Source organism: Pseudomonas gorinensis, assembly GCF_042015035.1.
Taxonomy (GTDB): domain Bacteria; phylum Pseudomonadota; class Gammaproteobacteria; order Pseudomonadales; family Pseudomonadaceae; genus Aquipseudomonas; species Aquipseudomonas gorinensis.
On sequence record NZ_CP167125.1, the window covers coordinates 2971339 to 3085875 of the forward strand.

The 114537-nt window shown below is 62.8% G+C and carries 100 protein-coding genes and 1 pseudogene (2 of these 101 cut by a window edge); 69 read left to right on the top strand and 32 right to left on the bottom strand.

Going from position 1 to position 114537, the window contains the following annotated elements; translation table 11 throughout:
* On the top strand, positions 1-1355 hold the 3' portion of the coding sequence (locus AB7933_RS13655) for a sigma-54 interaction domain-containing protein (RefSeq protein WP_024074778.1). Its footprint begins 619 nt before the window's first position; 1355 of the gene's 1974 nt are visible here — the last part of the coding sequence; its start codon lies beyond the left edge, outside the window; its stop codon occupies positions 1353-1355.
* A gap of 222 nt (positions 1356-1577) precedes the next feature.
* Here the strand turns inward: AB7933_RS13655 and AB7933_RS13660 are convergent, their stop codons facing one another.
* Positions 1578-2621, bottom strand: a complete 1044-nt coding sequence (locus tag AB7933_RS13660) for a LacI family DNA-binding transcriptional regulator (RefSeq protein ID WP_024074779.1) — start codon at positions 2619-2621, stop codon at positions 1578-1580.
* A 162-nt stretch (positions 2622-2783) separates the two neighbouring features.
* Between AB7933_RS13660 and AB7933_RS13665 the strand changes: the two genes are divergently transcribed.
* From AB7933_RS13665 to AB7933_RS13685, 5 genes are read left to right on the top strand one after another with little or no spacing between them, the layout of a single operon-like run.
* Positions 2784-3878, top strand: a complete 1095-nt coding sequence (locus AB7933_RS13665) for a fatty acid desaturase family protein (protein WP_024074780.1) — start codon at positions 2784-2786, stop codon at positions 3876-3878.
* A gap of 27 nt (positions 3879-3905) precedes the next feature.
* Complete coding sequence (locus tag AB7933_RS13670) at positions 3906-4226, top strand: MocE family 2Fe-2S type ferredoxin (RefSeq protein WP_024074781.1); 321 nt, start codon at positions 3906-3908, stop codon at positions 4224-4226.
* A 2-nt stretch (positions 4227-4228) separates the two neighbouring features.
* On the top strand, positions 4229-5428 hold the full coding sequence (locus tag AB7933_RS13675) for an NAD(P)/FAD-dependent oxidoreductase (RefSeq protein WP_041160902.1): 1200 nt from the start codon (positions 4229-4231) through the stop codon (positions 5426-5428).
* A gap of 1 nt (position 5429) precedes the next feature.
* Positions 5430-6248: a sugar phosphate isomerase/epimerase family protein gene (locus AB7933_RS13680; protein WP_024074783.1), complete on the top strand. Its 819-nt coding sequence runs from the start codon at positions 5430-5432 to the stop codon at positions 6246-6248.
* 50 nt (positions 6249-6298) lie between these two features.
* Complete coding sequence (locus AB7933_RS13685; RefSeq protein ID WP_024074784.1) at positions 6299-7261, top strand: Dyp-type peroxidase; 963 nt, start codon at positions 6299-6301, stop codon at positions 7259-7261.
* On the opposite strand, the gene AB7933_RS13690 is transcribed toward AB7933_RS13685, so the two are convergent.
* Both AB7933_RS13690 and AB7933_RS13695 read right to left on the bottom strand, forming a co-directional pair.
* Positions 7256-9238, bottom strand: a complete 1983-nt coding sequence (locus tag AB7933_RS13690) for a hypothetical protein (RefSeq protein WP_024074785.1) — start codon at positions 9236-9238, stop codon at positions 7256-7258. The genes AB7933_RS13685 and AB7933_RS13690 overlap by 6 nt on opposite strands.
* Before the next feature lie 60 nt (positions 9239-9298).
* A complete protein-coding gene (locus tag AB7933_RS13695; protein WP_024074786.1) occupies positions 9299-10171 on the bottom strand; it encodes an undecaprenyl-diphosphate phosphatase in 873 nt (290 codons plus the stop codon).
* A 179-nt stretch (positions 10172-10350) separates the two neighbouring features.
* Between AB7933_RS13695 and AB7933_RS13700 the strand changes: the two genes are divergently transcribed.
* Entirely contained in the window at positions 10351-10857 is a 507-nt protein-coding gene (locus tag AB7933_RS13700; protein ID WP_041161159.1) for a GNAT family N-acetyltransferase, read from the top strand.
* Between the two features lie 80 nt (positions 10858-10937).
* A complete protein-coding gene (locus AB7933_RS13705; protein WP_024074787.1) occupies positions 10938-11204 on the top strand; it encodes a hypothetical protein in 267 nt (88 codons plus the stop codon).
* Here the strand turns inward: AB7933_RS13705 and AB7933_RS13710 are convergent.
* On the bottom strand, positions 11201-12142 hold the full coding sequence (locus AB7933_RS13710) for a GlxA family transcriptional regulator (RefSeq protein ID WP_024074788.1): 942 nt from the start codon (positions 12140-12142) through the stop codon (positions 11201-11203). The two genes, AB7933_RS13705 and AB7933_RS13710, sit on opposite strands and share 4 nt — an antisense overlap.
* Before the next feature lie 172 nt (positions 12143-12314).
* Here AB7933_RS13710 and AB7933_RS13715 point away from each other — a divergent pair, with 172 nt between their 5' ends.
* From AB7933_RS13715 to AB7933_RS13725, 3 genes are all read left to right on the top strand, one after another.
* Complete coding sequence (locus AB7933_RS13715) at positions 12315-12944, top strand: TetR/AcrR family transcriptional regulator (RefSeq protein WP_024074789.1); 630 nt, start codon at positions 12315-12317, stop codon at positions 12942-12944.
* Entirely contained in the window at positions 12941-13618 is a 678-nt protein-coding gene (locus AB7933_RS13720) for a type 1 glutamine amidotransferase domain-containing protein (protein ID WP_024074790.1), read from the top strand. The genes AB7933_RS13715 and AB7933_RS13720 overlap by 4 nt, the downstream gene beginning before the upstream one ends.
* Positions 13619-13697: 79 nt before the next feature.
* Positions 13698-14822 carry an alkene reductase gene (locus tag AB7933_RS13725; RefSeq protein ID WP_024074791.1) on the top strand — a complete coding sequence of 375 codons (1125 nt, stop codon included), beginning with the start codon at positions 13698-13700 and terminating at the stop codon, positions 14820-14822.
* A 962-nt stretch (positions 14823-15784) separates the two neighbouring features.
* Here AB7933_RS13725 and AB7933_RS13730 read toward each other — a convergent pair.
* Positions 15785-16783 carry an NAD(P)H-quinone oxidoreductase gene (locus AB7933_RS13730; RefSeq protein ID WP_024074792.1) on the bottom strand — a complete coding sequence of 333 codons (999 nt, stop codon included), beginning with the start codon at positions 16781-16783 and terminating at the stop codon, positions 15785-15787.
* On the bottom strand, positions 16780-18012 hold the full coding sequence (locus tag AB7933_RS13735) for a YbfB/YjiJ family MFS transporter (RefSeq protein ID WP_024074793.1): 1233 nt from the start codon (positions 18010-18012) through the stop codon (positions 16780-16782). The genes AB7933_RS13730 and AB7933_RS13735 overlap by 4 nt, the downstream gene beginning before the upstream one ends.
* Positions 18013-18123: 111 nt before the next feature.
* Between AB7933_RS13735 and AB7933_RS13740 the strand changes: the two genes are divergently transcribed.
* Positions 18124-18999, top strand: coding sequence for a LysR family transcriptional regulator (locus tag AB7933_RS13740; RefSeq protein ID WP_024074794.1), 876 nt, complete (start codon positions 18124-18126; stop codon positions 18997-18999).
* 81 nt (positions 19000-19080) lie between these two features.
* Positions 19081-19467 carry a DoxX family protein gene (locus tag AB7933_RS13745; RefSeq protein WP_024074795.1) on the top strand — a complete coding sequence of 129 codons (387 nt, stop codon included), beginning with the start codon at positions 19081-19083 and terminating at the stop codon, positions 19465-19467.
* Positions 19468-19612: 145 nt separating this feature from the next.
* On the opposite strand, the gene AB7933_RS13750 is transcribed toward AB7933_RS13745, so the two are convergent.
* From AB7933_RS13750 to AB7933_RS13760, 3 genes are all read right to left on the bottom strand, one after another.
* On the bottom strand, positions 19613-20431 hold the full coding sequence (locus tag AB7933_RS13750; protein WP_024074796.1) for an alpha/beta fold hydrolase: 819 nt from the start codon (positions 20429-20431) through the stop codon (positions 19613-19615).
* A gap of 89 nt (positions 20432-20520) precedes the next feature.
* Positions 20521-21912 carry an alginate export family protein gene (locus AB7933_RS13755; RefSeq protein WP_024074797.1) on the bottom strand — a complete coding sequence of 464 codons (1392 nt, stop codon included), beginning with the start codon at positions 21910-21912 and terminating at the stop codon, positions 20521-20523.
* Positions 21909-22805, bottom strand: a complete 897-nt coding sequence (locus AB7933_RS13760) for a VOC family protein (protein WP_041160903.1) — start codon at positions 22803-22805, stop codon at positions 21909-21911. Before AB7933_RS13760 ends, AB7933_RS13755 begins: the two co-directional genes overlap by 4 nt.
* Before the next feature lie 147 nt (positions 22806-22952).
* Here AB7933_RS13760 and AB7933_RS13765 point away from each other — a divergent pair, with 147 nt between their 5' ends.
* Both AB7933_RS13765 and AB7933_RS13770 read left to right on the top strand, forming a co-directional pair.
* Positions 22953-24020, top strand: coding sequence for an NAD(P)-dependent alcohol dehydrogenase (locus AB7933_RS13765; protein ID WP_024074799.1), 1068 nt, complete (start codon positions 22953-22955; stop codon positions 24018-24020).
* 858 nt (positions 24021-24878) lie between these two features.
* Positions 24879-26003 carry an IS481 family transposase gene (locus tag AB7933_RS13770; RefSeq protein ID WP_024073683.1) on the top strand — a complete coding sequence of 375 codons (1125 nt, stop codon included), beginning with the start codon at positions 24879-24881 and terminating at the stop codon, positions 26001-26003.
* A gap of 355 nt (positions 26004-26358) precedes the next feature.
* Here the strand turns inward: AB7933_RS13770 and AB7933_RS13775 are convergent, their stop codons facing one another.
* Entirely contained in the window at positions 26359-26667 is a 309-nt protein-coding gene (locus tag AB7933_RS13775; RefSeq protein WP_024074800.1) for a hypothetical protein, read from the bottom strand.
* A gap of 217 nt (positions 26668-26884) precedes the next feature.
* On the opposite strand from AB7933_RS13775, the gene AB7933_RS13780 reads away from it, so the two are divergent.
* The 4 genes and pseudogenes from AB7933_RS13780 (at position 26885) to AB7933_RS13795 (ending at position 31260) form a co-directional block, all read left to right on the top strand.
* Positions 26885-27529: a secretin and TonB N-terminal domain-containing protein gene (locus tag AB7933_RS13780; protein ID WP_041161160.1), complete on the top strand. Its 645-nt coding sequence runs from the start codon at positions 26885-26887 to the stop codon at positions 27527-27529.
* Positions 27526-28071 (top strand): RNA polymerase sigma factor, encoded by a 546-nt coding sequence (locus AB7933_RS13785; protein ID WP_024074802.1) that lies wholly within the window; start codon positions 27526-27528, stop codon positions 28069-28071. The genes AB7933_RS13780 and AB7933_RS13785 overlap by 4 nt, the downstream gene beginning before the upstream one ends.
* Positions 28072-28108: 37 nt before the next feature.
* Complete coding sequence (locus AB7933_RS13790; RefSeq protein WP_024074803.1) at positions 28109-29035, top strand: FecR family protein; 927 nt, start codon at positions 28109-28111, stop codon at positions 29033-29035.
* 979 nt (positions 29036-30014) lie between these two features.
* A pseudogene (locus AB7933_RS13795) lies at positions 30015-31260 on the top strand (IS256 family transposase).
* A gap of 146 nt (positions 31261-31406) precedes the next feature.
* Here AB7933_RS13795 and AB7933_RS13800 read toward each other — a convergent pair.
* Both AB7933_RS13800 and gspH read right to left on the bottom strand, forming a co-directional pair.
* Positions 31407-32009 (bottom strand): type II secretion system protein GspJ, encoded by a 603-nt coding sequence (locus AB7933_RS13800; RefSeq protein WP_024074805.1) that lies wholly within the window; start codon positions 32007-32009, stop codon positions 31407-31409.
* Positions 32006-32458 carry a type II secretion system minor pseudopilin GspH gene (gspH, locus tag AB7933_RS13805; protein ID WP_024074806.1) on the bottom strand — a complete coding sequence of 151 codons (453 nt, stop codon included), beginning with the start codon at positions 32456-32458 and terminating at the stop codon, positions 32006-32008. The genes AB7933_RS13800 and gspH overlap by 4 nt, the downstream gene beginning before the upstream one ends.
* A 93-nt stretch (positions 32459-32551) precedes the next feature.
* Here gspH and AB7933_RS13810 point away from each other — a divergent pair, with 93 nt between their 5' ends.
* Complete coding sequence (locus AB7933_RS13810) at positions 32552-32983, top strand: type II secretion system protein N (RefSeq protein WP_024074807.1); 432 nt, start codon at positions 32552-32554, stop codon at positions 32981-32983.
* Here the strand turns inward: AB7933_RS13810 and gspI are convergent.
* Entirely contained in the window at positions 32970-33356 is a 387-nt protein-coding gene (gene gspI, locus AB7933_RS13815) for a type II secretion system minor pseudopilin GspI (protein WP_024074808.1), read from the bottom strand. The genes AB7933_RS13810 and gspI overlap by 14 nt on opposite strands.
* Positions 33357-33504: 148 nt before the next feature.
* On the opposite strand from gspI, the gene gspG reads away from it, so the two are divergent.
* The 20 genes from gspG (at position 33505) to AB7933_RS13915 (ending at position 68767) form a co-directional block, all read left to right on the top strand.
* A complete protein-coding gene (gene gspG / locus AB7933_RS13820; protein WP_024074809.1) occupies positions 33505-33954 on the top strand; it encodes a type II secretion system major pseudopilin GspG in 450 nt (149 codons plus the stop codon).
* 8 nt (positions 33955-33962) lie between these two features.
* Positions 33963-34841, top strand: coding sequence for a type II secretion system minor pseudopilin GspK (gene gspK, locus AB7933_RS13825; protein WP_024074810.1), 879 nt, complete (start codon positions 33963-33965; stop codon positions 34839-34841).
* Complete coding sequence (gspL, locus tag AB7933_RS13830; protein WP_024074811.1) at positions 34838-35908, top strand: type II secretion system protein GspL; 1071 nt, start codon at positions 34838-34840, stop codon at positions 35906-35908. Before gspK ends, gspL begins: the two co-directional genes overlap by 4 nt.
* Positions 35901-36413 carry a type II secretion system protein GspM gene (gene gspM, locus AB7933_RS13835; RefSeq protein WP_024074812.1) on the top strand — a complete coding sequence of 171 codons (513 nt, stop codon included), beginning with the start codon at positions 35901-35903 and terminating at the stop codon, positions 36411-36413. The genes gspL and gspM overlap by 8 nt, the downstream gene beginning before the upstream one ends.
* Positions 36410-38755: a type II secretion system secretin GspD gene (gene gspD, locus AB7933_RS13840; RefSeq protein ID WP_024074813.1), complete on the top strand. Its 2346-nt coding sequence runs from the start codon at positions 36410-36412 to the stop codon at positions 38753-38755. The genes gspM and gspD overlap by 4 nt, the downstream gene beginning before the upstream one ends.
* An 852-nt stretch (positions 38756-39607) precedes the next feature.
* A complete protein-coding gene (gspE, locus tag AB7933_RS13845) occupies positions 39608-41026 on the top strand; it encodes a type II secretion system ATPase GspE (RefSeq protein WP_024074814.1) in 1419 nt (472 codons plus the stop codon).
* Positions 41026-42237, top strand: a complete 1212-nt coding sequence (gene gspF, locus AB7933_RS13850) for a type II secretion system inner membrane protein GspF (RefSeq protein WP_024074815.1) — start codon at positions 41026-41028, stop codon at positions 42235-42237. The genes gspE and gspF overlap by 1 nt, the downstream gene beginning before the upstream one ends.
* Positions 42238-42648: 411 nt before the next feature.
* On the top strand, positions 42649-43851 hold the full coding sequence (locus AB7933_RS13855) for a substrate-binding domain-containing protein (protein WP_024074816.1): 1203 nt from the start codon (positions 42649-42651) through the stop codon (positions 43849-43851).
* A 325-nt stretch (positions 43852-44176) separates the two neighbouring features.
* Complete coding sequence (locus AB7933_RS13860) at positions 44177-56224, top strand: filamentous haemagglutinin family protein (RefSeq protein ID WP_024074817.1); 12048 nt, start codon at positions 44177-44179, stop codon at positions 56222-56224.
* A gap of 411 nt (positions 56225-56635) precedes the next feature.
* Positions 56636-58011 (top strand): IS3 family transposase gene (locus tag AB7933_RS13865; RefSeq protein WP_404940672.1). Its coding sequence is split into 2 segments (ribosomal slippage): positions 56636-57127 and positions 57130-58011, totalling 1374 coding nucleotides; the frame shifts between segments, so codons are not numbered across the junction.
* Positions 58012-58712: 701 nt separating this feature from the next.
* On the top strand, positions 58713-59306 hold the full coding sequence (locus tag AB7933_RS13870; RefSeq protein WP_041160904.1) for a transposase: 594 nt from the start codon (positions 58713-58715) through the stop codon (positions 59304-59306).
* Positions 59307-59365: 59 nt separating this feature from the next.
* Positions 59366-60952, top strand: coding sequence for a ShlB/FhaC/HecB family hemolysin secretion/activation protein (locus AB7933_RS13875; RefSeq protein WP_024074820.1), 1587 nt, complete (start codon positions 59366-59368; stop codon positions 60950-60952).
* 24 nt (positions 60953-60976) lie between these two features.
* Positions 60977-62776 (top strand): DUF2341 domain-containing protein, encoded by a 1800-nt coding sequence (locus tag AB7933_RS13880; RefSeq protein WP_024074821.1) that lies wholly within the window; start codon positions 60977-60979, stop codon positions 62774-62776.
* Between the two features lie 11 nt (positions 62777-62787).
* Complete coding sequence (locus AB7933_RS13885) at positions 62788-63213, top strand: ExbD/TolR family protein (RefSeq protein WP_010211136.1); 426 nt, start codon at positions 62788-62790, stop codon at positions 63211-63213.
* A gap of 3 nt (positions 63214-63216) precedes the next feature.
* On the top strand, positions 63217-63921 hold the full coding sequence (locus AB7933_RS13890) for an energy transducer TonB family protein (protein WP_024074822.1): 705 nt from the start codon (positions 63217-63219) through the stop codon (positions 63919-63921).
* 43 nt (positions 63922-63964) lie between these two features.
* Positions 63965-65665, top strand: a complete 1701-nt coding sequence (locus AB7933_RS13895; protein ID WP_024074823.1) for a putative porin — start codon at positions 63965-63967, stop codon at positions 65663-65665.
* Positions 65666-65682: 17 nt separating this feature from the next.
* Positions 65683-66309, top strand: coding sequence for a hypothetical protein (locus AB7933_RS13900; RefSeq protein WP_024074824.1), 627 nt, complete (start codon positions 65683-65685; stop codon positions 66307-66309).
* Positions 66310-66329: 20 nt separating this feature from the next.
* Entirely contained in the window at positions 66330-66800 is a 471-nt protein-coding gene (locus AB7933_RS13905; protein WP_024074825.1) for a YbjN domain-containing protein, read from the top strand.
* On the top strand, positions 66797-67738 hold the full coding sequence (locus tag AB7933_RS13910) for a peptidylprolyl isomerase (protein WP_024074826.1): 942 nt from the start codon (positions 66797-66799) through the stop codon (positions 67736-67738). Before AB7933_RS13905 ends, AB7933_RS13910 begins: the two co-directional genes overlap by 4 nt.
* Positions 67739-67789: 51 nt before the next feature.
* Positions 67790-68767, top strand: coding sequence for a LysR family transcriptional regulator (locus AB7933_RS13915; RefSeq protein ID WP_024074827.1), 978 nt, complete (start codon positions 67790-67792; stop codon positions 68765-68767).
* Here AB7933_RS13915 and AB7933_RS13920 read toward each other — a convergent pair.
* The gene (locus AB7933_RS13920) at positions 68764-69630 is read right to left on the bottom strand and encodes a LysR family transcriptional regulator (RefSeq protein WP_024074828.1); all 867 of its coding nucleotides are present in this window, start codon (positions 69628-69630) and stop codon (positions 68764-68766) included. The genes AB7933_RS13915 and AB7933_RS13920 overlap by 4 nt on opposite strands.
* Positions 69631-69723: 93 nt before the next feature.
* Here AB7933_RS13920 and AB7933_RS13925 point away from each other — a divergent pair, with 93 nt between their 5' ends.
* Genes AB7933_RS13925 through AB7933_RS13940 form a run of 4 tightly spaced genes read left to right on the top strand, consistent with a single transcriptional unit; the run spans position 69724 to position 72421 of the window.
* The gene (locus AB7933_RS13925) at positions 69724-70287 is read left to right on the top strand and encodes a DUF4865 family protein (protein WP_024074829.1); all 564 of its coding nucleotides are present in this window, start codon (positions 69724-69726) and stop codon (positions 70285-70287) included.
* Between the two features lie 47 nt (positions 70288-70334).
* Complete coding sequence (locus AB7933_RS13930) at positions 70335-70925, top strand: histidine phosphatase family protein (protein WP_024074830.1); 591 nt, start codon at positions 70335-70337, stop codon at positions 70923-70925.
* Between the two features lie 9 nt (positions 70926-70934).
* Positions 70935-71690, top strand: a complete 756-nt coding sequence (gene cobF, locus AB7933_RS13935) for a precorrin-6A synthase (deacetylating) (protein ID WP_024074831.1) — start codon at positions 70935-70937, stop codon at positions 71688-71690.
* An 11-nt stretch (positions 71691-71701) separates the two neighbouring features.
* Positions 71702-72421 (top strand): alpha/beta hydrolase, encoded by a 720-nt coding sequence (locus tag AB7933_RS13940; protein ID WP_024074832.1) that lies wholly within the window; start codon positions 71702-71704, stop codon positions 72419-72421.
* 258 nt (positions 72422-72679) lie between these two features.
* Here the strand turns inward: AB7933_RS13940 and AB7933_RS13945 are convergent, their stop codons facing one another.
* Positions 72680-73234, bottom strand: coding sequence for a hypothetical protein (locus AB7933_RS13945; RefSeq protein WP_024074833.1), 555 nt, complete (start codon positions 73232-73234; stop codon positions 72680-72682).
* 75 nt (positions 73235-73309) lie between these two features.
* On the bottom strand, positions 73310-75118 hold the full coding sequence (locus tag AB7933_RS13950; protein WP_024074834.1) for a monovalent cation:proton antiporter-2 (CPA2) family protein: 1809 nt from the start codon (positions 75116-75118) through the stop codon (positions 73310-73312).
* A gap of 460 nt (positions 75119-75578) precedes the next feature.
* On the opposite strand from AB7933_RS13950, the gene AB7933_RS13955 reads away from it, so the two are divergent.
* Both AB7933_RS13955 and AB7933_RS13960 read left to right on the top strand, forming a co-directional pair.
* Complete coding sequence (locus tag AB7933_RS13955) at positions 75579-77132, top strand: DUF726 domain-containing protein (RefSeq protein WP_041160905.1); 1554 nt, start codon at positions 75579-75581, stop codon at positions 77130-77132.
* A 41-nt stretch (positions 77133-77173) separates the two neighbouring features.
* Positions 77174-78493: an Nramp family divalent metal transporter gene (locus tag AB7933_RS13960; RefSeq protein ID WP_024074836.1), complete on the top strand. Its 1320-nt coding sequence runs from the start codon at positions 77174-77176 to the stop codon at positions 78491-78493.
* A gap of 23 nt (positions 78494-78516) precedes the next feature.
* Here AB7933_RS13960 and AB7933_RS13965 read toward each other — a convergent pair whose 3' ends face one another.
* Positions 78517-79467 carry a LysR family transcriptional regulator gene (locus AB7933_RS13965; protein WP_024074837.1) on the bottom strand — a complete coding sequence of 317 codons (951 nt, stop codon included), beginning with the start codon at positions 79465-79467 and terminating at the stop codon, positions 78517-78519.
* 122 nt (positions 79468-79589) lie between these two features.
* On the opposite strand from AB7933_RS13965, the gene AB7933_RS13970 reads away from it, so the two are divergent.
* From AB7933_RS13970 to AB7933_RS13980, 3 genes are all read left to right on the top strand, one after another.
* A complete protein-coding gene (locus AB7933_RS13970) occupies positions 79590-80078 on the top strand; it encodes a DMT family transporter (RefSeq protein WP_024074838.1) in 489 nt (162 codons plus the stop codon).
* A 4-nt stretch (positions 80079-80082) separates the two neighbouring features.
* The gene (locus AB7933_RS13975; protein ID WP_024074839.1) at positions 80083-80535 is read left to right on the top strand and encodes a DMT family transporter; all 453 of its coding nucleotides are present in this window, start codon (positions 80083-80085) and stop codon (positions 80533-80535) included.
* Positions 80536-80623: 88 nt separating this feature from the next.
* A complete protein-coding gene (locus AB7933_RS13980; protein WP_081329179.1) occupies positions 80624-80794 on the top strand; it encodes a metallothionein in 171 nt (56 codons plus the stop codon).
* Between the two features lie 61 nt (positions 80795-80855).
* Here the strand turns inward: AB7933_RS13980 and AB7933_RS13985 are convergent, their stop codons facing one another.
* Entirely contained in the window at positions 80856-81128 is a 273-nt protein-coding gene (locus tag AB7933_RS13985; protein WP_024074840.1) for a hypothetical protein, read from the bottom strand.
* Positions 81129-81144: 16 nt separating this feature from the next.
* A complete protein-coding gene (locus AB7933_RS13990) occupies positions 81145-81387 on the bottom strand; it encodes a DUF6555 family protein (RefSeq protein ID WP_024074841.1) in 243 nt (80 codons plus the stop codon).
* A gap of 116 nt (positions 81388-81503) precedes the next feature.
* Between AB7933_RS13990 and AB7933_RS13995 the strand changes: the two genes are divergently transcribed.
* From AB7933_RS13995 to AB7933_RS14005, 3 genes are all read left to right on the top strand, one after another.
* Complete coding sequence (locus AB7933_RS13995) at positions 81504-82268, top strand: AraC family transcriptional regulator (protein ID WP_024074842.1); 765 nt, start codon at positions 81504-81506, stop codon at positions 82266-82268.
* An 89-nt stretch (positions 82269-82357) separates the two neighbouring features.
* The gene (locus AB7933_RS14000; RefSeq protein WP_024074843.1) at positions 82358-82531 is read left to right on the top strand and encodes a DUF1427 family protein; all 174 of its coding nucleotides are present in this window, start codon (positions 82358-82360) and stop codon (positions 82529-82531) included.
* Positions 82532-82561: 30 nt separating this feature from the next.
* Positions 82562-83521, top strand: a complete 960-nt coding sequence (locus AB7933_RS14005) for a quinone oxidoreductase family protein (RefSeq protein ID WP_024074844.1) — start codon at positions 82562-82564, stop codon at positions 83519-83521.
* 176 nt (positions 83522-83697) lie between these two features.
* Here the strand turns inward: AB7933_RS14005 and AB7933_RS14010 are convergent, their stop codons facing one another.
* From AB7933_RS14010 to AB7933_RS14020, 3 genes are all read right to left on the bottom strand, one after another.
* Positions 83698-84726: a purine-nucleoside phosphorylase gene (locus AB7933_RS14010; RefSeq protein ID WP_024074845.1), complete on the bottom strand. Its 1029-nt coding sequence runs from the start codon at positions 84724-84726 to the stop codon at positions 83698-83700.
* Positions 84727-84740: 14 nt separating this feature from the next.
* Positions 84741-85688, bottom strand: a complete 948-nt coding sequence (locus AB7933_RS14015) for a nucleoside-specific channel-forming protein Tsx (protein WP_024074846.1) — start codon at positions 85686-85688, stop codon at positions 84741-84743.
* 155 nt (positions 85689-85843) lie between these two features.
* The gene (locus AB7933_RS14020; protein WP_024074847.1) at positions 85844-86782 is read right to left on the bottom strand and encodes an AraC family transcriptional regulator; all 939 of its coding nucleotides are present in this window, start codon (positions 86780-86782) and stop codon (positions 85844-85846) included.
* Positions 86783-86992: 210 nt separating this feature from the next.
* Between AB7933_RS14020 and AB7933_RS14025 the strand changes: the two genes are divergently transcribed.
* Together AB7933_RS14025 and AB7933_RS14030 are read left to right on the top strand one after the other, a co-directional pair.
* Positions 86993-88318: an ABC transporter substrate-binding protein gene (locus AB7933_RS14025; protein ID WP_024074848.1), complete on the top strand. Its 1326-nt coding sequence runs from the start codon at positions 86993-86995 to the stop codon at positions 88316-88318.
* A gap of 17 nt (positions 88319-88335) precedes the next feature.
* Positions 88336-89109, top strand: coding sequence for an L-iditol 2-dehydrogenase (locus AB7933_RS14030; RefSeq protein ID WP_024074849.1), 774 nt, complete (start codon positions 88336-88338; stop codon positions 89107-89109).
* Between the two features lie 94 nt (positions 89110-89203).
* Here the strand turns inward: AB7933_RS14030 and AB7933_RS14035 are convergent, their stop codons facing one another.
* Complete coding sequence (locus tag AB7933_RS14035; RefSeq protein ID WP_024074850.1) at positions 89204-89896, bottom strand: NUDIX hydrolase; 693 nt, start codon at positions 89894-89896, stop codon at positions 89204-89206.
* Positions 89897-90042: 146 nt separating this feature from the next.
* Between AB7933_RS14035 and AB7933_RS14040 the strand changes: the two genes are divergently transcribed.
* The 5 genes from AB7933_RS14040 (at position 90043) to AB7933_RS14060 (ending at position 93632) form a co-directional block, all read left to right on the top strand.
* Positions 90043-90690: a nicotinamidase gene (locus AB7933_RS14040; protein WP_024074851.1), complete on the top strand. Its 648-nt coding sequence runs from the start codon at positions 90043-90045 to the stop codon at positions 90688-90690.
* A gap of 11 nt (positions 90691-90701) precedes the next feature.
* Positions 90702-91919 (top strand): nicotinate phosphoribosyltransferase, encoded by a 1218-nt coding sequence (pncB, locus tag AB7933_RS14045; protein ID WP_024074852.1) that lies wholly within the window; start codon positions 90702-90704, stop codon positions 91917-91919.
* Position 91920: 1 nt separating this feature from the next.
* Entirely contained in the window at positions 91921-92730 is an 810-nt protein-coding gene (gene nadE, locus AB7933_RS14050) for an ammonia-dependent NAD(+) synthetase (protein ID WP_024074853.1), read from the top strand.
* A gap of 219 nt (positions 92731-92949) precedes the next feature.
* On the top strand, positions 92950-93156 hold the full coding sequence (locus AB7933_RS14055) for a hypothetical protein (protein ID WP_024074854.1): 207 nt from the start codon (positions 92950-92952) through the stop codon (positions 93154-93156).
* Positions 93153-93632 carry a hypothetical protein gene (locus AB7933_RS14060; protein ID WP_024074855.1) on the top strand — a complete coding sequence of 160 codons (480 nt, stop codon included), beginning with the start codon at positions 93153-93155 and terminating at the stop codon, positions 93630-93632. The genes AB7933_RS14055 and AB7933_RS14060 overlap by 4 nt, the downstream gene beginning before the upstream one ends.
* Before the next feature lie 45 nt (positions 93633-93677).
* On the opposite strand, the gene AB7933_RS14065 is transcribed toward AB7933_RS14060, so the two are convergent.
* The 7 genes from AB7933_RS14065 to AB7933_RS14095 are packed head-to-tail and all read right to left on the bottom strand — an operon-like array spanning position 93678 to position 100117.
* Positions 93678-94709, bottom strand: a complete 1032-nt coding sequence (locus AB7933_RS14065) for an ABC transporter substrate-binding protein (RefSeq protein ID WP_024074856.1) — start codon at positions 94707-94709, stop codon at positions 93678-93680.
* Between the two features lie 14 nt (positions 94710-94723).
* Complete coding sequence (locus AB7933_RS14070) at positions 94724-95821, bottom strand: NAD(P)/FAD-dependent oxidoreductase (protein ID WP_024074857.1); 1098 nt, start codon at positions 95819-95821, stop codon at positions 94724-94726.
* Positions 95818-97161: an NAD(P)/FAD-dependent oxidoreductase gene (locus AB7933_RS14075; protein ID WP_024074858.1), complete on the bottom strand. Its 1344-nt coding sequence runs from the start codon at positions 97159-97161 to the stop codon at positions 95818-95820. The genes AB7933_RS14070 and AB7933_RS14075 overlap by 4 nt, the downstream gene beginning before the upstream one ends.
* Complete coding sequence (locus tag AB7933_RS14080; RefSeq protein WP_024074859.1) at positions 97158-97448, bottom strand: (2Fe-2S)-binding protein; 291 nt, start codon at positions 97446-97448, stop codon at positions 97158-97160. The genes AB7933_RS14075 and AB7933_RS14080 overlap by 4 nt, the downstream gene beginning before the upstream one ends.
* Positions 97448-98242, bottom strand: coding sequence for an ABC transporter permease (locus tag AB7933_RS14085; RefSeq protein WP_024074860.1), 795 nt, complete (start codon positions 98240-98242; stop codon positions 97448-97450). The genes AB7933_RS14080 and AB7933_RS14085 overlap by 1 nt, the downstream gene beginning before the upstream one ends.
* Positions 98243-98246: 4 nt before the next feature.
* Positions 98247-99092 (bottom strand): ABC transporter permease, encoded by an 846-nt coding sequence (locus AB7933_RS14090; RefSeq protein ID WP_024074861.1) that lies wholly within the window; start codon positions 99090-99092, stop codon positions 98247-98249.
* Entirely contained in the window at positions 99089-100117 is a 1029-nt protein-coding gene (locus AB7933_RS14095; RefSeq protein ID WP_024074862.1) for an ABC transporter ATP-binding protein, read from the bottom strand. Before AB7933_RS14095 ends, AB7933_RS14090 begins: the two co-directional genes overlap by 4 nt.
* Before the next feature lie 246 nt (positions 100118-100363).
* On the opposite strand from AB7933_RS14095, the gene AB7933_RS14100 reads away from it, so the two are divergent.
* Positions 100364-101194 (top strand): IclR family transcriptional regulator, encoded by an 831-nt coding sequence (locus AB7933_RS14100; protein ID WP_024074863.1) that lies wholly within the window; start codon positions 100364-100366, stop codon positions 101192-101194.
* Positions 101195-101460: 266 nt separating this feature from the next.
* Here AB7933_RS14100 and AB7933_RS14105 read toward each other — a convergent pair whose 3' ends face one another.
* Positions 101461-102126, bottom strand: coding sequence for a response regulator (locus AB7933_RS14105; protein ID WP_024074864.1), 666 nt, complete (start codon positions 102124-102126; stop codon positions 101461-101463).
* Positions 102101-105484 carry an ATP-binding protein gene (locus AB7933_RS14110; protein ID WP_024074865.1) on the bottom strand — a complete coding sequence of 1128 codons (3384 nt, stop codon included), beginning with the start codon at positions 105482-105484 and terminating at the stop codon, positions 102101-102103. The genes AB7933_RS14105 and AB7933_RS14110 overlap by 26 nt, the downstream gene beginning before the upstream one ends.
* Positions 105485-105796: 312 nt before the next feature.
* On the opposite strand from AB7933_RS14110, the gene urtA reads away from it, so the two are divergent.
* The 9 genes from urtA to AB7933_RS14155 form a co-directional block, all read left to right on the top strand.
* A complete protein-coding gene (urtA, locus tag AB7933_RS14115; protein WP_024074866.1) occupies positions 105797-107005 on the top strand; it encodes an urea ABC transporter substrate-binding protein in 1209 nt (402 codons plus the stop codon).
* Between the two features lie 186 nt (positions 107006-107191).
* Positions 107192-108109 carry an urea ABC transporter permease subunit UrtB gene (gene urtB, locus AB7933_RS14120; protein ID WP_024074867.1) on the top strand — a complete coding sequence of 306 codons (918 nt, stop codon included), beginning with the start codon at positions 107192-107194 and terminating at the stop codon, positions 108107-108109.
* Positions 108110-108119: 10 nt separating this feature from the next.
* A complete protein-coding gene (gene urtC / locus AB7933_RS14125) occupies positions 108120-109280 on the top strand; it encodes an urea ABC transporter permease subunit UrtC (RefSeq protein ID WP_024074868.1) in 1161 nt (386 codons plus the stop codon).
* On the top strand, positions 109277-110035 hold the full coding sequence (urtD, locus tag AB7933_RS14130) for an urea ABC transporter ATP-binding protein UrtD (protein ID WP_024074869.1): 759 nt from the start codon (positions 109277-109279) through the stop codon (positions 110033-110035). The genes urtC and urtD overlap by 4 nt, the downstream gene beginning before the upstream one ends.
* Before the next feature lie 10 nt (positions 110036-110045).
* Positions 110046-110735, top strand: a complete 690-nt coding sequence (urtE, locus tag AB7933_RS14135; protein WP_024074870.1) for an urea ABC transporter ATP-binding subunit UrtE — start codon at positions 110046-110048, stop codon at positions 110733-110735.
* A 108-nt stretch (positions 110736-110843) separates the two neighbouring features.
* Positions 110844-111434 (top strand): antibiotic biosynthesis monooxygenase, encoded by a 591-nt coding sequence (locus tag AB7933_RS14140; protein WP_024074871.1) that lies wholly within the window; start codon positions 110844-110846, stop codon positions 111432-111434.
* Positions 111431-113269, top strand: coding sequence for an amidohydrolase (locus tag AB7933_RS14145; RefSeq protein ID WP_024074872.1), 1839 nt, complete (start codon positions 111431-111433; stop codon positions 113267-113269). Before AB7933_RS14140 ends, AB7933_RS14145 begins: the two co-directional genes overlap by 4 nt.
* A 36-nt stretch (positions 113270-113305) precedes the next feature.
* Positions 113306-113923, top strand: coding sequence for an isochorismate family cysteine hydrolase YcaC (gene ycaC, locus AB7933_RS14150; protein WP_024074873.1), 618 nt, complete (start codon positions 113306-113308; stop codon positions 113921-113923).
* A 179-nt stretch (positions 113924-114102) separates the two neighbouring features.
* Positions 114103-114537, top strand: partial view of a LysR family transcriptional regulator gene (locus AB7933_RS14155; RefSeq protein WP_024074874.1) — the 5' portion only. Its footprint extends 447 nt past the window's final position; 435 of the gene's 882 nt are visible here — the first part of the coding sequence; it begins with the start codon at positions 114103-114105; its stop codon lies beyond the right edge, outside the window.

Here is a 114537-nt window from a genome sequence, read left to right on the forward strand (position 1 = left end):
CCGCCGAAGCGGTCTCTCGCCAGATGGCCCTGCAAGCGCTGTTGGAAGAGCAGCAAACCGTGCTCGAAGTCCTCAACGAGGGCCTGGTGGTGCTCGATGAGCGTGGCTGCATCAAGGCGCTCAACCGTTATGCCCGGCAACTGTTCGGGGTGGGGCTGGAACTGATCGGCAGCCCGTTCCAGCGCCTGGGCCGCAGTGAGTTGAGTGACGCCATTCTTCTACGCGGCGGTGAGCCGGTGCGTGACCTCGATTGCACCTTCCACCTGCGCGACCGCAGCCAGCTCGCCTGCCTGGTCTCGGTGTGCCCGCTGGAGCAGGGCGGGGTGATCGTGTCACTGCGCGAGAACCGCCGCATCCGCGAAATCACCCGGCGCATCATCAGCACCCAGGCCCGCTATACCTTCGACACCATCCAGGGCACGTCGCGGGCGATCCAGGACGCGCTGCATCTGGGGCGTATCGCCAGTCGCAGTGAATCCACCACCCTGATCCTCGGCGAAAGCGGCACCGGCAAGGAACTGTTCGCCCAGGCCATCCACAACGCCAGCGACCGCGCCAACGGCCCGTTCGTGGCGGTCAACTGCGGCGCGATCCCACGCGATCTGGTGCAGAGCGAGCTGTTCGGGCATGTCGAAGGCGCATTCACCGGCTCGGCCCGTGGCGGGTCGGCGGGCAAGTTTGAACTGGCGGATGGCGGTACGATCTTTCTGGATGAGATTGGCGATATGTCCTTCGACGCTCAGGTCAGCCTGCTGCGAGTGTTGCAGGAAGGCGAGATCACCCGCGTCGGCGCGAAAAACTCACGGCAGGTGGACGTGCGCATCATCGCCGCGACCCACCGCAACCTTAGCCAGGCGGTGGCCGAAGGCGCGTTCCGTGAAGACCTCTACTACCGCCTCAACGTACTGAACCTGACCGTACCGCCGTTGCGCATGCGCCGTGAAGACATCCCGTTGCTGGCGCGGCACTTCCTTACACGCTGTGCTCGTTCGCTGCGTAAAGCGGTGCAGGGCTTTGCCCCGGATGCGCTGGAATTGCTCTCGGCCTACGCCTGGCCGGGCAATGTGCGCGAGCTGGAAAACAGCATCGAGCGCGCCACCAACCTGGCGACAGGCGAGTTGATCCAGGCGGCCGATCTGCCTCTGGAAACCAGACCGCGCGCCACGCTGCGCCACCACGAACCTCAGCCCGCCCAGGACCTGAGCAGCCACGAAATGCACGCCATCGTCGCCGCACTCAAAAGCACCGGCGGCAACATCCGCCTGGCCGCCCGGCAACTGAACGTATCGCGGGGTGGGTTGTACAACAAGATGAGTCGATTCGGGCTGAATGCCGGCGATTTTCGCGGCGCGTAAATTCAAAATGTGGGAGGGGCAAGCCCTAATGCCGTTCAGTTAAGGCTTTTTTGTAGGAGCGAGCTTGCTCGCGAAAAACGTCAACGATAACGCGTGTTTCCTGAATCAACGCGGCGCCTGTGAGTTTTTCGCGAGCAAGCTCGCTCCTACAGAAGGCGATGTACGCTTAACTGAACGGCATTAGGGCTTGCCCCTCCCACATTTGATCCCCCTGTCTCAGGCTCACATGTTCTCCGACGTCACAATCTGCGGCGCGATATGCACCCGATGCCGCACCGGATCAAACCCCTCGGCACTCTGCAATTCCACCAGCAACTGCACCAGCGCGTTCGCCGTCTGCCTGGGCTGTGAATCCATTACCACATCGATCAACCCCTGGCTCAGTGCCTGGCGTGACAGCGCCGTGGACTCCTGCAAGATGCAGCACAACGCCGGGCGCTTGGGCAGCTGCGCCAGGGCGCTGATGATGCCGTCGCCGCCGCCGCCGACCACACACAGGCCGCGCAGGTCGCTGTGGCGGGTGAGCAGGTCGAGGGTGGCTTCTTCGGTGATGTCGCAGTTGTCCAGGTTGATCAGCGGCTCCAGCGGTTTGAGCCCAGGTGCGTGTTCGGCCAGGTAGCTGTGCAGGCCTTCGACCCGTGCCTGGTGACCGAGGAAGCGATGGCCGCCGAGCAGGATCCCCACGCTGCCTTTGCGTGCGCCACAGGTGCGGGCGAGCAGCCAGCCCATGGTGCGGCCGACCACGTGGTTGTCCTGGCCCACGTAGGGTTCAAGGGCTTGCTCGTGAATATCCGAGAGCAGGGCCACCACCGGCACGCCGGCCGCGCGGATCTGCGCCAGGCAGGCGTTGATCAGCGGGTGGGCGAAGCTGACCACGGCGAGGGCGTCGCACTGCACGGCCAGTTGTTCGATCTGTGCGACGATGGCGCTGGGTGTGCGGTCGTTGATGTAGTCGAACTGGCAGGTGAGGTTGGTGGTGGCGTGTTGTTGCGCCGCCTCGCTGATCGACTGCGCCAGGTGGGCATAGAACGCTTGGGCGGTGCCCAGCAGCAGAATGCCGAAGCGATAGGTCGGCCGGCGTTCGCGGATGCGTTGGCCGATCAGCCGCGCAGCAAAATAGCCCACGGCTTCGGCGGCCTGGAACACCTGCTCGGCCGTCTGCGGATTGACTGGCGCGCGCGCATTCAGCACGCGGTCGACAGTGGCCACACTCAGGCCCGCATGGGCGGCGACGGTGGCGATGGTTGGGCGCTTATTGTTGTTCATGACAGCCCTCTTGAGCGTCTTGATAGAAAACTATCAAGCCCCGCTGGGCCTGGATGATAGCTTGATAGGGAATGGATTCAAGGCCTTGAGGGTGATTTAGCCGCACTCTATCGTTGGTTTCGCAAAGCACCTGAAACCTCTCGCTTGCGGAGAACAATAACAATGCCTGAACACACCGCTCATCACGCTCGGCGCGACTACAGCCTCACCGGTCCCGAAGCCGCCCGCGCGGCGGAAAAAGGCCTGGTCTCGGCCAGTTGGTACCAATCGCCGATTTCCCGTAAACGCATGAAAGAACTGATGCAACGCCGCGACGCCCCGGCCTTGCTCGATACCGCTATTTGGGTGACCGCGCTGTTCGCCACCGGCTTCGGCGGCTACTGGTTCTGGGGCACGTGGGCCTGCGTGCCGTTCTTCCTCGCCTATGGCGTGCTGTACGGCACCGCGTCCAACCCGCGCTGGCACGAAACCGGCCATGGCACCGCATTCAAGACCCGCTGGATGAACGACGTGCTGTACCAGGTCGCGAGCTTCATGTGCATCTTCGAGCCCCACGTGTGGCGCTGGAGCCATGCCCGGCACCACACCGACACGATCGTCGTCGGCCGCGACCCGGAGATCGTCGAGCCACGCCCGCCGAGCCTGCCGATGATGGTGCTCAGCCTGTTCAACCTGCCCCTGGCCTGGAAGACCTTCAGCGGTGTGGCGCGCCATGCGATCGGCCGGATGAGTGCCCAGGAGCAGGACTTTATCCCGGAGTCCGAGTGGCCCAAGGTGTTCCGCGCCGCGCGTATCTGGGTCGGCATTTATGCGCTGGTCATCGGCACTGCGTTGTACCTGCACAGTTGGCTGCCGCTGATGCTGGTGGGCCTGCCGAGCCTCTACGGTGCCTGGCTCGGTTACGTGTTCGGCCTCAGCCAGCATGTGGGCCTGGCCGAAGACGTGCTCGACCACCGCAGCAACTGCCGCACGATCTACATGAACCGCGTGCTGCGTTTTATCTACATGAACATGAACTACCACCTTGAGCACCACATGTACCCGATGGTGCCGTACCACGCATTGGCGCAATTGCACGAAGAGATCCGCAACGACTGCCCGCCGCCGTACGCCAACCTGTTCGAGGCGTACAAGGAAATCATCCCGACGATCTGGAAACAGCGCAGCGATTCGACTTACTTCGTCCAACGTCCCATCGGCCCCAGTGCTGAACCGGCCGCCAGGGCCCCGATGCATGCAGAAGCCACTGCCGGCTGACACCCTCCAATAACAAGAGAAAACGCCATGAACGATCAATGGATCGACGTCTGCGCCGTGGGCGAAATAGACGCAGAAGACGTGTTGCGCTTCGATCACGGGCCGCACACCTATGCGGTGTTCCGTTCGGCGGACAATGAGTTTTTCGCCACCGCCGGCCTGTGCACCCACGAGAAAATCCACCTCGCCGACGGCCTGGTGATGGACCATGTGGTCGAATGCCCCAAGCACAACGGGCGCTTCGATTACCGCTCCGGCAAGGCCTTGGGCGCGCCGGTGTGCGTCAACCTCAAGACCTACCCGGTGCGGGTCGAAGCGGGGCGGGTTTTGCTCGCCGTCACGGCCTGATGATGACCGCCGCCCTGATCATCGTCGGCGCCGGCCATGCCGGTGGCCGTGCGGCATTGACCCTGCGTGAAGAAGGCTACAGCGGGCGCCTGATCCTGATCGGCGACGAGCCGCACGTGCCCTACGAGCGGCCGCCCCTGTCCAAAGGGCTGTTGCAGGGCAGCGTGGACCTGGCCGGATGCAGCCTGTGCGACAGCGCGCGGCTGGCCGAGTTGGGCATCGAACATATCGCCGGTAACCCGGTCCGCCAATTGGACCCGCCGCAACACCGCCTGCAACTCGCCGACGGCCAGTGGCTGTCCTACGCCGGCCTGTTGCTGGCCACCGGGGGCAGGGCGCGGCGTTTGCCCCAGGAACAGGCCAACGTGCTGTACCTGCGCACCCACGATGAAGCGCTGGCGCTGAAATCCGCGTTGCGCCCCGGAGCGCGGCTGGTGATTGTCGGCGGCGGGTTTATCGGCCTGGAAGTGGCGGCGACGGCGCGCGGCCTGGGTTGCGAGGTGACGGTGCTCGAAGCCGGGCCACGCTTGGCGGGCAGGGTGCTGGCGCCGGTCATCTCCGAGGCGCTGCTGAAGCTGCATCGCCAACACGGCGTCGACGTGCGCCTGAATGTGGCGCTGGAGTCGATCCATGCAGAGGCGGTGCAACTGGTGGATGGGCAATGGCTGCCCTGTGACCTGGTGGTGGTCGGCATCGGCATGCAACCGAATATCGAGCTGGCCGTGGCGGCGGGGCTGGAGGTGGGGCAGGGCATTCGCGTTGACACGCACCTGCGCACCGGTGTGCCGGACATCTACGCGGCAGGGGACGTTTGCGAGTTTCGCCTCGGCGGCGAGTACCAACGCCAGGAAACCTGGCGCAACGCCGAGGCGCAAGGGCGGCATGCCGCGCTCAACATGCTGGGGCGCGACGAGCCGTTCGAAGCGCTCCCCGGTTTCTGGTCCGACCAGTACGACTGGGGGTTGCAGACCGTGGGCGTGATCACGCCGCTGACCGTCAGCCGTGTATTGCCGGACGCGGGGCTGCTGCTGTTCTACCTCGACGCCGACCATCGCCTGCAAGGCGCCTGCGGCTGGGGCCCCGGCAATAGCGTGGCCAAGGATGTCAAGCTGTGCGAACGGCTGATCAGCGCGCGCATCGCCCTGAACCCTGCCAGCCTGGCCGACCCCCACGTGTCCCTCAAACACCTGCTGCGAGGCTGATATGCGCCAATTCCTGGTATTCCAATCCTTGTGGGCGATGCACACCGAGCCCGGCCCTCTGGAGGCCCAACTCGACCGTATCAAAGCCGCCGGTTTCGACGGCATTACCGATCACTATTGGCAAGCCGCCGATGTGGCGCGACTGCACGCCGCCGCCATGGCGCGGGGCCTGCAGATCGAAGGCCAGTTGTTCCCGCAAAGCGTCGACGACCTGGCGACCGCGCTGGATGTGATCAGCCGCCACGGCTGCCACCACCTCACCCTGCAAGCCGATGTGCGCCCACGTACCCAAACCGAGGCCGCGCGTTTGATCGAAGGCTGGCAACGCCTGGCCGAGCAGGTGGACTTTCCGGTGCTGTTGGAAACCCACCGCTATCGCCTCACCAACGACCTGCTGTTCACCCTCGACCTGCTGACGCAGATGCCCGACCTGAAACTGCTCGCTGACTTGTCCCACTACGTGGTCGGGCGCGAATTGCCCGAGCCCGGCGCCGTTGAAGACGATGAACAGATCCGCACGATCCTGCAGCACAGCTGGGGCTTTCATGGGCGTGTGGCCAGCAGTGAACAGGTGCAAGTCTCCCTGGCGTTTCCCCAGCACCAAGCCTGGGTGCAACGCTTTACCGAGTGGTGGCGCTACGGGATCGAAGACTGGCTGGCCCGCCCCGAAACCCCGCAAAGCCTGTCCTTCACCTGCGAACTGGGCCCGCCGCCCTATGCCATCACCGGCGCCGATGGGCGTGAAATCAGTGATCGCTGGGCCGAGGCGTTGAAGCTCAAGGCATTGATTCGCGACGTGTGGCAGGAGTGTCGGAAATGATCTGCTAATCTGCGCGGGTTCACTCTCGCCCTTTAGCCTGGACTTCCACTATGTCGACTTCGTCTGTTCAGCCGCCTCTTGAACCGCAGTCCGTCTGCCACCCCATCACCAGCAGCGCGATTTTCATGGTTGCCACCGTCGCGCCTGGCACTGAAGACAGCGTGCGCGCCTGGTGCGCGGACATCGCCGGGCTGGTGCGCTCGGTGGGTAAACGCGTGCCGGCGGGCAACCTCACGTGCGTCTGTGGCTTCGGCTCGCAGGCTTGGGACCGGCTGTTCGGCGCGCCACGCCCGGCCTCGCTGCATCCATTTCGCGAGTTCGGGGTGCCAGGGCGCATGGCAGTGTCGACGCCCGGCGACATCCTGCTGCATATCCGCGCCGAACAGATGGACCTGTGCTTTGAACTCGCCACCCAACTGATGGCGGCCCTCGGTGACAGCGTCAAGGTCGTGGATGAAGTCCAGGGTTTCCGCTACTTCGACATGCGCAGCATCATCGGCTTTGTCGACGGCACCGAGAACCCGGTGGGGCGCAAGGCCGTGGGCTTCACCATCGTCGGCGACGAAGACCCCGAATTCGAAGGCGGCAGCTACGTGCTGGTGCAGAAATACCTGCACAACATGACCGCCTGGAACGGCCTGACCGTGGAAGCCCAGGAAAAGGTGATCGGGCGCACCAAGTTGTCGGATATCGAGTTGGACGATGCGGCCAAGCCGAGCAATTCCCACAGCGCGCTGACCGTCATCACCGACGAGAACGGCGAAGAAGTGAAAATCCTGCGCGACAACATGCCCTTCGGCCGTCCGGGCGCCGGGGAGTTCGGCACCTACTTCATCGGCTACGCACGCTCGCCGCAGCCACTGGAGCAGATGCTGGAAAACATGTTCGTCGGCCGCCCGGCGGGCAACTACGACCGCTTGCTCGACTTCAGCACGGCGGTCACCGGCGGCTTGTTTTTCGTGCCGTCGGCCGATCTGCTCGACGAACTGGCGGAGCGCAGCCCCGGCCTATAGGACCACCTCGAAATACCGATAGCTGATGGCCTCGAGCGGTTGGGCTATGTGTTGGCGGTTGGATTCCTGCACGGTGAGCCCGGCTTTTATGTAGGCCAGTTGCGGTGGGGCTGACAGGTAGTCGGCAAGGTTGGCTTCAGCGCCCGGGAGGTCCGTGTAGAGATGAATCTGCTCTTCGGCGATCACGCCCTCGACGGTTTCGGTGATGTTTTGCCGGATAACGCCGCTCAGGAAGGTCGACAGAATCAACGTGTCGACAATCGGTATGCCGTCATAGGGAATCCCACAGTGGGCCGGTCCGTTCAACAGCACCACGGGTTGGATCGAGAGCTTGTCAGGCAGCGGGAAATTGGCTTTCAGACACTGCTTTCTAAAGGACTTTTCATGTTGTCGGATACCCTCGATTTTGCGTGCCAGTTGCGCGCAAGCGTCGATGACCTTGTCTCGATGCTTGAAGGTGCTCAGCGTATCGGCGGGCTGCAGGAAGCATTTTACTTCGCCGACCACCAGCGTACTGCCGATCAGCATCAGCAGGTCGATGTCCTCATACGGGGGGGTAGCGGCCTTCGGTAAGTTGAATGTGAAGGCATGCGGCATGATTCGAATGTGTTTTTTCAGGCGCGAGTCCTGGGCATAGCGTTCCAGGACCTGACGCGCATGGGTTTCGAACGAGTTGCCGCGCGCCGCCAGGTCGGCGCCCATCTGTCGCAACCAGATATTCACGTTGCGTTGGGTGGTGCCCCACAGCAGCGGCGTGAATAACACCAGCAGTTTATCGTCGTTGTAGGGGATTAACGGTTGCGTCCACAACTCGTTCTTACCGGTATCCGATTTGTCGGTGTGATCGAAGGTCAGGAAATCAATCAGTGCCCGGCTACGTGCCAGGTCCACTCCCAGGGATTCGGATACCGCGTTGAGCAACGCGGTTCTATCGACCATCGGTGCAGCCACATGCACCAGCAACGAGTCGCCCAACGGTGTTTCAGGTGGCGCCTTGGGGGTATCCAGCAGGCATCTTGCCAGGCTGCACAGGACGGCCCAGCACCTGACCACGTCATGGAGGGTTGCCCCGTCCAATTTGGGCGCCTGGAAGGCGGAATATCCGTTGTAGTACGGTTCCAGGGCTTCATGGATGATCAGGTAGGTGGCCAGGGCTGAGCGCTGGACCTCTGCGTCATCGGCGAGGTGGTAGTGAGTGACGCCCTCACGGTGGGTGATCGCACAGACAGGTCGCACAATCCCCAGTTCGGTGTGGGAATTTTGCGTGTAGTGCCTGCTGAAGTGCATGATCCGCGCGGTTGTCTTCGAATGAACGAGAATATTGCGCCGAAATTGACTGATGACCTTCCAGGCGGCGAAGTGCTGATTGCCTGGCGTGAGCAAGATCCTGGCACCGTGCTCGAATCTGTAGTCGTTCCACAGGCAGTCCTCCCAGTGCTCTTCAAGCACACCGTAAAAGGCACCCAGTTGATAGTCGTGGGCGACACGCTTGAGGTCGAAATGCGTGGTGCTGATATCCGGTTCTGATGCATCGCCTTTTTCCGCCAGCACCATCTGGATGGGCATTTGCAGCCCGTCGATATCGGCCTGGGCAACCTCATCGATCGAGTGCTCTGTACCCTGGTTGTCGGAAAACTTGGGCACCAGTTGCTGGCGCGTGATCTCGGCCGGATCGAGGTCACCGATGTTTTCGCGAATCTCCTTCGCGGCCTGCTCATACATCATGGCGTTCAGGTTGGCATGGGTGATGAACGCCAACAGTTTGTTCTTCTTGGGGATCTGCCGGTCAGCGGCAAAACTCAGCTGTTTGCGCAATTCACCAAACGCGCGGTAAAACCACAGGCCGGCTTGATGCAGGCTCTTGTCCTGTGCGTCAGCGGCGTCGGGATCCAGCGCTGCGTTCCACCGGTCAGGGTTGAAGCTGTGTTGGTTGGGACGTGAAATTTTCTGGTGTTGTACGCGTTTCAAGAAAGACATGTTCAGCGACCACTCCGTTGCGATCACTGAACTCTACCAGACGAATAGCTGCGCCTCGGGTCAGCTCAGCAAGCCGGTACTGACCGCCACAATCAGGAACACCCCGAGCAGCGCGCGGTAGATCACAAAGGGCCAGGTGGAGAAGCGCTCCAGGAACTTCATCAGGCCCCAGATCGCAAAGAACGCCGACACGCTGGCCACCACCAGCCCAAACAGCAAATGCGGCCAGGCGTGGGCGGGCATGTCGGCGTGCAGCAGCACCCACAGCTCCTTCAGGCCGGCGAGGGCGATGGCCGGCAGGCCCAGCAGGAAGGAAAAGCGCGCGGCTTCTTCGCGTTTGAAGTTGAGGAACAGGGCCGCGGTGAGGGTCGAGCCGGAACGCGATACGCCTGGAATCAACGCGCCGATCTGGGCGACACCGACGATCAACGCATCCCGCAGGCGCATCTGGCTGACGTCCCGTGTATGCCGGGCACGCAGCTCGGCCGCCGCCAGCAACACCGCCATCACCACGCAGGAAATGCCGATCACCATCAGCCCGCGCAACGGCGAGTTGCAGGCATTCAAGGTCGAGGACAGCGCCAGGCCGGCAATGCCGATGGGGATCGTCGCCAGCACAATCGCCACAGCCAGCTTGAACCAGCGGTCGTTGTAGTCACCCCGGCGTACCGCGCCGATGCTGCCGGTGGTCACTTGGTGCACATCGCGCCAGAAGTAACTGACCACCGCAGCCAGCGCCGCCAACTGCATCGCCGCCGAAAACGCCGAGCCCGGGTCTTGCCAGCCGAGCAGGGCGGGTATCACGCGCATGTGGGCGGTGGACGACACCGGTAACAACTCGGTAATGCCCTGGATCACGCCCAGGATAAAGATTTGCAGGTAATCCAGAGAGGCGAAGCCCACATCCAGGCCGGCGGAACAGACGTTGGTCAAAATAGGTGTCCTTGAGAATAACGGGCGAGTCGGCGAAGTTTATTCCAAATGTTTCAAGAATTCGGCCAATGCAATCGCTATTTGCAATCGGTTCAGCAAGTAGAAAGGTGGAGACCGCTATTGGACTGGGGCGGGGTTTTGTGAACAATGGCGCCCTGTTTTTTTTCACCGAGAGCCCCATGCCTGAAACCACCGTTGAGTTGATCCAGACCGGCCCCGAAGCATCCGAGTTGATCCGCAATCTTTACCAGTACTACGCCTACGAGTCGTCGGACTGGGAGCAGGAAGATGTCGAGGCGGACGGTCGTTTCTACATCCATGACGAACACCTGAACCGCTATTGGCAAGACCCGCAATGGAGCGCCAACCTGTTGCTGGTCGACGGTTATATCGCCGGCTTCCTGCTGATTGAGGGCAGCGAAGTGCCGGGCATCCATGCCTTGGAACTGGCCGACCTGTTTATCCTCAAGCGCTATCGTCGCAAGGGCATCGGCAGCGCGATCGCCACCCAGGTGCTGTGCAGCGGCGAGGCCGATTGGCTGGTGCGTTTCTATGACCAGGATGAAGTGTCCCAGGCGTTCTGGCGTACGGTGCTGGATAACCTGCCACGCCCGGTGCAGGCCATCGAGCTGGACGATGACCCGCAGTTGACCAGTTACCTGATTACCCGGGCGGCGTTGCATTGAACACAATGTTGAACTTAAACGCGGCGGCCTGTTCCTAATCTCGCTGGCCGTTCTGGCCCTTAATTTCACAAGGATGCGAAATGCACACAGTGTCTTTTTCCAAATACCTCGTTGGCGCTGCGCTGCTGCTGACTTTGGGCGGTTGCGTAACCATGTCGGGTGACTACGATGTCACGGCCGTCGACGCCTCGGGCGCTCCGATCAACATGGTGATCACCAGCCACGGCAGCGGTATCTATTCCTCGCGCAATATGTTCTGCCAGAACTTCCCGAAAGCCACGGTGACCATCCGTGACCTCAAAACCGGGGAAGAACTCAAGAGCGAAAGCCCTTACCACTGCCGCTAGGCACGCGTATTGAACAGCGCCTGTTGCATCGCCTGGGGCGGTTGCCCGAAAGCACGTAGAAACGCCTGGCGCATGCGCTCGCGATCACCGAAGCCGGTTTCGCGCGCCACCACTTCCACGGGGTGACGGCTGGTTTCCATCATCGCCCGCGCGGCTTCCACGCGCAGGGCTTCGATGGCTTTGGCCGGCGTCTGCCCGGTTTCTTCGCGAAATACCCGGCTGAACTGGCGCGGGCTCAGACGGGCGACGTCGGCCAAGGCGTCCACGGACAGATCGTGGGTGAGGTTCTCACGCGCGTAGGCCAGGGCCAGTTGCACGCGGTCGGACTTGGGGTCCAGTTCCAGCAAGGCGGACAACTGCGATTGTTCACTGCCGCGACGCTGGGCAATCACCAGCTTGCGCGCGATGCGCCGGGCGAGGTCGCTGCCCAGGTCGTTTTCCACCATCGCCAACGCCAGGTCGACCCCGGCGCTCATGCCGGCACCGGTCCAGATCTGGCCGTCGACGATGAACAGCTTGTCGTCTTCCAACTGGATAGCCGGGTAGCGCTTGCGAAAAGCCGGCGCATGAATCCAGTGCGTGGTGGCGCGCTTGCCTTCCAGCAACCCAGCCTCGGCCAACACGAAAATGCCCGTGCACAGCGAGGCAATCCGCCGCGATTGCAGCGACGCAGCCTTGACCAGCGCCAGCAGGTTCGCTTCCGGCAGGCGAAATTCCAGGTAACCGCTGACGATCAGGGTGTCATAGCCTTCGGGCCGAATCGGCGTGGTATTGACCGAGAACCCCTGGGACGTCATCACCGCGCCGCCGCTTTCCGACACCAGGTGAAACTCATAGGCCGGCTCACCACGCAGCAGGTTCGCGCACTCGAACACCGAGCCCAGGCTGAGGCTCAAGGATTGGAAGTTCGGGTAAACCATCAGCGCAACGCTGTGCATCGCATGTCTCCTGGGGCGTGGGAGAAGGGATTGTCGGTGGCTGCCGGGAAAACGGCAACCGCCTTTGCAGCGTGTCCGGAATCCTTGCGGATATGACATTGTGAGCCTAAGGCTCGGCTCCTAACATTCACTCCACGCACTAGACGACTGGTCTAATCGGGCGGAGTGAAGCATGAACAGCGAAACCAAAAGTGCACGGCAGACCATTCTGGAGACGGCGCAATCGATTGTGGGCCGCAAAGGGTTTTCCGCCGTGGGGTTGAACGAAATACTGCAAGCCGCCGATGTGCCCAAAGGTTCGTTTTATCACTACTTCGATTCCAAGGATGCATTTGGTGTCGTCTTGCTTGACACCTACTTTGATCACTACGTGCAGGGAATGGCGCAACTCTTCGCCCAGCCGGGGTTATCCCAGCAGGCCAAGTTGATGCGCTATTGGCAAGCCTGGATCGACAACCAGACCGGCTGCACCGATGCAGGCAAATGCCTTGCCGTCAAACTCGGTGCGGAGGTGTCAGACCTTTCAGAGCCCATGCGATTGGCGCTGCATCGTGGCACCTCGCGCACTATCCAAATGCTCGCCGAGGCCATGCAGCGCGGCGTTGAAGACGGCTCCCTGGTGCTTGAACACAGCCCAAGGGACCTCGCCCATCAGCTGTATGCGTTATGGCTGGGCACCAGCGTCATGAACAAGATCACCCGTACGTCTGCGCCTTTTGATCAGGCGCTGTGGCTGACCCGACAGATGTTGGGTTGCCCTGAACACACTGACATTCACATCGATCGAGGCACTGGAACATGAAAGTATTAATGGTACTGACCTCTCACGACCAACTGGGCGACACCGGCCGCAAGACCGGCTTCTGGCTCGAAGAATTTGCCGCGCCGTACTACGCGTTCAAGGACGCCGGGGTCGAGGTGGTCCTGGCATCCCCGGCCGGCGGCCAGCCGCCCCTGGACCCGGTCAGTGACGCACCCGATGCACAAACCGAACAAACCCGCCGCTTTGCCGCCGACCCTGCTGCGCAGCAGGCCCTGGCCAACACGGTCAAATTGGACACGGTCAACGCTGACGACTTCGACACCGTGTTCTACCCAGGTGGCCACGGCCCGCTGTGGGACCTGGCGGAGTCGCCGGTTTCCATTGCCCTGATCGAGTCCTTCGAGCGGGCCGGCAAACCTATCGGCTTTGTCTGCCACGCGCCGGGCGCCTTGCGTCACGTCAAGGCGGTCAATGGCGAGCCGCTGGTCAAGGGCCGTCGCGTCACCGGCTTCTCCAATTCGGAAGAGCAGGCGGTGGGCTTGACCGATGTGGTGCCGTTCCTGATTGAAGATGATTTCAAGGCCCTGGGCGGCAAGTATGAAAAGGGCGCGGATTGGCAGTCCTTTGTCCTCGAAGATGGTTTGCTGGTCACCGGGCAGAACCCTGCCAGCTCCAGCGATGTGGCCAAGGCCCTGCTGAAACTCACCGCTTAAACCCCTGACACGCTGGATGGCTTGGCGACTCCCTGGAGTCGCCAATGCCTTCGCTTGTCCTCAATTTGGAAGTTCTCGAATGACCCACTCTGTTTTAAGTACCCCGATTTCACTGGGGCATCACACCCTGAACAACCGTGTGGTGCTGCCGCCCCTGACACGCCAGCGCAGCGCGCAACCCGGCGATATCGCCACCGACCTGATGGCCGAGTATTACCGCCAGCGCGCGACGGCCGGCTTTATGGTCAGCGAAGGCACGCAGATTGAACCGCGTGGCCAGGGGTACGCCTGGACGCCGGGTATCTACACCCCCGCGCAGATTGACGGCTGGCGCAAAGTCACCGACGCCGTGCACGCCGAGGGCGGGGTCATCTTCGCCCAGTTGTGGCACGTGGGCCGCGTGTCCCATAACGCCTTGCAGCCCGACGGCGCCGCACCGGTTGCGCCGTCCGCACTGGCAGCCGAGCAAGCCAAAGCCTTTATCGCAACCGGGCCGGGTGTGGGCGAGCTGATGCAACCGCCGGTGCCCCGTGCGTTGACCACCCAAGAGGTCAAGGCACTGGTCCAGCACTACGCCCAGGCGGCACGCAATGCACTGGACGCAGGGTTTGACGGGGTCGAGATTCATTCGGCCAACGGCTACCTAGTCAACCAGTTCATCTCGGCCCACGCCAACCAGCGTGACGACGAATACGGCGGCTCACTGGATAATCGCCTGCGCTTTTTGCGTGAGATCGTCGAGGCGATGTGCAAGGTGGTGGGGCCGGAACGGTTGGGCGTGCGTTTTTCGCCGCTGTTCAGCGGTACCGATGAGGACCGTGTGTATATCGGCCTGGTGGAAGAAGACCCCCATCACACCTACATCGAAGCGATCAAGGTGCTGCAAGCCTCGGGCATCGCCTATGTCTCCATCGCCGAAGCCGACTGGGACAACGCCCCCGTGTTGCCCGACACCTTCCGTGAAGCCGTGCGCAGCACCTTCAGCGGCCGCATTATCTATGCCGGTCGTTACACGGCTGAACGCGGCGCGAAACTGGTGGAAGCCGGGCTGGCGGATTTGATTGCCTTCGGACGGCCGTTCATTGCCAACCCGGATCTGCCGCAGCGGCTATTCAACGGCTGGCCGTTGAATCCACTGCGAGAAGAGGGGATGTATGGTGGGGGGGAGGTGGGTTACATCGACTACCCCGTCTATTCCGAATAGTCACGCAATCAATGTGGGAGGGGGCTTGTTTCCGTGGCGGCCTTCGGGCCGACCATGTGGTTGGATTTGACCGAGTACATATCCGTTGCTGCGGTAACGGCTGCTTAGGGTTCCGCTCTTACAGCGGGTCACTTTTGGAAAAGAGCCCCAAAAGTAACCAAAAGGGCTCTTGCCCCACCACTCGGCACCTCGCTTAGGCTCGGTGTGCCCGAACGCAGGCTTGAATCCGTGGGCCGCCGTCATGGGCCATCCCTGGCCCAGGACGGCTAACCCGGCGTCCTGCCGGGTTACCCACGGATTCAAGCCTGCGTTCGGCCAGCGTGGTTAACGGGGCGCATGAGATCAAGATCAAAAGCCAGAGCCAGAGCCAGAGCCAGATCAAAAGATTGCTGACTTCGTCAGCGTTTAAGGAAATAGAAGCCACACCGCGTACGCTTCAATGATCAGGTCGGCTTTAAGGCCGCCTCGCTTTTGTTTTTGATCTGGGATCGCCCCGTCAAACACGCTGGCCGAACGCAGGCTTTGGAGCGTGGGTAACCCGGCAGGACGCCGGGTTAGCCGTCCTGGGCCAGGGATGGCCCATGACGGCGGCCCACGCTCCAAAGCCTGCGTTCGGGCACACCGAGCCTAGGCGAGGTGCCGAGTGTTGGGGCGAAGCGTTTTTGGTTACTTTTGGCGCTCTTCCAAAAGTGACCCGCTGTAAGAGCGGAACCCTAAGCAGCCGTTACCGCAGCAACGGATATGTACTCGCTAAAACTCCAAAAAAGCGGTCGGCCCAGAGGCCGCCACGGAACCAAGCTCCCTCACCCCCAAGAGATTTTTCAGCCTGAAAGTTGTGCAGACACCCATGCTCGGATAGCGGTATGACAGTCACAGCATCATTGACTGACCTACTGCAATCGGGGGCAAGCCCCCTCCCACATTTAATAGGTGTTGCCCGCCTAATAGGTGTTGCCTGCCGGTTACTCCACCCGCAACACAATCTTGCCGATATGATCCCCACCTTCCATCCGTGCATGGGCCTGGGCAGCGTCGGTGTATTCGTACACCTTGTCGATGATCGGCAGGCACCGCCCGGCCTCCAGCACCGGCCACACATATTCGCGCAGTTGCTGGGCGATCGCGGCTTTCTCATCCTTGGTGCGCGCGCGCAACAGCGAGCCGGTGATCACCGCGCGTTTGCCGAGGATGCTCAGCAGGTCGACATCATTGGCCTTGGCGCCGCCGAGGAAGCCCAGCATCACCAGGTGACCGTCCATGGCCAGGGCCTTGAGATTGTTGTTGAGGTACGAGCCGCCCATGATGTCGAGGATCACATCCACGCCCTGGCCGTCGGTCTGTTGCGCGATGACCTCGGCAAAATCCTGCTCGCGATAATGGATCGGCTCGCCGCCAAGCTGGGCAATGGCCGCGCATTTGTCGGCGCTGCCGGCGGTGGCGAAGGCCTGGATACCGAACTCGCGGCAGAGCATCAAGGCGGTGGTGCCGATGCCGCTGGTGCCGCCGTGGATCAACACGCGCTGGCCGGTGTGCGCGCCGCCAAGGCCGAACAGGTTGGCCCACACGGTGAAGAAGGTTTCCGGTATGGCAGCGGCTTGAATCCAGTCCATGCCGGCGGGGATCGGCAGCGCCTGGCTGGCGGGCACCGTGCAGAACTGCGCATAGCCGCCGCCGTTGGTCAGGGCGCAGACCTTATCGCCCAGGGCGTATTCGGTCACGCCGTCGCCCAGCGCGGCGACTTCCCCAGCCACTTCCAGGCCAGGCAGCGGGTTCATGCCGGGTTTCATCGGGTACTTGCCGGCGCGTTGCAGGGCGTCGGGGCGGTTGACCCCGGCCGCATGCACGCGAATCAGGATCTCGCCGGGGCCCGCCACCGGTACATCTGCGCGGCGCGGCTGCAGCACCTCGGGGCCACCGGGGGTGGTGATTTCGATCAGGGTCATTTCTTTCGGGAGCGTCATTTCAGATTACCTGCAGCGATGAGCGTATGGGGTGGGACCGCGGCGGACGGTCGGCGGTTCAGCAGGCGCATGCCCAGTTCGAGTGCCAGGGCAACCACTATCGCCCCGGCGGCGATCATGAACAACCACCCATGCTGGCCACCGCTGAAGTTGAACAGGGCGGAATAGGCAAACCCCGAGAGCGCCTGGAAAGTGGCAAAGGAGACCGTGGCACGGCTCCACGCGACCTGCTGCTGATGATGGTTGGGGATCAGTTCATGCACCCGTGCCAGCGCCAACGGCACAATGCCCGGCGGGAAAGAACCGAGGAGCACCGCGAGTACCGCCAGGGCCGTCAACGAGCCGGCAAACGGCAACGACCCGACCGCTATCGCCTGCACCACCAGCACCACGCGAATGCTCAAGCGCGCACCCAGTTTGTCTGCCAGGAACCCGTAAGTGACCGGCCCCACAATCGAACCCAGGCCGTACATCACCCAGATCATCGCGCCGATATGCGCCCCGGCCCCCAGGCCACGGGCCACGTAATCCACCAGGAACACCATCGCCGGTACCAGCCCTGCGGCCATAAAGGCGTACTGGGCGAACAGCAAGTACACCCCGGATGGCGTCGCGACGGCCGGGCCGGAGGGCCGCGCATCTTCATGCAGCGTGCCCGAAGGCCAGGCGAACCAGCTGGCGGCGGTCAGCACCACGGCCAACAGGCCCAGGCCGAACCAGGTCTGCTGCAAGCCCAGGCTCAGCAGCGGGGGGACTATCGTGCCGGAGCCGGCGATGCCCAGGCCAATGCCGAGGAAGATCGCCCCACTGGCCAGGCCCCGACGTGCGGCCGGTACATGGGGCAACACGGTCGCGGCCACCAGCACCATGATCGCGCCACCGGCAATCCCCGACAGCAGGCGCCAGGCGAAGAACCACACTACCGACAGCGGGAAGCCACAGGCAAAGAACGCGAGGGTCACCGCCAGCATCATGAGGCGCAGCGCGGTCCTGTTCGAGGTGCGCTGGGCGATAGGCCGGCCGATCAGCGCGCCGATCAGGTAACCCACCAGGTTGGCGGCGCCGAGGTACACCACATCATTAGCGCTGAACCAGTGGGCCTGGATCAGCGATGGAATCAACGGCGTGTAGGCGAAGCGCGCCAGGCCGATGCTGACCAGGCTGGCACACAGGCCGGCGAAAATCGGCAGCCACAAGGCCGTGCGAGAGGGGGGATGAGTGTCGGGCATGACGGTGGTCCTGGGTATTTTCTCTGGCGCCCAGCATATCCAGGTTTTTCGATGCAATAATGCAGCGATTACACGTCATAGTGATGCAGATATGCAGCACAAGGGGGCAGCATGAATTGGGATGACGCACGGGTGTTCCTGGCGGTGTGCCGCGAGTCGACATTACGCGGTGCCGCGCGGGTGCTTGGGGTCGACCAGGCCACGGTCGGGCGGCGGGTCAACGCCCTGGAAAAGGCCTTGGGCGCGACGTTGTTCCTGCGCACCTCCGAGGGCTATGCATTGACCGCCGTTGGCGAGGCCGCCTTGCTCTCGGTGGAAAAAATGGAACGCTCGGCCCTGGATCTCCAGCGCCAGATCCAAGGCCTGGACGACCGCCTGACCGGCACGGTGCGGGTCAGCAGCACCGACTCCCTGGCCATCGACTTCCTGATCCCGGCGATCGCCCGGCTGCACCATCAACACCCCGACGTGCGTGTGCAACTGGACGCTTCCACCCAGTTCCTCAGCCTGGCCAAGCGTGAAACCGACATTGCTGTGCGCAACATCCGCCCGGACAGCCCCGACCTGATCGCCCGGCGTATCGCGCGTTGGCCGGTGGGCCTGTTCGCCTCACAGGCGTATGTCGACCGCCACGGTGTGCCGGAGCCGGGCAGTCTGTTCGAAGGCCATGACCTGGTGGTCTACCAGCCGTACCTGCAAACCCAGAAGGACATGAGCCTGGTGTCCGAACCCTTGGGCCGTGGGCGCATTGTGGCCGCGTTGAGTTCCAGCCTGCTGGTACGCCGCTCGATTGCCGCCGGCATCGGTATCGGTGAAATCCCGGTGCCGACCGGCCAGATGGACGGCCTGGTGCGTGTGTGGCCGGAGCGTACGCGGCCCTTGCCGTATGACGTGTGGCTGGTGACCCATGCCGACTTGCGCCACACCGCGCGGGTACGGGCGGTGATCGACGAGATCGTCGCCGGGTTTTCCGGCACCGGGGAGTAAGGTCAGCACACGGTTGCAAGCGTGCGTAGCGCTCTGCGGACACAATCGACGTCGATAACGTGTCAACCCACCGGAGCGCATATGAACGAATCAAGACACCAGGACATCGGGCTGTTATTTCTGCGGGTCAGCGGGGCGCTGTTCCTGCTGTGGGTGCATGGCCTGCCCAAATTGCTCAACTACAGCGAGCAGTTGAAGCTGATCGAAGACCCGTTTCATCTCGGCGCCCATGTCACCCTGCTGCTGGCGATATTCGCCGAAGTGCTGTGCCCGCTGCTGATCATCGCCGGGGTGCTGGTGCGCCTGGCGTGCCTGCCGATCCTGGCGGTGCTGTTGATTGCGATGGTGGTGGTGCATCCGGAGTGGACGCTGCTGGAAGGGCAATTCGGCTGGCTGCTGTTGATCATTTTCACCAGCATCCTGATTGCCGGGCCAGGTCGCCTGGCGCTGGAAAAAAAGGCCGGTTAAACCCTGCCCTTGTAGGAGCGAGCTTGCTCGCGAAGAACCCAAGAGCGACGCGTTAAATCTGATTGACTGCGTCATCGTTGACGATCTTCGCGAGCAAGCTTGCTCCTACAGGGCACTAGCGTTCCGGCCAAAGGAGCGGGGTGTTTCAGCGATTGAGGAACGCCAGCAGGTCCTCGTTCAAGGCTTGGGTGTGGGTCACGGCAAACCCGTGCGGCGCATCCTTGTACACCTTCAACTTGGCACCCTTGATCATCTCGGCCGCCACCTTGCCGGTGGTCTCGAACGGCACGATCTGGTCGCCGTCACCGTGGATCACCAGGGTCGGCACGTCGATCTTGGCCATGTCCGGGCGGAAGTCGGTCTCGGAGAATGCACTGACGCAATCCACGGTCGACTTGAGGGACGCCAGCATGGCGATCTGCAGGGTCTGGGCCAGCGTACCTTCGGAAACGGTCTGGCCCTTGTTGATGCCGAAGAACGGCGTGTTGAAGTCCGCGATGAACTGCGCACGGTCTTTGAGCAACCCGGCCTTGATACCGTCGAACACTTCGCTCGGCACGCCTTGTGGGTAATCCGCCTGCTGGCCGAAGATCGGCGTCACGGCGCCCAACAGCACCAGGCCGGCCACCCGTGCACTGCCGTGGCGGGCGATGTAGCGGGCCACGTCACCGCCGCCCATGGAGAAGCCCACCAGGGTCACGTCCTTGAGGTCCAGGTGTTCGATCAACTGCGCGATGTCGTCAGCGAAGGTGTTGTAGTCGTTACCGGTCCACGGCTGGTCAGAGCGCCCGAAGCCACGGCGGTCAAATGCGATAGTGCGAAAACCACGGCTGCTCAGGTATTCCATCTGGTATTCCCACATGTCGGCATCCAGCGGCCAGCCGTGGCTGAACAGCACCGGTTTACCGCTGCCCCAGTCCTTGAAATAGATCTGGGTACCGTCTTTGGCTACGAATGTGCTCATGGAAAAACTCCTTGGTTGAGGGACTGGACATCAGCCTCACTATTGCCCGAAACCGGGCCAGGGGCTTGTACGGGTGTGCTTGCCTGGGGTCACCAACTGAACTTGAGCTCGACCCCCAGGTAATTGCTGTCATCGCCGCCGGCGTCGCGCAACGTGCGGCCGACCGCGTAATGCACCGCTTCAACCGCACCGGTGAGGTTCGGCGTAAACACGTAGTCGGTGCGCAATTGACCGTAGGCACCCGTCCAGCGTCCACCCTGGCCTGCGGTGCCGGCGACCGGCAGGTTCGGTTGCGTGTACACCGCATCGCTGGTGGTCTGGCGCCACAGCAGGCCGACGGCGGTCTGCACGCTGAGCTTGTCGATGGGCTTGACGGTGATCGACGGTTTGACGTGAATCAGGTTGCTGTAGCCCGTATAGCCGGCCAGGGAAAAATAGTAGCCGTTGGGGAACAGCGGGTTGAACGTGCCGACTGTACCGTCACCGGTCTTACGGTCGCCCGAGGCGATGTCCAGTTGCAGGCCGATGCGCGGTTTCCACGTCACGCTGTCGAAGGTGTATCCCGTGCGGCTGCCGCCGGCCCAGGCGCGAATATCCTTGTTGCCCACCGAGCCGCTTTGCAGCATGGCTTCAATGTCCCAGTCGAACCCCTGGGCCGTGCCGCCCAGGCGTGCATCCAGCAGGTGGCGGGTTTCATCGCCGTCCGCATCCAGATAGTGCGCAGCGCTGCGCTCGTACACGCCGTAGTAGGCCGATAGCTCATTCTTGCCGCCCACCAGCCGCTCGACCCGCAGCATGTGGAAGCGCGCGTCACTGTTGGATATGTCGTCGAAGTGCCGCTCGTCCTGATACTGCACTGGCTGGCTGGCAATCCCGATAAAGCGCCAGTTGGACGTTTCCCAATCGGCCCACAATGCATCGAAGGATTGCCGCACGTTCGGGCCGTCCCGCGATGAGATGAAACGCTGCAAGTCGAAGGCAAAGTCCTGGCGCCCGACACGCGCCTTGAGCGTGCCGCTGCTGAAGGCGTTGACGTATTCGGCAAAGGCCAGGCGCAAATCGACGCGGTTCTGGTCGGCGCCGCCGACCGTGGTCTTGTCGTAGGCGCGTGCATCTTCCAGTTGGGTGAAGAGCCGCCAGTTTTCGTTCAAGTGCAGGTCGGCGTGCACCTGGAAGCGCTGGATCAGGTAGCTGTCACGCTTGACGCCCTTCACCCCAAAACCATTGGCATCGTTCATCTCGAAGCGCTCGCGCAACGTCGCCCCCAATGACAAATAGGTGAACGGGTTGGCGCTGGACAGCGGGATGTACTTCAAGCTGTCCAGCGGTTGGGTGCGCAGCGCCGGGTCTTGGAGCACCGACCAGTCTTCCTGCCAGCGGTTGGTCTTGATGGCCGGTCGTGTCGGTTGATCGTCGGCGTGGGCGCTGCCGATCAGCAGCGGCCACAGCACGGCCAGGCCCCAGCCTGTGCGGCCAATCATTTTGCAGCGAGGAGCTGGTGAATTTCCGCGACGTAGCCGCCGGGGAATTCAACCACGGCGCTGCGGCGGCCCTTGCTGTCAAAGGCCGGCACCAGGACCTTGGCGCCGGAACCGGTGGCCTTGCCCAGGGTAGCCGTCAGGTCAGGCACTTGATAACCGGTGGTCTCATGGCCGAAGGGGTAGGGCAGTTGGCCGTTGGTGACCAGCACCGCCATGCGTCCGAACGGTGACTCGATATCGACGCGGCGGTACGTGCCAGTGGCCTGGCCCACATCGGCGCCGGGCGCATGCTTGTCATCGGCCAGCACCTTGCCGTGGGAGAAGCCCAGGAACGATTTGATAAAGGCATCGGCGCGCTCGGTGGACAGGTACACGCGGTTTTCCGGCACGGTCTGGAACGCCGCGTAGGCCGGGGTCTTGGTGTGCCAGTAGAGCTGCATGTTCACGCCACCCGGCCATTGCACCACGGCGTCACGCCCGATCGGGTCCGGGAAGTCGCTGACGATAACGGCAGCGCCGTTTTCCCGCGCGGCTTTGAGTGCAACGTCCATGTCCTTGACCAGGTAGCCGTTGCGTTCCTGGCCAAAAGGGTGCGGGATAGGCGTGGTGAAACCGAACAGCGACACCGTGCCCGCCGGCGTCTGCAGCAGTTGCGAGGTGGTACTGCTCGGCACCGGCAGCACGTTCACCACTACCTGGGGCGTGCTTTTGCCGCCGAAGGTGGCGAGGAAACTCTGGGTGAAACGGTCCACATCCGCCGGGGCCACATAGACGTGGCTGGTGTCGTATTGTGGCGCCACGGCCACGCTCGGGGTTGCCGCGAAGGCATTGCCCATCATTGCGCCCGCCAGCAGCGTCAATGCCAAAGATACCTTGATTGCTTTGCTACGCATGCCCATTCTCCAGCACTTCTACGCGATTGAAAGCCGTGAGGTTAGGCGCAGGGACGCGATGGAAATTGTACAGACGTGCTCGGTTGAACGGTTCAGCGTCTATGCTGGTCCACTGACCTCTACCGTCAGATCACACAGGTGAACGAAATGGCCAAGACATACAGTTACGCCGCCCAGAACGCCAAGGATGCCCTCAAGCCCTTTACTTTCGAGCGCCGCGCGCCGGGGGCGGATGACGTACAGATCGACATTCTCTACTGCGGCGTGTGCCACTCCGACCTGCACACCGTGCGCAACGAGTGGAACAACACCCTTTACCCTTCGGTGCCCGGCCATGAAATCGTCGGCCGCGTGACGGCGGTGGGTGGCAATGTGAGCAAGTTCAAGGTCGGCGACCTCGCCGGTGTCGGCTGCATGGTCGACAGCTGCCAGCACTGCGCCTCTTGCGCCGAGGGCGAGGAGCAATATTGCGAGAACGGTTTTACCGGCACCTACAACGGCCCGGTGTTTGGCGGGGAGAACACCTTCGGGGGCTACTCGGACAATATCGTGGTCAAGGAGAAGTTCGTGCTGCGTATCTCCCACGATGACACTAATCTGGCGGCCGTGGCGCCGCTGCTGTGCGCCGGCATCACCACCTATTCGCCGCTGCATCACTGGAAGGTCGGTCCCGGCAAGAAAGTCGGCGTGGTCGGCCTCGGGGGCCTGGGGCATATGGCGGTGAAGATTGCCCACGCCATGGGCGCCCATGTCACCTTGTTCACCACCTCGCCGAACAAGCGCGAAGACGGCCTGCGCCTCGGTGCCGATCAGGTGGTGGTGTCGAAGAACCCGGACGAAATGGCCAAGGTCGCCAACAGCCTGGACTTCATCCTCAACACCGTCGCCGCGCCGCACAACCTCGACGCCTTCCTCAACCTGCTCAAGCGCGACGGCACCATGACCCTGGTCGGCGCCCCCGACAGCCCGCACCCGTCGCCTACGGTGTTCAACCTGATCTTCAAGCGCCGCAGCCTGGCCGGTTCGTTGATCGGCGGCATCCAGGAAACCCAGGACATGCTGGATTTCTGCGCCAGGCACGGGATTGTCTCGGACATCGAAATGATCGATATCCAGGGCATCAACGAGGCGTATGAGCGCATGCTCAAGGGCGATGTGAAGTATCGGTTCGTGATCGATATGGACAGCTTGAAAAAGGAAAGCCACGCGGCCTGAAACCCCGATCTCCAAACCACTGTAGAGCCTTTGTGGGAGGGGGCTTGCCCCCGATGAGCATGGGTATCTACACAATTTCCAGTGGTCTGTGGCGAGGGAGCTTGGTCCCGTGGCGGCCTTCGGGCCGACCGCTTTTTGGGGGTTGGGTGAGTACATATCCGTTGCTGCGGTAACGGCTGCCTATGGTTCCGCTCTTACAGCGGGTCACTTTACAGAAGAGCGCCAAAAGTAACCAAAAACGCTTCGCCCCAACACTCGGCACCTCGCCTAGGCTCGGTGTGCCCGAACGCAGGCTTTGGAGCGTGGGCCGCCGTCATGGGCCATCCCTGGCCCAGGACGGCTAACCCGGCGTCCTGCCGGGTTACCCACGCTCCAAAGCCTGCGTTCGGCCAGCGTGTTTGACGGGGCGATCCCAGATCAAAAACAAAAGCGAGGCGGCCTTAAAGCCGACCTGATCATTGAAGCGTACGCGGTGTGGCTTCTATTTCCTTAAACGCTGACGAAGTCAGCAATCTTTTGATCTGCTCTGGCTCTGGCTCTGGCTCTGGCTCTGGCTCTGGCTTTTGATCTTGATCTCAGGCGCCCCGTTAACCACGCTGGCCGAACGCAGGCTTGAATCCGTGGGTAACCCGGCAGGACGCCGGGTTAGCCGTCCTGGGCCAGGGATGGCCCATGACGGCGGCCCACGGATTCAAGCCTGCGTTCGGGCATACCGAGCCTAAGCGAGGTGCCGAGTGGTGGGGCAAGAGCCTTTTGGTTACTTTTGGGCTCTTTCTGTATGGACCGGACACATGGTTGACGGGTGTGCGGGGACATGGTGGACACTTTTCGGCGAGCCAATTTCGCCGGAAAGCCATCATGCCCTGGGACACGAGAGATGCCATGAGCCTGAAAGAAGAGTTTGTTGCCTTAGCAGGGCAACCCGGCAGCAACAAACGAGAACTATGCCGACGGTTCGGTATCAGTCCGCAGACGGCTTACAAGTGGCTTAACCGCTACGCGACGCTCGGCCATTCAGGGCTGCAAGATAAATCCCGAAAACCGGCTACCAGCCCCAAGCTGACCACGCCGGCCCTGGAAGCGCAGGTCATAGCGCTCAGACAAGACCATCCAGCATGGGGTGGGCGCACGATCAGCAGCCTCTTGAAAAAGCAGATTGCTCCCAGCACCGTTACCAATGTCCTGCACCGGCACGGGCTGATTCAGCCGACTACGAAGGAGCAAGAGGCAAAGCTGAGGTTTGAACACGAGGCGCCCAACAATCTTTGGCAGATGGATTTCAAAGGGCATTTCCCGACGCAAGAAGGCAGATGCCATCCCCTGACTTTACTGGACGACCATTCACGTTTCAGTTTGGCTATTCAAGCTTGTGATAACGAGCGTGGAGCCACGGTGAAAGAAAGGTTGACCGAGGTATTCCAGCGCTTCGGATTACCGGCTCGCATCAACGTTGATAACGGACCGCCTTGGGGCTCTCCACGTAACCCTGGTGAAATCACAGAGCTGAGTATCTGGTTGATTCGTCTGGGTATTCGGATCAGTTTCAGCCGCCCTTACCACCCACAAACCAATGGAAAGATTGAGCGTTTCCATCGCTCACTCAAGGCCGAAGTACTTGAAGGGCGTCAGTTTTCCACGCTCAAGGAAGCTCAAGCAGCATTTGATCGGTGGCGTGATGTTTATAACCTGCAACGGCCCCATCAGGCGCTGGACTACAAGGTGCCTATGGACCGGTATAGAGCCAGCCCATGGGCTTATCCGCAACAGTTACCAACCTTTGAGTACGGACCGGACGACGTATTAGCCAAGGCTTATCACAGCCGTTTTCGTTTTCAGAAACGCTACTTCAGCATCGCCAAAGGTTTGGCTGGGCATCACATCGCAATACGGCCCAACACTGAAGGTGATGGACTGTTTGACGTGTTTTTCTGCCATCACTTCCTACGAACGATCGACGTGAGCAAACCTGACTATGGTCCATAATGTGTCAACCATGTCCCCGCACATGTGTCCACCATGTGTCCGGTCCATACAGGCTCTTTCCAAAAGTGACCCGCCGTAAGGGCGGAACCCTAAGTGGCCGTTACCGCAGCAACGGATATGTACTCGCTAAAACTCCAAAAAAGCGGTCGGCCCGAAGGCCGCCACGGGACCAAGCTCCCTCGCCACAGACCGCTGAAAAAAGTTGTGTAGATACTTATGCCCCGATGAGGGCGTGTCAGTCACTTATTTGTTAACTGACCCACCACCATCGGGGGCAAGTCGAATCGTCGCACCCACCAGCATCGGCCAGCGATGAAAAATCTATTGAATGCTTGATGGATTGTGCCCAGAGCCCTCAAGGCCGCTGCGGTTTCACCGAGGTCCCGAAGGTATTGCCCATGCGCACACTGGTCGCCGCAGGGGTAGACAGCCCCACCTGGTTCGGTGGCCGCTTCTGTACCGGGATATTCTGCGCTTCGCGATTTTTTTGTGCGGCCTTGGCCGCGTTCGGTGCATTCCCCATCTGCTGGCCAAGGCAGCCGTAGTTGGGCGCCTTATATCCATCCACCGTGACTTCCGTGCAGCCATTGGCCGCGGTTTCAGCGTGGGCGAGGGGCATTGCGATACACAGCAACAGGCTGGCGAGGGTTGGAAACAGCTTCATCGGAGCCTCCTGATGGGCCCGAGAGAATGGGCCGGCATGGCGTGAAAGTGTAGTGCAGCGGGCCTCTCGTCACCGTGATGTTTTTTTTGCTATCACCGTAACATCAGGTTCATAAACTGGCCTCAGGATGACGGTTTTCAAGGACACGTCGGCCGTGCAGCGATGCAACGCGGGGGGTGAACAGGGGACTTGGCGGCGCGCCGTATGCGCCCTGGTCTTGCTGTTGCTGCTGACGGGCACGCCGCCCGCCAAGGCAGAGCCCCCGTTGTTGAGCCTGGACCTGCCGGCACAAGACCTGGAACACGCACTGCAAGCGTACAGCCGTGCCACCGGCATGGCGGTGCTGGTCGACCGCGAACTGACGCTGGGCCGGCGCTCCATCAGTGTGCGCGGGCGCTTCACGGCACAGGAGGCTCTGGCGATGTTGCTGACAGGGAGTGGCCTGATGGCACGTTATGCACGCAGCGATGCGTTTACCCTGCAACTGCCCGAGGTCAGCCAGCCGCCTGCAACCCGTGGTACGGCGGCACGCAATGCCGCGCGCATCAACAACAGCTACGCCACGGCCTTGCAGCAGGCCATCGAGACCAGCCTGTGCCGCTCGCCGCTGACCCGGCCCGGCAGTTTTCGGGCACTGGTGCAGGTGTGGGTCAACCCGCAAGGGCTGATCGAACACAGTCGGTTGGTCAGTTCCACCGGCGATGAACAACGCGATGAAGCACTGGTACGCAGCCTGGCAACCGCGCGGGTCGAACGCCCGGCACCGAGTTCCCTGCGCCAACCGGTGACTTTACTTTTGATGCCTGACACAACAGGAACGCGCATGGAATGCACAGCAGCAAACGGAGCCTGGGGCGGATGAAAAATACCGGGCAGAGCACAATGGTCAGCTTGTTCCTGGCGTCCTACGAGGACTTCAAGGTGCGGTTGCGCAAGCGCCTGGGCTCGGAGGACCTGGCCAACGACGTGCTGCACGAAACCTACCTGCGGGTCGACCGCATGGACATGCCGCCAAACCTTCAGCAGCCCAATGCCTACCTGTACCGCATGGCCTTGAACATCGCCGCCGACCGCCGCCAGGCCGACGCGCGCCTGCTGACCGGCAGCGAGGTGGAAGAGCTGCTGCAAAGCGCCGACGAAGTCCTGGACCCGTCGCGGGTGGTGGGTGGCCAGAAAGAAATCCAATCGCTGGTCAAGGCCCTCTACGAACTGCCGGCACGCCGGCGCAAGATCCTCATCGCCGCGCGTCTGGAAGAGGCGCCGCACCTGGAAATCTCCCAGCGTTTCGGCATTTCCACACGCATGGTCGAGAAAGAAATCAAGGCTGCCCTGGGCTACTGTGCCCAGCGCCTGGAAAGAAAAGTGATTCAGCGGTTCGGTCCCGGGGCCGGGAAACCGTCTTAGTAGTGAGTCCCTGATAAATCCGTGAGTATTTGCGCGCTTGAATATTTTTAGCTTCTCCACCGCCCGGGAAACACCCGCCAGCCCACTGCACGACGAAGCCCGCGACTGGCTGGTCCTGTTGACCTCGGGCCGCGCTACCGTGGCCGATGCCAAGGCCCTGAAAGCGTGGTGCGCCCAAAGCCCGGAACATGCCCAGGCGTTCGAACAGGCCAAGACGCTGTGGCAGCGTTTGGGCGCAGCGGCCGAACAGGCCGAGCGCCCGCGTCATTTTGGCCGGCGTGCCTTCCTCGGCGGCGCGATTGCAGCGTCGGCGGCGGTGGTGATGGTCAACGTCGGTGTGCCGGGCGGGTTTGCCGGGTTGACCGCCGACTACCGAACCGAGGTCGGCGAACAGCGCCAGGTGTTATTGAGCGAGGGTGTGAGCCTGGAGCTCAATACACAGACGCGCATCAGCCGGGTGGGGCAGGGGATCGAACTGCTCGAAGGCGAAGTCGAAGTCCTCGCCGACGTGGCACAGCCGCTCAAGGTCCAGGCGGGCCAGGGCTGGCTGAGCGCGGCCCAGGCGCGGTTCAACGTGCGGCATACCGATCGCAACGTCTGCGTGACCTGTATCGAGGGGTGGCTGTCGGTGGACGTCGCCGGGCGTAATGTACGCCTGGAGAGTGGCCGGCAACTGACCTACGGCGCGGCGGGCATGGGTGAAGTGACGAGCGTCGATGCCCACGCGGTAGTGGCCTGGCGTGAGCAGGTGCTGGTGTTCAACAACGCAACGTTGGCGACGGTGGTGGATGAGATCAACCGATATCGACCGGGGATGTTGGTGTTGCTGAACAAGGAACTGGGCAAGCGGCGAGTGCAGGCGCGGTTCAGCTTGCAGCAGTTGGCGGGGGTGGCGCTGTTGATTCGGGATGCTTATGGGGCCAGGTGTACGGAGTTGCCTGGGGGGGTGGTGTTGTTGAGTTAGTGTGGGTCTGTGTACATATCCATTTCTGCGGTAACGGCCACTGGCGGTTCCGCCCTTACGGCGGGTCACTTTTGGAAAGAGCCCCAAAAGTAACCAAAAGGTCTGTGCCCCACCACTCGGCACCTCGCCTAGGCTCGGTGTGCCCGAACGAAGGCTTTGGAGCGTGGGCCGCCGTCATGGGCCATCCCTGGCCCAGGACGGCTAACCCGGCGTCCTGCCGGGTTACCCACGCTCCAAAGCCTGCGTTCGGCCAGCGTGGTTTAACGGGGCGCCGAAGATCAAAAGCCAAAGCGCGGCGGCCTTCGAGCCGACCGGTGTTGTAGCTGGTGTACTCGGTAAAAAATGTGGGAGGGGGCTTGCCCCCGATGAGGGCGTGTCAGTCACTTATTTGTTGACTGACCCGGCGCCATCGGGCAAGCCCCCTCCCACATTTGGATCTCCACAGGTGAGATATCTCCACAGGTCAGGTAGACCTCATCCTGCTCTGGCTCTGGCTCTGGCTCTGGCTGGCTCTGGCTCTGGCTCTGGCTCTGGCTCTGGCTCTGGCTCTGGCTCTGGCTCTGGCTCTGGCTCTGGCTCTGGCTCTGGCTCTGGCTCTGGCTCTGGCTCTGGCTCTGGCTCTGGCTCTGGCTCTGGCTCTGGCTTTTGATCTTGATCTTAGGCGCCCCGTTAAACCACGCTGGCCGAACGCAGGCTTGAATCCGTGGGTAACCCGGCAGGACGCCGGGTTAGCCGTCCTGGGCCAGGGATGGCCCATGACGGCGGCCCACGGATTCAAGCCTTCGTTCGGCACACCGAGCCTAGGCGAGGTGCCGAGTGGTGGGGCAAGAGCCCTTTGGTTACTTTGGGGCTCTTTTCCAAAGTGACCCGCCGTAAGGGCGGAACCGCCAGCCGCCGTTACCGCAGAAACGGATATGTACACGGACCACGGGGTGTCAGAAATTTTGTGTTCGGCATAACATGAGTAAGAGGTGCATGTATGCCAACCAAAAAGAAACCCGCGTTGCGAGAGCTGCCGAAAATCCCGAAAGAGCTGCTCGAGCAATTCACCGATGGACCGATGACCGCTGAAGCTATCGAGGACGCGTCTGCGGCGTTCAAGAAGGCTTTGATCGAGCGAGCGCTGAGTGCAGAGCTAGGTCACCACTTGGGCTATCCGCCGGGCGCGCAGCGCCCAGAGGATGAAACCAACCAGCGCAATGGCAAAAGCGGCAAGACGGTTCTAACCGGCGACGGTCCGCTCCGACTGGATATTCCCCGCGACCGGGACGGCAGTTTTTCGCCCATTTTGATCCCCAAGCACGAACGCCGCTACACCGGTTCGACGACAAGATCATCGCCATGTATGCCCGTGGAATGACGGTCAGAGAGATCCGAGCGTTTCTTTCCGAGCAGTACGGTACTGACGTTTCTCCCGACTTCATCAGCTCTGTAACCGACGAGGTCATGGCAGAGATCGGTGCATGGCAACAGCGGCCTTTGGAGCCGATGTATCCGGTTATTTTCTTCGATGCTCTACGGGTCAAAATTCGCGAAGAGGGCTGGTTCGCAACAAGGCGATTTACTTGGCCCTGGCGTTTTGCCTGACGGAACACGCGATATTCTCGGCATCTGGATAGAAAATACCGAGGGCGCCAAGTTCTGGATGAAAGTTTTCAACGACCTCAAGACACGCGGCGTCGAAGACGTGTTGATTGCTGTGACCGATGGACTGAAAGGCATGCCAGAGGCTCTCAACGCCGTATTTCCAGACACGACACTGCAAACATGCATTGTTCATCTGATCCGCAACAGTCTTGATTACGTGGCCTGGACAAGCGTCGCGAACTGGCCAAGGCGCTCAAACCGATCTATCAGGCGGTGACCGCCGAAGCAGCCGAGCAGGCGCTGGATGCGTTTGAAAGCGGGCCATGGGGCAAGCAGTATCCGACGGTAGTGGCTGCCTGGCGCCGCGCTTGGGATCGTGTGATCCCATTTTTCGTGTTCCGCCGGCGATTCGAAAAGTGATCTACACGACCAACGCCATTGAGAGCATCAACGCTCAGTTGCGCAAGATCATCAAGACCCGAGGTCACTTCCCGACCGACGATGCGGCGACAAAACTGATCTGGCTTGGACTGCGCAATATCACCGCAAACTGGGGCTCCGCGGCCCATGACTGGAAAAGTGCGATGAATCAATTTGCGATTCTGTACGGAGATCGATTTATCAGGCCAACCTGGTAAAGCATGGCCTGCCTGACGGCAGGCCGTTACCGGCCCGCACACAAAATATCTGACAGTCCCCGGACCACCCGCCATTACCGCAGCAACGGATATGCCCCCGACCCCCGACCCCCAATACACCAGCGACCATGAGCAACGGATATACCCTACCAAACCAACCCCAACACCTGCCGATACCGCTCCACCCCCTGCGCCGTCTGCCGCACCAGACTCACCTCCAACCCCAACGGATCCTCCCGCCGATTCCCACTCAACTGCCGCCACCCCTTATCCGCCTCCCACACCCGCACCTGCAGATCACTGACCCCCGTCAACACCACCACCCCATCCTTCGCCGCCGGCAACGGAAAGCGATCCCGCGCCGGCGCGACCGCGCGGTACAGGTTGTCGCCCTTGAGCCACCAACGCACCCGCTGCAACCCATCCCCCGCGACCGGCGCACTGCGGATCACATCCAACCGAAACCCCTTGCTGTCGGAACTGCGCACCGTCACCGCCGCCAACCCGTCCGATGGGGCCGCGCGGTCTTTCGGCGGGTTCAGTTCCACACTGGCGCGCAGGCTGACGTCGCGCTGCAACTGGTTCAACGCCCGCAACACCGCCTCGGTCTGTTCCGTGCTCGCCTGCAAGTGCTGATCGGCCCGGTTAACGCTGTCGAGCCCCCGCCAGGCAATCAGGCTGACCAGCGCCATGAGCATGATCGCCACCATCACCTCGATCAGCGTAAAACCCTTCTGCGATGGGTTCATGGCTGGCTCACCACGCGCATCAAGCCCGCAGCATCGCGTTGCAGGCTGAGACGGTGTTGCCCGTCAGACAGCACCACACGCACGGGCGGGTTGATCCATTCGGCGTTGAGCACCAGGGTTTGCCGCGGCTCGATGTTGATTTGCATCGGGGTGCTCTCCCACAGGCGCGGGCGCAGTTGGGCGTCGCCCTGGAAGGCTTCCACGCCCAGGCCGTCCTCGCTGGGGCGGTTGAAGCGAAAGCCCTTGGCGTCGGCGCGCCAGGTGATCGGGCGGCCGTCGGCGCGGGCTTCGGCCTGGGCCACTTGCAGCAGTTGGCTCAGGCGTTCGGCGTCTTTGCGCAGCAGCTGCAGTGGGTCGGGCTTGATGGTCAGGCTGATGGCGGCGCTGGCGATGCCGATGATCACCAGCACCACCATCAGTTCGATCAGGGTAAAGCCATGCTGTTTCATGGTGGCGTACCTGGAAAGCTGGCGAGGTTGTGAAATAAAAACGTGCGAATTGGCCTGTAGGCTGGTGCCATGGACAAACAGGAGGTCCTTCCCATGGCATTTGCCCTTCGTTTTTCACCGGCCCATGGCGTACAGGCCCTGGGCGTGCTGGCGGCGTTGGCCGGCGTTGCGGTATGGACGCCGCTGCTGCTCACCTCTGCCGAATCCCATACGCCCCAGGTTGCGCCCCAGGCGCTGGCGACGCGCAGTGATAACCCCGCGCTGCAATGGTTCTCCACGGTGCCGGCGGCGGTGCAGGTCAAGGTTTCGGGGGTGCTGGCCGGGGCACGTGGTGCGGTGGCGATCCTCAGCCTCAACGAGGGCCCGCCGCGCAGCTTTTTACTCGGCGAGCACCTCAGCCCCGGCGTGCGCTTGACGGCCATCGCGGGTGACAGCGTCGAGATCGAGCGCGCGGGCGAGAAGGTGCGCGTGCCCCTCGACACATTGCCGCAGGCGCCGGCCTTGCCACGGTTCACTCGGCCTTGACCTGCGGCCTGGCCAGCGAGGTTTCCAGGCGGGCCAGGGGTGGTGCGTCGCGGCTGGCGTCCAGCACTTGCACATTGACCTGCAACAGCCGGTTATCGGGGCCGATGCTGATGGTTTGTTCGCAGCGCAGTTTCAAGCGCCCCTGATCACACGTGAACGTCCTCTTGCCGGGGCTCGCACGCCCCTCCAGGCGCAATTCCGCCAGACGACTGTGTGCCGCCAGCAACGCCATGGACTTGTCGCGCAGCAGGCCGTTGCTCTGGGTCATCAGCCCGGCCACGCGCACGGCGGCGGCCATGGCCACGGCGATGATCGCCAGCGCCACCAGCACTTCTATCAAGGTAAAACCTTGCGCGTTGCGACGGCCGTACATGGCGCTCTCAAAGCCGGGAAACAGGCCCGCAGACTAGCGCCGCGAGTTGACCGATTGGCGACCGAAGCTCCCGAGGATTTTCAATACGACTGACATGTGTTCTTGCAACACTGCGCCACGAAACGCACTCAAGCCAAGGAATGTCGAGATGGATATCGCGCGCCTAACATCCCCCACGCCAGGCCCTCGCGGGCAACGTGGCTTTACCCTGATCGAGATCATGGTGGTGGTGGTCATCCTCGGGATCCTCGCGGCCATGGTGGTACCCAAGGTGCTCGACCGCCCGGACCAGGCGCGGGCTACCGCCGCGAAACAGGACATCGCCGGGTTGATGCAGGCGCTGAAACTCTATCGCCTCGACCACGGCACTTACCCCACTATGAACCAGGGTCTCAAGGTGCTGGTGGAACGCCCGGCCGATGCGAAGAACAGCAACTGGCGCGCCTATCTCGACCGCCTGCCCAACGACCCGTGGGGCCACCCTTATCACTACCTCAACCCGGGCGCCAACGGTGAGGTCGATGTGTTCTCCCTGGGCGCCGACGGCCAACCGGATGGCGAAGGCGTCAATGCCGATATCGGCTCCTGGCAGTTGTAAGGCGCGCCATGAAACGGTATTCGTCCGCAGCGGCGAAGCAGCGCGGCATGGCGATTATCAGCGCCTTGCTGATCGCCGCGGTGGTGGCGGTGATCGCCGGCGGCATGCTCACGCGCCAGACCGTCTTTACCCGCAGCCTGGAAGCCGAACAGTTGCGTGTGCAGGGCCAATGGCTGTTGCAGGGTGGCCTGGAACGCAGCCGTCAGCTGCTCTGGGCGGCGCGCCAGAAGGACGTGCTGACGCGCCTTGACCAGCCCTGGGTGCGCATCCAGGCCGGCGTGTTCGAGGGGCGGATCGACGATGAACAGGGCAAGTTCAACCTGCGCAACCTGGTTAACCGCGAACAGCTCGACGCCGAGCAATTGCACAACTTCGAGCGCCTGTGCCGCACCCTTGGCGTGGACCCGGCCGTCAGCCGCCGCATCAGCCAACGGGTGATCGCTTCCTACGCACAAAAGGGGTTGCCCGCCAAATACCCGATGCTGCGCAGCCTCGACGACCTGAGTGGCCTCGAAGGCCTGACCCCCGAGGTGTTGCAGCGCTTGCAGGCCTACATCAGCGTGCTGCCTGGCAATACCTGGGTCAACGGCAACACCGCCAGCGCCGAAGTGCTCAGCGCGGTGGTGCCGCAGCTCAGCCTGTCCCAGGCCCATGGGCTGGTGGCCGAGCGCGACAATGGCCATTGGTTTATCAACCGTGGGGATTTCGTCAACCGTCTGCACTTGCCCCAGGTGGCGGTGGATTCGGTGCAAGTGGGCATTACCAGCGAGTGGTTTCGCCTGCAGGGCCAGGCGCGGCGCGAGCGCCGTCGAGTGACGATCGACGCGTTGTTGCATCGCCCCGAAGACCGTGAACCCAAGGTGATCTGGTCGCGGGTGGGCGTATGAAACGCTTGCGCATTGGCTTGCCGCCGCTGGACCAGGTCAGCGCTGAAAGCCGGGTGAAATTTGCCTGGCTAGACCGCGGTGTGGTGGTGTCCGAAGGGCATGAAAGCCTGACGCAATTGGGCAAGAGCCGGCAGGCCGTGGACTGTTTTCTGCACCCGCGTGACAGCCTGCTCACCAGCCTTGAGCTGCCGCCATTACCCGCTGCAAAAACCCATGCGGCGGTGGCCTGTGCGGCGCAGGCGTTGATCCTCGGCGCGTTGGACCAGATGCACGTGGCCCACGGCCCGCGCGACAGCCAGGGGCGCGTCCAGGTGGGCTGGGTGCCCAAGGCCGGCCTGGAACAGTTGGCCCAGATACTGGCGCAGGTCCAGCTCAAGCTGCGTGGCCTGTACCCGGCGCCCTATGCCTTGCCGGTAGGCGCTGCGGCGTTGGACGACGGGTATCTGTTGACCCGCGATAGCCTGCAACAAGGGACGGTTCATCCATTGGGATTGCAGGCGCTCGATCTGCCGCTGGTGGACGCCACCCAACGCTGGACTGGCGCGCTGCCCGGTTGGGGCCTGCACGGCCACCTCAATCAAACGGCCAGCGGTGGTTGGGGCAGGGCGCTGGCCTGTGTCGCCCTGGCCACCGTCATCTGGACCCTCGGCCTGAACCTCTACGCGGCGCGCCAAGTGGACGAAGGCCAACGGCTCAAGGCCTTGATGAGCCAACAGGTACGCCAGGCATTCCCCGAATTGCCGGTGGTGCTCAACCCCTTGCAGCAGGCCCGCCAACAGCTGGCCGCGCGGCAAACCGGCGCGGCGGCCGACCCCGGCCAGCGCTTTACCAGCCTGTTGCAGATCGGCGGCAGCAACTTGCCGTTCATGGTGGGCAGCGTCGACAGCCTGGTTTTCGAACAAGGGCGCTTGCACCTTGGGTTGCTGGCCGACACTCACAGCCCGACGCTGCCAGGCGAGGCGCAGGCCGCGTTGGCCCAGGCCGGTTTTACCGCGACCCGCGATGACCACGGCTGGACCCTTGGCCTGGCGCAACCGGCAGAGCAAGCGGGAGCCAGCGATGAATAAGTGGCGCCGTCTGCGTAGCCAGGCCCAGGGCTTCTGGCGCGGCCTGGCCCTGCGTGAACAACGCCTGCTCAGCGGCGCCAGCCTGGTCCTGGCGGGCATGCTGACCTGGCTGGTGCTGGTGCAGCCTGCGTTGAAGAAGATCGACTACTGGCAGGCCGAAACCCCGAAATTGCGCGCCCAAGCCGCCGCCTTGCAGGTGCTGTTACAGGGCGTCACGGCGCCTCGGCACGCCGACGAAAGCGCACTGCGCCAGGCCCTGGACAGCGCCGGCCTGCAAGGCCGCTATCAGTTGCAGGCCCTGGAAACCGGTGGCTGGCGCCTGACATTCGACAACGCCCCGGCCGATGCCGTGGTGGACTGGTTGCTGGGCAACCCCCGTGCATTTTCCCTGGAGGTGTCCGAGGCGCGCTTGCAGCGTAGCGCGGACGCCGTCGACAACTCGGCCGGCACTGTGTCCGGGACCGTTCGCATGGATCAGGCGCTTGGCGCTAAGGAAGCTTCATGAAGTGGTCAGTCCCCAACCCCGCGCCTTTTCGAAAGGTCGCGCCGCTGCTGTTACTGGCCTTGAGCGCGTGCAGCCATAACCCGCCGCCCGACACGCCGTTGCTGGTGGACAGCGAGCTTGGCCAGCCCTTGGCCGACACCCGGCGCAGCGGCGAAACCATGCTCGATCGCCAGCGCGAACCGGCGCCCACGCCGCGCGTCCAGCACCCGCTGACCAACAGTGCCCGTGCTCATGCCCCGAGCACCGTCAAGGCGCGCAACCCGCTGGGCGATCAGCCGGTGCAACTGAATTTCGTCGACGCCGATATCCAGGCCGTGGTGCGTGCGCTGTCCCGTGCCACCGGTCAGCAATTCCTGGTCGACCCACGGGTTAAAGGCAACCTGACCCTGGTCAGCGAAGGCCAGGTGCCGGCGCATCAAGCCTATGACATGCTGTTGGCGGCGTTGCGCATGCAGGGGTTCAGCGTGGTCGACGTCGGCGGTGTGGCCCAGGTGGTGCCCGAGGCCGATGCCAAGTTGCTCGGCGGGCCGATCTACAGCGCCGGCAGCAGCGGCATGCAGACGCGGACCTTTCGCCTGCAATATGAAAACGCGGTGAACCTGATTCCAGTGCTGCGCCCCATCGTGTCGCCGAACAACCCGATCAACGCCTACCCCGGCAACAACAGCATCGTCATCACCGACTACGCGGAAAACCTCGCGCGGGTGGCGCAGATCATCGACGGCATCGATACCCCCGGCGCCATCGACACCGACGTGGTGAAGGTGCAGAACGGCATTGCCGTGGACATCGCCACCATGGTCAGCGAACTGCTGGATACCCAGGGCGCCGACCAGACCCAGAAGATCAACGTGGTCGGCGACCCACGCTCCAACTCGATCATCATTCGCGCCGGCAGCCCCGAGCGCACCGAGCTGGCGCGCAACCTGATCTACAAGCTCGACAACGCCCAGAGCAACCCGAGCAATATGCACGTGGTGTACCTGCGCAACGCCCAGGCGGGCAAGCTGGCGCAGTCGCTGCGCGGCTTGCTCACCGGCGAGAGCGAGTCGGGTGTCAGCGAGGAAGCGCGGGGCAAGCTCAGCGCCATGGGTGGCACTGGCCAGACGACCCAGGGCAACACCACCACGCAGAACAGCAGCGGTACGCCCACCGGCAGCGGCGTACCGTCCGCGTATGGCCAGACCGGCACCACCGGCACCAGCGCCAACGGCAGCACCGCCAGCGATCAGAACACCGCGTTCAGCGCCGGCGGCGCGACCATCCAGGCTGATGCCACCACCAACACGTTGCTGATCTCCGCGCCCGACCCGCTGTACCGCAACCTGCGCGAAGTGATCGACATGCTCGACCAGCGCCGCGCCCAGGTGGTGATCGAAAGCCTGATCGTCGAAGTCGGCGAAGACGACGCCAGTGAATTTGGCGTGCAATGGCAGGCTGGCAACCTGGCGGGCAAGGGCGGCTTCGGCGGCGTCAACCTGGGCGGCAGCGGGGTCAATGGCACGCCCACCAGCAAGACCAGCATCGACGTATTGCCCAAGGGCCTGAATATCGGTCTGGTCAATGGCACCGTGGACATCCCCGGCATTGGCAAGGTGCTCGACCTCAAGGTGCTGGCCCGTGCGTTGAAGAGCAAGGGCGGTACCAATGTGCTGTCGACGCCGAACCTGCTGACCCTGGACAACGAAGCCGCGAGCATTTTTGTCGGGCAGACCATTCCGTTCGTCACCGGCAGTTATGTGACGGGCGGCGGTGGCACCAGCAATAACCCGTTCCAGACCGTGCAGCGTGAAGAAGTGGGGCTCAAGCTGAATGTGCGCCCGCAGATCTCCGAGGGCGGCACGGTGAAGCTGGATATTTACCAGGAGGTCAGCAGCGTGGATTCCCGGGCTTCGGTGGCGGCGGGCACGGTGACCAACAAGCGCGCGATCGATACCAGCATCTTGCTGGACGACGGGCAGATCATGGTGCTTGGCGGGTTGTTGCAGGATGGCTATAGCCAGAGCAATGACGCGGTGCCTTGGCTCTCGGATATTCCGGGGTTGGGGGCGTTGTTTCGCAATGAAAAGCGCAGTGTGAGCAAGACCAATTTGATGGTGTTTTTGCGGCCTTACATTATTCGTGACGGTGGGGCGGGGCGCAGTATTACGTTGAATCGGTATGAGTTTATGCGCCGGGCGCAGGGTGGGTTGCAGCCGGAGCGTAGTTGGGCGATGCCGGATGTGCAGGCGCCGCAGTTGCCTTCGGTGGAGAAGGCGATTCCTGGGGCGCAGCAACAGCAGCAGGGGCCGCGGGCGGTGATTCGGGCGGTGCCGGTTTCTGGTTCTGGGGGGAGGCCGTGAGTGTTTTGATGGTGTACATATCCATTGCTGCGGTAACGGCCACCTATGGTTCCGCTCTTACAGCGGGTCACTTTTGGAAGGACCCAAAAGTAACCAAAAGGTCCTCGCCCCACCACTCGGCACCTCGCCTAGGCTCGGTGTGCCCGAACGAAGGCTTTGGAGCGTGGGCCGCCGTCATGGGCCATCCCTGGCCCAGGACGGCTAACCCGGCGTCCTGCCGGGTTACCCGCGCTCCAAAGCCTGCGTTCGGCCAGCGTGGTTTAACGGGGCGCCGAAGATCAAAAGCCAAAGCGCGGCGGCCTTCGAGCCGACCGGTGTTGTGGCTGGTGTACTCGGTTAAGTGTGGGAGGGGCTTGCCCCCGATGAGGGAGTGTCAGTCACTTATTTGTTAACTGACCCACCGCCATCGGGGCAAGCCCCTCCCACATTTGGATCTCCATAGGTCAGAGATCTCCATAGGTCAGGTCGACCTCGTTCCGCTTTTGCTCTGCTTTTGCTCTGTTTTTGATCTTGATCTTAGGCGCCCCGTAAAACCACGCTGGCCGAACGCAGGTTTGAATCCGTGGGTAACCCGGCAGGACGCCGGGTTAGCCGTCCTGGGCCAGGGATGGCCCATGACGGCGGCCCACGGATTCAAGCCTGCGTTCGGGCACACCGAGCCTAAGCGAGGTGCCGAGTGGTGGGGCAAGAGCCCTTTTGGTTACTTTTGGGGCTCTTTTCCAAAAGTGACCCGCTGTAAGAGCGGAACGCCAGTAGCCGTTACCGCAGCAATGGATATGTACACCCCCCCGCCAGCCACCGTTCCCGCAGCAACGGATATGCCCACGCCCACCCCCAAAAAGGGCCCACCCCATGAGCCTTCTGCCCTACGCCTGGGCCAAATCCCAACGCATCCTCCTGCGCCCCAGCGAGCAGGGCATGCTGCTGACCGTCTGCCCCTCAACCCCCGGCTGGTCCATCAGCGAAGTCCATCGCCAGTTCGGCCAGGCCCGCCTCGAGCAAGTGCGCGATGACGAACTCGACGGCCTGCTCGCCAGCGCCTATGCCGATACAGGCAGCGCCGCCGCTGTGGTCGGCGCTGCCGAAAACGAAGTCGACCTCGACCGCCTGATGCAGGACATGCCCGAGATCACCGACCTGCTCGATACCCAGGACGGTGCGCCGGTGATCCGCATGATCAACGCCTTGCTGACCCAGGCCGCGCGGGACGAGGCCAGTGATATTCATATCGAGCCGTATGAAACCCATTCCGTGGTGCGCTACCGCGTCGACGGCACCCTGCGTGACGTGGTGTCGCCGCGCAAGGCGTTGCATGGCGCGCTGGTGTCGCGCATCAAGATCATGGCGCAGCTCGACATCGCCGAAAAACGCTTGCCCCAGGACGGCCGTATTGCCCTGCGCGTGGCCGGGCGGCCGATTGATATTCGTGTGTCGACCGTGCCCACCGGGCATGGCGAACGCGTTGTGATGCGCTTGCTGGACAAGCAGGCCGGGCGTCTGCAATTGGAGACCCTGGGCATGGAGCCGCAGTTGCTCGCGCGCCTCGACACCTTGATTCGCCAGCCCCATGGCATCGTGCTGGTCACCGGGCCCACCGGCAGCGGCAAGACCACCAGCCTGTACGCGGCCCTGGCGCGGCTGGATGCGAGCACCAGCAATATCCTCACCGTCGAAGACCCGGTGGAGTACGACCTGCCGGGTATCAGCCAGATCCAGGTCAACGCCAAGATCGACATGACCTTCGGCCTCGCGCTGCGGGCGATCCTGCGCCAGGACCCGGACATCATCATGATCGGCGAAATCCGCGACCTGGAGACCGCCCAAATCGCCGTGCAGGCCTCGCTCACCGGCCACCTGGTGCTCGCCACCTTGCACACCAACGACGCGGTGTCGGCGGTCAACCGCCTGATCGACATGGGCGTCGAACCGTTTTTGCTGGCCTCGTCACTGCTGGGCGTATTGGCCCAGCGCCTGGTGCGGCGCCTGTGCCCGCATTGCAAGCAGGAAGACCCCGCCGCGCCTGGCACCTGGCGCCCGGTGGGCTGCGCGCAGTGCAACCAGATCGGCTACAGCGGGCGTACCGGCATTCATGAGTTGTTTTGCGTCGACGACGATATCCGCAGCCTGATCCACCAAGGCGCCGGCGAGCAGGATTTGCGCGTGGCCGCACGCCGTGCGGGGATGTTCAGCATGCGTGAAGACGGCGAGCGCTGGGTGCGCAGCGGCGCCACCGCGCCCGAAGAAATCCTGCGCGTGACACGGGACGCCTGATGAATCGCTATCGCTATGAAGCCGCCGATGCCAGCGGCAAAGTCGAGGCCGGGCACCTGGAGGCCGACAGCCAGAGCGGCGCGTTTGCCGTGCTGCGCAGCCGTGGCCTGACCGCGCTGCGGGTGCAGGTCGAAGGCAGTCAGCAAAGCGCTGCCGGCAGCAGCCTGTTCAGCGCCAAGCTGTCGGACAACGACCTGGCCTGGGCCACGCGGCAACTGGCGAGCCTGCTCGGCGCCAGCCTGCCGTTGGAGGCGGCGCTGAGCGCCACGGTGGAGCAGGCCGAGAAAAAGCACATTGCCCAGACCCTGGCCGCTGTGCGTGCCGATGTGCGCGGCGGCATGCGGTTGGCGGATGCCTTGGCGGCACGGCCACGAGACTTCCCGTCGATCTACCGCGCACTGATCGCGGCGGGGGAGGAGTCCGGTGACCTGGCCCAGGTGATGGAACGCCTGGCGGACTACATCGAAGAGCGCAACAACCTGCGCGGCAAGATCCTCACTGCGTTCATCTACCCCGGTGTGGTGGGGCTGGTGTCGATCGGCATCGTGATTTTCCTGCTCAGCTACGTGGTGCCGCAGGTGGTCAGCGCGTTTTCCCAGGCGCGCCAGGACCTGCCGGGGCTGACCCTGGCGATGCTCAACGCCAGCGACTTTATCCGCGCCTGGGGCTGGCTGTGTTTCGGCGGCATCGTCGGCAGCTTCTGGGGTTGGCGCCTGTACCTGCGCGACCCGGTGGCGCGGTTGAACTGGCACAGCCGGGTGCTGCGCCTGCCGCTGATCGGGCGTTTTGTGCTGGGCCTGAACACCGCGCGGTTTGCCTCGACCCTGGCGATCCTCGGCGGTGCCGGCGTGCCGTTGCTGCGTGCGTTGGAAGCGGCGCGGCAAACCCTGTCCAACGAGCGCCTCAGCCAGTGCGTCAACGATGCCACGGCCAAGGTGCGCGAAGGCGTCAACCTGGCCCCTGCACTGGCGGTGGAAAAAGTCTTCCCGCCGGTGCTGATCCACCTGATCGCCAGCGGCGAAAAAACCGGCTCGCTGCCGCCGATGCTCGAACGCGCCGCGCAGACCCTGTCGCGGGACATCGAACGGCGTGCCATGGGCATGACCGCGTTGCTGGAGCCGTTGATGATCGTAGTAATGGGCGCGGTGGTGCTGGTGATCGTGATGGCGGTGCTGTTGCCGATCATCGAGATCAACCAACTGGTGACCTGACTCCACGCGGTCAAAAATGTGGGAGGGGGCTTGCCCCCGATTGCGGTGTGTCAGCAACAACTGAGGTGACTGACCCACCGCTATCGCCGGCCCTCAACCTCGGGTTCCTCATTCCGTCACATCCACTCCCCTCGCCACAGCCCGCGCCGTCTTGACGAAACCCGCGCTGAAACCCCGCTGTCACCTACCGCCAAACCGCTCAAAAGCATGACCAAAACACCCGAGAATCTTTTTAAAAATCAAGCCCTTCCTCCCGAGGTTTTTTCGTTTTGCTGTCATCGGAAGCTGCCAAATTCCTAACCCATGGCCTCACCCCTCGCCACCCCCGACACACGGCTTGGGACCGAAGCCATGGCGTCATGCAAGAGCCATCTACCCCAAACGTACAAACACGATGAAAGGAGATTCTTCATGTTTAAGCGCAACGTTCTCGCGGTATCCATGACCCTCGCTGCACTGTGCTCGGCACAGGCTGCAATGGCTGACATCAACGGCGGTGGTGCGACCCTGCCACAGAAGCTGTACCAGACCTCCGGTGTGCTGACTGCCGGTTTCGCCCCTTACATTGGTGTGGGCAGCGGGAATGGCAAGGCAGCCTTCTTGACCAACGATTACACCAAGTTCGTGGCTGGCGTGAGCAACAAGAACGTGCACTGGGCCGGTAGCGATTCGAAGCTGACTGCGACTGAACTGTCGACCTACGCCACCAACAAACAACCTACCTGGGGCAAATTGATCCAGGTGCCTTCGGTGGCTACTTCGGTTGCCATTCCTTTCCGCAAGAGCGGTGCCAACGCGGTTGACCTGAGCGTTTCAGAGCTGTGTGGTGTGTTCTCCGGCCGTATCACTGACTGGAGCGGGATTTCGGGCGCTGGCCGTACTGGCCCGATCACGGTTGTCTATCGCAGCGAGAGCAGCGGTACCACCGAGCTGTTCACGCGTTTCCTTAACGCCAAGTGCACTGAGACCGGCACTTTCAACATCACCACCACCTTCGGCACCAGCTACACCGGTGGCCTGCCTGCCGGCGCTGTTGCCGCCACTGGCAGCCAGGGCGTGATGGATGCCGTGAACGATACTTCTGTCGCTGAAGGCCGCATCACCTACATGAGCCCTGACTTCGCTGCGTCTACGCTGGCCGGTCTGGACGACGCCACCAAGGTTGCCCGTGTTGGTAAAAACACGGCTAAGGGCATCAAAGGCGTATCGCCAGCTCCGAGCAATGTTTCCGACGCCATTGCTCAGGTTCTGCCACCTAACGACCCGAGCGCTCCGCTCGATGTCACCAACCCGGACAACTGGGTTCCAGTGTTCGGTAAAACAGGCGTGGCCGGTGTCCAGCCGTACCCGGATTCGGGCTACCCAATCCTCGGCTTCACCAACCTGATCTTCAGCCAGTGCTACGCCGACGCTACCCAGACCAGCCAAGTGCGTGCCTTCTTCACCAAGCACTTTGGCGACACCAACAACAACGACGACGCCATCACGGCCAACCGTTTCGTACCGCTGCCAGATAACTGGAAAACCGCCATCACCGATAACTTCGTGACGGCAAGCAGCGCGTTGAGCATCGGCAAAACCAACGTTTGCAACGGCATCGGTCGTCCGCTGTAACCCAAGCTTTCACCGACCCGCAACACCTGATCAGCAACGGCCTGTGCCGTTGCTGATTTTTTGCATTGCGATTTCCTCTGTAGGAGCGAGCTTGCTCGCGAAGGTCGTCAACGATGACGCGGGCTTGTTGAATGCCTGCGGCGTCCTCACGTTTTTCGCGAGCAAGCTCGCTCCTACAGAAACTGTGCGTCGTCCTTATCGGGCCGTTACCAGTCCTTTATGAACTTTGCATGACAGAAGTTCAGTCGCGCCCCCCGCCAACCGCCTAACCCTCATACACAAGCCTGTCTTGCCCCTGGGCGCCAATAAAGAAGGAAGATTCCCGATGGTCCGCTGCAAATCGCCGGTTAACCTGAAAGCCCAAGAGACGGTCCTGCGGCTCAAGCCCTTGGCCCACGCCATTGCCTTGTTGATGGTGGCAGGCAATGCCCAGGCGGCCACGGCGTTCAGTTCCGGTTGGTTTGCCGACAAAGGCGCGTCCCAGGCCGCGACGGCGGCGCGGATCAGTGCCGGGCAGGTGCCGGGGGTTCCAACGCTGAACCAGCAAGCGCGGGTCAACCAGCAGATGGCGCGCTCGATCAGCAACTTGAATACCAGTGTCGCGGCGATTGCAGCGCAGCAGGCGGCGCAAGCGGCAGGGCGCCAGGCGGCGTTTGGCCAGGTGTCGACGATTCCCGATGGCCTGGGCAAGGGCGGCCTGCAAGTTGACAACAGCCTGACCCAGGGCTGGACCAACGCCAAGGGCCCGACCCAGAGCCAATCCGGCGGCAAAACCACGGTGAGCATCGAACAGACGGCTGACAAGGCGATCCTCAATTGGGAGACCTTCAACGTCGGGCGCAACACCACCGTGGATTTCCAACAGCAGGCCAGTTGGGCCGTACTCAACCGCGTCAACGATCCCGACGCGCGACCCAGCGAGATCCAGGGCCAGATCAATGGCGCCGGCACGGTGATGATCGTGAACCGCAACGGTGTGGTCTTCAATGGTACCAGCCAGGTCAACGTGCGCAATCTCGTGGCCGCCGCTGCGACCATCACTGATGAGCAGTTCACCCAGCGCGGTATTTACGTGGATGGCACCGGCACCCAGCCGACCTTCACCGACGCAGCGGGCAAGGTCCAGGTACAGCGCGGTGCGCTGATCCAGACCCACACCCCGTCCACCTCGACGGATGCGGGCGGCTATGCCTTGCTGCTCGGTTCGGAAGTGGACAACGCCGGTACGATCAACACCGCAAAGGGCCAGACCACCCTGGCGGCCGGCGACAGCTTCTATATCCGTAAAGGCGTCGGCACCGCAGGCAACGACCGCTCCACCACGCGCGGCAATGAAGTGGCGACCAGCCTCAAGGCCGGCAGCAACGCCGGCAAGGTCAGCAACAACGGCCTGATCATGGCCTCCACTGGTGACATCACCCTGACCGGGCACCAGGTGCAGCAAAACGGCGTGGCCCTGGCCAGCACCTCGGTGGACACCCGTGGCACGATTCACCTGCTCAATTCCGCCACCGACACCACCGGCAGTGTGACCCTGGGCGAGGGCAGCACCACCGCGATCCTGTTGGACAGCAGTGGCAGCACTGCGCTGAACAGCCAGCAAAGCAATGGCCTGACCAAGCTCGACGGCACCCCCGCCAACCTGATCACCGGTCTGTTCAACAACCTCAGCGCCGTGGCCGATCGCACCGACCAATCGCGTATCGAGATCGTCAGCGGCGGCACCGTGGACTTCCAGAAAGGCTCGATCACCCTGGCCACCGGTGGCCAGGTCGCGGTCAGCGCGACCGGGCGCAGCCTGGTGCGCGATGGGGCGATGATCGACGTGTCCGGCGCGGTGGGCGTCAAGGTGTCGATGGAAGCCAACAACATCAAGATCAACGTGCAGGGCAACGAGCAGCGCGATGCGCCGGTCAACCGTGACAGCGGGCAGTTGATCAACAACGATGTGTGGGTCGACCTGCGCGAGCTGGTGTTTGTGCCCGCCGGCACCAACGGCTATGCGACGGATCGCTGGTACACCGCCGGCGGCTTGCTGGAAGTCGGCGGCTACCTCGGCACCCAGGGCCACTCGGTGGGTGAGTGGATGGCCCAGGGCGGTACCGTGACCTTTACCGGCAAGGACGTGGTGACCCAAAAGGGCGCGCAGATCAACCTGTCGGGTGGCACCGTGGATGTGCAGGCCGGTTATATCCAACAGACCTGGCTCAAGGGCCCCGATGGGCGCTTGTATGAAGTGTCCAGGGCGCCGGGCGACATTCTCTATTCCGGTTTCTACAAGGGGTTTGAAGACACCAGTAAACGCTGGGGCCAGACCGAGTATTACTACAACCCCATGATCGCCAAGCAACGCCGTTACGAGTCGGGTTACACCGTGGGCCGCGATGCCGGCAAGCTGGTGGTCGGAACCACCAGCGCGGTGCTGGAAGGGCAACTGATCAGTGACGTCTTCCAGGGCGATCGCCAGACCCAGGCGCCAAACCTCAACCTCGACGGTTACCAGCAGTCACAGAAGGCCATGGCCCAGCGCGCGCAGTTGATCATTGGCGGGTACACACCGGTCTATAACAAGACCACCGGCACCCTGCGCTATGCCCTGAACGGCACTGCCGCCGAAGTGCTGATTGACAGCAACACCCAAAAGATCGCCGAGGGCCTGGACCTCAGCACCGCACTGCCGGCGGATCGCCAAGGCAAGCTGGTGCTCGACAGCGATCAGCTCAATGGCTACTCACTGAGCGCGATCAAAGTCGGTGCCACGCAGCAGATCACCGTCAACGGTGCGCTCACGGTGGCGGATGGCGGCGATATCACCTTGTTCGGGCCAGGGGTCAACCTCAACGCCAACCTCACGGCCCATGGTGGCAGCATCAATGCCGGTAACATTCTCAGCCAGGTCGACCCGCTTAAAGCCGGGGCTGTGGGTGACACGATCCTGGCGGGGGGCGGTATTGTCGACGTCGCCGGCGGGGTCAGGCTGGACACCACCGGGCGCTGGAACAACCTGCTGCTGGACCCAGCCAATACCGCCGGTGTGGCCTATGTGAACGGCGGCAAGGTGTCGCTGCGTAGCACCGCGAATGTCAACCTGGCGACGGGCAGTGTGGTGGACGTGGCTTCCGGTGGCACGCTGGGTGTGAATGGCACCCTCACTGGCGGCAAGGGCGGTGACGTGACCCTGGCGGCCCTTGGCACTTTGGCGCTGGACGGCGAGATTCGTGGCTATGGCGTCAGCGGCGGCGGCACCCTGGCGTTGCAGGCGCGCCAGGTGCAGATAGGCGACAGCGCCACGGCGCCGGCCGCCGACACCTTGCAACTGGCCGGCGACTTCTTCAATAAGGGCTTCTCGGCCTATGACATTACCGGCAATGAAGGGCTGCTGGTCACCGATGGCACCCAGGTGGATGTCACTACGCCGGTCTACCGTTTGGGCGAACAGACATCCGGCGTTTCGAGCGGCAGCGACCCGGCCGCTGCCCTTGAGCGCTGGACGCCAGCGTTGTACCAGGAAAACCCGACCCAAGGCGTATTGAACCAGCGCCTGGGTGCCAGCTTGAGCTTGACCGCGGGTCATCAGGACTCCACTGCGGCCGACCTGGCCACCACGACCCTGACCGTAGGCCAAGGCGCGGTGATCAATGTCGACCCCGGCCAGGGCATCAACCTGCGCAGCGTCGGCCAGCTGACGATGAACGGTACTCTCAATGCCTGGGGCGGGAGCGTCAGCCTCGGCGGCCTGACGGTGGGCAGCTCCGAAGCGACGAATGCCGTTGGCCATGGCCGCTCGATTTGGGTGGGCGAGAACGCGCTGATCGACGTGGCGTCGCGGGCGGTTACGGCGGTGAACAACCGTGGGGGGGTCTACGGTCAGGTGCGCAGTGGCGGCAAGATCAGCATCGGCGGCGATATCGACCTGGCGACCGGCATTGCCAAGGCCAGCGACCTGTTTGTGGTGGTGCGCAAGGGCGCGCGCCTGGATGCTTCGGGTGCCCAGGCGGCGCTGGACATTCCAGGCCAGGGCCGGGTGTTGGTCGCGAGCAAGGGCGGCAGCATCAGCTTGGCCTCCAACAATGGCCTGTACCTGGACGGCAGCGTTGTCGCCCGGGCCGGTGGTGCGGGGGCGGCGGGCGGTAGTTTGTCGCTGGCGCTGGAAAGCCCGTATTACGCCAAGAGTACGGTCACCGACAGGGTGCTCAATGTGCGCGAGCTGGTGATCAGTCAAGTCCATCAAGACAGCCTCTTACCGGGTACCGCCGATGCCGCGGCTGCGAGCCTGGAATACGGTCATGGCCGCCTTGGGGTGGATCAGGTCAGCGCTGGTGGTTTTGACAACCTGGCTTTGCTCAGCAACGGCCTGTTGAGTTTTGACGGCGACGTGGCGTTGAACATGGGCCAGAGCCTGCGCCTGTACAGCGGCGCCATGGGCCTGACTGAAAACGCTGCCGCTAATGCCCGTATCAACCTGTCGGCGCCTTACCTGTTGTTGGCGGGCATCCTTGCGCCGCTGGATCCCACAAAGGACCAATACCTGCATCCGGTGTTGACCTCAGGCATGTCGCGACGCGCCAGTCAGGCGGTATTCAACGCCGGTGGCAACCTGATCGATGTGCGCGGCAATGTGCTGATGGGCAACAAGAGTGATCTGACGCTGGCCGATGGCAGCCTGGTGACTGTCGACCGTCGCGGTTTCGACGATGTACAACTGACGAGCCAGGGCGACCTGCGCTTCTTGGCCGGTGCCGATGCAAACGTGATTGCCCAGGGCATCAGCACACAACTGATGACCCGGGGGGACATGACCCTGAGTGCCGCACAGCTGTACCCCGCGACCGAAGTCGGGGCGCGGGTGATCGCCGGTTACCTGGACGGTCTCAGCAACAATGGCACCGGCTTCAACTACGACCCGACGCGTACCTTGACCATTGCACGCACCGGTGACAGCCAGAGCGCCACGCCGTATTCGGCGTTCGGTCGCCTGCAATTGGGCGGCCCTACCATCAAGCAGGGCGGGGTGATACGCGCGCCCCTGGGGCTGATCGAAATTGGCAGCCTGGGCTCCAGTCGTGTCGAATTGCTGCCCGGCAGCCTTACCTCGGTGAGTGGCAAGGGGTTGGTGCTGCCCTATGGCGGCACGGTGGATGGGCAGGTTTATAAGTACAACGGCAAGACGGTGACGTTCATCGGCCAAGGAGGCTCAGCCCTCAACGGCACCCTTAATGTCGGCATGACGTTGGGCGGTGAGTCGGTGTTGGTGCGGCCTGGTGCTACCGTTGATCTGTCCGGCGGTGGCGAGCTGCTCGGGGCCGGGTTCATTTCCGGGCGCGGCGGCTCCACGGATGCGCGCTACAACCCGTTGGTGCAGTTCGGCGCAAATGGTGGCTTTGTGTTGCCGGGGCTGGGCACTAACCCGGTCTATGCGATTGTGCCCGGCGCGCAACCGGGCTACGCCCCGGTAGCACCGGAGGGTGGGGCCGTCGAGCCGCTTGTGGGCCAGCAGATCACGATCGGTGCTGGTGTGCCGGGGCTGGCGGCGGGCACTTATACGCTGATGCCGTCCACCTATGCCCTGATGCCGGGGGCGTTCAGGGTGGAAATCAACGGCCTGGCCGGCCTTGGCAGCCAAGGGGCAGCCCAACTGATGGGCAACGGCTCATGGTCCACTGCCGGGCAGCTGTCCATCGCCAACACCGGCATCAGCGACAGCATCGCGAGCCAAGTGATCCTGACCTCCGCCGATACCTTGCGCCGTTACTCCCAGTACAACGAAACCAGCTACGCGCAATTTGCCATAGCCGATGCCGCGCGGCTCGGTGTCCCACGGGCATTGCTGCCGGTGGATGCGAAGACCTTACAACTGGCCTTGCGCCTGGGGGCCGGGGCGGATGCTTTTTCGTTCCAGGGCAATGGTCGCTTCGAGGCCGCTGAAGGGGGGTACGGGGGTACCGTTGCGCTGATGAACGTAGACCACAGCGGTCTAGGCAACGACCTCGAAATCGTGGCTGCCGGCCGGGGCGCCACCAGTGGTTTCAACGGTATCACCGTGGATGCCGACAGCTTGAATTCGCTGGGTGCCGCGCGCCTGATGATCGGGGGGACGACAGTGGTCAACTACGGCCAGGCGGGCAACTACATAACCCTTGCCAACGGCACCACTGGCGCTCTCGTCTTGCGAGAGGGCGCGAGCCTGGCGGCGCCGGAAGTGTTCCTGGTGGCTTCCACCGGTTCCATCGTGGTGGAGCAGGGGGCGTCCATCAATACTATCGGGCGTGGCAAGGCCAGTTATGACGCGCGTGACGGTTTCATCTACAACCTGGCCAACACACTGGCGGTTTCCAACGGTTTGCTCAATGTGGTCGCAGCGGCGCAACCGGATGTCGGCCGCGGCATCCAGTTGGGGGTATGCAACAACGCGCCGTGCACTGGGCAGACCGCCCTGTACTCCGAAGGCAGCATTGTCGCCTTGACCGACAGCACCCTGCAGATGGGCGATCAGGTGCGTTATGGCACCCGTCACCTCAACCTGGGGCTGACCAGCATCAACGTTGGCAGCCCGCAAGCGCTGGCCGACGCCGCGGCGGGGAATCGCTTGCCAGCGGGCCTGACCCTCACCCAGCAAGTGCTCGACCGCCTGCTGCGCGGCGACACTCAGTTTGGCGCTCCGGCCCTGGAGACCCTGCAACTGTCGGCGCGGGACAGCTTCAATTTCTACGGCTCCGCCACCCTCGACACCTACGATGCGGTGACCGGCAAGTCCCTGTTGAACAACCTGATGCTCTCCACCCCGGCGATCTACGGTTCCGGGGGCGCGAATGATGTGGCGACCATCCATACCGCCAACCTGATCTGGCAGGGCGCCGAGGCAGCCCCTGGCATGGTGGTGGCGGGTGGTGCGGGCACCGGCAGCGGGCGCCTGGATATCAACGCCGAACGCATCGTGTTCGGTTATGGCGAGTTTGCCCAAGCCAGCACCACTGCAACGTTGAAGCGCCTCGCCCTGGGCTTTGCCAATGTCAACCTGAATGCCAGCGACCGCATCACCGCCAACCACAAGGGCAGCCTTTCGGTGTACCAGAGCCAAGGTGCCTATGACGCGCTCAAGGGCTTTGCCTACAGTGGCGGCAACCTGAATATCCTCACGCCACTGATGACCGGCGAAGCCGGCTCGGTGAATAAGATCACCGCGGGTGGCGCCATCGACATCAGCGCATCGGCAGGCCCGGTGGGTAAAGTGGAAGGCCTGGGCGGCGAGCTGTCGCTGCAGGGCGACAGCCTTCGCCTGGCCAGCGCGGTGGTACTGCCCAGCGGCAAGGTCACCCTGGGCGCCCGTGGCGACGTGGTGCTGACCGACAACGCATCGGTTGATGTGTCCGGTCGCTCGATCGTTTTCAACGACCTGACCAAATACAGCGCGGGGGGCGACGTGGTGCTGGAGAGTCGCGCAGGCAATGTGCAGCAGGCCGCGGGCTCGACCATCGACTTGTCGGCGCAGTACAACCAGGCGGGCAAGCTACGCGCCGTGGCGGTGGGCGGCACGGCCGGCACCGTCGACCTGGCGGGCAAGATCCTTGCGGGTAGCAGCGGTTATTACGATGCCGGCGGCACCTTGGTGCCGTACCTGGCCGGCGCGGTGGAAGTCCAGGCCCAGCACCTGGGTGGCAGCGGCAGCTTGAGTGACCAGTTCACCGCCCTCAACCAGCGTCTCAACCAGGGCCAGGTCTTTGGCGCGCGCAGCTTCCAGCTCAAGCAGGGCGACCTGATCATCGGCGACGGAGTCAAGGCCAACACCGTGGATGTCTCGGTGGACAGCGGCACGTTGCGCGTGACTGGCCGGGTGGACGCCAGTGGCGAGCGCGTCGGCAGCATCAACCTGGCTGGCAAGAACGGCCTGACCCTGGACGGCACTGCGGTGCTTGACGCCCATGGCACGCAATTGCGCGTGGACAGTTACGGCAAGATCATCGATTCGCCGAACCGCGCCATCGTGGTCCTGGGTTCCGGCATCGGCCAACTGACCCTGGCCGACGGGGCGCGAGTTGACCTGCGCCATGGTACCGAAGCCGCCACCGCCAATGACGGGCGCAACCGTGGCACGTTGGAACTGAATGCGCCGCGCCTGGGTGCCGATGACATCGCGATCGACACCAGTGGACGCTTGACGATCCAGGGCGCGCGCTCGATCGCCCTCAATGGCATGGCCACCTATGATAATGCGCCGCTCGGGACCGGTACGACCGCCAGCGGCAGGCCGTATCAGGTCATCACCCAGAAATACCTGGATGACATACACGGTCTCAACACCACGTTCATCGATGCGGCGTTGAGTAACACCAACCTGGTACAGAACAAGCTGGCCGGTCTGAACAATGCGACCTACGGCGATACGTTCCACCTGCGTCCCGGCGTAGAAATCATCAGCAAAACCGCCGATGGCGACCTGGTGGTACAAGGCGACCTGGACCTGTCCGGCTATCGCTACGCCAGCCTGAAATCGCCTACCCGTGCGGTGACCGAGGCGGGCAGCCTGACGCTGCGCGCCGGTGGTAACCTGAATATCTACGGCAGCATCAATGACGGCTTTGCAGTGCCTGCAGCGACGGCGGATGACAACGGCTGGGTACTGCGTGCGGGTCTCGATTACACCGGCGGCGCGGTGGTAATACCGCGCAACGGTGTGATTCTGGCGGACGGTACGACGTTCCCAGGTGGCACGACGCTTAACTTTGACCTGCCGATCAAAGCGCGGAGCCTGCCGGCTGGCACCCGGCTGCCGGTCGCAGTGACCCTCGCTGAGGAACTGGTGCTTCCGGCCGGCACGGTGCTGGCGGGCGCCGTGCGCGATGCGACAGGGAGTGTGCTGTACCCGGCAGGCACCCTGTTAAGCACAGCGGTGACCTTCCCGGCTGACAGTATCCTGGATGCCGGGAACGTGTTGGTCAGTCTGACCGAAGTCAAGCAGATGACCTGGCCTGCTGGCGTGCCGCTGCCCAGCGTAGCCTCCGTGACCCTCTTTGGCACCAAGGAACTGCCTCGTGGTGCGCGGTTGCCGGAGGGCGTCAACTTTAAATTTCCGGGGGCCGCAAAGTCGATACAGTTGCGAGTGCCGGACCCAAACTATCCGAACCGTCTATGGGCCGCAGCGCCCATGCTGCCTGAGGGCTCCCAGTCGTGGTCGATGCGCCTAGTGGGTGGGGCCGATACCCAGGCGGCCAACAGCCGGATGCTGCTGGCGCATCCACAGGCCGGTGCCGGTGATCTGCGCCTGGCCGACAGCCATTACGGCGTCTTCGGTCCGAGCAAGATAGTGGGCAGCAGCGCGCGTTTCAGCGTGATCCGCACCGGTACGGCGGACCTGGAATTGCTGGCCGCGGGTGATTTAAGCATGGAATCGCTCTTCGGCGTCTACACCGCCGGCAGTCCCACCGCCGCCACAGCCGGTAGCCCGCAAGGTGCCTGGTTCCCGGATGGGGGAGGTAATGTGTTGTTGAAGGTCGGTGGCAACCTGACCGGCAACATTACCAGCAAGGCGAGGTCCACTGGCGGGCGGCCGGTGACTACCGATGGTGAGGTGGATTCGGTCAACGTCGGCAATTGGCTCTGGCGTCAAGGCAATGGTTTGAGCGGCAGCCAGGCGCAACCCACCGCCTGGTGGATCAACTTTGGCTCCAAGGTGCCGTTAGCGGGGCTAGCGGATCGGATGGTGGGCTTTACCGGGTTCGGCACCCTGGGCGGCGGCAATCTGAATGTCGATGTCGGTGGCGATGCGGGGATGCTCAAGCCTGTGGCGAACCTGGCTGGCAACATAAGCCCGCGCAGCACGGGCCTGGTCCTGGCGGTAGGCAGTACTGGGCGGGTCGCGGCCGATGGCAGCCTGCAACTCACCGGCGGCGGCGATCTGAACGTGCGGGTGGGTGGGGCGGTGAACCCCGGCAGCCAGACGGCGCTGGAGCATCTCAATGGCGCGGTGGTGGATCTGCGTGGGCATGTACAACTGACGGGTGGCGCCCTGGGTAGCCTGACGTTGCGTTATGGCAGCCAGCCTAAGGATCAGAGCCCCAGCGAAATCCGCGCCTACGATCCGACCCGCTCGACTTCTGCGGCCGCGACCGGTGGTTGGAGCCTGTTTCCGGGGGATGCGACCTTCAGCCTGGCCACCCGTGGTGACCTGGTGCTGCAGGACGTGGCCGACCCTGGCCGTGCACCGCAGATGAATATCCTGGCTTACGAGAATAATGGGGTCAGCGGTCTGGGGCAGAGCTGGTTCAGCCTGTGGACCAACCGCACAGCCATCGACTTGTTCTCGGCCGGTGGCAATCTCACGCCGTTGACCGATACCGCAGAGTCGGACATGGCAGCAGTGTATCCCGCGACATTACGTGCAGTCGCCGCCAATGGCAGCCTGTACTACGGCCGCGCTTCATCCTTCAACACAGCACCTTGGCCGGAGCTCAAGGCGCTGGTGTTGGCACCGTCGACCAACGGCCAGTTGCAACTGCTGGCGGGGGATTCGATCTACGGCGGTGACCTGACGATCAGCCGTTCCAGCGCGGCGCCGAATAGTTTGGCGAGCATCCTGCATCCGGCTTTCCAGGGCTTTATTAGCAGGCGCCCGGACGTGGGCAGCGGGAATGTCTCTATCGACGGCAATATTGCCCGCCTGGGCATCTCCTACCCGTTGTTTGCCTTCGGTCCCAACACCGCCAGTACGTCATGGGGTGACGCTCTGGAGCCTGCACGTTTCTATGCGCTGAGCGGCGATCTGCTCGCGGTCAACAGTGGGCGTGCGATCACCATTACCGGCTCGGATGACGCGCGTTTCGGGCAGACCTATTACGAGGGCGCTGGCGCGGTACGGATGCTGGCCGGGCGAGATATTGTCCGCAGCGGCACTCTCCTGAGCGGCGCCACGGGCGGGGACCTGACGACCGGTCAGTACACCTTTGCGGGCAACCTGTTCGTGCATAACGGCGCCAGCGACATTTCTATCGCCAGCGCTGGCCGCGACATTCTCTACAGCAGCTTCAATGTCGCCGGCCCCGGCACCCTGGAAGTGACCGCTGGGCGCAATATCCTGATGGACGACCAAGTGGCGATCACTAGCCTGGGGGCCGTGGCTCCTGGCGACACCCGGCCCGGCGCGAGCATCGTGATGCAAGCCGGCGCAGGCCCCAACGGCCCGGATTACCGCCGCTTTGTCGAGGCCTACCTGAACCCCGCTAACCTGGCCCAGCCAGGGGAGTCGATCCAGGGCGGCAAAATCGCCAAGACCTACGAAAACGAGCTGGTCTCCTGGCTGGCCGCACGCTTCGGTTTCGTCGGCAATAGCGAACAGGCGCGGACCTACTACGCCGCACTGCCGGTCGAACAACAGCGGGTTTTCGCCCGTGACGTGTACTTCGCCGAACTCAAGGCCGCCGGCCGCGAGTACAACCAGGACGGCAGCGTACGCCAGGGCAGCTATGTCCGTGGGCGTGCGGCGATTGCCAGGTTGTTCCCCGAGACCGACGTGGCCGGTAACCCGATCACCTACAAAGGCAATATCACGATGTTCGGCGGCGCGGGTGTACACACCAACTTCGGTGGCTCGATCCAGATGCTCACCCCAGGCGGCAACCAGACCTTCGGCATCGAAGGCGCGGCGCCTCCGTCGACGGCGGGTGTGATCACTCAGGGCTCGGGCAATATCCAGCTGTATTCCTTGGGCAGTATCCTGCTCGGCCAGAGCCGCATCATGACCACCTTCGGCGGTTCGATCATGGCCTGGACCGCCCAGGGCGACATCAACGCCGGGCGCGGTTCCAAGACCACCGTGGTGTACACACCGCCCAAGCGCGTCTATGACAACTGGGGCAACGTGGGCCTGTCGCCATCGGTACCGAGCACCGGGGCGGGGATCGCCACGTTGAACCCGATCCCGGAAGTGCCGGCGGGGGACATCGACCTGATCGCGCCGCTGGGCACCATCGACGCGGGCGAGGCGGGCATTCGGGTGTCGGGCAACGTCAACATCGCCGCCTTGCGCGTGGTCAACGCGGCCAACATCCAGACCCAGGGCAAATCGTCCGGGGTGCCGGTGACGGCCACCGTCAACACCGGCGCCATGAGCTCGGCCAGCGCGGCGGGGGCGGCGGCGTCCCAGGCAGCGGAGGGTGCCGCACGCAGCCAGCAGGCGGCGGCCAAGCAGGGCAGGGCGTCGATCGTGACGGTGGAGGTACTGAGCTTTGGCTCCGAGCCGGTACAGCGCGAGCCGCAGGAACAGCAGAAAACCTCCGGCTACAACCCCAACAGCCCGGTGCAGGTACTGGGCGCCGGACCGTTGAGTGAACAGGCGCGTGCGCGCTTGACGGATGAAGAGCGCAAGCAGATCACCCTGTAAGGACTTAGAAAGGACCTCTCGATGTACCGTTTGGGGCGATCAATGATCGCCCCGTTTTTTTGGGGTTGTTGGCGCGGCGGCCTGATAGCCGACCGGATTTGTGCCTGGTGACTCGGTTAAAAATGTGGAAGGGGGCTTGCCCCCGATGAGGGTGTGTCAGTCACTTATTTGTTAACTGACCCGGCGCCATCGGGGGCAAGCCCCCTCCCACAATTGGATCTCCACAGGTCAGAGATCTCCATAGGTGAGGTAGACCTCGGCCTGGTTTTGCTCTGTCTTTTGCTGCCTTGGAGCCGACCGGTGTTGTGGCTGGTGTACTCGGTTAAAAATGTGGGAGGGGGCTTGCCCCCGATGAGGGTGTTGAAGTGCGCCCCAGAAGTTGGACACCCATCCAATTTCTGGGGCGTTTTCATGAGCAAGTACACCACGCAGTTCAAGCTATCTGCCATCACCGCTTTCCTTGAGCGAGGCCGAGGGTTTCGCCGGGTCGCCGCTCAATTTCAAATGGACCCCACCTTGCTTCGTCGTTGGGTCGAGGCTTATCGATTACACGGTGAGGCCAGCTTGAGCAGTACCGGCCAGCGTTACAGTGCCTTGTTCAAGTTCTCTGTTCTACGGCGCATGTGGGATGACTCCCTTTCCTTGCGCCGCGCAGCGGCGCTTTTCAACTTGGGGGATTCCACTCAGGTGGGCAGATGGCAACAGCAGTATTACAGTGGCGGTATTGAAGCCCTGGAGTCAGGGAAAAGAGGACTGAGCACCGCTATGCCTAAACCACCTGCTAAACCACGCAAAACCGCTGCCCCACTCACCAGCCCTGAGCCTGAGCACAAGACGTTACTTGATGAGCTCCAATACCTACGGATGGAGAACGCTTATCTAAAAAAGCTTGGGGAGTTAGGCGAGGCGGTGATGAGGCGGGAGAAAGAACAGAAGAAAAAGCCCGATTAGTCAGTGAGCTTAAGCAACACTTTCCCTTGCGTGACTTGCTCAAGCTAGTGAGCCTTGCGCGAAGTACGTACTACTACCAACTCAAGGCAATGGGCGTTGCGGACCGATTTTCCTCGATCAAAGCTTCTATCCAGACCATCCAAAACGAGCATAAGGGCCGCTTTGGTTACCGTCGGATGACGCTAGAACTACGTAAAGAAAGATCGCTGATCAACAGTAAAACGGTACGACGACTGATGGGGGAGCTGGGTCTGAAATGCACGGTGCGGCCTAAGAAATACAGGTCGTATAAAGGGCCGATGGGCGAAGTGTCGCCCAACACCTTGGCTCGTCAGTTCGAGGCTGAGCAACCGAATCAGAAATGGGTGACGGATGTCACCGAGTTCAAAGTGGCCGGCAAAAAGCTGTACTTGTCCCCAGTTTTGGACTTGTACAACGGAGAAATCGTGGCCTATCAGACGGCAATACGTCCCCAATATGCCTTGGTGGGCGAGATGCTGGAAAAAGCTATTGAAGGCTTACCTGAGGGCGGCAAGCCAATGCTGCATTCAGATCAAGGCTGGCACTATCGATATCCAAAGTACCGGGAGAGGCTAGAAAAAGCAGGGCTGGAGCAAAGCATGTCACGCAAAGGAAACTGCCATGACAACGCCACAATGGAGAGTTTCTTCGGCACGCTGAAGTCAGAGTTCTACTATCGGGAAAGCTTTGAAAGCGTGGAGCAGTTGCAAGCGGGGCTGGATGAGTACATCCATTACTACAACCATAAGCGAATCAAAGTGAAGCTTGGCGGACTGAGCCCTGTAGCGTACAGGACCCGGTCCGCTGTAGCCTAACCAACAGCTGTCCAGCTTTTGGGGCGCACTTCATGTGTCAGTCACTTATTTGTTAACTGACCCGGCGCCATCGGGGGCAAGCCCCCTCCCACAATTGGATCTTCATAGATCAGATATCTCTGCAAGTCAGGTAGACCTCATTCTGCTTTTGCTCTGCTTTTGCTCTGCTTTTGCTCTGCTTTTGCTCTGCTTTTGCTCTGCTTTTGCTCTGCTTTTGCTCTGCTTTTGCTCTGGCTTTTGATCTTGATCTTAGGCGCCCCGTTAAACCACGCTGGCCGAACGCAGGCTTGAATCCGTGGGTAACCCGGCAGGACGCCGGGTTAGCCGTCCTGGGCCAGGGATGGCCCATGACGGCGGCCCACGGATTCAAGCCGGAGTGAGGGCACACCGAGCCTAGGCGAGGTGCCGAGTGGTGGGGCAAGAGCCCTTTTGGTTACTTTTGGGGCTCTTTTCCAAAAGTGACCCGCCGTAAGGGCGGAACCGCCAGTCGCCGTTACCGCAGAAACGGATATGTACACGGAACTCCCGCCCCCCCCAACCCCCCAAAAAATTGCCCCCCACCCAATCCCAAATGAAGCTTTCATGACAAAAGTTCGGTAGCTCCCCCCCATCCCCGTCTTGCCTATGTAACGCGCTGGAGGCGACCACAAATCACCTCCCCAGCCGTCAGCAGGACGCCAGGAGTGGGGCAAATGGGAACTATGGAACGTTACTCGAAAGTCGGCATGCAGGAGCTCGACCAGCGCCTGTCGAAGATCGTCGAAGCCGCGCGCAAGAAACCGGTCTCGGTGTACCGCTACGGCGCACCGTGGGTGTGGATCGTCTCCCAGGACGATTGGCAGGGCGCCTTGAAGGAAGTCTCCAGCTACATCCCGGCGAGCCATTCGCTGGTGTTGCTGCGCCCGCAGATCGACGAGGTGTTCGACCGGCACCCCGACCTGCTGCAGCCCGCCCCGGGGATGCTGATCGCACCGCGCACCGTGCTGCAGATCCTGTTGTTGCAACTGCTGTACTCGGTGCCCAGCGAACAGCAACTGCACGAGCAGCTCAACTACAACCTGTTGTTCCGCTGGTTCGTCGGCCTCGAACTGCACCAGAAGGTGTGGGGCCTCCACGTCCTGCAACGCGACATTGCCACCTTGCTGAACAACCCTCGGGCGGTGCAGCTGATCCAGACCATCATCGGTGACGTGTTTGGCGGCGCCTTGCTGCACATGCAGGAGTTCTCCCTGAACTTCGCGCTGCTGCACACCTGGCTGGCCCGGCACAGCCAGCTTTCGACCATCCGCAATTGAGCAGGCCAAACGCCATACACACGGCGACGGCGCAATATTTTAGACACTTAGGGGGCTGTGTGGAGCATCTGTTCAAGTCAACGTTGGCGTTGTGCTGCCTGACGCTGGGCGCCTTCGCGCAGCCGGTGCTGGCCGAAGAGGGCGAAGCCCCGGCGCGCCGGGTGGACGTCAACGAGTACTTCGTGCGCGGCAATACCGTGCTCGATGCCGCAACGATCGAGGAGGCGGTGTACCCGTTTCTCGGCCCGCAAAAGACCCTGGGCGATATCGAAGGCGCCCGCGATGCATTGCAGAAGATCTACCAGGCACGGGGTTACCAGTCGGTGTTTGTCGAGCTGCCCGAGCAGAAGGTCGATGACGGCATCGTGTTCCTGCAAGTCAGCGAAACCAAGGTCGGCCGCGTGCGCGTCGTTGGGGCCAAGCATTACTCACCCGTGGAAATTCGCGAAGAAGTGCCGGGCCTGAAAGAGGGCGCCGTGCCGGATTTCACCTCGGTGCAAAGCCAGCTGGCCGGGCTCAACCGCAGCGCCGGTCGGCAGGTTACGCCGCTGGTTCGCGAAGGCCAGCGCCCCGGCACCATGGACGTGGATTTGCAGGTGGAAGACCAGAACCCCTGGCACGCCAGTCTCGGCCTGAACAACGACTACAGCGCCGACACCGAGAAGCTGCGCTCGGTCGCGACCCTGGGCTACGACAACCTCTGGCAACTGGGCCACAGCATTTCCCTGACCTACTTCACCGCCCCCGAGGACAGCTCGAATGCCAAGGTCTGGTCGGGTTCCTACAGTGCCCCGCTGGATGAGCGCTGGACCTTGCAGTTCTCCGGCTACCAGTCCGACAGCAACATCGCCACCATCGGCGGCAGCAACGTGTTGGGCAAGGGCCACTCCTACGGGGTATCGGCCATCTACAACCTGCCGGCGGCAGGCAACTGGGCCAATTCGTTTTCGTTCGGGATCGACTTCAAGGATTTCGACGAGGAGCTGAAGTTCGGCAACAGCAGCGACCAGGTACCGCTCAAGTACGCGCCGTTGACCTTTGGCTACAACGGTTATCGCTACACCGAGCAATCCCAGTTGGGGCTGGGCTTGAACCTGATCGTCGGCACCCGCGCATTTTTTGGTTATGGCAGCGACGCTAAAGCGTTCGACAACAAGCGCTACAAGGCCAGTGCCAGCTTCGCCGTGCTCAAGGGCGACCTGAATTACACCTACACCTTCGCCAACGATTGGCAGTCGGCGAGCAAGGCCGGCTTCCAGTTGGCCTCGGGGCCGCTGGTGTCCAACGAGCAGTATTCCGCCGGTGGCGCCACCTCGGTGCGCGGCTACCTGGCGGCCGAGCGCACCGGGGATGAAGGTTTCCTGCTCTCCCAGGAGTTGCGCACACCGTCCCTGGCCAAGTTCCTCGGCAGCTACGTACAGGAGTGGCGCTTCTATGCGTTCGCCGAAGGTGCGCGCCTGCGCCTGCATGACCCGCTGCCCGAGCAGGAAGACGAATACAGCCTGGCCAGTGTCGGCCTGGGCACCCGCGCCAGTTTGAGCAAATGGTTGTCCGGCAGCCTGGATTGGGGCTACCCGCTGCTCGACGGACCGAACACCCAGAAACAGGACTCGCGACTGCACTTCAGTGTGCAGGCGACTTTCTGACCCTTTTCCCCGGAGACTCTTCCCATGCAACGCCTAATCCTGAGCCTGTTGATCTGCCTGGGCTTCGCGCTCCCGGCCACTGCCCATGCCTGGTGGCAAGACGACTGGCATTACCGCAAACAGATCAGCGTGGACACCACCGCCCAAGGCGCGGCGATCAGCCAGGCCCTGGGCCGTACCGCGCTGTTGGTGCGCCTGCACACCGGCAACTTCACCTTTGACGGGGTCAAGGATGACGGCAGCGACCTGCGCTTTGTCAGTGCCGATGACAAGACGGTGTTCAACCACCAGATTGAAAGCTTCGACCCGCTGATGGGCATGGCGCTGATCTGGGTCGATGTGCCCAAGGTCGAGGGCGGCCAACGCCAGGACCTGTGGATGTACTACGGCAACCAGAAGGCCCCGGCCACGGCGAACGGCCAGTTGACCTTCGACCCGAACTACACCGCGATCTACCACTTTGACGGCGCCAATGCGACGCCGCCGCGTGACACCACGGCCTATGCCAACACCGCGCTCAACGCCACCGGCACCAGCATCGACGGTGTGATCGGCCGCGCCTTGCAGTTCGGCGGCCAGCCGCTGCTGTTGCCGGCCAGCCCATCGCTGCAACACGCCGCGGGTGGCGCCTTCACCTTCAGCGCCTGGCTGCGCCTGGACCAGGCCAGCGGCGAGCAAATCGTCGTGGCCCGCCGTGAGGGGCCCCACAGCCTGTTGCTGGGCGTGAACCAGGGCATGCCGTTTGTCGAGATCGACGGCCAGCGCGCGGCGTCGACCCAGCCGCTCAACCCTGGCCAATGGCAGCACCTGGCGTTCACCGCCGAGGGTGAAAAAGTCGCGCTGTATGTCAATGGCCGCGAAACCGCGAGCCTGGCAGTGGCCATGCCAGCGTTGAATTCACAATGGGCGATTGGCGCCGACCTGCCCGAAGCCGGCAGCACGCACCTGCCATTCGCCGGGGCCATCGATGAGTTGCGCCTGTCCAAGGTGGCCCGCCCGGCTGCGTTGTTGCTGGCCGACGCGAGCGCCCAGGGCGCCGAGTCGAAACTGGTGGCCTACGGGGTGGATGAAGAGCAGTCGGGCTTCGGTTTCGGCAGCCTGGGCTTTTTGCTCAAAGCCGTGCCGGCGGACGCCTGGGTGATCATCCTGGTGCTGGTGGCGATGATGTTCCAGTCGTGGTTCATCATGATCCGCAAGAACCGCATGGTCAGCCGCGTGAGCAGTGCCAACGAGGTGTTTCGCGAGCAGTTCGCGCAGATCGGCACGCGCCTGGAAATGTTCTATGACGACGCCGTGCTCGCCGAACGCCTGACGCATTCCTCGCTGTGGCGCCTGTACCGTGTGGCGATCAAGGAGATCCGCACCCGTCGCGCCCAGGGCGCCGACACGTCGTCGGTGTCGGCGGCGACCATCGAAGCCATCCGCTGCTCCATGGACGGCGTGCGCACCCGTGAAAACCAGGCGCTCAGTTCCAAACTCTCGACCTTGTCCAACGCCATCGCCGGCGGCCCGTATATCGGCCTGCTCGGTACGGTGCTGGGGATCATGGTGGTGTTCCTCGGCACGGCCATGGCCGGCGACGTGAATATCAACGCCATCGCCCCAGGCATGGCGGCCGCCTTGCTGGCCACGGCCATGGGGCTGTTCGTCGCGATTCCCGCACTGTTTGGCTACAACCGCCTGATCACGCGCAACAAGGAAGTCAGCGCCGACATGCGCGTGTTTGTCGACGAGTTCATCACCCGCCTGGCGGAGATGCACGGCGAGAGCCAGTTCAGTGAAGCGGGGCACCGTGCTCCGCACCACGCGCCGGTTTCGGCCTGAGGAGAATCGCCATGGCTTCCGTAAATGCCTCCCACGACGATGATGACGACGCGGCTGTCGACAGCATCAACATCACGCCCTTGGTGGACGTGCTGATGGTGGTGCTGGTGATGTTTATCCTCACCGCCACCGCCCAGGTCTCGGGCATCCAGATTCACTTGCCCAAGGCCAGCGCCTCGGTGTCGTTGTCCGAGGCCAAGACCAAGGCCATCTCGGTGAACGATGGCGGCCAGGTGTTCCTCGATGCCTACCCGGTCACCCTCGGCGAGCTGGAAGAACGCCTGCGCATCGAGAAAGCGCTGAACCCGGACTTCCCGGTGATCGTGCGCGGCGACGCCATGGTGCAGTACCAGAAGGTGATCGAGGTGCTCGATTTGCTGCGGCGGCTGGAGCTGTCCCAGGTCGGGCTGGTCACCGGCAAGCCGAGCCAGGGCTGAGCCATGACTGCACAGATCCCGATGCCGCCGTTGCCGGTAAAGAACAAGCCGCCGCTGCGCCCGCTGAAGTGGGGCGCCGGCCTGCTGCTGGGCGCCGTGGCGGCCTGGTTCCTCTGGCAATGGGCCAATGACATGAGTGGTGTACGCCGCGAAGCGCCGAAGGTGCCGACGATTATCCCGTTGCCGCCACCGCCGCCACCGCCGCCGGAAAAACCCAAGGAACCCGAGCCCAAGGTCGAGGAAAAAGTCCCTGAGCCGGTGCCCACCCCTGAACCCGAGGAGGTCAAGCCGGCAGAAGAAGCACCGCCTTCGCCGGCCGATGATCTGGCCAACCCGATGCAGATCGACGGCGACGCGCAATCGGGCAATGACGCTTTCAACATCGGCGCGGGCAAGGGCGGCGGCATGGCGGGCAGTGGCGGCGGTGGCCTCGGTGCCGGTACCTACAAGCAGTACCTGGCCGGTGTGTTTCAGCGCCTGCTGAGGGAAGACCCGGAGTTACGCAAGAAGGCCTACGCGGTACAGGCGGACGTGTGGTTGAGCGCCGAGGGCCAGGTCACGCGGGTTGAACTGGCCAAGTCCAGCGGCGACGCCGAGACCGACGCCCAGGTGCTGGCGGCCTTGCGCACACCCCATGCCACGCAACGCGTTCCTGCGTCAGTGACCCTGCCGGTACGCCTGTCCCTCAAGGGTCGGCGTCCGGATTGAACAAACCTACTTATTCGCAGTTTTTTACAGGAGTTGCGTACACATGATTTCCCCCGTGAATCGACTGACCCTGGCGGTCGGCATGGTCATCGCGACCCTGGTCGGCCAGGCGGCTGCAGCCCCGGTCGCGCCTTCGGAAAACGTCACGATCAACCTGATCCGCCTGCTGGTGCAACAAGGCGTACTGACCCAGGACACCGCCAATGGGCTGATTGCCCAGGCGGAAAAAGAAGCCCAACAGGCACGCCAGGCCAATGCCGCCCCGGTGGTCGCCAGCGGCCCGGCGGCGGCGCCTGGGGATGTGCGCGTGCAGTACGTGCCGCAGGCGGTGCGCGACCAGATCCGCGACCAGGTCAAAGCCGAGGTGATGGCCACCGCCAAGCAGGAAAACTGGGCCCAGCCCAATACCTTCCCGGATTGGGTCTCGCGCATCAGCTTCGATGGCGATATCCGCCTGCGTGATGAGTCGCGCTATTTCTCAGGCAACAACAGCCCGGAAATCACCGACTTCGCCAAGCTCAATGACACCGGCCCGTATGACGTCAACAAGAACTCGAACACCAAGTTCCCGCCGTTGATCAACACCACCCAGGACCGCGAGAACCTGTTCCGCCTGCGCGCGCGCCTGGGCATGAAAGCGGTGATCTCGCCGGAGTGGACCGCGGGTATTCGCCTGGGCACCGGTTCTGACAATAACCCGGTGTCCACCACCCAGACCCTGGGCGGTGGCTTTGGCAAGAAGGACATCTGGCTCGACCAGGGTTACCTGAGCTGGAAAGCCAACGATGCCATGACCCTGACCGCGGGGCGTATCGCCAACCCGTTCTACTCCACCGACATGATGTACTCCACCGACCTCAATTTCGACGGCGTGGCCGCGATCTTCAATCACACGCTCAGCAACGAATGGGGCCTGTTCGGCACCCTGGGTGCGTTCCCGGTCGAATACACCTCGGATGCGGCCACTACCAACGGCATCGACAAGCAAGACAGTGAGACCAAGTGGCTGTTCGGTGGGCAGATCGGCGCGGACTGGAAGATCAACCGCAGCAACCGCCTCAAGCTGGCCGCGGCGTACTACCAGTTCCAGGATATCGAGGGTGAACGCTCCAGCCCTTGCTCGACGTGGAAGGGCGCACCCGGTTGCGACACTGACGGCACCCGCGTGGCCTTTATGCAAAAAGGCAACAGCGTGTTCAACCTGCGCAACAACACCACCAACCCGGCCACCCCAACCACCACCCCGGACCCACAATACGTGGGCCTGGCATCCAAGTTCGATGTGCTGGACCTCAACCTGGTCTGGGACAGCGAACTGCCGAGCGACTTCAAGCTGCGCACCCAGGGTAACTTCATCCACAACCTGGCCTACGACAAGGGCGAAATGCTCAAGCGCAGCGAAGGCGAGATCGTCAACAACATCAACAGCAATGGCCAGTTTGAAAGTGGCGGCAATGCCTTGATGGTCTCCTTCACCCTCGGCAGCGCGCTGGAGATGCGCAAGCGCGGCGACTGGAACGTATTGGCTGGCTACAAGTACATCCAGCCGGACGCCTTGCCCGACGGCTTCAACGACTCCTCGTTTCACCTGGGCGGCACCAACGCCAAGGGGTATTTCATTGGCGGCAACTACGGTATCGACAAGAACATCTACGCCAGTGCGCGTTGGTTGAGCGCATCCGAAGTGTATGGCGCGCCGTTTGAAGTCGATGTGATGCAACTGGAACTCAACACGCGCTTTTGATGCGCAGGAGATGCCACATGAACACGCGAATATGCGCGCTGCTGTTGGCGCTGGTCGCCACCGGGGCTTCGGCCGAAGGCATGGAAGAGCGCCTGCGCACGCAACTGCGCAGCACCACCCAGCAGTTGCAGGCGCTGCAAAGCGAACAGGCCCAGGCCAGCGCTGCACGCCTGGCCGCTGAAAACCAGGCCAAGCAGGCCCAGGCGCAGATCAAGCAACTGACGGCCGAGCTGGAAAAAGCCCGTGGTACGGCTGAGCAACTGGCCGGCCAGCAACAGAGCCTGCACAGCCAGGCGCAGGCCCAGGTGGCGGCGAGCAACGAGCAGATCGGCAAGTTCAAGAAGGCCTATGAAGAACTGCTGGCCCTCGCCAAGGGCAAAGAGGCCGAGCGCGCGCGGCTGCAAGCACAATTGAGTGAACGTGACACACAAGTGCAGCAATGTTCAGCCAAGAATCAACAAATGTACGGCGTGGCCCAGCAGTTGCTCGCGGCCTACGAAAAAATCGATGTGGCCGAGGTGATGAGTATTCGCCAGCCCTTCGCCAGTGGTGCGCGGGTCAAGTTCGAGGAACTGGCCCAGGGCTTTGGCGACGATTTGTACAAGACCCGTTATGACGCGCCCCAGGCAGCTGCCACTCACTGATAGACAAGGAAGAGATCCCCATGAGCGAATTGATCACCGGCGTGACCGTCCAGAGTTTGACCGAGCTGCTGCAAGAGGCCGGCTACCGGGTCAACCAGAGCGAACAGAACGGCATCGTGCAACTGCTCAGCGCCAGCCAGGGCATTGGCTTTGCCGTGCGCTTTGGCAACCCGTCGGCAGAGCCGGGCAGCTATGTGGACTTCACCTACAGCTGCGCGCTGCGGGTGCAGGGCGCATTGCCCGAGGGCCTGGCCCAGGTGTGGAATGCCTCGCGCCGCTTTGCGCGGTTGTCGTTGCAGGGCGAGTTCCTGTTGATGGAAATGGACGTGGTGGTGGCCGGCGTTGGCGCCACGCACCTGCGCAGCCAGCTGGAGCTGTGGGACCGCCTGTTGCAGGAATTTATCGTCTACCTGCGTGAATACAGCCAACAGGCTGCGCAGTTGCAGGCCCAGGCGACTGAACCCGTGGCTGAAGAGGCGCCGATCCTGTGAAAAAGCCAACCTTGCTTGTCGGCGCCGGTGCGCTGACGTTGCTGGTGGTGGCGGTGGGGCTGAGCCTGCGCCCGGGCAGCGACCCGGTCGCCGCGCAGCAGCCGGCGCCCGCCGTCAGCCCCGAACAGAGCGGGCCAGCCGTGGCGCGCCTGGGCAACCAGCACATTGACCTGACTGAACTGAAAAGCGTGCTGGCGAGCCTGCCGGCCGAAACCCGCGAGCAACTGCGCGGTAACCGCGGCGCCCTGGAGACCTGGCTGCGTTCGCGCCTGGCGCAGAAGGCCGTGCTCGAACAGGCCGACGCCCAGGGCTGGCGCCAGCGCCCGGAGGTGGAGCAACAGACCCGCGCCGCCACCGAGCAGATCGTGTTCCGCGACTACATGCTCTCGGTCAGCCAGGTGCCGGCCGACTACCCCAGCGCCGCCGAGTTGCAACAAGCCTACGACAGCGGCAAGGCGCAGTGGGTGACGCCGCCGATGTATCGGGTCAGCCAGATTTTCCTCGCGGTGGATGGCCCGCAAAGCGTCGACGCGGTGCGGCGCCAGGCCCAGGAACTGAGCCGCAAGGCCCAGGCGGCGCCGGCGGATTTTGCCGCCCTGGCCGCGCAATATTCCCAGGACCCCGGCACTGCGCAACAGGGCGGCGATTCGGGCTTGCAGCCGTTGCAGCAACTGGTACCGCAGGTGCGCGAGGTGGTCTCGCGGCTCAAGGTCGGCGCGGTGTCGGACGCGGTGCAGAGCGCGGCGGGTTTTCATGTGCTCAAGCTCACCGCGCAGCAACCGGCGCGTACCGCCACCCTCGACGAACTGCGCGAGCGCCTGACCCAGGCCCTGCGCGCCCAACGTCAGGAGCAGATTGCCAAGGCGTACCTCGAAGGCATGCTCAACACCGCCACCTTGAGCATCGACGGAGCACAGCTGAACACCGTGCTGGAGTGATACGCGTCGACCGCATTGGATGCACAAGCCCCACAAGACAGGGAGTCTCCCATGGCATTTCTAGAACCGTCCGGCCCCCAGGGGCCTGCACCCTATCGCGAGCCGAACCCGGTGCGCGGCGCCTGGCTGGCATTAGCCAGCGAGATCGAGCCGGAGGTGGTGCGCTACTTCCTGGTCAGTGCGCGTTGCGGCTGTTTCATGCAGGCCGCGCGCAGCCTGAATATCAAGGCGACCCTGCTGCGCAAACGCCTGGCGCAGCTGGAGGAACAGCTGCACCATTCGCTGTTCAGCTACCAGGGCAATGGCCTGGTCCTCAGTCGCGACGGCCAGCAACTGCAAGCGCAATTGGTCGCCCTGGCCCATGAGCGGCGCCTGCCGGTGCTGGAGCAGCCGTTGATCCGCCTGGCGGTGGCCGAACCGATCCTGCACGACATCCTTGGCCGCGACCTGATCGCCTTGCTGCGCCGTAACGCCAGCGTGCGCCTGGAGATCATCTCCCTGGACAGCCAACTGTCACTGCAAGCGGTGGACGTGGATGTGGTGCTGTGGCTCTCCGACGCGGATGGCCCCGCGCCGGGCCCGAGTTTCCCCACCGAGCCACCGAAGCGCCTGGCGCGCTTGCACTACTTGCCGCATATCGCCAAGCGCTACTCGCGACTGACGACGCGCCCCGACAGTGTCGACGACCTCGCCGACTACATGCTGGTGCAGTGGCGACCCGACATACAGGTCGACGCCTTGCAGCCCTGGAACCGCGTGGTGGAACAACGCCTGGCGGCAGTGGTGCAGGTGCAGGCCTATTCGCTGATGCTGGAGATGATTCGCTGCGGCGCGTGCATCGGCTTGTTGCCGCATTACATGAGCAGCTTCGACCGTGGGCTGGTGGCCTTGCCGGGCTTGCTCGCCGAGAGCATGCAGCGCCAGGTGTGGCTGGCGGTGAACGCACAGGTGCAGCACGCCGAGGCCGTGCAGATGATTGTCGAGTTGATCGTCAGTACGTTCGACGGGCGGCGCGAGTGGTTTGATTAACGCTGCAACACCCCACGAAACGTCGCGCTCAGGGCCCGCAATGTTTCACGGGAGCGTGTGTCACTGATGCGGCTGTAGAGCACCACTTCACTCACGGGCAAGGTGGGCAAACCGTATTGCCCACTCACCTCCACGGCGCCGGCCGGTGCCACGCGGTGGGCGAGGGCGGCCACGCCCAACCCGGCGCTGACCGCTGCCCCCACCGCCATCACGCCGCCGCCGACAAACACTTCGGCCCAGTCGATGCGCGCGGCATCCAGTGCCTGTGTCGCCAACTGGCGAACGCCGCAGGGCGCGGCCATGGTCGCCATGCGCAACGGCGTGCCTGGGCTGTGTTGCCAGCCGGGCGCGGCAAACCAGCCAAAACGTTCCACCGCCAAGACTTCGCCGTCCTGGCGATCGCCTTCGTTGCGCACGATCACGGCGTCCAGTTCGTTGCGGTCGAACGCGCCGACCAGGTCGCGGGAGGAGGCGATGCGCACTTCCAGGATCACCAGCGGGTCGTAGGCGGCGAGACGGCTTAGCCAGGTGGGCAAGTCCGGCCCCGCCACGTGGTCGCTGATGCCGATCACCAGGCGCCGGGAGGCGTGACTGCCGAGGTCGGCCAGGGCGCGTTCATGGGCATTGAGCAGGGCGCGGGCCGCGACGATAAAGCGTTCGCCCTGGGGCGACAGCCGCACATGGCGGGGGGTGCGCTCCAGCAGGCGATAACCCAGGCGCTCTTCAAGGCGCTTGAGCTTGAGGCTGATGGCGGCCTGGGAGGTGTCGAGGGCTTCGGCGGCGCGGGTGAAACTGGCGAAATCGGCGACCAGCACAAACGCCTGCACGGTGTCGATATCCAGGGGTTTGGGCGCATCGGTCATATCAAATCCTTATCGCACTTATATTGGGTGATATCTTGTTGAAATCATCGCCGCTGCGCAAGCTGGACCCTCACTTTGCACGGGAGCTTTTCCATGTTTGCCAAACAGTATTCACATCGCTTGCCTGCCGACTACGACATGGGCGTGATTCGCCAGCGCGCGACGCAATTGGGGCCGTTATGGGACGGCACCGAGGGTTTGATTTTCAAGGCCTTCATTGCTCAGGAGCACGGGCAGGGAGCGGGCGTGGGCAACCTGTATGCCTCGGTGTACCTGTGGTCGGACCCGTTGCAGGCCGCCGATTTTCTGCTGGGCGAACGCTTTCAAAAAGTGCTCGACAGCTTTGGTCGACCGCACATTGAAAGCTGGCTGCCGCTGGACGTGCAGCGCGGGCCGGCGCAGGGCGCCTTGAGCCTGTATCGAGAGGAGTGGGCGCTGGAACCGGGCGCAGACCGGGCCGCGAGGCTGGCCGAGGAGAAAGTGCGCAACCGGCAGGTGGCGGACCGCCGCGATACGTTCGCGGTGCTCCTGGCCCTGGATGTGCAGGCCTGGCGCCTGGTGCGCATCACCTTATCGGCCCAGCCGGTGGCGGCGGAGCATCCCGGCACGGGCTACCAGGTGCTCTATCTGGCGCAAGGCGTTGCGTCACAGGGCTAAGTGCGCCAGTCTTGGTGGCTTGATCTTTCCTGTCGCAGCGACTTGCAATGCATGCCACCCGTTTGACATTGATTTGCCATGCCCTCACCCCGCTGCAAAAGCGCGGGCGCTTCCCCGATGACGAATCGCTGGCGCTGAATGGGCAAGGTGCAACGCTGTCCCTGGCCGGTGGCTTCAAGAAAGGCCGGCGCCTGCTGTGTGGGCCTGAGGCCCGGACCCGCGAGACCGCGCGTCTGTTCGGCACCGACGCGGTGATCGAGCCGGCGCTGCGCGATGGCGATTTCGGCCAGTGGAAAGGCCAGGACATCGGTCAACTGGACAGCGATGCCTTGACAACCTGGCTCACCGACAGTGCCAGCGCTCCCCATGGCGGCGAGTCGGTGGACCAGATCTGCACGCGGGTGGCGCTGTGGATGGAATCCCTGGAAAGCCAGCCTGGCCATGTGTTGGCCGTCACCCATCCGTTTGTTATCCGCGCGGCGATGCTATACGTCATGCGCTATCCCATCGCGCTGTTCCACCGCATTGATGTCGAGCCGTTGTCCGCCACCGAGCTGCGCTTCAACGGTGTCTGGCGCCTGCGTCTGGAAACTCACGCCTGGCCCCCCGAACATGGCAAAATCGCCGCCCCGCAATGAGAGCAACCCATGAAACGCATCCTGATCATCGGCATTGGCGCCGGCAACCCTGACTACATCACGATGCAGGCCGTGAAAGCACTGAATCGCACGGATGTGTTTTTCCTGATGGACAAGGGCCAGAGCAAAGACAAGCTGATCGACCTGCGCCGCGAGATCTGCGAGACCTATATCACCGAGCCTGGCTATCGCTTCGTCGAGGCCGATTGCCCCGAGCGGGTGCGCGGTGATATCGACTACACCACCGCCGTGCAGGACCTCAATCGCGACAAGCAGCAGACGTTCGAGCGCATGATCAACGAGCACCTGGCGGACGGTGAGGTGGGGGCTTTCCTGGCGTGGGGCGACCCAGCGTTGTACGACAGCACCATTCGTATCTTGCAGGCGATCCTGGCCAGCGGCCGCTGTGCCTTTGAGTTCGAGGTGATCCCCGGCATCACCAGCGTGCAGGCCCTGGCCGCGCAACACAAAGTCCCGCTGAACCGCATCGGCAAGTCCATCGAGATCACCACCGGGCGCCGCTTGGCGGCGGGGCAGGCGAGTGATGCCGATACCCTGGTGGTGATGCTCGATGCGGAAGATTCCTACCGTACGGTGGCCGACCAGGACCTGGATATCTACTGGGGCGCCTACCTGGGCACGCCGGATGAAATCCTGATCAGTGGCAAAGTCAGTGACGTGGCTGAACAGATCGAACGGGTGCGCAAGGCCGCGCGCCTGGACAACGGCTGGATCATGGACACTTATTTATTGCGCAAACCCTGAGGTCATTTCCCATGCTCAAACTGTTTGCCCTGGCGCTGACCCTGGTGGCCGGCGCCGCCCAGGCCGATGCTACCCTGCACACCGACTTGCCGTTGTCCTACCTGGAACAGACCCAGGGCGATGCGCGTAACCAGCCGTTGGTGATTTTCCTGCACGGGTTCGGCAGCAACGAGGAAGACTTGTTTGGCATCAAGGATGCGCTGCCGTCGACCTGGACCTACCTGTCAGCCCGCGCGCCCATGCCCGTGGACCCCCACGGGTTTCGCTGGTTTACCAAGACGCCGGGTGAGGGCGATTACGATGGGGTGACTGAGGATCTGCAGAGCAGTGCCAGGCTGATCAAGGACTTCGTCGGCAAGGCCACCGCCAAGTACCACACCCAGCCTGACCGGGTGTTCCTGGTGGGGTTCAGCCAGGGCGCGATCATGTCTTACGAGGTGGCATTGCGTGATCCGGAGCTGGTGCGCGGCATCGCGGCGCTCAGTGGCAGCGTGCTGCCGGTGCTCAAGGCTGAGCTCAAGCCGGATCCGAGATTGGAACCCCTGGCGATCTTCATTGGCCACGGCACGTTGGACCAGGCACTGCCCTATGCGTCGGCAACGCGGGCGAATGAGGTATTGGAGAAGATCGGGCTGAAGCCGGAGTTCCATACCTATCCGGGCATGAACCACACCGTCAGCGCAGCGGAAATCCAGGACCTGAAAGCCTGGTTGGAAAAAAGCTTGAAGTAAACGCGGTCAAAAGGGTGGGAGGGGAAGGCCCCTTAATGTGGCGAGCAGGCTTGTTGTGGCAAGCCCTAATGCCGTTCAGTTAAGCGTACATCGCCTTCTGTAGGAGCGAGCTTGCTCGCGAAAAACGTCAACGATAACGCGTGTTTCCTGAATGAACGCGGCGCCTGTGAGTTTTTCGCGAGCAAGCTCGCTCCTACAAAAAAGCCTTAACTGAACGGCATTAGGGCAAGCCCGCTCGCCACAACAAGCCTGCTCGGCTTACTTACCGCCGGTAATCTGCTTCACCAACTCCGCATGCCCCTTCACATCATCCGCCCGCGAAATGGCCTGGATCACCAGCAGGTGGTTGCCCGAACCACCGAGGAAGGTGGAGTTCAAGGTCTTGCCGCCGCCCTGGGTGGCGGTGCTGTCCACCTGGCGCAGGCCCAGGCCCTTGAAGGTCAGTTTCTTTTCGTTTTGCTTCTTGAAATCGGGCAGGGCCGCGCTTTGGTCCTTGACGAAACCGGCGACCGCGCCGTCGAGGAACTGCGGGTCGTTATCCTGGATGGTCACCCCATCGTTACGCACAGTTTCGGCGACGATCACCACACTTTTCGTGGTTTGGTTCGCGTACATCGTGCCTTGGGTATCGGCGGTGCCATCCTCGGCCTTGCCGGCCGGCAAGGTGTCGGCCGCATAGGCCTTGGGCAGGCTGAAGGTGAACTTGCCGCCCAAGGTGGAGATGGTCTGCGTGGCCGGCTTGGCCGCGGCGAAGGCGCTGCCGGCGCTGAGCGCAAGGGCCAGCAGGACGGCGGTCTTGGTAAAAGTGGCCATGGGGAAGCGCTCCAGTGATGAACGAAATTGCGCGGTATTCTGTCAGAATTTTCGCAAGATCGTTCGTCCACTGCCTTACACCTTGTCGGACTCTTCCTCAAGTCGGTCCATTTCAAACAGTCGCGCCAGTTCCGCACGGGCTTCCTGGGCGGTTTGCATCACCTTGGCCGCGTCGTCATACACCGCATGCTGGGCGGCGAGGACTTGCAGGTCGTGGTTCTTGAAGCGGTTGATGCGCGCATCGGCCTGGGCTTGGCTCAAACCGAGGCCCACCAAGGTGCGGCGGCTCATTTCCAGGCTGGAATAGAAGGTCTCGCGCACCGGTGACGCGTCCAGGTCCACCAGGCGGTGAACGTGCTGGCGGTTACGGGCGCGGGCGATGATTTTCATGTGCGGGAAGAGGCTGCGCACCAGTTCGGCGGTCTTGATATTGATCTCCGGGTCGTCCATGGCGATCACGAAGAACTCGGCCTGGTCGACCTTGGCCGCATGCAGGATTTCCGGGCGCTGCGGGTCGCCGTAGAACACCGGCATACCGCCGAAACTGCGGGTCAGCTCGATGGTTTCCACCGAGGTGTCGAGGGCGATGAACGAGATGTTCTGCGCGCGCAGGATCCGCGCGACGATCTGGCCCATGCGGCCCATCCCGGCGATCACCACGCGCGGTGCATCGCTTTCGATGGCGCGGTACTCCTCGGGCACTTCCACCGGTTTGACCCTGGGCTTGAACAGCTTCGGGCACACCAGCAACAGCAGCGGCGTAACGGCCATGGACAGGGTGATGGTCAACACCAGTATGTCGTACAGGTGCGGTTCGAACAGGCCCTGGTCGCGGCCGATCTTGAACACCACAAAGGCAAATTCACCGCCGGCCGCCAGCACCACGCCCAGGCGCAGGGCACTTTCGCGATTGAGGTCGCCCACCAGGCGGCCCACGGCATACAGCAGCGGCAGCTTGAGACCGATCAGCAACAGGGTCAGGCCGATCACCACCAGTGGCGAGCTGAGCAGCAGGCTGAGGTTGGCGCCCATGCCTACGCTGATAAAAAACAGACCCAGCAGCAGGCCCTTGAACGGTTCGATCTGGGACTCCAGCTCATGGCGGTATTCCGAGTCCGCCAGCAGCAGGCCGGCGAGGAACGCGCCGAGGGCCATGGACACGCCGACCAGCTCCATCAGCCACGCCGTGCCGATCACCACCAGCAGGGCCGTGGCGGTGGACACTTCGCGCAGGCCGGTCTTGGCGACAATGCGAAACACCGGGCGCAACAGGTAGCGCCCGCCGATGATCACCACGGCGATGCTGCCGAGGATCTGCAACACGTGCTGCACGCCTTGCGCTTCGTTGGTCGGGTGGTCGCTGCCGGCAAGCAGCGGCACCATGGCGATCAGCGGGATCGCGGCGATGTCCTGGAACAGCAGGATGGCAAAGGCCAGGCGCCCGTGGGGCTGGTTCAGCTCCTTGCGCTCGGCCAGGCTTTGCAGGCCGAAGGCGGTGGAGGACAACGCCAGGCCCAGCCCCAGCACGATTGCGCTGTTCCACGCCTGGCCAAACAGCCACAGCGCCACCGCGCCCATCACCAAGCCGGTGAGCAGCACCTGGGCCAGGCCGACACCGAACACCGCCTTGCGCATTACCCAGAGACGCTTTGGCGACAACTCCAGCCCGATGATGAACAGCAGCAACACCACGCCCAGTTCAGAGAACTGCGCAACGCTTTGCGGGTTGCCGATCAGCCCAAGCACTGACGGGCCGATGATGACGCCGGCGAACAGATACCCGAGCACCGCGCCCAATTGCAGGCGCTTGGCCAGGGGCACGGTCAGCACGGCGGCGAGCAGGAACACCACGGCTGCTTGTAACAGGTTGCCTTCATGGGGCATTGCGAACTCCAAAATCTTTAAAACCAATCGACAGGCGGCTATTAGAGCGCTTTTTACCGCTTCAAAATTGTGTTTTTGAGAGGTGTTTGCTTGAAGGCGGGGGAAGCATTTGAAGAAACCGCCGAAGGTCGGTCCTGAATACGCTGCCTGGCTGCATGCGTGCGATGTACGCGAACCGGAACATTATCCCGTGGTTTCCCGACGTTCAGCGCAAGATCGCTCCTTTCGCTGACGGCGTGTCTTGCCGTGCGCCGGGGTGGGCCTGCGGTATAACCCCACCGCCAGGCCAGCCCGAAAATAAAGCCGAAGGCGGCCACGTAGCGGAACCGCACGGCGGGGCGTGCAATGAAAAATGCCAGGGGCAAGGCGGCGTGCCGCTGCCGCGTCGGTCAGGATTCACCTTCCAGCGGCCCGCCCTTTGTTACTATCGCTCTCCCTTGTCACCAGGAGTCACCGGCCCATGCAACACCAGTGGGATGAAATGCACCGCACCCGCAAGCCCACGTTCGTTCTGTGTGGCGAGCCCCAGGGGGATGTGCTCAATCTCTACGTTCACGGTTATTCGGCATTCTTCAACCGGCAACAACTGGGCAACTTCAAGGAACAGCTGGCGGCAATCGAAGGTTCGACCAACCTGATGCTGTTCTGGCCAGCGGGGCATTTCCTGGAAAATGTGTTTGCGCCCTTCAAGGACGTGATCACCTCGATGCTCGGCGGGGGTGGCCTGGGAGCGGCAACGGTGGGGGTGGGCAAGGCGATCGCGTATTTTCTCGATCACTACAAAAGCGTCGAGGCGCGCGTCGATGAAGTGGCCAAGACCTTATTGCCGGAGCTGGCCAGCTACCTGCACGGCGAATCGCTGGACGTGCGGCGCATCAACCTGATCGGCCATTCCCTCGGCGCACGGATCCTGGTCAAGAGCGTGCTGGCCAACCCCGACACCGCCCGCGAACTGCCGTTGGACAATTTGCTGTTGATGGGCGGCGCGATCTGTACGTCGAGCCCGTGGGATGAAATAGCGGCGCCGCTCAAGGGGCGAGTGATCAACTGCCACTCCAGCAAGGACTGGGCCCTGGCGCTGAAACCCGACACTGAGCGCTGCATCGGTCGATATGCGATTCCCGTCACGCCGGCGCTCAAGGCCAAGGTGACGAATGTGCACCTGGCCAGCTTCGATCATGCCGCGTATTGGCCGCAGTTGCGCACGGTGGTGCAGTACACCGACCTGTTGCAGGAGCGGCGCGGCATGATCCGCGCCGACCAGCGCAGTGCGCAGGTGCGCTTTGCCGAGGAGGACGGGGACCTGTTTCCGGCGTTGGTACAGGCACGCGCGGAAGAGCTGAAATTCCTCGCCGAGTTGATGGCGCAAAAACGCAGCGCCTCGATTGACGCCAGCGTGCGCGAGCCGTTGAAGCTGGCGATCGAGCTACAGCGCATGGGCGGTGACAGCTTTATGAACCTGGCCCGTGGCCATGGCGTGAGTTATCGCCAGATTGCCGAGGACGTGGCGCAGCGGTTGGGGATCACGTTCGATGATCCAGTGGACACCGTTGCATTGGCCGACATTGAAGCCCAGGTCGCGGAAAAACTGATCGAGCAGTACAAGCACAAACTCAGCAACGCCGACCGGCAAGTATTCGACGCCGAACTCCAGGCCGCCGCGCAAAAGGAACAGGGGCTGTTCAATCGTTTCGATGTCGGCCGTTCGGCCGCCACGGCCCTCAGCGGCACCGCCTTGGCGGGGCTGACCGGGTTTATCCTGCGCCGGGGGGCGGCCTCGGCGATTCCGGTAGTGGGCCAGGCGCTGGCGGCGGCGATGCTGGTGGTAAGCGGTGTGCGTGCGTTCTCCGGCCCGGCGTACTCCATCACCACCCTGGCGGTGCTGGTGATCGGCGTGATTCGCCAACGCATGGAGCGCGAGGCGCTGAACCAGGAGATGGACCTGGTGGTGCAGGTGGTCGAGGCATTCGATTTGCCTCGGGAGACGGTAATGCGCACGGTCGCGTCCGACTGATAAGCTGCGCCTCTGTCTTGTGTGTTTGCCTGGGATACCGCGTGAAATTCAGTCTGCCGAAAGTCGCTACCGCCCCGTTCTGCCCGCCGGAAGTTGCCGGCTCTATCATCGTTGACCCCAAGGCCTCGTTTTTCAAACGGGTGCTGATGTTCGCCGGCCCCGGCTTGCTGATCTCCATCGGCTACATGGACCCAGGCAACTGGGCCACGGCCATCGAGGCCGGTTCACGCTACGGCTACAACCTGCTGTTTGTGGTGCTGCTGGCCAGCCTGGCAGGCATGGCGGTGCAGTGCTTGTGCTCGCGCCTGGGTATCGCCACCGGCAAGGACCTGGCGCAACTGTGCCGCGAGCGTTACAGCCCGCGCTCTGCGCGCACCCAGTGGGCACTGGCGGAAATCTCCATCATTGCCACCGACCTCGCCGAAGTACTCGGCTGCGCCCTGGCGTTCCACCTGCTGCTCGGCGTGTCCCTGACCACCGGCATTGTCATCACCGCATTCGACACACTGCTGATCCTGGCCCTGCAAAACCGTGGGTTCCGCCGCCTGGAAGCGATCATGCTGGCGCTGGTGGCGACCATCGGCGTGTGCTTCTTTATCGAGCTGGTGCTGATCAAACCCTATTGGCCGGACGTGCTCAGCGGCTTCACCCCGTCACTGTCGGCCATCAGCGATGCCGCACCGCTGTACCTGGCTATTGGGATCCTCGGCGCCACGGTGATGCCCCATAACCTTTACCTGCATACCTCGATCGTGCAAACCCGCCTGATCGGCAAGGACCTCGCCAGCAAACAGGACGCGGTCAAGCTGGCACGCATCGATACCATCGGCTCCCTGGCCCTGGCGTTGCTGGTCAACGCCGCGATCCTGATACTCGCCGCCGCTGCCTTCTACAAGACCGGTCATACCGATGTGGTGGAAATCCAGGACGCCTACCACCTGCTTGACCCGTTGGTGGGCGGTGCCTTTGCCAGCATCCTCTTTGGTGTCGCCTTGCTGGCGTCCGGGCAGAGTTCGACCTTTACCGGCACCATCGCCGGCCAGGTGATCATGGAGGGTTACCTCAACCTGCGTATTCCGTGCTGGCAACGCCGCCTGATCACCCGTGGGCTGGCGCTGATCCCGGCGTTCCTTGGCGTGTGGCTGATGGGCGATGACGCGATTGGCAAGCTGCTGATCCTCAGCCAGGTGGTGCTCAGCCTGCAATTGCCGTTTGCGCTGTACCCGCTGATCCGCATGACCGGCGACCCGCAATTGATGGGGCCGTTCGTCAATCGGCTGCCGACGCGGTGGCTGGCATGGTTTCTGTTTGCGGTGATCAGCGGGGCGAATGCGTGGTTGCTTGGGCAGTGGTTGTTTTGAATCAACAGGGTAGCTCGGGCGGTCTACACAACCGGTACCTCCCCTCGATCCCAGTACGGCGCGGCCCCAAAACACTCCACGAAGTAATCGATCACCGTCCGCACCTTCAGCGACAAACGCCGGCTCCCGGGCCACAACGCCGCAATCTGCTGGGGCTCCAGGGTGGTTGCCACTTCGTACTCTGTCAGTACCGCCTGTAAGGTTCCGGCCCGCAGGCTTTCGCCGATCAGCCAGGAAGGAAACACCACCAGCCCCAGGCCCTGTTCGGCGGCGTGGGTCAGGGTGTCGGCGTGGTTGCCGGTGATCGGGCCCTTGACGCTGTAGGGCGTCCAGTCGCCCTGGTCACGGCGGAAGAACCAGCGCTGCTGGCCGGTGATGCCTTTATAGGCCAGGCACTGGTGATTGAGCAGTTCGTCCGGGTGCCTGGGCGTGCCGTGCCGGGCCAGGTAGGCGGGGCTGGCGGCGATGCGAAAGCGCTGGGGGGCGAAGATGCGCGCCTGCATGCTGGAGTCGTTGAGCACGCCGATGCGGAACAGCAAGTCGGTGCCATCTTGCAGCGGGTCAACGTAGGTGTCGGTTTGCTGGATATCCAGTTGCAGCTTCGGGTAGCGCCGGCATAACGCCCCCAGCCACGGTGACAGGTGGCGCTGGCCGAACACCATCGGCGCGTTGATCCGCACCAGCCCGCTGGGTTCGCTGTCCTGTTCCTGCAGGGCCTGGCTGGCGACTTCCAACTGCTCCAGCATCACGCGTGCATGCCGTCCAAGCAGACGCCCGGCCTCGGTGGGGGTCACTGCGCGGGTGTGGCGGTAGAGCAACTGCTGGCCGAGGGCCTGTTCCATCAATTGGATCTGCCGCGAAATGGAGGAGGGCGCCAGGCTTTCGCGACGCGCCACTTCAGAAAAGCTGCCATGGTCCAGCACCGCGACGAACAGGCGCAGCGCCTTGAAACTCAATTCATTCAAACCCTGCATCGTGCCCCCCCCCGTGTTGTGCGTAATGCGCAAAGGTGTTGTCTGTATGCTCCCATTTATCGCACAGCACGGCCACCGGATAATGCGCGCCATCCAATCTTTTGTTAAAGCGCAGGTGATGTATGCAGGCCAGTTCTATCGAGGGTGTGGCGCGGGCCACCACGAAAAAAAATGCGCTCAGGTTGCTGTTGTTGCCACTGGTGATCCTGGCGGGCATGGGCTTGTCCGTGGAAGCCGGTTTGCTCGGGCCGTTGGGTGTGCAGGTGGGCCACTTGTGGGCGACCTTGAGCATCTTCGGCGTCGGCTCGGCCATCCTGTATTTGCTGCTGTTGTTCAGCGGCCCGCAAAAGGGCCCGGCGTTGACCGACTTGCCGCGCTGGCAGTTGATCGGCGGCTTCCTGGGGCCGATGTATGTGGTGGTGTTGACCCTGGCCACGCCGCATATCGGTATCGCGATGACGATGATCGCGATTCTGTCGGGCCAGGTCGGCAAGAGCGTGCTGATTGACCATTTCGGTTGGTTCGGCACCGCGCGCAAGCGGGTCAATGGCGAGCGTTGGATCGCCTTGGCGTTGATTGTGGCGGCACTTGTTTTGATTGCACGAGGGTAAGGCAATGAACCTGATTCTGTTATTGGTGCTGGTGATTGCCGCGGGTGCGGTGTTGAGTGTGCAGGCGGCGATCAATGGTCGCCTGGGCCAGGCGGTGGGGGTATTGCGCAGCAGCCTGCTGACCTTTGCGGTGGGCGCATTGACCACTGCGCTGTTGATTTTCTTCTTCGAGCCGGCCCAGGCCTTGAGCCTGCTGGACGTGCCGAAATGGCAACTGACCGGCGCGCTGTTCGGCGTGGTGTACATGATGGTCATGGTCGGCGCGGTACCGGTGGTCGGCACGGCGGTCGCCACTGTCGCGGTGATCGTCGGGCAGTTGGGCATGGGTATGTTGATCGATAACTTCGGCTGGCTGGGCAACCCGGCGATCGAATTGTCGGGCAGCCGCATCGTGGCCATGGCCTGCCTGGCCCTGGCGCTGGTGTTCATGTACCGCAGCAATACCCGCACCGATTGATGGTTGGAACCATCCGCGCCGGCCCGCAGTCACTGCTTAAGGTGCTGGCGCTCGCCGCACCGGACGACCATGAAGAAGGAGTCTGACCATGCCAGATGCAACCTGTGCCTGCCCACACTGCAAGTGCGTGTTGGGGGCTGATGCAGTAATGAAAGACGGTAAGGGTTATTGCTGCCAGGGCTGTGCCGAGCACCATGCCCATGGCGAACCCTGTGCAGCGCCGACGGGGTGTGAGTGCGCCAAGTCGGCCAAAGGCTGAGCGCAGTTATGACGGTGGGAGGGGGCCTGCTTCCTCCCACGCTTCAGCGGTTCGATTTGGGCTATTGGGTTTCCAGTTCCAGGCGCAGGCTGTGATCGGCCAGGCGGTGGCTGTCTTTCACCACGGCGCTGGTGCGCCGCCCCTCCAATGCAAACACTACGGTTTGCGCGGCATGTAGATCATCGGGCAGTGGCTGGAACACCTTCAACACCAGCCATCCGGCCCTTTGCTGCACACTCACTTGGCATTCGACATGCTTGGCCAGTGGCCCGAACAGCGTGTCCTGGGTGTAGTCAATCCGGGCCTTGCCGTTGACTTGCCGGGTTGAATCCATGGGTATCGCTCCTTGATCAAGCCTGGGCGCGCGCATCCGAGCGGCGCCATTGTACGTTTTCAATGCCGAATTTCTCGGCCTGCTCCTGGCTGGTTTTCTTCACTTGCTCACGGGCAAAGCGACCGATGCGCCCCACGCCGGCGTCACAGCTCGCCCAATGCCAGGCTTGAGCGGCATCGAGCTGTTCCAGGCGAATGATGAATGACTTGGGTTCGCCATGCAGGGTGTAGTCGATCACAAACAGTTTTGCGTTATTCATGGGCCCATCAAACCTTCAGGTGTAAGCAAGTGATCCTCGTGGGCCGCAAAAATTCACTCGGATTGTCGAGCGGTGGTCATTACCATGGCGGCTCACCCTTGAACGATGTGTTTCCCATGGCCCAGGCCGCGCCCCCCGACCTCAGTGACCACGCCGTCCCCGTACTGCCCCTGGCCCGCACCTACCCGCGCGGTTTGTACGTGGAGCCCCATAGCCACGACTGGGGCCAGTTGCTCTACGCCATGAGCGGCGTGATGTGGGTCGAGACACCCCAGGAGGCGCTGGTGGTGCCGCCCCAGCGGGCGGTGTGGTTGCCACCGGGGGTGGAGCACGGCATCCGCGTGGTCTCGGATTTGCAAATGCGCAATATCTACTTGCGTCCAGCCTTGGCGACGACGCTGGACAGCCAGGTGCAGGTCATCGAAGTCGGTGGGTTGCTGCGCGAGTTGATCGTCACGCTGGTGGAGCAGGGGGACACTGGCGATGCAGGCTATTACGACGCGGTGGTCGGCCTGGCCTTGCTGGAGCTGCAACGTGCGCGCCGCTCGCCCATTCGCATCGCCATGCCGGTGGGCGTCGACCGGCGGCTGATCAATGCCTGCCAGGCGGTCATGGCGGCGCCGTCCCTGGAGATTCCCTTCGAGCAACACGCCGAAGCGGCCGGCGCCAGTGTGCGGACGCTGGCGCGACTGTTCCAGAACCACCTGGGCATGGGCTTCGCCGAATGGCGTCGCCAGGTGCAACTGGCCACGGCGGTGGCTGAGTTGATCCAGGGCCAGTCGGTGAGTGCTATCGCGCGCTCCCTGGGCTATTCGCCGAGCAGTTTCAGCGACATGTTCCGCCGCGAGCTCGGTGTGGCACCGTCGCAATACAACGGCTGAGGGTTGGCCGAAATCCTGAAGCACTTGGCCGATGCTTCAGCGATGGGCTCTCTACACTGGGCCCATCTACCCATCAGGCACTCACCACCATGAACTATCTGATTTCCCTGGCTATCGGCCTGTTCGTCGGCTTGATCTACGGCGCCCTGGACTTTCGTTCGCCCGCACCGCCGGCCATCGCGCTGGTGGGCCTGATGGGCATGCTGCTCGGTGAGCAGCTCTGGCCCATGGGCCGGCAGTTGGTCGCCGGTTGGTTGTCCTGATCCCTTTCTTCCCCTCGATGGATATTGGCCATGAATGCACTGCAATTTTCCGCCACCGGCGACCTCGCTGCCCTGCGCTTCGTCGAGGTTGCCACCCCGGTGCCCGCCGCCGATGAGGTGCTGGTCCAGATCAAGGCCGCGGGCCTTAACCCCAGCGACGTGAAGAACGTACTCGGGCGTTTCCCCTACACCACAGTGCCGCGCATACCTGGGCGCGACTTTGCCGGCGTGGTCGTGCAAGGTCCGCAGGCACTGGTGGGCCAGGAAGTCTGGGGCACCGGCCGCGACCTGGGGTTTTTCGCTGACGGTTCCCACGCCCAGTACCTCACCGTGTCGGCCAAAGGTGTCGCGCATAAACCTGCGCACCTGAGTTTTTCCCAGGCCGCCAGCCTGGGAGTGCCGTACACCACGGCCTGGGATGCGCTGGAGCGCAGTGGCGTGGGCAAAGGCACGCGGTTGCTGGTGATCGGCGCCAATGGTGCTGTGGGCAGTGCGGCATTGGCCTTGGCGAACATCCGCGGCGCCCACGTGTTGGCGGCGGTGCGCAAGGCTGACCAGGTCGAGGTGTTGCAGGGGCAAGGGTTCGACGCCATTGCGTTGGGCAAGCCCGAAGAACTGGGCGCGCAGGTTCATGCGGTGTTCAAGGGCGGCGCCGATGTGATCTTCGACACCACCGGTTTCTGGCTGCCAGCCGCCGTGGCCGGCCTGGCTCCGTTTGGCCGCATCGCGATCATTGCCGCACCGGTGGACGGCCACGTACAACTGCCGGCCCTGGCCCTGTACCGCAAGGGTGGCTCGGTGGTGGGCATCAATTCATTGCTCTACAACTGCGAGCAATGCGCGGTGATGCTGGAGCAGTTCGGACGCTTTTTCGATGAAGGGCAACTGCCATTGCCGACTGGCCAGCGCGAAGTGGCGCTGGCCGATGGCGTGCAGTGCTATGAGGACGTGAATCAAGGCAGCGCCGACAAAATCATCTTGCTGCCCTGACACGATCGGGGCAGTTAAGGCCTTTCTGTAGGAGCGAGCTTGCTCGCGAAAAACCTCAACGATAACGCGCGCTTCCTGAATGAACGCGGCGCCTGTGAGTTTTTCGCGAGCAAGAACTAGGCGTCCCCCTCGCTCCTACAGACGGCGATGGACGCTGCCCTACATTTCGCTCGGCACTAGGCGTCGGGAACGCCTTTTTCCCATGCCGACCAGTTCTTCAGGATCGCCTGTACCAACGGATTGCCCGTGCGGTACAGGTTTTCCAGCGCGGGTACGAACCCTCCCTGGTCGGCGTATTTGAGCAGGTTGTCCACTTCGCTGTAGCCAGGGTACGGGCGGTCGAAGTCCGATCCGGCACGTACGACGGCCAGGCGCTGGATATCCACTAACCCTTCACGGCTGGCGCGTAGCAAAGCTTCATAGGTGGAGTTGTCTTCCTGCTGGGTGGTGCAGTATTCGCCTTTGTTGTCCGTGAGCAGCTTGGTCCACACCTCGGCGCGTTCGCTCAGGCGCGTGCCGGAGAACCAGGTATTGCCCGCCAGGGTGTCGCAACGGGTGACTTGCGGCGGCTGGTTGGCGGGGGCGGCGGGGTAGTGTTTGCGCCAGGCGGCGGACTCTTTGCTTTCCGTGAGTTCGACCTTGTGCGACAGGGCGAACGCCTTGGCCTGCAGCTTGGGGTTCAGCTCGAACACTTCGGTCTTGTAGTCCAGTGGCGGCTTTTCGTTGGGCCCCTTGGTGTTGATGCCGATATACCCGGTCGGCCAATCCTTGGGTGCATCCCGCGAATCCAGCTCCCACTGGGTGCCGAATTCCACCAGGTAGTGGGCCCAGGCGGCCGTGCCGAGGGTGCCGTGCTTGGGGCTGATGCCGGCGATCCCGGCGATCAGGAAATAGCTGTGGCGCAGGTCGAACTTGGGCGACAACGCCAGGGCCAGGGTGGACGCGGCGGCGTTGGTCTGGCCCATGCCGGTGACCAGCAGGCATACGTCCTGGGTGTTGCAGCGGACCACCGGGTAGTCGGCGGACAAGCCCGGTACGCGCACCTCCTGCTTGAGTTCCATGCGCTCGATCCAGGTTTGCGCCTCAGGGGCGAACATGGTGATCAGCATCACTTTCGGTTTGATCGGCGTGGGTGTGTCAGCCAGCACCATGTGGGGCAGCAGGGTCAGGCCGATAGCCAGCGTGAGACGGGTAAACGCTTTCATCCAGTACTCCTTGATCAGAATTGGTAGCCCACGCCAGCGTAGTAACCCCAGCCGTCGGAGCGTGCGCGGAAGTTGCCTTCGCCGAAATTCAATTCGCTGCCATCCTCCCAGTTGCCGCCGTTATGAAAATAACGGCCGACCAGGGTGAAGCGCAAATGGGTGAATGAATACAGCAGCACGTTGGTTGCCACCAGCGCGTTGGCGGTACGGGCCGGGTTGTCCTTGTGCAGGTCCGAGCCGAAATCGTAGTTGGTGAAACCGATATAGGTCAGCGAGGCACCGTTGTCGAACGTGTCGATGGGCACGATGTATTTCATTTGCGCACGGTAGCCGTCCCACGAATATTCATTGCTGGCGCCATAGTTTTCCCACTGGTAACGCCCATAGAAGTTCGCCGAGAGGTTGACACGCGAGTGGGTGTCGATATCGGTGCCGAGGCCGCTGTACAGGGTGTTGGCACGGTTGGCCTGGTTGCTGCCGTGGTCATAGATCCAGTCAAAGGCCACGTACCATTCCTTGAAGGGGCCGATGGCCAGGCTGCGGCCGGCCAGGTAATCGATGGAGATACGCGGCTCGTGCTCCATGAACACCGGCGAGCCATGGTCCCACGCACCTTTGTCGTGACTGTTGCCGATGCCGAGGATCTTCGGTACGTCGATGTAGCCGTACAACTCGAAGGGGCCCTTGCGGCCGAAGTACTCGTATTCCAGGTAGACATCGTCCTGCGGCTTGGGGCCGAAGCTGATGTCCTTGCTGCCGATCAAGGTCAGGTCCTGGTTAAACCAGTCCGACAGGTACACGTTTTTTTTCGCCGGGCTGGCTTCCGGGCTGAGGGTTTCGCCCTGTGCTGAGTCATCGATGGGCGGTTGCTGCGCCAAAATGGGCGGGCTGAGTACTCCCGTAACGGCAACCAGTAGCAGGGAAACACCAAAATAAGCAGGACGCCTTGAGGTCAAGTGCATTGAAAATCCCTATTCGTACGCGGTTTGAACCCGATTCTTCGGGTTGAGGCGAACTTGGCGACCAAGTTCGTTGCGCACACGCTCGCACAGGTCGTACCAACTTTGCGCAATGGTTTGAATGGACTGGAAAAAATCGCGATTAATCGACCTTTTGATCAGAAATGACGCGGTGTCATTGTTTCAATCCGATTGAACAAGTGCATGGCGGTTTCGCGCCGGTATTCGCTGGGTGTCTGGTGCATCTCGATGCGAAAGTGCCGGTTGAAGTTGGACAGGTTGGCGTAGCCCACCTCAAAGCAGATATCCGCCACCGACATCTCGCTTTGCAGCAACAGGCGACAGGCGCGCTGCACACGGAACTTGCGCATCAGGTCAATGAACCCGTGGCCGGTATTGCGCTTGAAGAAGCGTGAGAAGCCCGGTTCGCTCATCTCCAGTTGCTGCGCGATGACCGACAGGCGCAAGTCGCCGGTCAGTTCACGCATCAGGTAGTCGAACGCCTTGTTGATGCGCTCGGCGCTGCGCGCGTCCAGGGTTGGTGCGTAGCAGGCGCTGGCCAGGGCTTTCACCTCGGGTGGCGGGGCGTTCCTCAGGGTGTCGAGCAGTTGCAGGAACAGGATCAGGCGTTGCAGGCCGTGGGCGCTGCCGATGGCCTCGAGCAAACGCGCAGCCTGCGCGGCGGTGTCGCCGCTGAACTCCAGGCCGCGCCGGGCCTGTTCGAACAGCGTGTGCAAGTCGCCGAGCTCCGGCAGGGTCTTGCGCAGGGCGAGGAGGGCGGCGCCGTCGAATTGCAGCACCACATCGCGACCCTTCAGGTATTCGCCGGGTGCCAGCTCGCCAATCCAGTCGTGGGGCAGGTCCGGGCCGATCAGCGCCACATGCCCGGCGCTGAACGCCCCGATATAGTCGCCCGCCACCAGCTTGCCACTGCCCTGGCGGATCAGGTGGATTTCGAATTCGGGGTGGTGGTTCCAGCGCGCCAGCTCAAAAGGGTAGTCATGTTCGAACCAGCGAAAGCCGTGCTCAGGTTCGGGCAGGATCACTTCCAGCTCGGCAGGGCGGTGTTCGAACAGGGCGGCGCGGTCGACGGGCATGCTGATGCCTCTTTTGCTTGTGGAATCGCCTCAAAATACGCGGGTTGGCAACGGCAGCGCTACCTCTGGTTTCGTCCGGCGCTGATACTTTTTTGATCCGGGGCCGGCGGTTAAAAAAGTATCAGTCGTGCATGCGCCATGGGTTTGTTAGGGCCTGGCCAAGCTGCTGTAATCGGCCCTCGACAACAAAAACAACAGGTGCAAACCGCCATGCTCCAGTCCTGCAAAGCCACGTTCCCGCAAGCACTGTTCCTGCTGTCCGGCCTGGCACTGGCCGTGCCCAGCCAGGCTGCCGACACCGTGACCATCGCCACGGTCAACAACAGCGACATGATCCGCATGCAACGCCTGTCCAAGGTGTTCGAGCAGCAGCACCCAGACATCCGGCTCAACTGGGTGGTGCTGGAAGAAAACGTGCTGCGTCAACGCCTCACCACCGATATCGCCACCCAGGGCGGGCAGTTCGACGTGCTGACCATCGGCACCTACGAAACCCCGCTGTGGGGCGCCAAGCACTGGCTGGAGCCGTTGACCCAACTGCCCGCCGACTACGACGCCGAAGACATCTTCCCCTCGGTGCGCCAGGGCCTGTCGGTCAACGACACCCTGTACGCCTTGCCGTTCTACGGCGAAAGCACCGTCACTTATTACCGCACCGACCTGTTCAAGCAAGCCGGCCTGAGCATGCCCGCGCACCCCACCTGGACCCAGCTCGGCGAGTTCGCCGCCAGGCTCACGGCTAAAGACCAAGACCAATACGGGATGTGCCTGCGCGGCAAGGCCGGCTGGGGCGAGAACATCGCGCTGCTCAGCACCATGGCCAACGCCTTTGGCGCACGCTGGTTCGATGAGCAGTGGAAGCCGGAATTGACCAGCCCCGAGTGGACCGCGGCGGCCACCTTCTACGTCAACACCCTCAAGCAATACGGCCCGCCGGGTGTGTCCAGCAACGGCTTCAACGAAACCCTGGCACTGTTCAACAGTGGCAAATGCGCCATTTGGGTGGATGCCAGCGTCGCCGGCTCGTTCACCACCGACAAGAGCCAGAGCAAGGTCGCCGACAGCGTAGGGTTCGTCGCCGCGCCCACCGAAGTCACCGACAAAGGCTCTTCCTGGCTCTATGCCTGGTCCCTGGCGATCCCCGCCACGTCCAAGCACAAGGACGCCGCCAGGACCTTTATCACCTGGGCCACTTCCAAGGACTACATCCAGTTGGTGGCTGACAAGGAGGGTCTCGCCAACGTACCGCCGGGCACGCGCCAATCCACCTACAGCGCGGCCTACCTGAAGGCCGCACCGTTCGCCCAGGTCACCCTGGAGATGATGAAGCACGCCGATCCCGCGCATCCCTCGGCCCAGCCGGTGCCGTACGTGGGCATCCAGTACGTGACCATCCCCGAGTTCCAGGCCATCGGCACTTCCGTCGGCAAGCTGCTTTCGGCGGCGTTGACCGGCGGCATGTCGGTCGATCAGGCATTGCAGCAGGCCCAGTCCACTACCGAGCGTGAGATGAAACGCGCCGGCTATCCCAAATAACGTTGACGGACAAACCCATGAAACGACTCGAAGGAAAGAGCGCGCTGATCACCGGATCGGCGCGCGGCATTGGCCGCGCCTTTGCCCAGGCCTATATCGCCGAAGGCGCGACCGTGGCCATCGCCGATATCAACCTGCAACGCGCCCAGGCCACAGCGGCCGAACTCGGGCCCCAGGCTTACGCGGTGGCGATGGACGTGACCGACCAAGTTTCCATCGACGGCGCAATTGCCGCCGTGGTGGCACAGGCCGGCAAGCTGGATATCCTGGTCAACAACGCCGCACTGTTCGACCTGGCGCCCATCGTCGATATCACCCGCGACAGTTATGAGCGGCTGTTCTCGATCAACGTTGCCGGCACGTTGTTCACGTTGCAGGCGGCGGCACGGCAGATGATCAGCCAGGGCCATGGCGGCAAGATCATCAACATGGCCAGCCAGGCCGGGCGTCGTGGCGAGCCGCTGGTGGCGATCTACTGCGCGACCAAGGCGGCGGTGATCAGCCTCACGCAATCGGCGGGGCTGAACCTGATCAAGCAGGGCATCAACGTCAACGCCATCGCGCCGGGAGTGGTGGATGGCGAGCATTGGGACGGCGTGGATGCATTGTTCGCCAAGCATGAAGGGCTGGCGCCGGGCGAGAAGAAGCGGCAGGTGGCGGCCGAGGTGCCGTTTGGGCGGATGGGGACGGCCGAGGATTTGACCGGGATGGCGATTTTCCTGGCGTCGAAGGAGGCCGATTATGTGGTGGCGCAAACCTATAACGTCGATGGCGGCAACTGGATGAGCTGAAGCCATACCCCAATCAAAATAATGTGGGAGGGGCGGTGCGACGATTCGACTTGCCCCCTCCCACATTGGATGATCGGTGTTCTTTAAATCGAGGCTAGTCAGCAAAACTGCGATCAAAGAAATAAACCTCCCCAGGTCTCAGGTTCTCCACCGTCGCCTGGGGCCTGCCGCCTTCGCCTTGCTTCTTGCGTCCCGTCTCGCGCAAGTACCCTGCCTCCGTCAGCTTCAACAGGCGCTGGCGAATACTGGTCTTCAACACTGGCCGCGCCAGCACCAGCGAGAAGATCGTCGTCGCTTCCGGCGCGCTGAACTCATGGCCCAGGAACATCAAGGGCAAGTTGCTGTACAGCGACTTGGACAACAGCCGCTCCTGCACGGCCGCGACGATGCTGTTGTGATCGAACGGCAACTTGATGCTGCCATCGGCCACCGCCTTCAGCGAAAACCAGCCCTGATGCTCACCCAGCGCCACCTCATCGGCGACGATCGCCAGGTAATAAGTGGACGACGACCAGCAACGCGGGTCGCGAAACGCATCGCCCACCGTGCCCACTTGCTCGCTCCAGGCCAACGCCAGGCCAACCTTGCTGCTGGCGCGCAAGCGTTCCACGGCATCCTGGAGGCTCAGATCCTGCACCCCACCATTCACCACCACGCCCGGCAGCGCCCAATGCCCGGCGAACGGCTCGGCGTCGCGTTTATTCAGCAGCAGCTTTAATTCTCCCTCCGCGCGGCAGTAGCACAGCACGCAGAGGTCGACGGTGTGGAGGTAGGCGCTCAGTGGCATGTGGAGTCCTTGTAAACAGCGGTGGGGCACAGTCTAACGGATCGAATAGATATGTCATGTACTGAGTCCAGAATAGATAAACAAATGTTTCTTGCAATGAAAGTACATGACGTGTACTTTTGTTTCCAGGCCACAGGAGAACCGCCATGACCCTCTCGAAAACTGCCATCGCTTCATTCGACGTCGACGCCCAGAAGAGCTTTACGCCGCTGTGCCCCAACGAGTTGCCGGTGGCGGGTGGTGACCAGATCGGTGCCGAACTCAACTACATGGCCAGCCTCGCCGGCCACCGCATCGGCAGCAAAGATGCCCACAGCCCGCACGCCCCCTGGGTGGTTGCCCAGCCCAGCGAGATGCTGCAACCCACCGGCCTGGCGCACGCCGATGTCACCTGGGTCAGCCACTGCGTGCCGGGCACCGAGGGTTTCACCCTGCTGGACGAGTTGCCCGCCCCATATGACTACGATTACTTCATCTGGAAAGGCGTCGAACCCGACCTGCACCCTTACGGCGCCTGCTACCACGACCTGCACGACAAGCTCTCCACGGGCGTGATCGAATACCTCAAGGCCCAAGGCGTGGTCCGTGTGATTGTCGGCGGCCTGGCCCTGGACTACTGCGTCAAGACCACTGCGCTGCAACTGCTCAAGGCTGGCCTGGAGGTGGTCCTGCACCTGCCGGCATGCCGAGGAATCAGCGACGAGGGGAGCGTGCAGGCCGTCAATGAGTTGCTCAAGGCCGGGGCTGTGATCAGCAGCACCCGCGAAGAACTGGCCGCGATGGCCACGCGTTAAGGAGACACACCATGGAAAGTGCCTACGACTACGAAGCCCCGGTGATCCAGGGCTTGCTCGACACCGACTACTACACCTTCACCATGATGCAGGCGGTGTTGCACCAGCACCCCAACGTCGACGTCGAATACAACTTCATCGTGCGCTCCAGGGAAAAACTCGGTCACTTGATCCCCGAGTTGCGCGCCGAGCTGGAGAAACTCGCCGGCCTGCAAATGCGCGAAGGCGAGCTGCGCTTCCTGTTCAACCCACGCTTTCGCGAATACCTCACCCCCGACTACGAACGCTTCCTCGGCCTGTTCCGCTTCAACCTGCGCTACATCCACGTCAGCGAAATCGACGGCCAGCTGAATATCCGCGTGGTCGGCCCGATGCTGCACTGCATCATGTTCGAGCAGCCGGTGCTGGCGCTGGTCAGTGAGTTGCGCAACCGCGACAAGTACCCGGACGTGACTCTGGAAGACGTCACCCGCAAGCTCTACCAGAAATTCGATTGGCTGGAGAAACACCTCAGTCGCGACGAGCTGGCCGACCTGCGCGTCTCTGACTTTTCCACCCGTCGGCGCCTGTCATTCAAGGCCCAGCGTGAAGTGGTGGACATCATGCGCCGCGACTTCCCCGGCCACTTCGTGGGCACCAGCAACGCGCACCTCGCCTACGAATTCGACCTGCCGCTGATTGGTACCATGGCTCACCAGTGGATGATGGTGCACCAGCAACTGGGGCGCTTGCGCGAAAGCCAGAACGCCGGCCTGGAAAACTGGGTACGTGAATACCGCGGCCGCCTGGGCATTGCCTTGACCGACACCATCAGCACCGACTTTTTCCTCAAGGACTTCGACCTGTACTTCGCCAAGTTGTACGACGGTTTGCGCCAGGACTCCGGCGATCCCATCGCCTGGGCCGACAAAGTCCTGGCCCGCTACAAAGCATTGGGCATCGACCCGATGACCAAGGACCTGATGTTCTCCGACGGCCTGAACTTCGAAAAATGCCTGCCGATCCTGCGTCACGTGCGTGGCAAGGCCAAGTTCGGTTTCGGCATGGGCACCAGCCTGGCGTGCGATGTGGAGGGCGTCGAGCCGCTGAGTATCGTCATGAAGCTGGTACGGGTGCACGGCGAACCGGTGGTGAAATTCTCCGATGATCCGATCAAGAATGTCTGCGAAGACGCCTCGTTTTTGCAGTACGCGGCACAGGTGTTCAACGTGGGCAGGGTGGAGGTGTGACATGCAAGAACGTATCGCGCAGGAACTGAATATCGATCGGCAACTGGTCAAGGGCGGTGAAGCCAAGGAAATCCAACGGCGCATCGACTTCATCAAGACCACCTTGCGCCACTCAGGCTGCAAGGCCCTGGTACTGGGCATCAGCGGCGGCGTCGATTCGCTCACCGCCGGTCGCCTGTGCCAGTTGGCGGTGGAGCAACTGCGGGCCGAGGACTACGCCGCGCGTTTTATCGCCATGCGCCTGCCCTACAAGAGCCAGGCCGACGAACACGACGCCCAGGCCTCCCTGGACTTCATCGCTCCGGACCAGATCGACACCCTCGACATCGCCGCCAGCGTCGACGGCCTGATGGCCAGCCTGAGCGCCACTGAAGCCAGTGCGGAGCATGTCGACTTCATCAAAGGCAACGTCAAGGCCCGTACCCGCATGATCGCCCAGTACGCCGTGGCCAACCTGCACAACGGCCTGGTCGTCGGCACCGACCACGGCGCCGAGGCATTGATGGGCTTCTTCACCAAATTCGGCGACGGCGCCTGTGACCTGGCACCGCTGTCGGGCCTGACCAAGACCCAGGTACGTCTGTTGGCCAGTGCCCTTGGGGCCCCGACGAACCTGGTGCACAAGCAGCCCACTGCCGACCTGGAAGAACTCGTACCGGGCAAGCTGGATGAACATGCCTATGGCTGCACGTACGAAGAGATCGATGCCTACCTGATGGGCGAGCCGGTGAGTGAGCGGGTGAGGACGATTGTCGAAGGGGCGTACAGCAAGACAGCGCACAAACGCGCGCTGCCGATAGTTCCCGCTTGAACGGACGATCAAATGTTGATGTGCTCGCGAATATTCCAGCCGAACCGGATCGGCCCGCCATCGGCTTTCTGCGGCGGTACCTTTCCCATTCCCAGGATTGACTACAAGGCGCTGAGACCAGATCGGGAAGTGCCTGTCTTAAAAAAGGAAACCTTCCTACATTCTTGACGGATATTGATTCTTTACGCTCTGCGCTCTTGTGAGTTCAGGAGCAAATGAATGGCTAGCAGCGTATTGAAGGACGGTTTCCCCTGGGCCCACCTCACCCCCCGTGAACGGGTAGAAAGCCGCAGGGTTCGACGCTTCAACGAACCATTAAACGATGTTCTGGGCGGGATTTCGGGGCTGGCTGGAAGTTATCAACATGGTCACGTTGGAAATGCCACGACGATAGTTGTGGGCTGGTACGAGGAGATTTCAGCGTGAATGAGTCACCTCTCCGTCTTCTCCGCCGTAACTTTCCAGTGTTCATGAGCACGATATTCATGGCTATCTTCTCAACCGCTATGGTGACCGTGCTGGTTGATGATCACTATTTGCGCAAGCTCGAGCCGTCACTGAGAACCGAATTGATGGGGTGGGGGCTTCTGTCGCTGACGTTTTTCTTCGGGTTTTCCAATTTCATGATTGTGCGTGGCTTCAACTGGGCAGTTGGACTCCTGGCGGGCTATTTCGCTTTCTGCCTGATGCTGGTCATACCAACGATTCAATACCGCCCGCATACCGTGGCGTTTTCTCTGGGCGTTGTATTTCCACTCCTGGGATTGCTTCTGCTCAATACCGAACGCCACCGGGAAATGCGGCAAAAATTATTTGAAATCCGCATCCAACGAAATACCGCGAGAGCGATCTACAAAAATTACTGCAATAAACTCAAGGCCAGGGCGGGCAGGGAAGGGTAACGGCGGCTCCCACGTCAACAACGTGGGAGCGCAAGCTATACCCGCCTACCGCTCAATCGACCGACTCCACCGCGCATTCCACTCCGGCCGCGCCTGGTTCACCTGGTCCCAATCGATCGAAATCGCCGTCTGCAAATACCCCTGCATCGCCTCTACCCGCGCTCGGGTCTTGTCGGTGGTCGGGGTGGTCGGGTTCGACGGGATCTGGTCGCCTTCCTCCAGCGCCGGGGCCTGGGCCTCGGCGGTCAGCAAAAAGGCGGCGAGTTTCTGTGCCAGTTCCGGTTGGTCATTACGCGCGATCACGCACTCGGCCACGTTCAGCACCACGGCGCCTTCCTTGGGTTGCGCGTATTCCATTGGCACACCGAGGAGTTTCTGGGTGGCCACCTGGGTTGGGGTGAGGGGGAAGATCGCCGCTTCGTCGGTTTGCACCATCTCGGAGATTTTCGCGGAGCTGGCGATATATTCCAGCACGTTGGGGCCGACGGTTTTTGGCCAGGCCTTGAAGCCGGGCTCCACGTTGGTTTCGTCGCCGCCCTGGAGGCGGTTGAACATGAGGAAACCGTGCAGGCCGAAAGTGGAAGAGGCCACGGACTGGAACACCACTTTGTCCTTGAAGCGCGGGTCGGCCAGGTCCATCCATGAGGTGGGGGCGGCCCAGCCTTTTTCCTTGAACATCCTGGCGTTGTAGCCCAGGCCGGTGACGCCCAACGTCACGGCCACGGCCTGGTCCTTGATCTTCGCCTTGGCCGGGATCTGTTCCAGGGTCGGGCTGGCTGCCAGTTTGTCGCACAAGCCCATGGAGATGGCGCGGTACATGATGCCGTCGTCGAGGAACATCACGTGCATCTGCGGGTTGTCTTTGTTGGCCTGGACCTTGGCGAGGATGTCCGACGACGTGCCGGGCACGATCACCACCTTGACGTTGTTGGCCTTCTCGAACGCAGGCAACACCTTGTCGGCGTACACCCGTTCCATGGTGCCGCCGTTCATGCCCAGGTACAGCGTCGGCGCGGCATGGGCGGTGGAGGCGAGCAGAGCGAGGGACAAGCAGGACAGCGCAATACGAGTGTTCATGGATGTTTTTCCTCTCAGGCTTGGAAACGACGGATGGAAAACGCTTCGATGGGTTGGCGGCTGGCCCCGTCGCAGACGATCTCTGCCAGGGCTTCACCGACCGCTGGGCCCAGCTGGAACCCGGCGCCGGCAAAGCCGAAACCGTGGAGCAGGCCAGGTTGGGTGCTGCTGGGGCCGATCACCGGCTCGTGATCGGGTAGGTAACCTTCGGTGCCGCTCCAGGTGCGAATCGCCTGGGCGCCCTTGAGGAACGGGTACAGCTCGGCGGCATTGCGCAGGATTTCCAGCACTGCCGCTTGCCCGGGTCGCGCCTGCCGGGGGCCAAGGGCAAAGCCGCGCCCGCCGCCAAGGATGCAATTGCCGCGGGCCACCTGGCGCGCATAAATCCCACCGCCTTCGACACCGGTGCTCACGTTCATCACCACCGGCAGCGGTTCGGTGACCAACATGGCCGGGTGCGCCGAAATGATCGGCACCGGATCGCCAAATTGCGCGGCGAGGGTGCCGGCCCAGGCGCCGGCGCAGTTCAATAACCAGGGGGCTTGCAGGTGCAGGCCGTTGGCGCAGTGCACGCGGAAATGGCGGCCGTCATGTTCGATGCGGATCACCTCGGCCTGCTCGTATACCGATGCGCCCAGGCGTTGCGCCGCACGGGCGAAGGCGGGGGACACCAGTCGCGGGTTGGCGTGCCCGTCCTCGGGGCACAGTGAAGCCCCCACTGCGATATCGCCGACCCAAGGGAAGCGTGCGCGCAGTTCGGCGTGATCGAGCAGCTGCAAGCCCAGGCCAAAACCTCGGGTTTGCTCGGCATAGGCCTGCAACGCGGCGAAATCCGCATGACTGCGCGCCAGTTTCAGATGCCCGGAGCGCACGTATTCGCCCTCGATACCGATCAACCCCGGCAGGTCGGCCCACAGCTGGTGGGCGCGCTGCGACAGCGGCAACTGATGCAACGGCCGACCCTGGCGCCTGACGCCGCCGTAATTCACGCCACTGGAATGCGAGCCACAAAAGTCCCGCTCTACCAGGGCCACGCGCTGGCCTTTGTGCGCCAGCATCAAGGCCGCCGAAGCCCCGACGATCCCGCCGCCCAACACGATGACGTCGATCATGGCTGCACCTGCACGCCAAACGGCAGCGGCTTGATCGGTGCCTGGCCACGCAAGCGGCCGACGTGTTCAATCCCGCGGCCACTGCGCTCAGCGACGATCTCGGCTGCCGCCAGCCCGCACATGCGGCCCTGGCAGCGGCCCATGCCAACCCGGCAATGGGCTTTGACCCGGTTGATCTCCCAGTGGCCTTCATCCACCACGGCGCGTACATCGCCGACGCTGACTTCTTCACAGCGGCACACAATCAATTCATCCGGTGCCTGCGCCGCCCAGTCTTCAGGGAAGGGGAACGCAGTCTCCAACCCCTGGCGAAAGCGTTGGATGCCTGCCAATTGCTGCTCCAGCACAGCGGGGCGGCGATGATCGATCGCCACGCCTGCGTCTTCCAACACCGCCAACGCCGCCCGCTCGCCCGCCATCTGTGCGGCATCCGCGCCCATGATCCCGGCACCGTCGCCTGCCAGGTACACGCCTGCGAGGCTGCTGCGCCCAGCGTTGTCCCGGCGCGGCAACCAGGCACGGTTCAAGGCATTCCATTCAAATTCACAGCCGAGCAGATCCGCCAGTTGGGTTTCGCTGCGCAGGGCGTGGGCGAAGGCCACGGCGTCACAGGCCAAATCTTGCCTATCCCAACGAATACCGCTGACCCGCTGTTCGCCCTCGATCTGCTGGAGCGTCACGCCCTGATGCACGGGAACCCCGTGGGCGCTCAGCCAGGCGCGGTAATACAAGCCCTTGGCCAACGTCGCCGGTTGCCCGAGCAGCGCCGGCAACGCACGGCATTGCGCACGGAACGGCGCACTGTCGAGCACCGCCACCACCTTGGCCCCGGCCTTGGCGTATTGATAAGCCACTAAATAGAGCAATGGCCCGCTGCCACAAAACGCCACCCGTTCGCCGATGGCGCAGCCCTGGTACTTCAAGGCGATTTGCGCGGCGCCCAGGCTGTAGACGCCGGGCAAGGTCCAGCCCGAAACAGGCAGGATGCGGTCGGTGGCGCCGGTCGCGACGATGATCCGCGAATACTCGAGGCTCTCGGCACGGCCGCTCTTGAGCGTGTCCAGGCGACCGTCCTCGGCATTCCACACCAGGGTTTCGGGCCGATAGTCGATCAAACCGGCCAACTCATCCATCGTGCGGTGCACAGCGTCTGCCTTGCGCGCGTCAAAACCGTAGACCTGCTTGGCTGAGCGTTGGAAACCCGCTGGTTGGCGCCGATAGATCTGCCCGCCACCGAGCAGGCTTTCATCGATCAGGCAAGGTTTGATGCCGTGGTCGAGCAGGGTGCGCGCCGCGCTGATCCCCGCCGGGCCTGCGCCCACAATCACCACCGGCTTCATAGCTGGCGCCCCGGATCACGGCTGATCACCTGGCCTTCTTCCAGCAACGTCGAGCAGGCGCGTACCCGCCGCCCATCCTCCAGGCGCACCCAGCAGTCCTGGCAGGCGCCCATCAGGCAAAAACCGGCGCGGCGCTCGGCGCTGAAATCGCTGCCGCGCAGGTGCTCGGCGCAGGTCAGCACGGCGGTCAGCAGGGTGTCGCCGCGCAGGCCGGTGGCCGGTTGCCCGTCGAGGGTGAAGGCCACGGCAGGGCGCGCGGTCTCGGCCAATCGTTTGAACAGAGCCATCAATGTTTCCCCACCAGCACGCGGTCCAGGCCGTAGACCCGGTCGAGCAGAATCATGGTCGCCGCCGTCAGCGCAATCACCAGCGCCGACACCGCCGCCATCATCGGGTCGATGGACTCGGTGGCGTACACATACATGCGCACCGGCAGGGTTTGCGTGGCTGGCGAGCTGACAAAGATCGACAAGGTCACCTCATCGAAACTGTTGATGAAGGCCAGCAACCAGCCACCGGCCACGCCGGGCAAAATCATCGGCAACGTCACCCTGAGAAACAGCGTGATGCGCCCGGCGCCGAGGGACTCGGCCGCCTGCTCGGCGCTGCGATCCATGCCGACCGCCGCCGCCAATACCAGGCGCAGCACATAGGGCGTGATGATCACCACGTGCGCCAACATCAGCCAGGTGAAGCTGCCATTCACCCCCATCAGCGCAAACAGGCGCAGCATCGCCACGCCCAGTACCAGGTGCGGGATGATGATTGGTGACAGGAACAAGGTGCTGAAGAAGTTGCGCCCCGGGAACTGATAGCGACTGATCGCCAACGCTGCCGGCACCGCGATCAGTGTCGCCAAGGTCGCGGCGGTAAACGCCAGGATCAGACTGTTATAGAACGCCTGGATAAAGTCGGCCCGCTCGAACACGGCGCGAAACCAGCGCAGTGAGAAACCCGAGGTGGGCAGGCTCAAGGTGTTTTCCGGGGTGAAAGCCACCAGGCACACCACCACCAGCGGCGCCATCATGAACAGCACCACCAAACCATGGAAACCGAGGGCCAAAGGACCGTTTCTGGACATGCGCTTAAACCCCCAGGGACTTTTTGTAGCGGCCTTCGACCATGCGGTTCCAGCTCAGCATGATCAGCAGATTGACCAGCAACAGCACCACCGCGATGGTCGCGCCCATGGGCCAGTTGAGTTCCGAGAGGTACTGGTCGTACACCACGGTGGCGACCATTTTCAGGCGGCGTCCGCCGAGCAGGCCGGGGATCGCAAAGGAGCTGGCGGCCAGGCCGAACACAATCAAGGTGCCGGACAGCACGCCGGGCATGACCTGTGGCAACACGATCTTGCGCATCACCGTGGCCTGGCTTGCGCCCAGCGACAACGCCGCCTGTTCGGCCGAGGGGTCGAGCTTTTGCAGCGAGGTCCACACCGGAATGATCATGAACGGCAGCATCACGTGCACCAGCGCAATGATCACCGCGAACGGCGTGTACAACAGCTTCACCGGGCGCCCGCCCAGCATCTGGATCATCTGGTTCACCAGCCCGTCGGCACCGAGCAGCAGGCTCCAGCCGAACGCCCGCACCACCACCGAAATCAACAGCGGCGTGAGGATCAAAATCAGGAAGATCGAGCGCCACGGTGTGCCCATGCGGCTGAGGATGTAGGCCTCGGGCACGCCAATCACCACGCACAGCAAGGTCACCAACGCGCTGATCCAGAAGGTGCGCCAGAAGATCTCGTAGAAGTACGCATCGCTGAACAACGACAGGTAATGGGCCAAGGTCCATTCATCCGCCTTTACACCCACCTGATAGTCGAACACGTTGAACGACAGCACCAGCGTCAGGCCCAACGGCAGGATCAGCAGCCCGGCGAACAGCACCAGCGCCGGCAGCGAGAGCCAATAACCCCGACTCATGCGTGCACCTCATCCGTCGCCAATACCCGCAGCAGGTCGGCCTGCCAATCCAGGCCGACCGTTGCGCCATGGCCCAACGGCGCGCTGCCGTCGTTGCTGCGCACCACGGTGATTTCGCCCAGCGCGGTCTGGAGGCGGTACAGCCACTGGCTGCCGAAGAAGTAGCGGTTGACGACCTGGCCTTGCAGGCGGCCGGTGCCGGCGTCCACCAGCTGGATTTTTTCCGGGCGCAGGCTCAACACCAACTCGCCGTCGCCCTTGGCGTGGCGGACCTGCGCAGTGCCGAGCTCGTCATAGTCGCCGGGCAGCAGGTTGGCCTTGCCGACGAAGTCCGAGATAAACCGCGTGCGGGGGTGTTCGTACAGGGTGTACGGCACATCGATCTGGGTCACGCGCCCGGCTTGCATCACCACCACACGATCGCTGATGGACAGCGCCTCGGCCTGGTCGTGAGTGACCATCAAGGTGGTGATGCCCACCGCGCACTGGATACGGCGGATTTCAAACTGCATCTCTTCGCGCAGGTTGGCGTCGAGGTTGGACAGCGGCTCATCCAGCAGCAACACCGGCGGCTCGATCACCAGGGCGCGCGCCAGGGCCACGCGTTGGCGCTGGCCGCCGGATAACTCCCGTGGGTAACGGTCGGCGTGGGGGGCCAGGCGCACCAGCTCCAGCACGGTCTTGACCTTGGCGGCGATCTCGCTGCCCGGCACCTTGCGCATCTTCAGGCCGAAGGCGACGTTGTCGCGCACGCTCATGTGCGGGAACAGCGCGTAGCTCTGGAACACCACGCCCAGGCCACGGCTGGCGGGCTTGGCATGGGTGATGTCGCGGCCGTCGAGCAGGATCTGGCCGCCGCTCACCTCGACGAAGCCGGCGATCATTTGCAAGGTAGTGGTCTTGCCGCAGCCCGAGGGGCCGAGCAGGGAAACGAACTCGCCTTTTTCCACGGCCAAGTCAGTGGCGACCACCGCGTCGACGGCGCCGTAGCGTTTGCTCAAGGCGTTGAGTTGGAGAAATGCCATGTCTGCGTTCCACCTTTTTTTTTCAGTCGCGTCGAAACGCGCTTTTTTTGTTTTGGGCAGATGCGAAAAGAGTGTTGCGGGTGCGTTGGCGCTCGATCTCAAGTCGGCTGCCGGTTGTTGTTCATTTCGCCCCTGTGGACGCAGATTAGGACGAAGACTAGGATGGGCGGAAGATGGAATTTCACTGGGTGAGCAATTATTTTAAGATTTATTCACTGAACAGAATTACTCATGAGATAGCGTGTTATGGATTCCACTGAGCGGAATAACGACAGTAAGGAAGTAGGGGCGGGCGGGGTGTCCCGTCTGTTCGCGTTGCTGCGTACCCTGGGTGAGGTGCCGGAAGGTGGTGAGCGCGTCACCCAACTCGCCCAACAGGTCGGCCTATCCCAGCCCACCACCCACCGCCTGCTGCGCAGCCTGATGGACGAAGGCATGGTCGAACAGGACGCGCGCAGCAAACGTTATCGCCTGAGCCTGGAGTTCTTCGCCTTGGCGGCGAACGCGGGCAAGACCGGCAACCTGCGCGACCTGGTGCGCCCGAGCATGCTGCGCTTGAGCGCGTCCTTGGGCGACTCATTGTTTTTGCTGGCGCGCAGCGGCTTTGACGCGATCTGCCTGGACCGCAGCGAGGGCCCGTACCCGATCCGCACCTTCACCGGCGACATCGGCGGGCGCGTGGCATTGGGCGTGGGGCAGGGCAGCCTGGCCATCCTGGCATTCCTGCCGGAAGAAGAGCGCGAGACGGTGATCCGCTACAACTTGCCACGGCTCAAGGACTTCCACCTGTATGACGAGGTGCTGTTGCGTTCGGAGGTGGAGAACGTGCGCAACCTGGGCTATGCGGCGCGCAACACCGGGGTGCTGGAAGGCATGGCGGGCCTGGCGGTACCGATCCTCAACCGGGACGGGCATGCGGTGGCGGCATTGAGCGTGGCGACCATCAGCGATCGCCTGGGGCCGAGCCGGTTGCCGATGGTGGTGGAATTGTTGAAACGCGAAGCGGCGGCGATCGGTCCCAGGATCAACCCGTTTGACCCGACATTGCGCCGGCCTTCACAAACCTTCGGCGGTTAACTTATTCCCGGCAATGAAGATCCCCTGGGGGAACCGCACTTCAGTGCCGAGCGGACTGTTGTGGCATGTGGGCTGTTATGGCAGACGGGCTAACTGTGGCGAGCGGGCTTGCCCCGCGTTGGGGCGCGAAGCGGCCCTGAAACCAGGCTCCCGGTTCTACCAGAAGGAATGCGGCGGCCTTATTGGGGCTGCTTCGCAGCCCAACGCGGGGCAAGCCCGCTCGCCACAGCCACAGGGGGACCGCAGATTTGGCGGGACCTTCCACATCAGATTGCCGCTAACGCCACTGACGTAGCGGCGGTGCGGGTCTCCACTCCCAACTTCACATACACATGCTCCAGGTGCTTGTTCACCGTGCGCGGGCTCAACCCCAGGATATCGCCAATATCCCGGTTGGTCTTGCCGCACGCGACCCAGCGCAACACCTCCACCTCACGCTCGGTCAGTTGGAACCTGGCGGACAACAGCCGGTGCGCCGGCTCATCCTCCAGGGTCAACGCACTCGGTTGCGTCGCCGCCCGTGCAGACATCAGGATGCGTGAGGTGCGCAAGTGCGCCGCCACCCGCGCCAGTACTTCGTCGGTCTGGATCGGCTTGGTCACGTAGTCGCTGCCACCGACCTCGAAGCCTTGCACAACATGCTTGCTGTCGGTCAGCCCGGTCATGAACACCACCGGGATATCCGCGCTGGCCGGCATTGCCTTGAGCCGGCGGCAGGTTTCGAAACCGTCCAGGCCCGGCATCATCGCGTCCAGCAGGATCAGATCGGGGCGCCGGCGTTGCACGCGGTTCAGCGCGCTGAGGCCATCGAGGGCCACCAGCACCATGTAGCCGGCGTCGTCGAGGGCGTCGGAGAGCATCGCCAGGTTGTCCGGCGTGTCGTCGACGATCAGCACCACGCCAGGTTCAGTGCTGCGGGTGAGAGCATTCATCTTCGGCCTCCTTGAGGGTTCGGTTGAGTTCATCCAGGCGAAAACCCTTGAGCAGCCCGCGGACTTGAGTGATGAACGGCTCTACGTCGGGGCGCTGGGCAAGGATCGTGTCGAGTTTTTCGTGCAGGCCACGCACATAGCCAATGGCGCTGAGTTCGGCGAGTACCGCGAGGTCGTCGGCGCTGGGCAGCACGCTGGGTGGCGGCGGCGGGACCAGGCTCTTGGTACGCCGTACCCACTGCAAGCCCAGGTGCTGTTGCAGGCACCCGAGCAGCTCCGGGGTACGCACTGGCTTGGCCAGGTAGTCGTTGCAGGCGGCGGCGATGCTGCGTTCGCGATCGTCGGTAAACGCGTTGGCCGAAATCACGATGATCGGCGCGGTGGACAGCGCATTGCGCCGGATCAGCCGGCTGGTCTCCCAGCCGTCCAGGGTCGGCATCGACAGGTCCATCAGGATCAGGTCCGGCGCCAGCAACGCCACCTGGCGAATGGCGTCCTGGCCGTTGCTCGCCTGGATCACCTCGAAGCCCAACGGCGTGAGCATGCCGCTGAGCACCTTGCGGTGGTCCACATGGTCGTCCACCACCAGGATGCGTCGGCGCTCGCCTTGATAGCCGATGATGTCGTGTTCCACATGCACCACCGCTTGCGGCGCGCGCACTTGCGACAGGAACAGCCGCACCTGGAAGCAGGTGCCCTTGTCCAGCTCGCTGGTCACGCGTAATTCGCCACCCATCAAGGCAGTGAGCATGCGCGTAATGGTCAGCCCCAGGCCCACGCCGTTGTCCTGGCGCATCAGGTCGCCGCGCTCGAACGGCTGGAAAATCCGCTCGATCTGCCCCGGATCAATACCGATACCGGTGTCGATGATTTCAAAATTAGCCGTCTCGCGCATGTAGCTGACCCGCAGGCACACTTCGCCGCTGTCGGTGAAATTCACCGCGTTGCCCAGCAGGTTGATCAGGATCTGGCGCACGCGTTTTTCATCGCCGCGCACCACCGCCGGGATCTTGCCCACGCAGTCCAGGCGAAAGCGCAGGCCCTTGTCCTGGGCCTGGGGGGTGAACATCTGCTCCAGGTCGTGGATCAGTTCGGGGAAGGGGATTTCCGTCAGCTCCAGGCGCAGCTTGCCGGCCTCGATCTTCGCCACATCGAGCAGGCCATCGATCAGCGACAGCAAGTGCGAGCCACTGCGCAGGATGGTCGCCAGCGCGTCCTGGTGCTGCTCGGGCATGGCGCTGTCACGCTGCAGGATCTGGGTGAAACCGAGGATGCTGTTGAGCGGCGTGCGCAGTTCGTGGGACAAGCCGGTGACGTAGCGGCTTTTGGCGGCGTTGGCCGCTTCCGAGGCTTCCTTGGCCTGTTGCAGGGCCTGGTCGGTGAGGCTGTGGGCGTCGATTTCCTGCATCAGCAACAGGGTCTGGCGGTCGGATTCCTGCTGGGCGACGCGGCGGCTTTCGCGGGTCAGCACCACCCACCAGGCGAGCACGGCGGCCAGCACCGAGAGGGTGAGGAACGCCTTGAAGAACGCCTGGTACAACGTCTCCGAATGCGGCAACCCTTGGGCGGCCTGCACGTAGATCAAGGCCAAGGCGCCGGCGAGCAGCAACACCAGGACCAACAGCAGCCCCAGGTAATGGGCCAGCCGCGTATGCAGACGCGGCATCAGCGTGTTGGGCAGCAACCAGCGCAACACGCCTTCGAACTGGCTGACCAATCGCGCATGGGGTTTGCAGCGGTCGCCACAGCGCGCATCCAGCGAGCAACACAACGAGCAGATCGGCGTGCTGTAGGCCGGGCAGAACGCCATGTCGGCGGTCTCGAACGGGTTACTGCACAGCCCGCACACGGCATGGGTCGCCGGTGCAACCGGGTGAATCAAGCGCACGTCGCTGCTGCGCGCGATGTAGTACTTGCCCTTCGTCAGCCAGGCCAACAGGGGCGCCATGATCAATGCCGTGCCCAGCGCCACGAAGGGCGGCGCCGCCTGTGCCAGGGCGCCAAACAGGCCGAAGTGGGCGAGGATCGACAGCAGCGAGGCAATCAGCATCGAGCCGACGCCCACCGGGTTGATGTCGTACAGATGCGCGCGCTTGAACTCGATATGTTTGGGTGACAGCCCCAAGGGTTTATTGATCACCAGGTCGGCCACCAACGTGCCGATCCAGGCAATCGCAATATTGGCGTACAAGCCCAGCACCTGGTCGATCACATCGAACACGCCCAGCTCCATCAGCATCAGCGCGATCGCCACGTTGAACACCAGCCACACCACGCGCCCAGGGTGGCTGTGGGTCACGCGGGCGAAGAAATTCGACCAGGCCAGGGAGCCGGCGTAGGCGTTGGTCAGGTTGATCTTCATCTGTGAAATGAACACGAACAGCACCATTGCGCCGAGGGCCCATTCCGGCGAGCTGAACACATAGCGGAAGGCGACCAGGTACATCTGGGTCGGCTCGGCGGCGCGCTCCATGGGGATTTCATGTTGCAGGGCGAGAAAGGCCAGGAACGCCCCGCCAAACATCTTCAACGCGCCCGGGATAATCCAGCCGGGGCCGGAGCAGAGCAGGGCGGCCCACCAGCGCTTGCGGTTGGCCGCGGTTTTTTCCGGCAGGAAGCGCAGGTAGTCCACCTGTTCGCCGATCTGCGTCACCAGCGACAGCGCCACGGTACAGGCGGCGCAGAACGCCAACAGGTTGAAACCGCCGCCATCGCCGCTGCGCCCGACAAAACTGGTCCAGTCGCTGAAGGCATCGGGGTTTTTCCACCACACGAAGCCGTACGGCAGCACCAGCAACAGCAGCCACAACGGTTGCGTCCACAGTTGCAGGCGGCTGATCAGGGTCACGCCGTAGGCCACCAGCGGGATCACCAGCAACGAGCAGATCACATAGGCAAAGGCCAGCGGTATATGGAAATACAACTCCAGGGCCAGGGCCATGATCGCCGCTTCCAGGGCGAAGAACAGGAAGGTGAAGCTGGCGTAGATCAGGGAGGTGATGGTCGAGCCGATATAACCGAAGCCGGCTCCACGGGTCAGCAGGTCCATGTCCACGCCGTAGCGCGCCGCGTAGTAGCTGATGGGCAGGCCGGTCAGGAAGACCACCAGGCTGATGGCAAGGATCGCCCAGAAAGTGTTGGTGAAGCCGTAGCTCAGGGCCAATACACCACCGATGGCTTCCAATGCGAGGAACGACACCGCGCCCAGGGCGGTGTTGGCAATGCGCAGCTCCGACCATTTGCGAAAGGATTTGGGCGTGTAGCGCAGGGCATAGTCTTCCATGGTCTCGTCGGCGACCCAGGTGTTGTAGTCGCGGCGGATCTTGACGATGCGCTGGGTGCCGGGAGGGGATTGCACGGTGGGGAGGCTCCGCAGGGTGGACGAAGGGAGTGAGCAAGTTCCATGCCCTCGCGGGCGCTGCGAGTCAAATGTGGGAGGGGGCTTGCCCCCGATGAGGGAGTGTCAGTCACTTATTTGTTCGCTGACCCGGCGCTATCGGGGGCAAGCCCCCTCCCACATTGGTCAGCGGTGGCTGGGCGGACGCGATCCTGCCCTGCATTGGTGCGCAGTGGCATACGTCAAATGACGTATCCCGTTACGTCAGGCTGCGTATACCCGCGTGGGTCGGCTGCCGCCATGCTGGAGCCCTCATTGCAGAGGAGTCGCCCCATGGAACCACGATTGATCCGCTCCAAACCGCTGTTGGCCCTGTCATTGCTGGCGGCCGCGCTGTTCAGCCAGGGCGTGCTGGCCGATAACGAAGGCTTGGCCGTGACGCCTACCGAAGTCACTGTCGGCCAGTTGCACTCGGCCACCGGCACCATGGCGATTTCCGAGACTGGCTCGATCCAGGCCGAGCGCCTGGCCATCGAGCAGATCAACGCCTCGGGCGGGATTCTGGGACGGCAGATCAAAGTGATCCAGGAAGACGGCGCGTCCGACTGGCCGACCTTCGCTGAAAAAGCCAAGAAACTGCTGGTCAACGACAAGGTGGCTGCGGTGTTCGGTTGCTGGACCTCGGCCTCGCGTAAAGCGGTGCTGCCGATCTTCGAGAAAGAAAATGGCTTGCTCTACTACCCGACCTTCTACGAGGGCCTGGAACAGTCGAAAAACGTGATCTACACCGGGCAGGAAGCCACCCAGCAAATCCTCGCCAGCCTCGACTGGATCGCCAAGACCAAGGGCGCCAAAACGTTCTACCTGGTCGGCTCCGACTACATCTGGCCGCGCACGTCGATGAAGATCGCGCGCAAGCACATTGAAAATGTGCTGCACGGTACCGTGGTCGGCGAAGACTACTACCCGCTGGGCAACACCCAGTTCGGCTCGCTGATCAACAAGGTCAAGCTGAAAAAACCGGATGTGGTCTTTGCCGCAGTGGTGGGCGGTTCCAACGTGGCGTTCTACAAACAGCTCAACGCGGCGGGTGTGAACGCGTCCAAGCAAACCCTGCTGACCCTGTCGGTCACCGAAGACGAACTGCTCGGCATCGGCGGCGAAAACATGGCCGGCTTCTATGCCTCGATGAAGTACTTCCAGAGCCTGGACAACCCCAACAACAAAGCCTTCGTCGAAGCTTTCAAGGCCAAGTACGGCAAGGACGCGGTGATCGGCGACGTGACCCAGGCGGCCTACCTCGGCCCTTGGCTGTGGAAAGCGGCGGTGGAGAAGGCCGGCAGTTTCGACGTGGACAAAGTCGTCGCCGCCTCCCCGGGCATCGAGCTGAAAACCGCGCCGGAAGGCTACGTGAAGATCCACGAAAACCATCACCTGTGGAGCAAGTCGCGTATCGGTGAAGTGCAGCCGAACGGGCAGTTCAAGGTGATCTACGAATCGGATCTGATCGAGCCGAACCCGTTTCCAAAGGGTTACCAATAACCCTCAGGCATAAAGAGATCTAAATGTGGGAGGGGCGGTGCGACGATTCGACTTGCCCCCGATGGCGGAGTGTCAGTCGACATTTCTATAACTGAACCACCGCTATCGGGGGCAAGCCCCCTCCCACATAGAGCAAAAGCACATCGCATTCCAACTATCACCTCCCGCTCTCAGGAGACCATCATCATGGAATGGCTATCGGAATTTGGAGCCATCGCGGCGATGCAGGGGTTCAACGGCTTGTCCGTGTTCTGCGTGCTGCTGTTGATGGCATTGGGGCTGGCGATCATTTTCGGGCAGATGGGCGTGATCAACATGGCCCATGGTGAATTCCTGACGATCGGTGCCTACACCACCTACGTGTGTTCCAGCCTCACCGCGCACTTTGCGCCGAGTTTCCAGCCCTATTACTTCTTCTTCGCCATCGCCCTGTCGTTCCTCGTTGCCGGCGCCGTTGGCTGGCTGGTGGAATGGGCGATGATCAGCCGCTTGTACAAGCGCCCGCTGGACACCTTGCTGGCGACCTGGGGCCTGTCCCTGGTGATGCAGCAAACCTTCCGTTCGGTGTTCGGCGCCCGTGAGGTCAGCGCTGAACCACCGGCCTGGTTGATGGGCTCGGTGAACTTCACCGACGCCATCGAGATCCCGCGCAACGGCCTGTTCATGATGGGCCTGACCCTGCTGCTGACCGGTGCGATCTTCCTGATGCTGTACCGCTCGCGCTGGGGCCTGCAGGTGCGCGCCACGGTGCAGAACCGCTTGATGAGCCGCGCGGTGGGCATCAACACACGCAAGGTCGACCGCATGACCTTCGCCCTCGGCTGTGGCGTGGCCGGGGTGGCCGGTGCGGCGTTCACCACCATCGGCTCCACCGGCCCCACAGCGGGCTCGCAGTACATCGTCGACACCTTCCTGGTGGTGGTGTTCGGCGGCGCGCAAAGCCTGTTCGGCACGATCGCCTCGGCGTTCGTGATCGCCCAGACCCAATCGCTGTCGGAGTTTTTCCTGAGTGGCTCGATGGCCAAGGTACTGACCTTGTCGTCGGTGATTCTGATCCTGATGCTGCGCCCGCAAGGGTTGTTCTCCATCAAAGTGCGCAAGTAGAGGCGAGCAGATGAAGGCTTTAGACAAGCTGCTGGGCGGCCAGCAAAACCTGATCGGCATCGTGCTGTTGGCGCTGTTGATCCTGGTGGTGTTTCCCCTGACCCTGGATGCGTTCCGGCTGAACATGGTCGGCAAGTACCTGACCTACGCGTTCGTCGCGGTGGGGCTGGTGCTGTGCTGGGGCTATGGCGGCATTCTCAGCCTGGGGCAGGGCGTGTTCTTTGGCGTTGGCGGCTATTGCATGGCGATGTTCCTCAAGCTGGAGGCCTCCGACCCGCAGAGCACCAAGATTCAGTCCACCCCCGGCATTCCGGACTTTATGGACTGGAACCAGATCACCGAATTGCCCTGGCTGTGGCAGCCGTTCCACAGCTTCAGTTTCACCCTGGTGGCGGTGATCGCGGTGCCGGTGCTGCTGGCCTTTATCATCGGCATGGCGCTGTTCAAGCGGCGCGTGGGCGATGTGTACTTTTCCATCGTCACCCAGGCGATTGCGCTGATCCTCACGGTGCTGATCGTCGGCCAGCAAGGCCTGACCGGTGGCGTCAACGGCATCACCGACCTCAAGACCCTGCTCGGCTGGGACCTGCGCACCGACAGCGCAAAAATGCTGCTGTACTTCATCAACGCCGGCTTGCTGTTCGGTTGCATCTTCATTGGCCGCTTTATCCTCGCCTCCAAGCTGGGCCGGCTGTTGATGGCGATGCGCGACAAGGAAGAGCGCGTGCGTTTCTCCGGTTATGACGTGGCCAGCTTCAAGATCTTCGTGTTCTGTGTGGCGGCGGCGTTCTCGGCCATCGGCGGGGCGATGTTTGCCTTGCAGGTAGGCTTTATGTCGCCGTCGTTCGTCGGCATCGTGCCGTCGATCGAGATGGTGATCTTCGCGGCGGTGGGCGGGCGCATGTCGCTGCTCGGCGCGGTGTATGGCGCGCTGCTGGTGAACTACGGCAAGACCTATTTCTCCGAGTCCTTCCCCGAGTTGTGGCTGTACCTGATGGGCGGGTTGTTTATCGCCGTGGTCATGTACTTCCCCAATGGCCTGGCCGGGTTGTGGGACAGCCACGGGCGCCAGGCGCTGGCCAAGCTGCTGCGCCGCCCACCGCCGATGAAAGCCGTGGCCCCCAAGGCCAGACCCAAGGCTGAAAGCAAGATCCTGGAGACCCAACCATGACCGCCGTTGGCTTTGAAATGAACAAACCGGTGCTGGCCATCGAGGGCCTGACGGTGTCCTTCGACGGCTTCAAGGCGGTCGACAACCTCAACCTGTATATCGACCGCAACGAAGTGCGCGTGGTGATCGGCCCCAATGGCGCGGGCAAGACCACGGTACTGGACCTGATCTGCGGCAAGACCCGCGCCACCAGTGGCAGCATCCAGTTCGATGGCCAGGAACTGACCAAGATGCGCGAGTACAACATCGTGCGCGCAGGCGTGGGGCGCAAGTTCCAGAACCCGTCGATCTACGAAAACCTCACCGTCTTCGAAAACCTCGAGATGTCCTACCCGGCCGGGCGCAAGGTGTGGGGCGCGCTGTTCTTCAAGCGCAACGCCCAGGTGATCGCACGGGTGCAAGAGGTGGCGCGGGAGATCTTCCTCGGCGACCTGTTGCAACAACAGGCCGACCTGCTGTCCCACGGGCAAAAGCAGTGGTTGGAGATCGGCATGCTGCTGATGCAGGACCCCGAGCTGCTGATGCTCGATGAACCGGTGGCGGGCATGAGCGTCAACGAGCGCGCGCAGACCGCCGAGCTGCTCAACCGCATCAGCCAGGGCCGTTCGGTGCTGGTGATCGAGCACGACATGGAATTCGTCAAGAGCATTGCCCACAAGGTCACGGTGCTGCACCAGGGCAAGGTCCTGGCCGAGGGCAGCATGGAGTCGGTGCAAAGCAATCCGAAAGTCATCGAAGTGTATCTGGGCCACTGAGGAGCCGCGCATGTTCAAGATCGACCAGTTGTCCTGCGGCTACGGGCAGAGCCAGATCCTCCACGACCTGGACCTGCACGTGGCCAAGCGCGAGATCGTCGCGGTGATGGGCCGCAACGGCATGGGCAAGACCACCCTGTTCAAGAGCCTGATGGGCATCCTGCCGCAGTGGCAGGGCCAGGTCAGTGTGGACGGCCATGAGGTGTCGGCGCTGGAAACCCATGAGCGGGTAGCGCGGGGCATTGCCTATGTGCCCCAGGGCCGCATGATTTTCCCCAGCATGAGCGTGCTGGAAAACATCCAGACCGGCCTGCCGGCCTCGGCCCGAGGCAAGGTGCCGGAGGACTTGTATGCGCTGTTCCCGGTGCTCTACGACATGCAGTCGCGCAAGGGCGGCAACCTGTCGGGCGGGCAGCAACAGCAGTTGGCGATCGCGCGGGCCTTGGCGACCAACCCCAAGGTGTTGCTGCTGGATGAACCGACCGAGGGCATCCAGCCGTCGATCATCAAGGACATTGCACGCACGCTGAAGGAAATCCGCAACCTGCGCGACCTGACCATCGTGGTGTCGGAGCAGGTGCTGTCCTTCACCCTGGAGATCGCCGACCGTTTCCTGGTGATCGAGAAGGGCCGCTTTGTGATCGAAGAGACCCGTGATCGAGTGGACGAGGCGACCATCAGTCGCTACCTGTCGGTGTGACGAGGGCGGTCCCAGGGCCGCCGCATAGACAGCACGTACATGCAATTTTCCCCTGCCCGATAGCGCCACACTTCCCCCATCGCTCAACGTTCCAGGGGGGAAGACACCATGGACCCGACACCCAAGACCAGCCCTGACGAAGTCGTCACCCTGGTCGTCAAACACCGCATCAAGCCAGGCCTTGAAGCCGACTACGAAGCCTGGCTGCGGCGCATCGTGCGCATCGCCGGCGAGCGCCCCGGCCACCTCGGTGTAGACGTAGTGCGCAGCAAGCAGGGCGGCCTGGCGCTGTTCACCTGCGTACTGCGCTATGGCACCACCGCTGCGCTGGAGCAGTGGCTCGACTCCCCCCAACGCAAACAGCTGATCGCTGAAGCTGCGCCGATGCTGGCCGACGGCGACCAGACTGAAATCGGCGCGGCCAACGAGTTCTGGTTCACGCCCCTGGCCGACAGCGCCGCCAAGCCGCCGCGCTGGAAGCAGGCGGTGGTCAGCCTGTGTGTGATTTTGCCGCAGACCTTGCTGTTGCCGTTTATCTGGGGGCCGATCCTGCGTCTGCACCCGTTCCTGTCCAACTACGTGGTCTCCACCTTCCTGGTCACCCTGACCATCGTCCTGTTGGTGGTCTACCTGCTGATGCCGGCGGCTACCCGCCTGTTCGCTCCCTGGCTTGAAGCCTCTGTAAAGGAAACCCTATGAACGCCGATCTGATTCTGTTCAATGGCCAGTTCCACACCGTGGACCGTGAAAACCCGCGCGCAACCGCCGTCGCCATTCGCGAGGGGCGCTTCGTCGCCGTCGGCACTGACGGTGAGGCCATGGCCCTGCGCGGCAGCGGTACCCAGGTCATCGACCTCAAGGGGCGTACCGTGATCCCCGGCCTTAACGACTCGCACCTGCACCTGATCCGGGGCGGGCTGAACTATAACCTCGAACTGCGCTGGGAAGGCGTGCCATCCCTGGCCGATGCCCTGCGCATGCTCAAGGAGCAGGCCGACCGCACCCCCACGCCACAATGGGTGCGCGTGGTCGGTGGCTGGAACGAATTCCAGTTCGCCGAAAAGCGCATGCCGACCCTGGAAGAGCTCAACCAGGCCGCGCCGGACACCCCGGTGTTCGTGCTGCACCTGTATGACCGCGCCTTGCTCAACCGCGCCGCCCTGCGCGTGGCCGGCTACACCAAGGACACGCCGAACCCGCCGGGTGGCGAGATTGTGCGTGACAGCCAAGGCAACCCCACCGGCATGCTGGTGGCGCGGCCCAACGCGATGATTCTGTATTCGACCCTGGCCAAGGGCCCGAAACTGCCCCTGGAATACCAGGTCAACTCGACCCGCCAGTTCATGCGTGAACTCAATCGCCTGGGCCTCACCAGTGCGATCGACGCCGGTGGCGGTTTCCAGAACTACCCCGATGACTACGCGGTGATCGAGCAACTGGCCAAGGATGAACAGCTGACGGTGCGCATCGCCTACAACCTGTTCACCCAGAAGCCCAAGGAAGAGCTCAGCGATTTCAAGAACTGGACCGGCAGCGTCACCCTGCACCAGGGCGACGACTACCTGCGCCACAACGGCGCTGGCGAGATGCTGGTGTTCTCCGCGGCGGATTTCGAAGACTTCCTCGAACCGCGCCCGGACCTGCCGCTGACCATGGAGCAGGAGTTGGAACCGGTGGTGCGTCACTTGGTGGAGCAGCGCTGGCCGTTCCGCCTGCACGCCACCTATGACGAATCGATCTCGCGCATGCTCGACGTGTTCGAGAAGGTCAACCGCGATATTCCGTTCAATGGCCTGCCATGGTTCTTCGACCATGCCGAAACCATCACCCCGAAAAACATCGAGCGCGTACGCGCCCTGGGTGGCGGCATTGCGATCCAGGACCGCATGGCGTTCCAGGGTGAGTACTTTGTCGAGCGCTACGGTGCCAAGGCCGCCGAAGCCACGCCGCCGATCAAACGCATGCTGGCCGAAGGCGTGCCGGTGGGCGCGGGCACCGATGCCACGCGGGTGTCGAGCTACAACCCGTGGACCTCGCTGTACTGGATGGTCAGCGGGCGTACCGTCGGCGGCCTGGAGCTGCATGCCGAAGGCTTGCCACGCCTGACCGCGCTGGAGCTGTTCACCCACGGCAGCGCCTGGTTCTCGTCCGAGCAGGGCAAGAAGGGCCAGATCAAGGTCGGCCAGTTGGCGGACGTCGCCGCGCTGTCGGCGGATTTTTTCAGCGTCGATGAAGAAGCCATCAAATGGATCGAATCGGTGCTCACCGTGGTCGGCGGCAAGGTGGTGTACGGCGCCGGCGACTTCGAAGGTTTCGCGCCACCGCGCGTACCGGTGCTGCCGGACTGGTCGCCGGTGGTCAAGGTGCCAGGGCACTGGCGTCCGTCTTCGCCGTTGCAAGCTCAGGTCCACCAGTGCAGCGGCCCCTGTGGCGTGCATTCCCATAGCCACGAAAAGGCGCGCCTTTCCAGCGTGCCGGTCAGCGACTTCCAGGGTTTCTGGGGGGCGTTTGGCTGTTCTTGCTTTGCCTTTTAATCAACTCGCCTCTTTCGACAAACAGGAGCAACTCCCATGACTTACAAACGCCTGAATAAAGATGATGCCGTGGTGCTGTTGGTGGATCACCAGACCGGCCTGATCTCCCTGGTGCAGGATTTCTCCCCCAATGAGTTCAAGAACAACGTACTGGCCCTGGCCGACGTGGCGAAGTTCTTCAACCTGCCGACCATCCTCACCACCAGTTTTGAAGGCGGTCCTAACGGCCCACTGGTACCCGAGCTGAAGGAACTGTTCCCGGACGCGCCGTATATCGCCCGTCCTGGCCAGATCAACGCCTGGGACAACGAAGATTTCGTCAAGGCCGTCAAGGCCACCGGCCGCAAGCAGATCATCATTGCCGGGGTGGTAACGGATGTGTGCGTAGCGTTCCCGACCCTGTGCGCCCTGGAAGAAGGCTTCGAGGTATTCGTGGTCACCGACGCCTCCGGCACCTTCAACGAAACCGTGCAACAAGCCGCCTGGGCGCGTATGACCGCCGCCGGTGCGCAACTGGTGAACTGGTTCGCCGTGGCCTGCGAGCTGCAAGTGGACTGGCGTAACGACATGGAAGGCCTGGCCAACCTGCTGTCGCCGCGCATCCCGAACTACCGCAACCTGATGAACAGCTACTCGGCGTTCACTGCCAAGTAACCGGTTTTCAAGCCTTTAGGTAATCAATGTGGGAGGGGGCTTGCCCCCGATTGCGGTGTGTCAGTCTCAGTATTGTTGACTGATGCACCGCTATCGGGGGCAAGCCCCCTCCCACATTTAAATTGTGGTGATGCGACTATCCAGTTATAAAACAGCCAAATGTCCACCGAGAAGCGACAATGAACCCCTTCGAAGACATGCGCCTGTTCTGCCAGGTCATGGAGTCCGGCAGTTTTACTGCCGCCGCCGAGCAACTCGGCCTGTCCAAGCAATTTGTCAGCCGCCGCCTGATCCAGCTCGAAGACCGCCTCGGCGTACGCCTGCTCAACCGCTCCACCCGCCGCCTGGATGTCACGCCCCTGGGGCAAAGTTACTACGAATCCGCCTTGCGCCTGCTCAACGATGTCGAGCAAGTGGAGCAGGGCATCGCCGGCCAGAACAGCGAACCGCGCGGCACCCTGCGCCTGAGCGCGCCGCTGTCGTTTGCCATGGCGCACCTGGGCTGCCTGCTGCCGCAGTTCTTGCAGCGCCACCCCCAGGTGTCGGTGGAGGTCGACCTCAGCGACCGCCCTGTGGACCTGATCGGCGAAGGCTACGACCTGGTCTTGCGCATC

What these genes read in the sequence shown, in the direction of transcription:
- urtC (WP_024074868.1), top strand. Translation starts at nt 108,120, where the DNA reads ATGAAGGCTTTAGACAAGCTGCTGGGCGGCCAGCAAAACCTGATCGGC.
- AB7933_RS13980 (WP_081329179.1), top strand. Translation starts at nt 80,624, where the DNA reads ATGCCAGATGCAACCTGTGCCTGCCCACACTGCAAGTGCGTGTTGGGG.
- AB7933_RS14105 (WP_024074864.1), bottom strand. Translation starts at nt 102,126, where the DNA reads ATGAATGCTCTCACCCGCAGCACTGAACCTGGCGTGGTGCTGATCGTC.
- AB7933_RS13705 (WP_024074787.1), top strand. Translation starts at nt 10,938, where the DNA reads ATGCACACAGTGTCTTTTTCCAAATACCTCGTTGGCGCTGCGCTGCTG.
- AB7933_RS13670 (WP_024074781.1), top strand. Translation starts at nt 3,906, where the DNA reads ATGAACGATCAATGGATCGACGTCTGCGCCGTGGGCGAAATAGACGCA.
- gspH (WP_024074806.1), bottom strand. Translation starts at nt 32,458, where the DNA reads ATGAAACAGCATGGCTTTACCCTGATCGAACTGATGGTGGTGCTGGTG.
- AB7933_RS14100 (WP_024074863.1), top strand. Translation starts at nt 100,364, where the DNA reads ATGGATTCCACTGAGCGGAATAACGACAGTAAGGAAGTAGGGGCGGGC.
- AB7933_RS13915 (WP_024074827.1), top strand. Translation starts at nt 67,790, where the DNA reads ATGGCATTTCTAGAACCGTCCGGCCCCCAGGGGCCTGCACCCTATCGC.
- AB7933_RS13855 (WP_024074816.1), top strand. Translation starts at nt 42,649, where the DNA reads ATGTTTAAGCGCAACGTTCTCGCGGTATCCATGACCCTCGCTGCACTG.
- AB7933_RS13725 (WP_024074791.1), top strand. Translation starts at nt 13,698, where the DNA reads ATGACCCACTCTGTTTTAAGTACCCCGATTTCACTGGGGCATCACACC.
- gspF (WP_024074815.1), top strand. Translation starts at nt 41,026, where the DNA reads ATGAATCGCTATCGCTATGAAGCCGCCGATGCCAGCGGCAAAGTCGAG.
- AB7933_RS13685 (WP_024074784.1), top strand. Translation starts at nt 6,299, where the DNA reads ATGTCGACTTCGTCTGTTCAGCCGCCTCTTGAACCGCAGTCCGTCTGC.
- AB7933_RS13930 (WP_024074830.1), top strand. Translation starts at nt 70,335, where the DNA reads ATGCATGCCACCCGTTTGACATTGATTTGCCATGCCCTCACCCCGCTG.
- urtD (WP_024074869.1), top strand. Translation starts at nt 109,277, where the DNA reads ATGACCGCCGTTGGCTTTGAAATGAACAAACCGGTGCTGGCCATCGAG.
- AB7933_RS13955 (WP_041160905.1), top strand. Translation starts at nt 75,579, where the DNA reads ATGCAACACCAGTGGGATGAAATGCACCGCACCCGCAAGCCCACGTTC.
- gspK (WP_024074810.1), top strand. Translation starts at nt 33,963, where the DNA reads ATGAAACGGTATTCGTCCGCAGCGGCGAAGCAGCGCGGCATGGCGATT.
- urtB (WP_024074867.1), top strand. Translation starts at nt 107,192, where the DNA reads ATGGAATGGCTATCGGAATTTGGAGCCATCGCGGCGATGCAGGGGTTC.
- AB7933_RS14090 (WP_024074861.1), bottom strand. Translation starts at nt 99,092, where the DNA reads ATGAGTCGGGGTTATTGGCTCTCGCTGCCGGCGCTGGTGCTGTTCGCC.
- gspI (WP_024074808.1), bottom strand. Translation starts at nt 33,356, where the DNA reads ATGTACGGCCGTCGCAACGCGCAAGGTTTTACCTTGATAGAAGTGCTG.
- gspD (WP_024074813.1), top strand. Translation starts at nt 36,410, where the DNA reads ATGAAGTGGTCAGTCCCCAACCCCGCGCCTTTTCGAAAGGTCGCGCCG.
- AB7933_RS13900 (WP_024074824.1), top strand. Translation starts at nt 65,683, where the DNA reads ATGAACACGCGAATATGCGCGCTGCTGTTGGCGCTGGTCGCCACCGGG.
- gspE (WP_024074814.1), top strand. Translation starts at nt 39,608, where the DNA reads ATGAGCCTTCTGCCCTACGCCTGGGCCAAATCCCAACGCATCCTCCTG.
- AB7933_RS13760 (WP_041160903.1), bottom strand. Translation starts at nt 22,805, where the DNA reads ATGCGTAGCAAAGCAATCAAGGTATCTTTGGCATTGACGCTGCTGGCG.
- AB7933_RS13765 (WP_024074799.1), top strand. Translation starts at nt 22,953, where the DNA reads ATGGCCAAGACATACAGTTACGCCGCCCAGAACGCCAAGGATGCCCTC.
- AB7933_RS13945 (WP_024074833.1), bottom strand. Translation starts at nt 73,234, where the DNA reads ATGGCCACTTTTACCAAGACCGCCGTCCTGCTGGCCCTTGCGCTCAGC.
- AB7933_RS14030 (WP_024074849.1), top strand. Translation starts at nt 88,336, where the DNA reads ATGAAACGACTCGAAGGAAAGAGCGCGCTGATCACCGGATCGGCGCGC.
- urtE (WP_024074870.1), top strand. Translation starts at nt 110,046, where the DNA reads ATGTTCAAGATCGACCAGTTGTCCTGCGGCTACGGGCAGAGCCAGATC.
- AB7933_RS13965 (WP_024074837.1), bottom strand. Translation starts at nt 79,467, where the DNA reads ATGCAGGGTTTGAATGAATTGAGTTTCAAGGCGCTGCGCCTGTTCGTC.
- AB7933_RS13785 (WP_024074802.1), top strand. Translation starts at nt 27,526, where the DNA reads ATGAAAAATACCGGGCAGAGCACAATGGTCAGCTTGTTCCTGGCGTCC.
- AB7933_RS13905 (WP_024074825.1), top strand. Translation starts at nt 66,330, where the DNA reads ATGAGCGAATTGATCACCGGCGTGACCGTCCAGAGTTTGACCGAGCTG.
- AB7933_RS13995 (WP_024074842.1), top strand. Translation starts at nt 81,504, where the DNA reads ATGGCCCAGGCCGCGCCCCCCGACCTCAGTGACCACGCCGTCCCCGTA.
- AB7933_RS14065 (WP_024074856.1), bottom strand. Translation starts at nt 94,709, where the DNA reads ATGAACACTCGTATTGCGCTGTCCTGCTTGTCCCTCGCTCTGCTCGCC.
- AB7933_RS14010 (WP_024074845.1), bottom strand. Translation starts at nt 84,726, where the DNA reads ATGAAAGCGTTTACCCGTCTCACGCTGGCTATCGGCCTGACCCTGCTG.
- gspL (WP_024074811.1), top strand. Translation starts at nt 34,838, where the DNA reads ATGAAACGCTTGCGCATTGGCTTGCCGCCGCTGGACCAGGTCAGCGCT.
- AB7933_RS13735 (WP_024074793.1), bottom strand. Translation starts at nt 18,012, where the DNA reads ATGCCCGACACTCATCCCCCCTCTCGCACGGCCTTGTGGCTGCCGATT.
- AB7933_RS13925 (WP_024074829.1), top strand. Translation starts at nt 69,724, where the DNA reads ATGTTTGCCAAACAGTATTCACATCGCTTGCCTGCCGACTACGACATG.
- AB7933_RS13750 (WP_024074796.1), bottom strand. Translation starts at nt 20,431, where the DNA reads ATGAGCACATTCGTAGCCAAAGACGGTACCCAGATCTATTTCAAGGAC.
- AB7933_RS13660 (WP_024074779.1), bottom strand. Translation starts at nt 2,621, where the DNA reads ATGAACAACAATAAGCGCCCAACCATCGCCACCGTCGCCGCCCATGCG.
- nadE (WP_024074853.1), top strand. Translation starts at nt 91,921, where the DNA reads ATGCAAGAACGTATCGCGCAGGAACTGAATATCGATCGGCAACTGGTC.
- AB7933_RS13700 (WP_041161159.1), top strand. Translation starts at nt 10,351, where the DNA reads ATGCCTGAAACCACCGTTGAGTTGATCCAGACCGGCCCCGAAGCATCC.
- AB7933_RS13895 (WP_024074823.1), top strand. Translation starts at nt 63,965, where the DNA reads ATGATTTCCCCCGTGAATCGACTGACCCTGGCGGTCGGCATGGTCATC.
- cobF (WP_024074831.1), top strand. Translation starts at nt 70,935, where the DNA reads ATGAAACGCATCCTGATCATCGGCATTGGCGCCGGCAACCCTGACTAC.
- AB7933_RS14075 (WP_024074858.1), bottom strand. Translation starts at nt 97,161, where the DNA reads ATGAAGCCGGTGGTGATTGTGGGCGCAGGCCCGGCGGGGATCAGCGCG.
- AB7933_RS13920 (WP_024074828.1), bottom strand. Translation starts at nt 69,630, where the DNA reads ATGACCGATGCGCCCAAACCCCTGGATATCGACACCGTGCAGGCGTTT.
- AB7933_RS14085 (WP_024074860.1), bottom strand. Translation starts at nt 98,242, where the DNA reads ATGTCCAGAAACGGTCCTTTGGCCCTCGGTTTCCATGGTTTGGTGGTG.
- AB7933_RS13775 (WP_024074800.1), bottom strand. Translation starts at nt 26,667, where the DNA reads ATGAAGCTGTTTCCAACCCTCGCCAGCCTGTTGCTGTGTATCGCAATG.
- pncB (WP_024074852.1), top strand. Translation starts at nt 90,702, where the DNA reads ATGGAAAGTGCCTACGACTACGAAGCCCCGGTGATCCAGGGCTTGCTC.
- ycaC (WP_024074873.1), top strand. Translation starts at nt 113,306, where the DNA reads ATGACTTACAAACGCCTGAATAAAGATGATGCCGTGGTGCTGTTGGTG.
- AB7933_RS14000 (WP_024074843.1), top strand. Translation starts at nt 82,358, where the DNA reads ATGAACTATCTGATTTCCCTGGCTATCGGCCTGTTCGTCGGCTTGATC.
- AB7933_RS13975 (WP_024074839.1), top strand. Translation starts at nt 80,083, where the DNA reads ATGAACCTGATTCTGTTATTGGTGCTGGTGATTGCCGCGGGTGCGGTG.
- AB7933_RS13680 (WP_024074783.1), top strand. Translation starts at nt 5,430, where the DNA reads ATGCGCCAATTCCTGGTATTCCAATCCTTGTGGGCGATGCACACCGAG.
- AB7933_RS13860 (WP_024074817.1), top strand. Translation starts at nt 44,177, where the DNA reads ATGGTCCGCTGCAAATCGCCGGTTAACCTGAAAGCCCAAGAGACGGTC.
- AB7933_RS14040 (WP_024074851.1), top strand. Translation starts at nt 90,043, where the DNA reads ATGACCCTCTCGAAAACTGCCATCGCTTCATTCGACGTCGACGCCCAG.
- AB7933_RS13990 (WP_024074841.1), bottom strand. Translation starts at nt 81,387, where the DNA reads ATGAATAACGCAAAACTGTTTGTGATCGACTACACCCTGCATGGCGAA.
- AB7933_RS13985 (WP_024074840.1), bottom strand. Translation starts at nt 81,128, where the DNA reads ATGGATTCAACCCGGCAAGTCAACGGCAAGGCCCGGATTGACTACACC.
- AB7933_RS13890 (WP_024074822.1), top strand. Translation starts at nt 63,217, where the DNA reads ATGACTGCACAGATCCCGATGCCGCCGTTGCCGGTAAAGAACAAGCCG.
- AB7933_RS13740 (WP_024074794.1), top strand. Translation starts at nt 18,124, where the DNA reads ATGAATTGGGATGACGCACGGGTGTTCCTGGCGGTGTGCCGCGAGTCG.
- AB7933_RS13970 (WP_024074838.1), top strand. Translation starts at nt 79,590, where the DNA reads ATGCAGGCCAGTTCTATCGAGGGTGTGGCGCGGGCCACCACGAAAAAA.
- gspG (WP_024074809.1), top strand. Translation starts at nt 33,505, where the DNA reads ATGGATATCGCGCGCCTAACATCCCCCACGCCAGGCCCTCGCGGGCAA.
- AB7933_RS14145 (WP_024074872.1), top strand. Translation starts at nt 111,431, where the DNA reads ATGAACGCCGATCTGATTCTGTTCAATGGCCAGTTCCACACCGTGGAC.
- AB7933_RS13885 (WP_010211136.1), top strand. Translation starts at nt 62,788, where the DNA reads ATGGCTTCCGTAAATGCCTCCCACGACGATGATGACGACGCGGCTGTC.
- AB7933_RS13870 (WP_041160904.1), top strand. Translation starts at nt 58,713, where the DNA reads ATGGAACGTTACTCGAAAGTCGGCATGCAGGAGCTCGACCAGCGCCTG.
- AB7933_RS14020 (WP_024074847.1), bottom strand. Translation starts at nt 86,782, where the DNA reads ATGCCCGTCGACCGCGCCGCCCTGTTCGAACACCGCCCTGCCGAGCTG.
- AB7933_RS13950 (WP_024074834.1), bottom strand. Translation starts at nt 75,118, where the DNA reads ATGCCCCATGAAGGCAACCTGTTACAAGCAGCCGTGGTGTTCCTGCTC.
- AB7933_RS13715 (WP_024074789.1), top strand. Translation starts at nt 12,315, where the DNA reads ATGAACAGCGAAACCAAAAGTGCACGGCAGACCATTCTGGAGACGGCG.
- AB7933_RS14070 (WP_024074857.1), bottom strand. Translation starts at nt 95,821, where the DNA reads ATGATCGACGTCATCGTGTTGGGCGGCGGGATCGTCGGGGCTTCGGCG.
- AB7933_RS13810 (WP_024074807.1), top strand. Translation starts at nt 32,552, where the DNA reads ATGGCATTTGCCCTTCGTTTTTCACCGGCCCATGGCGTACAGGCCCTG.
- AB7933_RS14015 (WP_024074846.1), bottom strand. Translation starts at nt 85,688, where the DNA reads ATGCACTTGACCTCAAGGCGTCCTGCTTATTTTGGTGTTTCCCTGCTA.
- AB7933_RS13880 (WP_024074821.1), top strand. Translation starts at nt 60,977, where the DNA reads ATGCAACGCCTAATCCTGAGCCTGTTGATCTGCCTGGGCTTCGCGCTC.
- AB7933_RS14005 (WP_024074844.1), top strand. Translation starts at nt 82,562, where the DNA reads ATGAATGCACTGCAATTTTCCGCCACCGGCGACCTCGCTGCCCTGCGC.
- AB7933_RS13940 (WP_024074832.1), top strand. Translation starts at nt 71,702, where the DNA reads ATGCTCAAACTGTTTGCCCTGGCGCTGACCCTGGTGGCCGGCGCCGCC.
- AB7933_RS13675 (WP_041160902.1), top strand. Translation starts at nt 4,229, where the DNA reads ATGACCGCCGCCCTGATCATCGTCGGCGCCGGCCATGCCGGTGGCCGT.
- AB7933_RS13720 (WP_024074790.1), top strand. Translation starts at nt 12,941, where the DNA reads ATGAAAGTATTAATGGTACTGACCTCTCACGACCAACTGGGCGACACC.
- AB7933_RS13665 (WP_024074780.1), top strand. Translation starts at nt 2,784, where the DNA reads ATGCCTGAACACACCGCTCATCACGCTCGGCGCGACTACAGCCTCACC.
- AB7933_RS13710 (WP_024074788.1), bottom strand. Translation starts at nt 12,142, where the DNA reads ATGCACAGCGTTGCGCTGATGGTTTACCCGAACTTCCAATCCTTGAGC.
- AB7933_RS14140 (WP_024074871.1), top strand. Translation starts at nt 110,844, where the DNA reads ATGGACCCGACACCCAAGACCAGCCCTGACGAAGTCGTCACCCTGGTC.
- AB7933_RS14025 (WP_024074848.1), top strand. Translation starts at nt 86,993, where the DNA reads ATGCTCCAGTCCTGCAAAGCCACGTTCCCGCAAGCACTGTTCCTGCTG.
- AB7933_RS14035 (WP_024074850.1), bottom strand. Translation starts at nt 89,896, where the DNA reads ATGCCACTGAGCGCCTACCTCCACACCGTCGACCTCTGCGTGCTGTGC.
- AB7933_RS14080 (WP_024074859.1), bottom strand. Translation starts at nt 97,448, where the DNA reads ATGGCTCTGTTCAAACGATTGGCCGAGACCGCGCGCCCTGCCGTGGCC.
- gspM (WP_024074812.1), top strand. Translation starts at nt 35,901, where the DNA reads ATGAATAAGTGGCGCCGTCTGCGTAGCCAGGCCCAGGGCTTCTGGCGC.
- AB7933_RS13730 (WP_024074792.1), bottom strand. Translation starts at nt 16,783, where the DNA reads ATGACGCTCCCGAAAGAAATGACCCTGATCGAAATCACCACCCCCGGT.
- AB7933_RS13755 (WP_024074797.1), bottom strand. Translation starts at nt 21,912, where the DNA reads ATGATTGGCCGCACAGGCTGGGGCCTGGCCGTGCTGTGGCCGCTGCTG.
- AB7933_RS13800 (WP_024074805.1), bottom strand. Translation starts at nt 32,009, where the DNA reads ATGAACCCATCGCAGAAGGGTTTTACGCTGATCGAGGTGATGGTGGCG.
- AB7933_RS13745 (WP_024074795.1), top strand. Translation starts at nt 19,081, where the DNA reads ATGAACGAATCAAGACACCAGGACATCGGGCTGTTATTTCTGCGGGTC.
- AB7933_RS14095 (WP_024074862.1), bottom strand. Translation starts at nt 100,117, where the DNA reads ATGGCATTTCTCCAACTCAACGCCTTGAGCAAACGCTACGGCGCCGTC.
- AB7933_RS13770 (WP_024073683.1), top strand. Translation starts at nt 24,879, where the DNA reads ATGCCCTGGGACACGAGAGATGCCATGAGCCTGAAAGAAGAGTTTGTT.
- AB7933_RS13690 (WP_024074785.1), bottom strand. Translation starts at nt 9,238, where the DNA reads ATGTCTTTCTTGAAACGCGTACAACACCAGAAAATTTCACGTCCCAAC.
- AB7933_RS14055 (WP_024074854.1), top strand. Translation starts at nt 92,950, where the DNA reads ATGGCTAGCAGCGTATTGAAGGACGGTTTCCCCTGGGCCCACCTCACC.
- urtA (WP_024074866.1), top strand. Translation starts at nt 105,797, where the DNA reads ATGGAACCACGATTGATCCGCTCCAAACCGCTGTTGGCCCTGTCATTG.